The following is a 114,744-nucleotide window of genomic DNA, read 5'->3' on the forward strand; positions in this document are numbered from 1 at the left end:
CCGCTTCGCCGTGCCGGAACTGCTCGCGCGGAAGGCCGAGGCGGGCGAGGTCTTCAAGGACTGACCCCGCACTAGGAGCCGGAGGCGTCACCGGAAGAGCCGGAGACGTCACCGGACGACGAGGAACGCGGGGCGCGCTCCTCGGAGAACGCGCCCCGCAGCTCCTCCTTAAGCGACCGCTGGAAAGCGGTCATCAGCGCCTGCACCACCATCGGCTGCATATGGGCCGACAGCGACTTCATCCGCTCGACCTGGTCCGGGTCCTCCTCCAGCGCCCGGTACGGCGCCCACACCTCGTCCTTGAACAGGCGGCTCAGCTCACGTGCCGCCGCTCTCGCGTGCTCCAGCATCGCCTCACGCGCCGCGATGATCGTCTTCTGCGACAGCGGCACGTCCAGCAACCGCACCCCGAGGTGCAGCAGCGCGGGATCGACCAGGAAACGCTCCGGGTCGCCGGTGGTCTCCAGCACGCCCATCGCCGTGAGCCGCTCCAGATCGTCGCCGGTCAGCTCGCGGCCGACCCGCCGCTCCAGTTCCTCACGTCCCGCCTCGTCGACGGTGTCGGGCATCCAGGACGCCACCATGGCGCGGTGGATGGCCAGATCGTGCGGGTCGGTGTCCTCCGGGAGGCGCCGCAGATAGCGCTCGATCGCCGCCAGCGTCATGCCCTGGTTCTGCAACTCCTCGATCAGCGCCAGCCGGGACAGATGCGCCGGGCCGTAGCGGCCGACCCTGCGCGGGCCGATCGCGGGCGGAGGCAGCAGGCCGCGGGTGCTGTAGAAGCGGATCGTACGGACCGTCACGCCCGCCCGCGCGGCGAGCTCGTCCACGGTCAGGCTCTCCATGCCGCCCTGGCCGTTCGGCTGCTGCTGCTCCATGCGCGTTTCTCCTGACACCGTCCGGTCGAACTACGTTCAACAGTATTGCTGTCTCACTGGGCATGTACTGCAATGCCCCCGTAGGGGATCTCTCCAGCACACATGGGCCCGCCTCACCGGCCCCTGAACGGCAAGGCCGTGCATGCACACCGGAGGCTGTTTTGAACACGACCCTTCGACTTCCCGCCACGGATACGGCCCGACTCACCGTCCCCGAACTGCTGTCGCGCAACGCCGAGGACCACGGAGACCTGCCCGCCCTGTCCTGGAAGGAGAACGCCGACACCGGCCGAGCCCGCTGGACCACGCTGACCTGGGCCGAGGTCCGCGAACGCACCGCACGGCTCGCCGCCGGACTCGCCGACCTGGGCGCCCGCCGCGGCGACCTGGTGCTGATGATGATGGGCAACCGCCCCGAGCACTGGCTCACCGACCTCGCACTCATGCACCTCGGAGCCGTCCCCGTCTCCGTCTACGCCACCGCCGCCCCCGAACAGGTCGCCCACATCGTCGAACACAGCCGCGCCAGGCTCGCCGTCGTCGAAGGAGCGGCCGAGGCGGCGCTGTGGCAGCCGCTCGTGGAACACCTCGTGGTGGCCGAACCCGGCGCCGCCGCCGGGCACACGGCCTGGACCGAGCTGGAACGCCCCTACGACCAGGACCAGTTCGAGCGCACATGGCGTGCCGTGCGCGCCGAGGACCCCGTCACCGTCGTCTACACCTCCGGCACCACCGGCGACCCCAAGGGCGTCGTCGTCTCCCATCGCAACGTCGTCGTCAACGCCCTCGCCCTCGACGAGGTCGTCGAACTCCCCGCCCACGTCGAGCACATCTGCTACCTGCCTTTCGCGCACATCGCCGAGCGGATGCTCGGCATCTATCTGCCGCTCTACCGCGCCTCGCACGTCTATCTGTGCGCCGACCCGGCCCAAGTGGCCGCGACGGCACAGGAGTTGCACCCCGCGCAGTTCTTCGGCGTGCCACGCGTATGGGAGAAGCTCGCCGCGTCCGTACGGGCGGCCCTCACACGGCTTCCCGAGGAGCAGCGGCGGGCCGTCGAGGAGGCCGGGGACGTCGCCCGCGAGTACGTCCGCCACCGCGAACGAGGCGAGGAGGTGCCCGAGAGCCTCGCGTCGGCCTACGAGCGTGCCAGGCGGGAGGTGCTTCAGCCGCTGCTGGCCCTCGCGGGCTTCGACCGGCTGGTGTGGACGGGCAGCGCGTCCGCGCCGATGCCGCAGGAAGTGGTCCGGTTCTGGGCCGGGTTCGGCATTGTGATCATGGACGCCTGGGGTCTGACGGAGACGGCGGGCGCCGCCACCGCCAACGGCCCCGGAGCGTTCCGGCTGGGCTCCGTCGGCAGGCCCGTCGACGGCGTCGAACTGCGTACCGCCGAGGACGGTGAGATCGAGGTGCGCGGCCCCACCGTCTTCGAGGGCTATCTGCGCGCCGACGGCACGGTGGAGCCCGCCGTCGACGACGAGGGCTGGTTCGCCACCGGCGACATCGGACGCATCGACGACGACGGCTTCCTGTGGGTCACCGACCGCAAGAAGGAGATGATCGTGACCTCGACCGGAGTGAACGTCTCACCAGCGCTCGTCGAGAACACCCTCAAGGAACACCCGCTCGTTGGGCAGGCGTTCGTACACGGCGACGGCCGGTCCTACCTGGTGGCGCTGCTCGTGCTGGACGGCGAGACGGCACCCGCATGGGCGGCAGCCAACGGCATCGACGACGGCGCCGATCCCGCGCGGCTGGCCGCCCTTCCCGAGGTGCTGGCGGAGACCGACCGCGCCGTGGCGGCGGCCAACGCGCGCCTCAGCCGCACGGAGCAGGTCAAGAGGTACCGGCTGCTCGGCGAGGAATGGGCGCCCGGCACAGGCGAGTTGACGCCGTCGCTGAAGCTGCGCCGCAGCGTGGTGAGGGAGAAGTACGGGCATCTCGTCGAGGAGCTGTACGAGGGAGGCGGGCGCACGCCCGCCGACGGTGCCTCAGCCTCAGGCGGTGCCTCGGACCGCACTGCCGACGGCCCCGCGGACAACCTCACGGAAGGCCCCACGAAGGGCCCCGCGGACGGCGCGGATGGCAGCGACGCCGCGGACTGACCGCGTCGAACCGGCAGGGCCGCACCGGCAGGACGACCGGAGGGGGCGACCGGCAGGGACGACCGGCAGGGCTGAACCAGCAGTGCCGGACCGGCCGTTGACGACCCGGGGAGGGCCCGGCACGCAGCCGGGGCCCGCACCTCACCGGCTGCGGCCCACCGCCGACGTCGGCGTGAAGGTCACCGGCAGCGATTCGAGCCCGCGCAGGAAAGGGGAGGGGCGCCACACCAACTCGCCCTCCCCGACGGCCAGATCGACGTCCGGCAGCCGGTCCAGCAGCACCTCGATGCCCGTACGGGCGATGCCCTCGGCGATCTCCTGCGCCGGATAGGGGCAGCGGTGCGAGCCGTGCCCGAAGGAGAAGAACGCGCTGTTGCCGCCGGTGAAGGAGTGCTGGTCCGGACGGATCTGAGGATCGGCGTTGGCGGCGGCGAAGCTGAGGACGAGCAGATCCCCGGCCTGGATGCGCCTGCCGCCGAGCTGGGCGTCGCGCGTAGCCCACCGCCCGGCGATGTTCTGCGTGGGGGTCTCCTCCCACAGCACCTCGTTCATCGCCTCACCGACACTCGCGCGGCCCCCCGCGAGGGAGGCGGCGAACCGGTCGTCGGTGAGCATCAGCCGCAGCGAGTTGCTGATCCAGTCTGCGGTCGGCTGATGGCCGGAGACGATGTTGACCATCATGTCCTCGAGGATCTCCTCCGAGGAGAACTCCGCCGAGTTGGGATGGGTCTGCATCCGCGTGGCCACGTCGCCCGCGGGCGCGATGGCGCGCGAGCGCAGCAGCGTCCCCATGGCCCGCTGGAGGTGCTGCCTGCCTTCGAGCGCGCCCTCGGCGCCGTCGACGACGGCGTTGATGCTCGGCACCAGCGCCGAGCCGTCGTCGTCGGTGAAGCCGAAGATGCGCGCGAGGACCAGCGCGGGCAGCTTCATGGCGTACTCGTCGATGAGATCGGCCTCGCCGCGTGAGCAGAAGCCGTCGATCAGCTCGTCGGCGTGCTGCTCGGAGTGCGTACGCAGCTCGAACGGGTCGACGCCGCGGAGGGCGTCGCCCACGAGCGCCGAGCGGCGCTCGTGCCGGTCGCCCACCTCGTAGAGGATCGAGGGCTGACGGCCCACCATCGGCATCAGCGGCCAGTCGTGCGGAATGCGGTCCCACATGTTCCAGACCGACGAATCGCGCGTGAACAGCGCGGGGTTGCCGGTGATCTGGTGCAGCTCGCGGTAGCCGAGGACCAGCCACGCGGGCACGTCGCCGATGAGCGTCACAGGAGCGATCGGCCCGTGCTTCTCCCGCATGTCGCGGTAGAGCTGCCCGCGGTCCCCGGAGATGAAGCCGGGTCCGAACATCGCGACGGCGTCGGGATGCGCGGGGGAGCCGGACGGCGGTGCGGTCCACCCGTCGTCCGGGCCGCCGTGCTCATGGGACTCGCCGGAGGAGGACTGCGGGTCGGACGTGGTCACTTAGCGCGCTCCCGTGCGGAGGAGGACAGGGTGTACAGGTGGTCGACGAGCGTGATCAGCACTTCCTTGCTGGACTCACGGGAACGTGCGTCGCATTCGATGAGGGGGACGCTCTCCGGCAGATCCAGCGCCTCGCGTACGTCCTCGGCGGAGTAGTGCGGTCCGCCGAAGTCGTTGCGCGCCACGATGAAGGGCATGCCGTGGTGTTCGAGACGGTCGATGGCGTACCAGGAGTCGGCGAGTCTGCGGGTGTCCACGAGGACCACCGCGCCGAGCGTGCCCGTGAAGAGCCGGTCCCACAGGAACCAGAAACGCTCCTGCCCCGGCGCTCCGAACAGATAGAGCACCGTGCGCGCGTCGAGGCTGATGCGCCCGAAGTCGAAGGCGATCGTGGTCGTCGTCTTCGTGGGCACGTCGTCGGCGTCGTCGACGCCCTCGCCCGCCCGCGTCATCGTCTCCTCCGTGTTGAGCGGACGGATGTCGCTGACGGAGCGCACCATCGTCGTCTTGCCGACACCGAAGCCGCCGACGATGACGATCTTCAGTCCGTTGTCGGCGGTGCTGCGCAGCGGGGGGCGGGTTCCGGTCGTCAGGTCAGAGGTTGCGGAGTCCAACGAGCACCTGCTTCAGGATTTCTGGATCGGGAAGTTGATCCGCGGCCGAGGCCGTACGCGGATGCCGGGCGGTGATCCGGCCTGCTGCATGCAGGTCGCCGAGCAGGATCCGCACGATGCTCACCGGCAGCCCGAGATCCGAGGCGATCTCGACGACTGCCGTGGGCGAGCGGCAGATCCGCAGGATGGAGGCGTGCTCGGACTGCATCCCGGGGGTCGGCCCGGACTCGCTGACCACCAGCGTCACCAGGTCGAAGGCGTCGGTGCCGGACCGGCTGCGCCCGCCCGTGACGGTGTACAGACGGTCCGGGTCGTCGTCCCGGCCCGGCCGTTTCATGCGGGGTCTCTGGTCTCGTCCTGCTGCCTGGGCGGAGTGGTGAGGTACTCGCTCAGCTGCTCGACGAGTTCGTTCATGTTGTGGCCGATGAGGCCGACGTCCGAGTCCTCACTGGCGACGACGGCGAGATGCGCGCCGGAGCCGGCCTCCACGACGAAGAGGATGCCGCCGTAGAACTCGGCCATCGCCTGGCGCACGCCTCCGCTGCCGTTGCCGAACTCCACGGACGCGCCGTGAGAGAGGCTCTGGATGCCCGCGGAGATGGCGGCGAGCTGGTCGGCCTGGTCCATGTCCAGCTCGGAGGAGCTGCACAACTTGAGTCCGTCGCGGGAGAGTACGAGGGCGTGGCGTGCCCCCGGTGTCCGCCGCAGCAGACTCTCCAGCAGCCAGTCGAGTTTGCCGTCAGTGATCATTCGCTGTTGTCCTCCGGGCGGGACGAGGAGGGGGAGGGTGACACGGAAGAGGATGTGCCGTCGGGGTCGTCGGGTTTCTGGTCCGCGGCGGCCGAACCGCCCTGCACGGCACGGCGGAAGGCGCCGAACCGCGAACCCGACTGCTCGGCCGACCTCGCCGGCTCGGCCCTCTTGTCCTGGTCGGACGACGCGCTGCGCTGCTGTGCCGCGGCGAGCGTCTGCCCGCGCCGCCGCTTGGGCAGGCCGCTGGGACCGGTCTCCGTGGCCGAGGCGTGCTCCGGGGAGGGCTCGCCGGAGCCTCCCGCAGCGGAACCGCCGGAGACGTCCGCGGCCTTGCCCGTCTCCTCGCTCGACGAGGCGGCCTCCGGGCGCCTGCGCCGTGGCAGGCCGCCGGCCGGCTGCGAATCGCCGCCGGACGAGCCGGAGTCGGCACCGGTGCGGCCGACGGGCTCGGAGGGCCGCGGCCCGGAAGGGGCGCCGGGCGAACGCGTCCCCGAGCCTGCCCCGGGCCCCCTGGACTGCGACGGGAACGGCGTCGGCGCCGACGACAGCGCCGCAGACGAGGACGACGCAGACGACGCAGGCGACGCAGACGTCGACGACAGGGAGGACGACGGAGCGGTGCTCTCGGCGTCCCGCTTCGGCGCCTGCGTGATCAGCGTCTGCGGGATCATCAGCAGCACCCCGGTGCCTCCGTGCGCGGAGGGCCGGAAGGAGACCGACAGGTTGTGCTTGTGCGCCAGGCGCCCCACGACGGCGAGCCCGAGGCGCGTACCGGAGAGGTTCGTCAGGTCCAGCGACTCCGAGGAGACCGCCTGCTGGGCGCGTTCCAGGGCGACTTCGCCCATGGTGAGCCCGCCGTCCTCGACGGTGATGATGACCCCGGCGGACGCCTCCTCGACGTAGACGTGCACCTCGGACGTCGGCGGTGAGAAGTTCGCGGCGTTGTCCATGAGTTCGGCGAGCGCGTGCATCACGCCCTCCGCGGCGTGACCGGCCACGGCCAGTTCGCACGAGGAGTGCAGCCGGATGCGCTGATAGCCGCTGATGCGTCCCATCGCGCCGCGCAGGATGCTCTCCATGACGATGGGCTTGGCCCAGCGCCGCCCGGTACGTGCGCCGGTCAGCACGGCGATCGAGTCGGCGAGGCGTCCCGTCTGCGCCGTGCGGTGGTCCAAGTGCAGCAGATCCCCGAGCACTTCCTCATCCGAGTACTTGTGCTCCATCTCCCGCAGGTCGGCCGCCATGCTCGTGGCCAGCGCCTGTACGCGGCCCGCGGCGTTGGCGCACGCGGCCATCGCGGCGGCGCGCATTCCCTCGCCGCGGTGGACCTCGTTGGCCAGGGAGTGCAGTACGCGCTGGTGTGTGCTGTTGGCGACCGTCGGAACGGCGGCCAGCGCCGTCTGCGCGGAGGCCCCGGAGCGGAGCCGTTCCACCAGGATCGGGACGATGACGTCCGCGAAGTGCGAAGCGACCGCGCGCTCGGCGTCGGCCTCGTCGTTCTGCCGCGCGATCACCGCGCGCAGCCCGCGCGCCACGAGGATTCCGCGGGTCGCCAGCGCGACGGCGACGCTCAGCAGCACGGCGGCCGAACCGCTGCCCCAGGCGATTCCCGGACGTATGGACTGCGGCGCGGCATAGACCGCGGCCAGGCACGCCGGGCCCGTGACGAGCACCGCTATCAGCAGGGCGAGCGCGGTTCCCGTGCCCGTTCTCGGCTTGGCCGGCGGCTGCTCGGAGCCGGGAGCCGCGGCGCCTGCGGCGGAGCGTTTGGGCGGTGGAGAGGTCTCGGGGGTCATCAATCAGGGTCCTTGTGGACAGGTCCGGGCAGGGAGGGTATGAGCCGCGACAGTCCGTTCAGCGCCGCACCAATATAGGGGAGTCGGCGATCATTTAAAGTCGCAGGCCGAAAACATCTGATCAATCGCTCACCTACGTCCGGCCGTTCAGATCCTCGGGGTGCGCAGGACGGACGTCCGTGGCCGAAAGTGGCGCATGTGACGACCCGTTGGATCTCATCCGCGCCGCCGCAGACCGCGGAGACCGCCGGGACCACTGCTGCACGTACTGCCGTTCCATGTCGTATTCCGTCGAATAGCCGAAAACGCCCGCTGCGGCAAGCCTCACGGGAGCGTACGCGGCCGGTTCCGCCCCTCAGTCTGGCCATGGAAGCCTTCCGTGGGAAGGCCTTGTCAGGTTCCGCTCTGCCCGGCCGTCCCCTCCGTACGCAGCGGCCATCCGCTTTCCGCCGCCGTGGCCGGATCGGTTCGCGGAGGGCGCGATGTCCGAAGACGACCGGCGGTCGGACCGGCGCCGGCCGTGCACGGAGAGCACCGTCGAAGGGTGGCAGGCGTCGGCGATCCGCCGGGAGCATCATGAGGAAGGTGAGCAGTACGAGCAGCGACCGAGGCGGCAGCGACCACGGGGACGGGACGGCCCGTCAGGCCGCACGGCAGCGACAGCCCCAACCACCGCCCCCCGGCGGCATGCTGTGGGACCTGGCCGGGGAGGTGCGGATGCTGCTGGCGCTGCCCGCCGCCCTCACCATGCAGGTCGCGCACCCCGTCGTCGGCGCCGGAGTAGACGAGCACTCGGTCTTCCGCACCGACCCGTGGGGGAGGGGCGAGCGCTCACTGACGAGCGTGCAGCTATGGGTCTACGGCGGCGAGGACGCCGCCCGGGAAGGACGGCGCCTGCGCAGGCTGCACCGCGAGATCCGCGGCGTCGACGCGCACGGCCGCGAGTACCACGCCCTCGACCCCGCCAACTACTCCTGGGTGCACGCCACCGGCTTCCCCGTCTACCAGCACGCCCAGCGCTACCTCGGGCGCCGCCCGTACACCGAGGACGAGGAGCGGCGGCTGTACGCGGAGTGGCTTCAGGTGGGCGACGTCCTCGGCCTCCGCGAACGGGACATGCCGCAGACGCTGGAGGAGTTCTGGCCGTACTACCAGCGCGTGCTCGACGAGGAGCTGGAGAGGAACGCCGTGGTGGAGGAGCTGGTCGCGCCCGGCGCCGCCGTGCCGCCGCCCGACCGAGGTCCCAGGCCCGTCGTCGCGGCGCTGCGGCTGCTGTGGCCCGTGCTGCGGCCCGCGTTCACGCGGCTGAGGCGGTTCTTCACCATCGGGCTGATGCCGCCCGGCGCACGGGAGGCGATCGGTCTGCCCTGGACACCCCGTCAGGAGCGGCGGCTGGTGCGGCTGGGGCGGGTGCTCAGCGTGGTGGTGCCGAGGCTGCCGGAGCGAGTGCGGTTCCTGCCGATCGCCTACGAGTCCCGCAAGGAGTACCGCGCACGGGCGCACGGCTGACGCGCATCCGTACGCGCGGCGCGGTTCGTACGCGGCGGACGCCGGGGACGCGGCGGGATGCGGGTGAATTCACGGCGCCCGCGCACCGGCGGCGGCGTGGCGCAAGCGGCAGGGACGGGCTGCCTCGGCACAGTGACCGGCACCCGAGACCCGACAAGGAGCAGTCATGCCCGAGGTAACTGAGAGGTACGAGCCCGGCGTTCCCTGCTGGGCCGACCTGATGGTCCCCGACCAGCAGGCGGCCCTCGACTTCTACAAGGATCTCTTCGGCTGGCAGGGCGAGATCGGGCCGCCGGAAACCGGCGGATACTCGGTCTGCACCCTGCACAAGAAGCCCGTGGCGGGCGTCATGGCCACCAGGGCCCCCGAGGGGCAGCCGGCCCCGCCGCCCACGTGGACGATGTATCTCGCGACGCAGGACGTCGACGCCGCCGTGCACCGGATCACACAGAACGGCGGGACGGTGGCGGTCGAGCCCAGGGACGTGATGGACCTGGGACGGATGGCCGTCGCGAAGGACCCCACGGGAGCGGTCTTCGGCCTGTGGCAGTCGAAGGAGTTCACCGGCGCACAGGTCGTCAACGAGCACGGTGCCGTCATCTGGACCGAACTCAACACCTCCGACCTGGACGCCGCCGCGTCCTTCTACCGTGCGCTGGGCATCGAGACCTCGCCGATGGAGGGCGCGCCCGGCTATCAGGCGCTGTCCGTCGGCGGCCGAACCGTCGGCGGCATGCAGGGACTTGAGAACTCGCCGCCCGGAGCGCCCTCGCACTGGATCACCTACTTCGCGATCGACGACACCGACAGCGCGGTCGACGCCCTCACCAGGAGGGACGGCTCCGTGCTGGTGCCGCCGTTCGACATGATGGCGGGACGGATGGCCGTCGTTCAGGACCCGCAGGGCGCTACCTTCGCGCTCATCAAGCCCGTGCCGATGCAGAACGCCTGAACCCCTACGGCGAGAGCCCCGCAGGCAGGCCCGTGGAGGCGAAGGCCCGGTCCCCGTCGGCGAATCGGCCGACGGAGACCGGGCCTTTTGCATCGCGGCCGGGTGCGGCGCGGCGTTACCGACGACGCGGCGCCACCGGACACCGGTCCTCGGTCTCGGCGGCGCAGCTCGCGGCACCCGCTCAGTGGCTCAGCGCCGGTGCGCCCCGTGCACGGCCTGGATCTCCTCCCATGACTCCGGGCGCTTGCGCTCGTCGCTCCCCGCGTCCTGCCGCTCGCCCCCGAGCGCCGCCTTCGACGGCTTGGCGGGCGTACGCAGCCAGGTGTCGAAGAGCGAGGAGAGCGACTTGCCCGAGACCTTCTCCGCGTACTTCTCGAACTCCTCCACGCGGGCGTTGCCGCCCCGGTGCTCGGTCGGCCAGCCCTTGAGGATCTTGAAAAAGCTCTTGTCGCCGATCTTGTTCCGCAGTGCCTGGAGCGCCATCGCGCCACGGTCGTAGACGGCGTCGTGGAACTGGTTCTTCGCGCCCGGGTCGGCGGGCTTGACCTTCCAGAACTCGTCGCCGGCCGGGTGGGAGCCGTAGACCTCGTCGGCGATCTCCTGCGCCGTGCCGTCGCCCTCCTTCTCCGACCACAGCCACGAGGCGTACGAGGCGAAGCCCTCGTTCAGCCAGATGTCGCGCCACCTGCGCACCGAGACGCTGTCCCCGTACCACTGGTGAGCCAGCTCGTGGACGACGACGGAGACGTCCGTGCCCCGCTTGAAGCGCTCGTTGCCGTAGAAGGGCCGCGTCTGCGTCTCCAGTGCGAAGCCCTCACCCGTCGCAGGCACATAGCCGCCGACCGAACTGAAGGGGTAGTCGCCGAAGACGGTCTGGAGCCAGTCGGTGATCTCGGCGGTGCGCTCGACGCTCGCGCGAGCGGAGCCGTCCTCGTCGCCGAGTCTCCTGCTGTAGGCGTTGACGACGGGAATGCCGCTGTCCGTACGGCTCTTGGTGACGTCGAACTTGCCCACCGCCAGCGTCGCCAGATACGTCGTCTGCGGCTGTGCGGAGCGCCAGCTCGAACGGACCCAGCCCTTCCCCGCCGGACCCTTGGAGACGCGGTCGCCGTTGCTGATGGTCTCGTAGCCCTCCGGCACGGTGACGGCGATGTCGTAGGTCGCCTTGTCGCTCGGGTGGTCGTTGCTGGGGAACCACCACCAGGCGGCCTCGGGCTCGTTCGCGGCGACCCCGCCGTCGGGGGTGCGGTGCCAGGAGGTGTAGCCGTCGACCTCGACCTCGGAGGGGACGCCGGAGTAGCGCACGACGACGCTGAAGTGCTCGCCCTCGGTGAGGGGCTTCGCGGGGGTGATCTCCAGTTCGTGCGCGCCGGAGGTCGCCGTCTTCGCCTTGCGGCCGTTGACCCGCACCTCCTCGACGTCGAGCGCGAAGTCCAGGTTGAAGCGGCTCAGGTCCTTAGTCGCCTTGGCGAGCACGGTGGCCGTGCCGCTCAACTCATCGGTCTTCGGGCGGTATTTCAGGCCCAGGTCGTAGTGGGAGACGTCGTAGCCGCCGTTGCCGTAGTCCGGGTAGTAGGAGTCGCCCGCTCCTGGAGCGCCGGGCTCCGGCCCCGCGCCTGTGGCCGACGCCGGGGTGACGGTGAGCGCGAGTGCGGCCACCACCGCGCCCGTGACGATGAGTCTGTGACGCACGAGTCCTCCAACTCCTCTGCGGCAACGCCGAGATGTGCGATGTGACCCGATCGAGGGTATGTACTCCGCTCCCCGCCGGGATCGCAATCGTATGCATCTACATCTGAATGACATGCGCCCGGCATCCCCCGTCGTACGCGATCTCCGTACGCGTCTCCGTGCGCGTCTGAGTACCCGTCTGCCTACGCGTCCGGGTACGCGGCGTACGCGACGCCCTCGGGCGCGCTCAGTCGCGGCGTGCGGCGTCCAGCAGACGCACGGCCTCCAGCGCACAGCCCCAGGAGACCGTGACGCCCCCGCCGCCGTGACCGTAGTTGTGCACGCACAGCGCGCCGTCCGGCAGCCTCTCCGCCTCCAGCCGCACCCGCGGCCTGAACGGCCGCAGCCCCACCCGCACTTCGAGGATGCGCGCCTCCGCGAGCGCCGGGTGCACCCGGGCGCAGCGCTCCACGATCGCCCGTGTCACGGCCGGATCGGGGGCGGTGTCCTCCGCGTCCTCGTCGGCGGTGCCGCCGAGGAGGAGACCGTAGGGCTGAGGCAGTACGTAGGCGGTCTCGGCGGCTCCGGCCTCCGACGACAGATACCACTCGTCGACGCCGGGGTTCTCCACGACCACTATCTGGCCGCGCACGGCCCGCATTCCGCGGTCCCCGGCGAGTTCACGCGCACCGAGCCCCGCGCAGTCGAAGACCACCGGCGCCCGCGCCGACGCCTCCGCCAGCGACTCCGCCGAACGCTGCTCCCAGCGCCCGCCCGCGGCGGTCAACCGGCGCCGCAGATAAGGGAGATACCTCAGCATGTCCGCGATCGGAGTGCGCGGCGGCGACCCGATGAGCCGAAGCCACCGCTCCGGCACCGACGCCGAAGCGCCGTCCTCCAGCCTGCCTCGCACCAGACGCACCCCGGTCAGCTCCGGCTGCTCCGCGAGCCAGGCGAAATGGCGGAACGAACGCTCCGCCCACTCCAGCGCCTTCTGCTGCGGCTCGACGCGGTACGGCCAGCACAGTCCCCCGGAGACACCGGACGCCGTCTCACGGTCGCGGTCGCGGCTCCAGACCGTCACGTCCATGCCGCGCTCCGCGAGGAGCACCGCCGTCGTCAGTCCGCTCACCCCGCCGCCCACGACGATCACTTCGTCCATGGGGCGACGTTAACGCGGGCGGCCGAGCGGGCAGCGTTCAACCCTTGGAGATGTCCAGCGGGGCGCCGGTGCACACGAAGCAGCCGCAAAACACTCACGTCCTGCACATTCCTTTGAAGAACTCTTACCCGGCGCACATGCAGCGGGCAGAATCCCGACCATGTCCCGTGCAGCCGCCACCGAACTTCTCGACACCCTCGAGCCGCTCGCGTACCCGCAGCGCACCAGGCAGATCGCCGCCCGCGCGAGCGCCGCCGACGGCGACGAACTGACGGGTCTTCTCGAGGGCCTCGAGGAGTACGGGATGTACGGCCGCAGGGTCGCCGTGATCGTCGCGTGCGCGGCGCAGGCCACGGTCTATCTCTCCGCCCGGCTCGCACACCCCGACCCGTACATCCGCGGCCACGCCCAACGGGCCGCCATCGCCCGCTCGTCCGGCATCAGCGACGACGCGCTGTGGGTTGCGCTGCACGACGCGCCCTCGGCGGTACGGGCCCAGCTCACCCGCACCATCGTCCGTGGGCGGCGCACACAGCTCGCGGACGGACTCATCGACGCCGTACGGGTCCGCTGGGGAGACGACGAGGCCGCACGTCTGCTGCCCGGATGCGGACCGGAGACGGTGGCCCGTCTGCTGCCGGAACTCTTCCACGCCGTCACGGCCTGGACCTCGCTCGCCACCCGCCACCCCGACGTCCTGCTCGCGGAGGCGGGACGGCAGTTGGACGGTCTGCCGCACGTGCTGCGCGAGCAGTGGTGGCAGCGGTACGGAGCGGGCGTCGCACGCACCGCGGGCGACCGGCCGAGGCGCGTACTGGACCTGCTGGAGCAGTACCGCGAAGGCGGCCTGCTCACACCGGAGTTCAAGCCCCGTCTGGTGCCGCTCGTCGCCGCCGACGCGGCCCGTACGCTGCGGCTGCTGCTGCGTCCCGGGCAGGTCGCCGAGCTGCGCCGGCAGGGCCTGCCCGCGCCGGTGCTTCGGCGGCTCGTGGACGCGGACCCGCCCGAACTGGAGGACCTGGGCCGGGTGCTGAGCGGCTACCCGGAACGCTTCGCCGAACTGCTGCACGCCCTCCCGCCTGGTCAGCGCGCCGACTTCTACGACGCTGTCACCGACGCCGAGGCACGTGCACACGGGGCACTCCACGAGGACGTGCTCGAAGCGCTGCCGCACGACCGCCGCGAGGAGGAAGCCCGGCGGATGGTGCAGCAGGCACGCAGACGCGGGGCGCACTGGTCCAAGGTGCTGGCCGCCCAGGCACATCTGCCCGACGAGTCCGCCTACGCCGAGCTGACCGCCGCCACCCGCCGCCCCTCGCCCGAGGACCGGGCCTGCGCCTGGCCGATGCTCGTCCGCCAGGCCGCGCACACCGCGGAGCGCCACGGCGGCAACCGCTCGGTCGTGACCGCCCTGATCGCCGACATGGCACGGCTGCGCGAGGAGCACGAGTCCGTACGGGCGGCGGCGCTGGGCGCGTTGGCGGACATACCGGCCCGGCTCTTCGAGGACGAGGCCGTCGACCACCTCGACCGTGTCGCCGGTGACGCGCTGCGGGCCACGGGCTCCACGCACGACAGCCGGGCCGCGCTGGGACGCCTCGCCCGCTCGCTGCTGCGCGAACACGTCGCACACAGCGGACAGGGCCTCACCGGCTGGGCGTTGCGCACCGTCGTACGGCTGTCCGGCAACACCGACGACGCCGACCTCGGACGGCTGGACCGCAGACTGCCGCACGGCCAGGAGCACGCCGTGCACGAGGCGCTGCGCTACTGGCTGGAGGCGGGAGCCGAGAACGACGACCACGGGCTGACGTTCGCACTGGCCCGTGCCGTCGGCAGGCGTGCCGTCGGCATGCCGGAGTTGCAGCAACTGCTGTGGCAGGCCGTGCAGTTCGGCACCGAGGCCACCGCGCGCACCGCCGTGGAACTGTGGATGGACAACCCGGCCACCCGAGGCGAGAGGGCGGAGCGGGTGCTGGCCGTGGACGCCTCGGCGGCCCTGCTGCCCAGCGTGTCGCGGACCATCACGATGCGGCGCACGGACCTGCTCGACCCCGTACTGGACGCCACCCCGCCCTACGGCCGCTTCCTCAGCAAGGAGAGCCGCCGCCCGCACCCGCCCGTGGGTCCGTGGACCGCGCGCTGGCTGCCGCGACAGCAGCGCGCCGCGGCCAAGCTGCTGGCGCAGGAGGCCGACGACGACGCCAACGCGATGGACGTGCGCCGCGAGGCACTGCGACGGCTTGCCTCCATACCCGGCGAGGGCGCGAGGGAGTTGCGCCTGTGGGCCAACGACCCCGTCGAGGACGAGTCGGAGCTGGCGGACACCGCGCTGGCGGCGACGGTGCGTACCGAACGGCCGGAAGAGGCGATGCCGTTACTGCTGGAGCACGCCCGCGACGGGCGCGCTCGCATCGCCGTACCCGCGCTGGCACGTGCGTTCCGGTACACCGACCCCTGGCGGCTGTCCGACGTACTGCACCGTCTGCTGCCGGCGGCGACGGCGAAGTCACCGGAGAGCGCGTCGCGTTCACACCCCCCGGCGTCGGCAGCAGCGTCGGCGCCCCAGCCGTCCGCGTCCTCTGCCGGGTCCTCTCCGGCATCCTCTGCCGCGTCTGCCGCGTCCCAGGGGGCGTCCGCGCAGGACGAGACCGCCGGCGCCGCCGCCTCGCTCACCATGCGCAAGGCGATGGTGCGGCTGGCCGCGGACTGCCTGCCGCTCGCCGAGGCGGCCGAACTCCTGCTGAACGTCTACTCGTTCCCCAGCCAGCACACCGACGTCAAGGCGGTCTGCGTCGCGTGCGCACCCGGACTGCTCGACGACGACCGGGCGTGGGAGATCGTCGAATCGGCCGCGCAGGGAGTGCCCGCCCTGCGCCACGCACTGCTGCGCGCACACCCCCTCGCACTGCCCGAGCGGCACCGCGAACGGTACGCGCGGCTGATCACCGGCCTGTGCCACGCCGACGACCGTGGCATCACCGAGGCCGTCTACCAGCGGCTGCCCGACTGGGCGCTGTGGGCCCCGGACGCACCGGCCGTGCTCTCGACCGCCGTCACCGACCTCGGCAACCGAGGCACGTGGCGGCAGGCCGCCGAGAGCCTCGTCGAGCTGGTCATCGCCCTGCCCAACACCGGCCGCACCCTCGAACAGGTGCTGTCCGGGCTGATCGCCGCGGATTCCGCACCCGACACCCCCGACGCCCGAGCCGACCGCGACCGCCCGGCGAGACGGCGCGTGGAGCACATCGCGCTCACCCTCGGCGAGCAGGCACGCCGCAGGCCACTCGCCAGGCGGCACGCCGGACGCACCGGCGTACTCCTCGCCCAGTACGAGGAGTTCGTGCCGGTCGCGGCGCGGCTGCTCTGCTCCGCGGTGACGCTGGAGAACGACGCCGAGACGCTCGGCAGGCAGATGCGCGGAATCGCGGGGCTGCACGTCGGCAGGCCCGGCCTGGCCTGGCGCACGGCGGGCGAGCTGCGCCGCTGCCTGCCCGCCGTCCACCGCCCCGCGGAGACCCGCGAGCGGGTGCTGCCCGTCGCAAAGGAGCTCGCCGACGACGGCGGTACGGCCGCGGGCCTGCTGGCCGTGACGCTGGCGGCGGCCGTCAACCCGGCGAGCGGCTGGCCTGAGCCATGGCGTGAACTCCTGCGCGCGATACGCCGCCACGACGAGCCCGACGTGCGGGCCGCGGCGCTGGAACTGGCGACCGACGCGGGGGAGTGACCCGGGAAGGGTAGGCGGCGCAACGGCCGAGGTGCTGCGGTCCTGCGCCCCCGAGCCTGAACTCGCGTCCGTGTGCGTCCGGTCGACGGTGGCGGCTCCGCGCGGCGGTTGCGGCTTGCGCTCACCGAGCCTGAACTCGCGTCCGTGTGCGTCTGGTTGACGGTGGCGGCTCCGCGCGGCGGTTGCGGGCGTGCGCCGCCGTACCGAGCAGCCGGACGGCCTCCGCCACCACGCGTCAGACGAGCAAGCGGGCGGACCGCTCCCGCCGGAGCCGTCCGCCCGCCGTGTGCCCGTTCATGTGCGCGGCACGTCGCCGCCCTGACCGGACGGCCGGTCCCTCAGCGCTTCTTGCCGTCGCCGCCCAGCAGCCCCGCGCGGCGCAGCGCGTCCGCCATCTCGCTGTTGGCGGGAGCGGAGTCGCGGCGCTGCTGCCTGCCGCCGTTGCCGCCGCCCTGCTTGCGGCCGTCCCGTCGTCCGCCGTTCTGCCGCTGCCGTGGCGCACGGTCCGGGCCGCCGGAGCGCCTGCGGCCTTCGCCGCCACCGCCGCCCGAGCCCGATCCGCCGTCGCCCCCTGAGCCTGAGACGTCGTCGTCCAGCCGCATCGTCAGCGAGATCCGCTTCCGCGCGGCGTCGACCTCGCGGACCTTCACCTTCACGATGTCCCCGGGCTTGGCGACGTCCCTCGGGTCCTTCACGAACGTCCTCGACATCGCCGACACGTGCACGAGCCCGTCCTGGTGCACACCCACGTCCACGAAGGCGCCGAAAGCCGCGACGTTGGTGACGACGCCCTCCAGGACCATCCCCGGTTCGAGATCGGTGAGCTTCTCGACGCCTTCCTTGAACTCGGCCGTCCTGAACGCGGGACGCGGGTCCCGTCCGGGCTTCTCAAGCTCCCGCAGGATGTCCGTGACGGTCGGCAGCCCGAACGTGTCGTCCACGAACTGCTCGGCGTTCAGGGAGCGCAGCACCGCCGTGTTCCCGATCAGCGTGGGCACGTCGGTGCCCGCGGCGCGCACCATCGTGCGGACGACCGGATAGGACTCCGGGTGCACGCTGGAGGCGTCCAGGGGGTCCTCGCCGTCGCGGATGCGCAGAAAGCCCGCGCACTGCTCGTACGCCTTGGGCCCGAGCCGTGCCACGTCCTTCAGCTCGCGGCGGCTCTTGAACGGGCCGTGCCCGTCGCGGTGCGCCACGATGTTCTCGGCGAGCACCGAGCCGATGCCGGAGACGCGTGAAAGCAGCGGAGCCGAGGCCGTGTTGACGTCGACGCCGACGCCGTTGACGCAGTCCTCCACCACGGCGTCCAGCGAGCGCGACAGCTTCACCTCGGACAGATCGTGCTGGTACTGGCCGACGCCGATCGACTTCGGGTCGATCTTGACCAGTTCGGCGAGCGGGTCCTGGAGCCGCCGTGCGATGGAGACGGCGCCGCGCAACGAGACGTCCAGCTCGGGCAGTTCCTGGGAAGCGAAGGACGACGCCGAGTAGACCGACGCGCCCGCCTCCGAGACCGTCACCTTCGTGAGCTTCAACTCCGGCTGCCGCGCGATCAGTTCACCGGCGAGCTTGTCCGTCTCGCGAGAGGCGGTGCCGTTGCCGATGGCGATCAGCTCCACGGAGTGCTCACGCGCCAGCGCGGCCAGCTTCGCAAGCGACTCCTCCCACTGCTTCTGCGGCGCGTGCGGATACACGGTGTCGGTGGCGGCCACCTTGCCCGTCGCGTCCACGACGGCGACCTTCACGCCCGTACGCAGGCCGGGGTCGAGGCCGAGCGTGGGCCGGGTCCCCGCAGGCGCGGCCAGCAGCAGATCGCGCAGGTTGGACGCGAAGACCCCGACCGCCTCGTCCTCGGCGGCAGTACGCAGCCGCTGCCGCAGATCCAGACCGAGCCGCACCAGGATGCGGGTACGCCACGCCCAGCGCACCGTCTCCGCCAGCCAGCGGTCCGCGGGGCGGCCCTCGTCACGTACACCGAAGTGGTGCGCCACGGTGCGCTCGTAGGCGGTCGGGCCCGCTGCCTCCTGCTCGCCGGGCTCCTCCGGCTCCAGGGCCAGGTCGAGGACCTCCTCCTTCTCGCCGCGCAGCATGGCCAGCACCCGGTGGGAGGGCAGCTCGGTGAAGGACTCGGAGTAGTCGAAGTAGTCCTTGAACTTCGCGCCCTGCTCCTCCTTGCCCTCCCGCACCTTGGCGACGAGACGCCCCCGAAGCCACATGCGCTCACGCAGCTCACCGATGAGGTCGGCGTCCTCGCTGAAGCGCTCCGCGAGGATCGCGCGGGCGCCCTCCAGCGCCGCCGCGGCGTCCGCCACGCCCTTGTCGGCGTCGACGAACGCGGCCGCCGCGGCCTCCGGTTCGACGTTCGGATCGCCCAGCAGCCCGTCGGCGAGCGGTTCGAGCCCGGCCTCGCGGGCGATCTGCGCCTTGGTGCGCCGCTTCGGCTTGAACGGCAGATAGATGTCCTCAAGACGTGCCTTCGTCTCGGCCGTCCGGATCTGCTGTTCCAGCTTCGGGTCGAGCTTGCCCTGCGACCGTACGGATTCGAGGACAGCCTCGCGCCGCTCCTCCAACTCCCGCAGATAGCGCAGCCGTTCCTCCAGGGAACGAAGCTGCGCGTCGTCGAGCATCTCGGTCGCTTCCTTGCGGTAGCGAGCGATGAACGGCACGGTCGAACCGCCGTCGAGCAGCTCGACGGCGGCCTTGACCTGGCGCTCGAGTACGCCGAGTTCCTCGGCGATCCTGCCTTCGATGGTCGTCGTCACGATGGTTGGTCCGCCTTCTTGGTGCTGGGTGTCCCCGGTGAGCCTGCATTGTGGCAGGTGGCACCTTCGAGCGGAGGTACGGACCGGCTCGCGCGCCGTAGCCGTTCGGCGCGCGAACCGGTCCGCGGTCGCGTCTCCCCGTCCTCACACGGGGCGGCGCGGGGGAGTTCAGACCCTGCGGCCCGCCCGTGAGGCGCCGCCGAAGAGACGCGCCAGCAGGCGGAACGGCAGGGTCACTACGGTGGCGACGGCGCCCCCGATCATCCGGAGGCCGTCTGCGATTGCTCGGAACATGACGACCGGGTGACCGCCGCCGGTACGCCTAAACGGCAACACCCGCCGCGGACACGTCCGTACCGCCCGGACCTGCGCTCAGCCCTTGCCGAACAGATCCCCGGGGAAGGCGCCCGCGTTCGCGGCCGCAGCGGAGAAACCACCGGCCAGTTCGGTCAGCCGCTCCACTCCCTCCGCACCCAGGTACTCGTAGGGGCCGCGGTCGAGACGGTCGGTATTCTCCTCCAACTCCTTGCGCAGGGCGGTGCCTTCGGCGGTGAGTTCGCCGTCGGCGTCCAGCACGCCCCGCTCACGCAACCGCTCCTGGGCCGCCGTCCAGTCCTGCTGGTTGTAACCTCGGGTCGACAGAACCCACTTGGGCGCCATGCCGCGTCCGCTGGCGGTGTGGCTGACGAGCGCCTCCAGCGGGTCGAGACCGGCCGACTGGAGCACCGCTATGTGCGCGTCGCCGCGGTGCTCGCGCAGCAGCGTGGCCGCATGCCAGTACGCGAGGTGCGGGTCGTCCGGCACGGGCAGATCGGCGTTGGCCGCGTACAGCGGGCGCCCCGCCCGGGTGCACGCCTCGGCCGCCTTCAGCGCGAGCCCCGCCGCCTCGGCCATCTCCGGGGAGGAGACGGCCTCGTCGCCGAGCAGTTCGCGCAGCATCGTGTCGACCGCCCGCACCCGCGCGGCGAGCACCGTCGCGGGCGAGGCCGACTCCCATACGGCGGGCACGGAGCGCGCGACGAGGGCGTGGCTGAAGTTGTAGAAGGTCGCCGTCACGGTGCCGGCGCTGGCGGCGCCCAGCGGCGCGGCACGTCCGGCGAAGTAGACGGCGCTGCGGTCCTCGATGCCGTACGGGGCGAGTTCCTTGCCCAGCGCGGGGGAGAAGTAGACGGCCGAGTGGAGGGGGTTGACCATGTTGTGGCACCGGCGGGCGGCGCCTTCCGGGAGAGACGTCATGACCACACGTTACCGATAGGTAATCCGGCTGTCCCGGGCGCTCCCCGTCGCGATCCCGTCCCCGCTGCCCGTCGCACCGCCCGGCCCGTTCACGGCGTCCAGCGGAAGCACGGCGCGCGCCGCTCCAGGAATGCGGCCGCGCCCTCCGCCGCCTCGCCGCTCTCCGCGGCCACCCGCCGCCAGTGCTCGGTGCGTGACGCGCCGGGGGCCTCGGCACCGGTGAACTCCTTCGCCGCCGCCTGCGTGAGCTGCGAGCGTGCGACCAGCGTGCGTGCGAAGTCCGACACCCTCGCGTCCAGGTCCTCCTCGGGGTGCACCTCGTCCACCAGTCCGCTTCGCAGCGCGCGTTCGGCGTCGATCAACTCCCCCGAGAAAAGCAGGAACTTGGCGGTCGACGGGCCGACGAGCCGTACCAGCCGGCGCGTCGAGGACGCCGGATAGACGATGCCGAGCTTGGCGGGCGTCACCCCGAACAGCGCGTCCCGAGACGCGAACCGCAGATCGCACGCCGCCGCGAGCTGGGCGCCGCCTCCCACGCAGTGGCCCCGTACCGCTGCCAGCGTCGGCTTGGGGAAGGCGCTCAAGGCCTCCTCGGCGGCCACCGCGAGGGCCTGAGAGGACTCCACGGAGTCACGCAGCGTGGCGATGTCGGCGCCCGCGCAGAAGGTGTTCTCCGCGCCGGTGACGACGAGGACACGTACGGACGCGTCGTCCGCCAACCCGGCCAGCAGCCCCGGCAGTTCGCGCCACATGGCCTCCGTCATGGCGTTGCGTTTCGCCGGGTTGTGCAGGACGAGGGTGGTGACGCCGTCCTCGTGCCGGGTCAGCAGGACGGCCCGTGACCGTGCGGACTGCCGTGCCTGCTCGGCCTGTCGGGCGTCCGCCGCCTGCTGTGTCTCCTCCGGGTGCTCCGGCTGCGCGGGTTCTGCTCGCTCCATGTACGGATCGTAACCGGGCCATGGCCTATGCCTGCCGCAGCATGGATGCAAGCTCTGTCACAGGGCCGTCCCCTGCGTAAGTCTTCTGTCAAATGCCATCGATAAGTGCCGACTTGCGGTCAGTCGGCCGGACCTGACTTCCGGTAACCCAACACTCGATGCACGTACATCTGCAAGAACACTGCGATGCAAGAACACTCGGAGGAGATCGGGGTGCGGGAGATGGAGAGCCGCGGGAGTCATCCACCCGGGCCAGGGGGATGGTCCACGGTAGCGCTGTCGGCGCAGGAGCGGACCGAATCCCGCGTGCGCGAGGGGACTTGGCGCTTCACGGCCCCGGCGCTCGACTCCTCGGTGCCACGGCTCCGCAGAGCCGTGGACGATCTCGTCCGGCGCCAGGGCGCCGTGCCGGACGAGATCCTCCAGAATCTGCTGCTGATCCTCTCCGAACTGGCCACCAACGCCGTGAAGCACGCGGCGCTGCTGTCACCGGAGATCGGAGTGGAGGTGTCGCTGCGATACGGACGGCTGCGCGTCGCCGTGGAGGACAGCCATCCCTACCGGCCCAAGGCCCTGGACGCCGCTCCCGACGAGGAGCACATCGGCGGCCGGGGCCTTCTGCTCGTCAAGGTGATCACGGCCGAGTCGGGCGGGCGCTGCGACGTCGAACAGACCGGTGCGGGAGGGAAGGTGATCTGGGCCGAACTGCCGCTGCCCAGCGCGGACGGGGCGCTGCGCCCCGCGGTCACCAGCCCGACGCCCCTCCCGTGACCTCGCCGATCGCGGGCCGCGCGGCGTCGAGAACCGTCATGAACCAGGCGGAGAACGCCCCTTCGGCATGCCGCCGCTTCAGCTCGTCCGCGGTGACGAAGGCCGTCTCCGCGATCTCCTCAGGGTCGGGGCGCGGTTCACCGCGTACGAGGCCCGCGAAGAGGTGATTGAACTCCTGCTCCACCAGACCCGAGTCGGGGTCGGGGTGGTTGTAGCGGACCGTGCCCGCTTCACGCATCGAGAAGGGCGCGACGCCCAGCTCCTCGCTTACGCGCCGCGCGGCGGCGACGAAGGGCGCTTCCCCCGGAAAGGGGTGCCCGCAGCAGGTGTTGGACCACACACCGGGGGAGTGGTACTTGCCCAGCGCGCGACGCTGGAGCAGCAGCCGGCCCTCGTCGTCGAAGAGGAAGACCGAGAACGCCCGGTGCAGCCTGCCCGGTGCCACATGAGCGGAAAGCTTCTCCGCGGTGCCGATCGTCGTCCCGTCCTCATCGACCAGTTCGAGCATGATCGGTGCCGCCGAGCTGTTCGCCATGTTGCTCCCTCTGTCGGGCGTCCGGTGTCCATGTGCCCTCCGGCGTAAGGCGTTTGGGGCGCCCGCCGTCCGGCGATGTGTCCCAGTCTGCCGCAGATCAGTGGCACAACTTGGCTTCGTGGGCCGCATGTCCGCGCGGCTCGAGCTGGAACGTGCAGTGCTCCACGTCGAAGTGATCGCCGAGGCAGAGCTGAAGATCGTGCAGCACCCGCTCGTGTGCCACGGAGTCCAGCGTCGGCTGCGTGACCACCACATGCGCCGAGAGCACCGGCATGCCCGAAGTGATCGTCCACACATGCAGATCGTGCAGATCGACCACGCCCTCGACGGAGAGGATGTGCTCGCGCACCTCGGCCATGTCCACATCCCGCGGCGCGGCCTCCAGCAGTACGTCGATCGCCTCGCGGGCGAGCCGCAGCGTACGCGGGACGATCATCGCGCCGATGACGAGCGACGCCGCCGGGTCGGCGGCCTGCCAGCCGGTCGTGGCGATGATCGCCGCGGAGACGAGCACGGCCAGCGACCCCAGCGCATCCGCCAGCACCTCCAGGAAGGCGCCGCGTACGTTGAGGCTCTCGCGCCGCCCGCGCAGGAGCAGCGAGAGCGAAATGACGTTCGCCACGAGGCCGATGGCGCCGAAGAGCGCCATGAGGGGGCCGTCGGTCGGTGCCGGTCGGATGAAGCGCTCGACGGACTCGAAGAGGACGTAGCCGCCGACTCCCAGCAGCAGAAGGCAGTTGGCGAGCGCGGCGAGGATCTCCGCGCGGGCGAAGCCGTAGGTGCGCCGCTCGCTCGACGGCCGGTTGGCGAAGTGGATGGCCAGAAGGGCCATGCCGAGGCCGAGGGCGTCCGTCGCCACATGGCCCGCGTCGGCGAGCAGTGCGAGCGAATCGGCCAGCAGTCCGCCGATGATCTGGGTGACCAGCACGGAGAGCGTGATGAACAGCGCGACCCGCAGCCGCTTGCGGTACGCGGCGGCGGCCGTGCCGCCCGCTGCCGGAGCGGGCCCTCCGTGAGCGTGCCCAGCGCCCATCGCTGCGAGCCTCCGCTCGTCGGTCCTGTGCGTCACGCGCCTGTCGGTGGCAAGTCAACTACGCCGGACGGGCAGGTGCAACGCGACGCTGAACACCGTTGTCATGTGCCGTGACCTGCGATTTCGAGGGCGACCGCCGCGGTCTTACGATCATGGCCGGGAGCAGGCGGCCGGTCCGGCCGCCTGCCAGCCGAAGGCGCGCGGCGCCCTCCCGGGGCCGTGATGCCGGAGCGGACCCGTCCTTGTCAGGGTCCGTATCCGGGTGCGCATCGGGGCCGAAGTCCGGCCGGTCTCCCCATCGGTGCATCGGTGTGCGAGCCCGGCGCGGACGCATCCCGCGAGCGCCGGGTCAGCGCGCTTCCGGATGCCGCAGACACCAGCCCTCCCAGGCGGAGGAGATCATGTCCCGCACGCTGTGCCGCGCCGTCCAGCCCAGCTCCTTCTCCGCCAGCTCCGCCGAGGCGACCACGCGTGCCGGGTCGCCGGGCCGACGGGGCGCGACCTTCGCGGCGGGCTCGCGCCTGCCCGTGATCTCGGCGACGAGATCCGCCATCTCCCGTACGGAAAGGCCCCTGCCCGTACCGATGTTCACGGTCAGGTCGCCCCCGCCGGTGCCCGACGGGGCGCCGCCGTCGGAGCCGCCCACGGACGCGGCCAGTCTGCGGGCCGCGGCCAGATGCGCCTCGGCCAGGTCCTGTACGTGGATGTAGTCCCGCACGCAGGTGCCGTCCTGCGTCGGATAGTCGTCACCGAAGATCAACGGCGCCTCGCCGCGGGTGAGCGCGTCGAAGAACATCGGCACGATGTTGAAGACCCCGGTGTCCGCCAGCCGCGGCTCGGCCGCCCCCGCGACGTTGAAGTACCGCAGGCAGGCCGTCGCCACGCCCTCGGCACCGCCGACGGCACGCACCAGCCACTCTCCGGTGAGCTTCGTCTCACCGTAGGGATTCATCGGCACACACGGGGTCCCCTCGGTGACGAGGTCGACGTCGGGAGTGCCGTAGACCGCCGCGGAGGAGGAGAAGACGAAGCGGCGCACGCCCGCGGCCACGACGGCCTCCAGCAGCACCGTCAGCCCGTGCACGTTCTCCCGGTAGTAGCGCAGCGGCTGCTCGACGGACTCACCGACCTGCTTGCGGGCGGCGAGATGCACCACGCCCGTCACCCCGTGCTCGGCGAACGTACGGTCCAGCAGCGCGCGGTCCAGGACCGAGCCGTGCACCAGCACCGGCTGCCCGGCGGGCCCCGCCAATCCGTCCAGGCGCTCGGGCACCCCCGCCGAGAGGTCGTCCAGAACGACCACCCGCTCACCGGCCTCCGCCATCGTCCGCGCGACGTGCGCCCCGATGTATCCCGCCCCGCCTGTGATCAACCACGTCATGCCCGGAAGCCTATCCGCCGCCCCTGCGGGCCCCTCCGGGCACGGAAGCCGCCTGCCCCACGCCTTCGCGGCCGTAGCGCTACGGGCCTCCGGCGCCGTCACCCGAACGTGTAAGCGCGGGCACATGCGCACCGGCCCTCGTCCCAGGTCCCGGCGGTGCCATGGCGGGAACCGATGCCGGAAGCGGCGCCGCCGGCCCGCATTTGGCGCTCCGTCCAAGATCGACCATGCTGTGCGGCGGCAGTGCAACGCCCGTCCGGTGAACGCGCGATGAAGGCCCGGCTGTTCGATCCGATAGCCTCTGCCGACGCGCCGCCCGCCGACGGACGGGCCATGCGCGCCCTGCCCGCTGCCCGGCCGCCGCCCCGGCCGGAAGTCGCGCTGTGCCAGCGTCCAAGGAGTGAGTTCGACTGTCGACCGCAATCCTCACCGGTCCGCCGGTCGCGGGGTCGCCGCTGGAGAGCGACCTGCGGTCGCTGGGGTTCGACGTACGCGTCGCCGCCGAACCGGGCCAGGTGTCCGCGGAAGTGGCCGCCGCCCCTGCCGGTGAGCGGATCGCCCTCGTCGACCCGCACTTCACCGGTCACGTACACGCCCTGCGGCTCGCGCTGACCGACCCGCGCTTCGCGGCAGGCGCCGTCGAGGGCGCGCTGTCGGTGCAGCCGCAGGCGCGCGGCGCGCTCACCCGCGCCCTGCACGAGACGGGCGCCGCGGACCACGCCCGTACGGCCGCCGAAACCGCGGGAGCGGCGGTGGACGCGGGCCGTTCCTCCGGTGACGAGGGCCAGGTCACCGCACCGCCGCGCACCCTGCCCGACGCCGTCGCCGCCGCCCTCGAAGCGGACGAAGTCGCAGTGCACCGCCCGGAGTTGGGCCCGCTCGTCGCGTCCGTCCCCACCGGCGAGGAGGCACGCGCCGCCGCACGTGAGGCAGTCGGCGCCGTCGACGACGAGGCCGTGCGCCTGCGCAACGCGGTCAAGGCCCGCGACGGCTTCTTCACCACGTTCTGCGTCAGCCCCTACTCCCGCTACATCGCCCGCTGGTGCGCCCGCCGTGGCCTGACTCCCAACCAGGTCACCACCGCGTCCCTGGTCACCGCGCTGATCGCCGCCGCCTGCGCGGCCACGGGCACCCGTCCGGGGTTCGTCGTCGCCGGCGTACTGCTGATCGCCTCCTTCGTGCTGGACGCGACCGACGGACAGCTCGCCCGCTACGACCTCCAGTACTCCACCCTCGGCGCCTGGCTCGACGCCACCTTCGACCGCGCCAAGGAGTACGCCTACTACGCAGGGCTCGCCCTCGGCGCCTCACGCGGCGGCGACGACGTATGGGCGCTGGCGCTCGGCGCGATGGTCCTTCAGACCGTCCGGCACGTCGTCGACTTCTCCTTCAACGAGGCCAACCACGACGTCACCGCCAACACCAGCCCCACCGCGGCGCTCTCCAGCCGCCTCGACAGCGTCGGCTGGACGGTCTGGCTGCGCCGCATGATCATCCTGCCCATCGGTGAACGCTGGGCGCTCATCGCGGTGTTGACCGCCGCCACCACACCCCGCATCACCTTCGTGGTGCTGCTGATCGGATGCGCCCTCGCCGCCTGCTACACCACCGCGGGCCGCGTGCTGCGCTCCCTCACACGAAGGGCGAACCGCACCGACCGCGCCGCCCTCGCGCTCGCCGAACTCGCCGACGGCGGACCGCCGGCCGAGGCCTTCGCCTCGTTCGCCCGCCGCGCCCGGGTGCGCCTGCCCGGATTCGGGTCCCCCGCCGTGGCGCTTGTGGGCACCGCCGTGCTTCTCGCCTGCGCCCTGTGGACGCCGCAGGGCAGCGTCTGGACCCCTCTGGCCGCCCTCCTCTACGCCCTGACCTCGGGCCTCGCCGTCTGCGTACCGCTGCGGGGCGCACTGGACTGGCTCGCGCCGCCCCTGTTCCGTACCGCCGAATACGTGCTCGTGCTCGTCCTCGCGGTACGCGCGGACCAATCAGGGGTGAACGGCGCGCTGCCCGCCGCTTTCGGCCTGGTGGCGGCGGTCGCCTACCATCACTACGACACGGTGTACCGCATTCGCGGCGGCACCGGCGCGCCTCCGCACTGGCTTGTCCGTGCGACCGGGGGTCACGAAGGACGAGCCCTGGTCGTAGCCGTCGCAGCGGCCCTGTGGGCCGACGGCCACGGCACGGACCGGGCGGGGCAGGGACAGGTTTTGGGCCAGGAACTGGGCCAAGGTTTCACCATCGCGCTGACCACGCTCGCTGTGGCCATCGCGGCAGTGGTGCTCGTCGAGAGCATCCGCTTCTGGGTGTCCTCCAAAGCACCCGCCGTACACGACGAAACAGGAGAACCCGCATGATCGGCCTCGTGCTGGCCGCCGGCGCCGGACGGCGTCTGCGTCCCTACACCGACACCCTCCCCAAGGCGCTCGTGCCGGTGGGCCCCGAGGGCGACGAGGAGTCCCAGACCGTCCTCGACATCGCCCTCGCCAACTTCGCCGCCGTCGGGCTCACCGACGTCGCCGTCGTCGTCGGCTACCGCAAGGAGGCCGTGTACGAGCGCAAGGAGGCCCTGGAGAAGAAGCACGGCGTCAAGCTCACCCTCGTCGACAACGACAAGGCCGAGGAGTGGAACAACGCCTACTCCCTCTACTGCGCCCGCGACGTCATCAAGCAGGGCGCCCTCCTCGCCAACGGCGACACCGTCCACCCCGTCTCCGTCGAGAAGACCCTCCTCGACGCCCGCGGCGACGGCCAGAAGATCATCCTCGCCCTCGACACGGTCAAGCACCTCGACGAGGAGGAGATGAAGGTCGTCACCGACCCGGAGAAGGGCGTCCAGCAGATCACCAAGCTGATGGACCCCTCCACCGCCAGCGGCGAGTACATCGGCCTCACCCTCATCGAGCCCGAGGCGGCCGAGGAGCTGGCCGACGCCCTGAAGACCACCTTCGAGCGCGACCCGCAGCTCTACTACGAGGACGGCTACCAGGAGCTGGTCAACCGCGGCTTCAAGATCGACGTGGCCCCCATCGGCGACGTTCAGTGGGTCGAGATCGACAACCACGACGACCTCGCAAAGGGCAGGGAGATCGCATGCCGGTACTGACCCGCCTCATCCCGTCGCCCGTCGTCGTCGACATCAGCCGCGGCGCCCTGGACGACCTGGCGGGCCTGCTGGCCGATCAGCGGATCTCCTCCAACGGCAAGCTCGCCTTCGCCATCAGCGGTGGCTCGGGCGCGGCTCTGCGTGAGCGCTTCGCCCCCGCCCTCCCCAGCGCGGACTGGTACGAGGTCGGCGGCGGCACCATCGACGACGCCATCAAGCTCGCCGACTCCATGAAGTCCGGGCGCTACGACGCGGTCGTGGGCCTGGGCGGCGGCAAGATCATCGACTGTGCGAAGTTCGCCGCGGCGCGCATCGGCCTGCCGCTGGTCGCCGTGGCCACCAACCTCAGCCATGACGGCCTGTGTTCGCCGGTCGCCACGCTCGACAACGACGCGGGCCGCGGCTCCTACGGCGTGCCCAATCCGATCGCCGTCGTCATCGACCTCGACGTCATCAGGGAGGCGCCGGCCCGGTTCGTACGCTCCGGGATCGGCGACGCCATCTCCAACATCTCCGCCGTACGGGACTGGGAGCTGGCCCACACCGTGCGCGGCGAGGACATCGACGGCCTCGCCGCCGCCATGGCCCGCCAGGCCGGGGAGGCCGTGCTGCGGCACCCCGGCGGGGTCGGCGACGACGCCTTCCTCCAAGTGCTCGCCGAGGGACTGGTGCTGACCGGCATCTCCATGTCGGTCGCCGGTGACAGCCGCCCCGCCTCGGGGGCCTGCCACGAGATCAACCACGCCTTCGACCTGCTCTACCCCAAGCGCGCCGCCAGCCACGGCGAACAGTGCGGTCTGGGGGCGGCGTTCGCCACGTTCCTGCGGGGCGACCGGGAGATGTCGATGCTGATGGTCGAGGTGCTGCGGCGCCACGGCCTTCCCGTATTGCCTCACGAAATCGGCTTCGACGAGGACGAGTTCGTGAAAGTGGTCGAATACGCCCCGGACACCCGGCCCGGGCGGTACACCATTCTCGAACACCTCGACCTGTCCGCCGACCAGATCAGGGACGCATACCGCGACTATGCACAAGCCATCAGTAGCTGAACTCCGCCCGGTCGTACATCCCGAGGGAGTGAAGGACCGGCGCAGCGGTGAGCACTGGGCGGGGCGGCTCTACATGCGCGAGGTGTCCCTGCGCATCGACCGGCACCTGGTGAACACGCGGGTCACGCCCAATCAGCTCACGTACCTGATGACTGTCGCCGGTTTCCTCGCCGCCCCGGCACTGCTGGTGCCGGGGATCGGCGGGGCTGTACTCGGCGCGGTGATGGTCCAGCTCTATCTGCTCCTGGACTGCGTGGACGGCGAACTGGCGCGCTGGAAGAAGCAGTACTCCCTCGGCGGCGTGTATCTGGACCGAGTCGGTGCCTATCTGTGCGACGCCGCCGTCCTGCTGGGCCTCGGCCTGCGCGCCGCCGACCTGTGGGGCGGCGGCCGGATCGACTGGCTGTGGGCCTTCCTGGGCACCCTCGCCGCGCTCGGCGCCGTACTGATCAAGGCGGAGACCGACCTGGTGGGCGTGGCACGCCACCAGAACGGGCTGCCGCCCGTGAAGGAGGCCGCGAGCGAGCCGCGTTCGTCAGGTGTGGCGCTGTTGCGCAAGGCCGCGGCGGCGCTGAGGTTCCACCGGCTCATACTCGGGATCGAGGCGTCACTGCTGATCGTCCTCCTGGCGGTCCTGGACCAGATCAGAGGCGACCTCTTCTTCACCAGGCTCGGAGTGGCCGTGCTCGCGGGCATCGCCGTCGTCCAGACGCTGCTGCATCTGGTGTCCATCCTCGCCTCCAGCAGGCTCAAGTGACGGAGGGAGCCCTCATGCCGCAGCAGAGCCCCCAGCAGAGCCCCGGGCGTTCCGCGCAGACGCCGAGGCTGGGCGCCGTCGTGCTGACGATGGGCAACCGCCCCGAGGAACTGCGTGCGCTGCTCGACTCCGTCGCCAAGCAGGACGGCGACCGGATCGAGACCGTCGTGGTCGGTAACGGCGCGCCGCTGCCCGAGTTGCCGGAAGGTGTACGGACGGTCGAGCTTCCGGAAAATCTCGGCATCCCCGGAGGCCGCAACGTGGGCATCGAGGCGTTCGGCCCCTCCGGCGCGGACGTCGACGCCCTGCTCTTCCTCGACGACGACGGCCTGCTCCCGGAGACGGACACCGCCGAACTCGTACGCGAGGCATTCGCCGCCGACCCCACCCTGGGAATCATCAGCTTCCGCATCGCCGACCCCGACACGGGCGAGACCCAGCGCCGCCATGTGCCGAGGCTGCGCGCCGCCGATCCGATGCGCTCCTCCCGGGTCACCACCTTCCTCGGTGGCGCAAACGCCGTACGTACGAAGGTCATCGCCGAAGTCGGCGGACTCCCGGACGAGTTCTTCTACGCACATGAGGAGACGGACCTGGCCTGGCGGGCCCTGGACGCGGGCTGGTCGATCGACTACCGCGCCGACATGGTGCTGCACCACCCCACCACCGCCCCCAGCCGTCACGCGGTCTACCACCGCATGGTCGCCCGTAACCGGGTCTGGCTCGCCCGCCGCAACCTGCCCGCCCCCCTGATCCCCGTCTACCTCGGCGTCTGGCTGCTCCTCACCCTCGCCCGCCGCCCCTCGCGCCCGGCGCTTCGCGCGTGGCTCGGCGGATTCAGGGAGGGGTGGGCCAAACCGTGCGGCGCCCGCAGGCCCATGCGGTGGCGTACGGTGTGGCGCCTGACCCGACTAGGTCGCCCGCCGGTGATCTGACAAGCTCGTCTCCAGCACCACCATTTCCCCCTGTTCCGCTTCGCGTGTGAGGACGAAAGTTTCCAACGTGACCGAGACAACGCACGGCGGTGCGGTGGGCGTGAAGCCCCCGCCCACACCGGATGACCGTTTGTCCCCGGCCGAGCTCGCGGCCAAGTACGGCTTGTCGGTGAGCGGGGCGCGCCCCTCGCTGCCGGAGTACGTAAGGCAGTTGTGGGCCCGGCGCCACTTCATCCTCGCCTTCTCGCGGGCGAAGCTCACCGCGCAGTACAGCCAGGCGAAGCTGGGCCAGCTCTGGCAGGTGGTGACGCCGCTGCTGAACGCCGCCGTCTACTTCTTCATCTTCGGCGTGATCATGGGCGGCCGTAACGGCATCCCCGGCGGCCAGGGCAACTACGTGCCCTTCCTGGTGACGGGCGTGTTCGTCTTCACCTTCACCCAGACCTCCGTGCTCAACGGCGTCCGTGCGATCTCCGGCAATCTCGGGCTGGTCCGCGCGCTGCACTTCCCGCGGGCGTCGCTGCCGATCTCCATCTCGCTCCAGCAGTTGCAGCAACTGCTGTACTCGATGATCGTGCTCGTGCTGATCCTGGTCGGATTCGGTCATTTCCCCGCCTGGTCCTGGCTGTTGATCGCGCCGGCGCTCGTCTGCCAGTTCCTCTTCAACACCGGCCTGGCGCTGATCATGGCGAGGCTCGGCAGCAAGACCCCCGACCTGGCGCAGCTCATGCCGTTCATCACGCGGACCTGGCTGTACGCGTCGGGCGTGATGTTCTTCCTGCCGTACCAGCTCTCGAAGATCGACGCCCCGACGTGGGTGGTCGACCTGCTCCAGGCCAACCCGGCCGCGGTGTACATGGATCTGATCCGGTTCGCGTTCATCGACGGCTATCCGGCCTCCTCCCTGCCGCCGCACGTCTGGTCGCTGGCGCTCGGCTGGGGCCTGCTCGCGGGCATCGGCGGATTTGTTTTCTTCTGGAAGTCGGAGGAGCGTTATGGCCGTGGCTGAGGACACCCAGGAGGAGACGAAGACGGTCCAGGAGCAGGCGAGCCCTGCCCGGCAGGAGCCGTGGATCCCCACCGTCATCGCCGAGGACCTGCACATCGTCTACCGCGTCTACGGCGGCGCGAAGGGCAAGGGCAGCGCGACCGCGGCGCTGAACCGCATCATCCGCCGCAAGCCGGGCGGCGGCAGCGTCCGCGAGGTGCACGCGGTCAGGGGCGTCAGCTTCACCGCCTACCGCGGCCAGGCCATCGGACTCATCGGCTCCAACGGCTCCGGCAAGTCGACGCTGCTGCGCGCCATCGCGGGTCTGCTGCCCGCCGAGAGCGGATGCGTCTACACCAACGGCCAGCCGTCGCTGCTGGGCGTCAACGCGGCGCTGATGAACGACCTCACTGGCGAGCGGAACGTCGTGCTCGGCGGGCTCGCGATGGGAATGTCGCGCGACCAGATCGCCGAGCGCTACCAGGGCATCGTCGACTTCTCCGGCATCAACGAGAAGGGCGACTTCATCACGCTCCCGATGCGCACCTACTCCTCCGGCATGGCGGCACGGCTGCGCTTCTCCATCGCCGCCGCGAAGGACCACGACGTGCTGATGATCGACGAGGCGCTGGCGACGGGCGACAAGAAGTTCCAGCGGCGCTCCGAGCAGCGGGTGCGCGAACTGCGCGAGGAGGCCGGCACTGTCTTCCTCGTGAGCCACAACAACAAGTCGATCCGCGACACCTGCGAGCGGACGCTGTGGCTGGAGAAGGGCGAGCTGGTGCACGACGGCCCGACTGACGAAGTGCTCAAGGAGTACGAGAAGTTCACGGGCAAGTAGCGCCCTGCGTGCACCTGCCGCGCACGCGAAACGAAGGCGGCGGCTGATCCGGACCCCCGAGTACCGGATCAGCCGCCGCTGTCGTGTGCGCCCCCGGCTCGGGGCGCCCGCGTCGCCGGATCTGCGTCGCGTCAGACGCCCGCGCCCGTGGGCGCCTGCGCCTCTCCTTGCGTCTCTCCCCGCGGCCGCTGTTCCCGCGCTTTTCCGGCTTCAGGCTGCTGCGAGTCGTAGCGTCCGGGCTCGGTGCCCGGCCGCCCGCCCGACTCCTCCAGACCGACCCTGCCGTGCAGCCTCCGCAGCACACGCGGCGCGTACCAGGCACCGCGTCCCAGCAGCCGCATCGCCGCCGGTACGAGCACACCGCGTACGGCGACCGCGTCGATCAGGATCGCCAGCCCGCTGCCCAGCCCGAACATCTGGAGGAAGCTGATCTCGCTGGTCGCGAAGGCGAAGAAGCTCACCGCCAGCAGGCCCGCCGCCATCGTCACGATGCGTCCGGTGCGCGACAGTCCCCGGGTGACGGCCGTTGCGTTGTCGGCGCCGCCGTCGTGCAGTTCCTTGATGCGGCTGGTGACGAACACCTCGTAGTCCATGGAGAGTCCGAAGACGATGCAGAACATCAGCACCGTCATCGAGGTGTCCATGGGCATCTCCGTGAAGCCCAGCACCGACGACAGATGCCCCTCCTGGAAGATCCACACCATCGCGCCGATGGACGCCGTAAGGCTCACCGCGTTCAGCACCAGCGCCCTCAGCGGCTGTAGGACGCTGCCCGTGAAGAGGAAGAGCAGCACGAAGGTGCTCCCTACGACCATCCCGATCGCCCCCGGCAGCCGGTCGCCGATCGACGCCTTGGTGTCGACGAGCTGTGCGTCGCGCCCGCCCACCAGGGCCTCGCCGGTGCCCGGCGCCTCCAGGTCGCGGACCTCGCGGACCACGTCCTGACGCTCCTCCGCCGTCGAGCCCGCCTCCGGTACGACGTTGATCAGCTCGGCGTCCGCTGTGCCCAGCGCGGCCTGTGCCCGCCCTGCCGGAGCGGCCTTTCCGTCCACGTGTAGGCCGCTGCTCGCCTCGACCCGGGCCACGCCGTCGAGACGCGATATCCGCCCCGCGTATGCGTCGAGTGCGTCCCTCGGCACTCCCGCCGTGGTGACGACCTGCGCCGCCTCCGTGGAACTGCCGGGGAACTCCTTCTCCAGCACGCTGCTGACCTGCCTGCTCTGTGCGTCCTCCGGAAGCACGCGCTCGTCCGGCATCCCGAAGCGCGCCCCCAGCAGCGGGCTCGCCGCCAGCAGCAGCACCGCGAGTACGGGCAGCGCCGTGAGCACGGGACGGCGCATGACCGTGCGTGCGAGCCGCCCCCACACCGGTGCGTCCGGACGCCGTACGGCCTCGGCCCACGGCAGCCGCCCCTTGTTCACCCGGTGTCCCAGCACCGCCAGCAGCGCCGGTACGACGATCAGCGCCGCGAGCGCCGCAATGGCCACGACCCCGATCCCCGCGTAGGCGAACGACCGCAGGAAGAAGGGCGGGAAGAGCAGCAGGGCCGCCAGCGCTGCGACGACCGTGGCCGCCGAGAAGGCGATCGTGCGCCCGGCCGTCGTCACCGTCGTACGCAGCGCGTCCCCGACCTCGTCGCCCTCCGAGAGCCGCTCACGGAAGCGGCTGACGATCAGCAGGCCGTAGTCGATGCCGAGGCCGAGCCCCAGGGCGGTGGTGAGGTTGACCGAGAACACCGAGACATCGGTGATGCTGCCGAGCACGAACAACTCCGCGAAGGTGCCGAGGATCGCGATCAGCCCGATCGCGAGCGGCAGCAGCGCGGCCACGAAGCTGCCGAAGGCGACGACGAGCAGCACCAGCGTCAGCGGCACCGCGATGGATTCGGCCACCGCCAGGTCCTTGGAGACCTGCCCGGAGATGTCGTTGTTGAGCGCGGCGCCGCCGCCCGCCCGCACCTCGACCGGGCCCTGGTCGCCGCTCCACTCGTCGGTGATCTCCTCGGTGCGGTCGGCGACTTGGCTGCTGTCGCCCTTCACATGGGCCAGTACGAGCGCCTGCGAGCCGTCCCGTGAGGTGAGCGCGGAGCCGCCCGCGTCCCAGTAGGAGGAGACATGGGAGACCTGCTCCGACTCCCGCAGCTCCTTCGTGAGTTTCTCCCCGGCCTCGCGCACCGGGGCCGACTTCAGGCTCGCGCTGCCGCCGTCGGCGCGCACGAGCAGTACGAGGTTGTCCTCGCCGCCGAACTTGTCGGCGATGAGAGTGCGTGCGCGGCTCGACGGTGCGTCGGGGTCCTCGAAGCCGCCCGCCTGGAGCTTGCCGAAGGCCCCGAATCCGACGGCTCCCATGGCCACCACGGCTATGAGGCTGAGTACGAGCAGAGCACGCGGCCGGTGCAGGGCCAGCTCCGCGATTCTTCGTAGCACTGTCTTCGTCCCCCCCATGAGGCATCGATGCGCCGATGTTTACGGCGTAAACTTGACTCTTGCAGGGGATGTTAATGCTGTCAACATCGGGCAGGATGAAAGCATGGCGGACGTGGAGGCGAAGACCGGTTCGAGCACGTCCCGGGCGGCGGCGAACGAACCGGGGGAGGGGCGCACCCCGCAGACCCCTGCCGGCGGCGGCAGCCGACCGGGCCGCGGCAAGGGCGGCGGCGCGAAGAGCGGCAAGGGCGCCTACCACCACGGCGACCTTCGCAACGCCCTCATCAGCGCGGCGACCGACCTCGCCCGCGAGGGCGGCCCCGAGTCCGTCGTGCTGCGCGCTGTCGCCCGCCGCGTCGGCGTCTCACCCACGGCCGCCTACCGGCACTTCGCCGGCCAGGCCGAACTGCTCCACGCCGTGAAGGAGCTGGGCCAGGAACGCCTCGCCCGGAGCATGGAGTCAGGCGGCCACGCCACGACCTCCGAGGCAGACGGACCGGAGTCCGCCGAGGCGCGGATGCGGGCCCTCGGCCATGGCTACCTCTCGTTCGCACTGGCCGAACAGGGCCTCTATCGCGTCGCGTTCTGCCGCGACACCCTCCACCTCAGCCCCCTGGACGGTGCCTTCGCCCCGGGGAAGGCCGTCCCTGGGAGCGACCAGGAGGACGGCGCGAACTGGGACTTCCGCTCCTTCGGAATCCTGGTGAGCGCCCTGGACGACATGGTCGAGCAGGGCCGCATGCCCCCCGAGCGGCGTCCGGGCGCGGAGCTGACCGCCTGGGCCACCGTGCACGGACTGGCCATGCTCTGCCTCGACGGCCCCCTCGCGGGGGCGTCCCCCGAGGAGATCCACGTCGTGGCCGAGCGCGCCTTCGACGTACTGATCGCGGGATTCACCGCCCGGTCCGCCTAGCGGCCCGTGCCGGATCTGAGTCCGTGGTCCGGCGTGCGGCCCGCTGCTCCGGGCCGGCGTCCGCGGCTCCCGCCGGGCACCGCAGACCCCGCGTCCGCCCCTGTTCTGACGCCTCTTCTCCCGCTCCCGTAAGGCCCCGCAGGGCGCTCCGCCGCCGCCGTGCCGGAGCGGCGTGTCCGAAATAGGATGTTTTCGCCCAGCGGTGTAGAAACGGAGATGTGACGGCAATGGCTTCTGGCAGCACGTGGTGAGCGCGGAGGCGGACGCGCATGCGCGTGCCGTCCTCGCCAAGGCCACGCGGGAGAACTTCCCAGTGGCGCCCGGATTCCTGCCGCGCGAGTGGCGCTACGACCTGATGGCCGTGTACGGCTACGCCCGCCTCGTCGACGACATCGGCGACGGCGACCTCGCCCCCGGCGGACTCGACGCCGAATATCTGGGCCTCGACCGCACACATGGGAGCGAGCCCGGCACCGACCGCCTCTCGATGCTCGACGCCTTCGAGACCGACCTGCTCCGCCTCTTCGACGACGCCCGTGCAGCCCCGGGGCACCCGCTGCTGCGGGCCCTGGCACCGACCGTGCGCCGCCGCCGCCTTTCACCCGAGCCGTTCCTCGCCCTCATCGAGGCCAACCGCCAGGACCAGAAGGTCCGCCGCTACACCGACCACGCCGAACTCGTCGGCTACTGCGAGCTGTCCGCCAACCCCGTGGGACACCTCGTACTGGCCATCACCGGAACCGCCACCCCCGAACGGATCCGCTACTCCGACGACGTCTGCACCGCCCTCCAGATCGTCGAGCACCTCCAGGACGTCGCCGAGGACCTCGGACGGGACCGCATCTACCTGCCCGCCGAGGACATGGCCCGCTTCCACGTCACCGAGTCCGACCTGGCCGCCCCCCGTGCCAACGCGTCGGTCCGTGCCCTGCTGGCCTACGAAGCCGACCGCGCCCACGCCCTGCTCTCCGCCGGCGACCCCCTGGTGGCCAGCGTCCGCGGCCGGCTCCGGCTGCTGCTCGCCGGGTTCACAGGCGGCGGACGCGCCACCCTCCGTGCCATCAGCCGCGCCGGATACGACGTACTCCCAGGACCTCCCCGGGCCACCACGCGCGGGCTGCTGCGCGAGGTGGCCGCAACCCTGCGACGAGAGGGGTGAGCGGACCGTGGACAGAGCCCGGCCCGTACCGCACGTGCCGCCGCCGGTGGCCGCCGCGTACGACTACTGCGAGTCCGTGACGGGCCAGCAGGCCCGCAACTTCGCCTACGGAATCCGGTTGCTGCCAGGCGGCAAACGCCGGGCCATGTCCGCGCTCTACGCCTTCTCCCGACGGGTCGACGACATCGGCGACGGCCCCCTGCCGCAGACGGCCAAGGTCGCCCGGCTCGAACAGACACGGGAACTGCTCGGCCGCATCCGCGACGGCGCCATCGACCAGGACGACACCGACCCCGTGGCCGTCGCCCTTGCGGACGCCGCGCGCCGCTACCCCGTCCCGATGGGCGGGCTCGACGAACTCATCGACGGGGTGCTGCTGGACGTGCACGGCACCACATACGGCAGTTGGGAGGAGCTGGAGGTCTACTGCCGGTGCGTGGCCGGTGCGATCGGCCGGCTGTCGCTCGGCGTGTTCGGCACCCTTCCCGGGGTGCGCGACGCCGTACGCGCCTCCGAGTACGCCAACACCCTGGGGCTCGCGCTCCAACTCACCAATATCCTCAGGGATCTTCGGGAAGACGCGGATCACGGACGTATGTATCTGCCCGCGGAGGATCTTGAAAAGTTCGGCTGCTCCACGGACTTCCGCAGTGATGTACGGCCCGGGAGTGACTTCCGGGGGCTGGTGCATCACGAAGTCCAGCGCGCCCGCGCCCTGTTCACCCAGGGCTACCGGCTGCTTCCGCTCCTCGACCGCAGATCGGGCGCTTGCGTCGCCGCGATGGCCGGGATCTACCAGCGTCTGCTGGAACGTATCGCCGCCGACCCCTACGCCGTGCTGCGCGAGCGGGTCTCCCTGCCCAGCAGACAGAAGGCGTACGTGGCGGTGCGCGGACTCACCGGCATCGACGCCCGGAACGCCACGAAACGGAGCGTAAGCACATGACCGGATCCGAGCGCGGTCCTCAGCCCCGCCGTGATGCCGACGAAGCCCATGACGCCCCCCGGCCCGGCGGTGCCGTCGTGGTCGGGGGCGGCATCGCCGGTACCACCGCCGCGCTTCGGCTCGCCGACGCCGGAGTTCCGACCACCCTGCTGGAGTCGCGTCCGCGTCTCGGTGGCCTTGCCTTCTCGTTCCGGCGCGACTCCCCGGCCGGGAGGATCACCGTCGACAACGGGCAGCATGTGCACCTGCGTTGCTGCACCGCGTACACCTGGTTCCTCCAGCGGATCGGCGGCGCCGGGCTCGCGCCCTTGCAGCGCCGTCTCGACGTACCCGTACTCGATGTGGCCCGTGCGAAGCCCCGGTTGGCCCGACTGCGCCGCAACTCCCTGCCCGTACCACTGCACTTGGCGGCCGGTCTCGCCAACTACCGTCATCTGACGGCGGGGGAGCGCGGCCGCGCCGCCCGCGCCGCGCTCGCTCTGCGTGAACTCGACCCGGCCGACCCGGCGTTGGACAGCGTCGACTTCGCGACCTGGCTGCACGGCCAGGGCCAGAGCGACCGCGCCATCCGGGCGCTGTGGGACCTGGTGGGCACAGCCACCCTCAACGCCCGTGCCCCGCAAGCCTCGTTGGGCCTCGCCGCGAAGGTCTTCCGTACGGGCCTGCTGTCCGAACCGGGCGCCGCCGACATCGGAGTCTCGCGCGTACCGCTCGGGCATCTGCACGACACCCTCGCCCGAAGGGCACTGCACGCGGCCGGTGTTCGCGTACTGACCCAGGCGCGCGCCCGCGCCCTCACCGCGGTGCCCGGCGGGGGCTGGACGGTCGACGCCGAACACGGTCAGGGCTCCGCGGCGGAGCACCGGGAACACCGTGCCGCCGCCGTCGTGCTGGCGGTGCCCCAGCGGGAGGCGCACGGCCTGCTGCCCGACGGAGCGCTGCCCGCGCCCGGCCGCCTGCTGGAGATCGGGACCGCCCCGATCCTCAACCTCCACGTCGTCTACGACCGGCCCGTGCTGCGCCGCCCCTTCTTCGCCGCGCTCAACTCGCCCGTCCAGTGGGTCTTCGACCGCACCGGCGCCGCCGGACTCGGCGAGGGCCAGTACCTCGCCGTCTCGCAGTCCGCCGCCCAGCAGGAGATCGACCAGCCGGTCGCGGCGCTGCGCGAGCGCTATCTCCCGGAGCTGGCACGGCTGTTGCCCGCCGCCCGCACCGCCCGCGTGCTCGACTTCTTCGTCACCCGTGAGCGCACCGCCACCTTCGACCCCCGCCCCGGCGTCGGACGGCTGCGCCCCGCTGCCCGTACGGCGGCGCCCGGTGTCTGCCTCGCCGGAGCCTGGACGGATACTGGCTGGCCGGCGTCCATGGAGAGCGCCGTACGGAGTGGGACGACCGCCGCCAGGGAGGCGCTCACCGCCATGGGCCGCCCGTACGACAATGATCCGGTGCCCGGCACCACACGAAAGGGCGGTGGCATGAGCAGCGCCGACAGAGGCGGCACGTCCGGCGGACCCGGCCGGACGGCACCGCACGTACCCCCCACACCCGCACCGCGAGCAGCCGCAGCCCCACGAGCGGCGCACAACGCAGAGGAGACCCCGTGACCACGGCGAACCAGCGCTCCGTCGTCGACAACACGAGCGTCAGCGCTCTGCTGGAGCGTGGGCGCAGGCTCGCGACTCCCGTGCTGCGCGCCGCAGTCGCCCGGCTCGCACCCCCGATGGACACCGTCGCCGCCTACCACTTCGGCTGGATCGACGAGTCCGGCCGTCCCTCCGAGGCGGACGGCGGCAAGGCCGTACGGCCCGCGCTCGCGCTGCTGTCGGCCGAGGTGACCGGCGCACCGCCGGAGACGGGCCTCCCAGGCGCCGTAGCAGTCGAGCTGGTGCACAACTTCTCGCTCCTGCACGACGACCTGATGGACGGCGACGAGCAGCGGCGCCACCGCGACACCGTGTGGAAGGTTCACGGACCGGCCCAGGCGATCCTCGTCGGCGACGCGCTCTTCGCACTCGCCAACGAGATACTGCTGGAGCTGGGCACACCCGAGGCCGGCCGCGCCACACAGCGGCTGACACGGGCCAGCCGCAGCCTCATCGACGGCCAGGCCCAGGACATCTCCTACGAGCACCGCGAACAGGTCACGGTCGAGGAGTGCCTGGAGATGGAGGGCAACAAGACCGGCGCGCTGCTGGCCTGCGCCGTCTCCATCGGGGCCGTGCTCGGAGGCGCCGACGACCGCACCGCAGACGCCCTGGAGTCGTACGGCTACCACCTGGGGCTCGCCTTCCAGGCGGTCGACGACCTGCTGGGCATCTGGGGCGACCCGGGGGCCACCGGCAAGCAGACCTGGAGCGACCTGCGGCAGCGCAAGAAGTCGCTGCCCGTGGTGGCGGCCCTCGCCGCCCCGGACCCGGCCGCCACCCGGCTCGCCGAGCTGATGAGGAACGACGCGAAGAAGAGCCAGGCGGAGTTCGAGGACTTCGACGAGGCCGAGTTCGCCACGCGTGCCGCGCTGATCGAGGAGGCGGGCGGACGCGAATGGACCTCGGCGGAGGCACAGCGGCAGCACGCCACCGCCCTCGCCGCCCTCAAGCCGCTGGAGATGCCCGGCCACGTGCGCGAACAGCTCACCGCGCTGGCCGACTTCGTCGTCGTACGACAGAGATGACCATCGCCCCGGCGCTCGGGGCGTCGCCGGAGCATCCGGGAAGGAAATGAGATGACAGCGACGACGGACACCGGCACCGGGGACACCGCATCCGCCGCACCCGCCACCTCGCAGGCGGGCGGCCCTGAGGCCGGGAGTCTCGCCGACCGTGCCGCACGCTCCGCGGCACTCGCCGTGGAGCACCTGCTCGCCAGGCAGGACGAGGCGGGCTGGTGGAAGGGCGATCTGGAGACCAACGTCACCATGGACGCCGAGGACTTGCTGCTCCGCGAGTTCCTCGGCGTCCGCGACGAGACCACCACGCGGGAGGCGGCCCGCTTCGTACGCTCCCGGCAGCGCGACGACGGCACCTGGGCCACCTTCCACGGCGGGCCGGGCGACCTCTCCACCACGATCGAGGCGTATGTCGCGCTGCGCCTGGCGGGCGACGCCCCGCACGCCCCGCACATGGAGCGGGCCTCGGCATGGGTGCGCGAGCAGGGCGGCGTCGCCGCGAGCCGGGTCTTCACACGGATCTGGCTGGCGCTCTTCGGCTGGTGGCGCTGGTCGGACCTGCCGGAGATGCCGCCCGAGATGATCTGGTTCCCGAAGTGGTTCCCGCTCAACATCTACGACTTCGGCTGCTGGGCGCGGCAGACGATCGTGCCGCTCACCGTCGTCTGCGCGAAGCGCCCCGTACGGGCGGCGCCGTTCTCCCTCGACGAGCTGCACCGCGACCCCGCTCGCCCCAACCCGCCCAAAAGCATGGCGCCCGCGGCCAGTTGGGAGGGCTTCTTCGAGCGGCTGGACCGCGCTCTGCACGCCTACCGCCGGATCGGCTCGCGCTCGCTGCGCCGGGCCGCGCTGCGCAGCGCCGCCCGCTGGATCATCGAACGGCAGGAGAACGACGGCTGCTGGGGCGGCATCCAGCCGCCGGCCGTCTACTCGCTGATCGCGCTGCGCCTCCTCGGCTACGACCTCGACCACCCGGTGATGCGTGCCGGGCTGGACTCCCTGGACCGCTACACGGTCCGCTACCGGTCCGCCCCGGGCGAGGGCGGCGACCGGGAGGCCGCAGGCGGCACCGCACGGATGGTCGAGGCGTGCCAGTCCCCGGTCTGGGACACCTGCCTCGCCACCATCGCCCTCGCCGACGCCGGACTGCCGTCCGACCATCCGGCGCTGGTCAAGGCCGCCGACTGGATGCTGGGCGAGCAGGTGCTGCGGAGCGGCGACTGGTCCGTACGCAAGCCTCAACTGCCGCCCGGCGGCTGGGCGTTCGAGTTCCACAACGACAACTACCCGGACGCCGACGACACCGCCGAGGTCGTTCTCGCCCTGCGCCGCGTACGCCACCACGATCAGGTCCGCGTGGACACCGCCGTACGCAGGGCCGTGCGCTGGAGCCTGGGGATGCAGTCGCGCAACGGGGCCTGGGGCGCCTTCGACGCCGACAACGACAGCCCCTTCCCGAACCGGCTGCCGTTCTGCGACTTCGGCGAAGTCATCGACCCTCCCTCCGCCGATGTCACGGCCCACATGGTGGAGATGCTCTGCGCCGAGGGCAGGCGCGACGACCCCCGCGTGCGCAGGGCGGTGTCCTGGCTGCTGTCCGAACAGGAGGCGGGCGGCGCCTGGTTCGGCCGTTGGGGCGTCAACTACGTATACGGCACGGGCTCCGTCGTACCGGCTCTCGTAGCGGCCGGGCTGCCCGCCTCCCATCCGGCCGTGCGCCGCGCCGTCGGCTGGCTGGAGAGCGTGCAGAACGGCGACGGCGGCTGGGGCGAGGACCTGCGCTCCTACCGGCCCGGGCACGAGCAGGAGTGGGCCGGACGCGGCACCTCCACCGCCTCGCAGACAGCCTGGGCCCTGATGGCGCTGCTCGCGGCGGGGGAGCGGGAGTCGATGGCGGTGGAGCAGGGCGTGAGCTGGCTCGCGCGTACGCAGCGGGAGGACGGTTCCTGGGACGAGCCGCACTTCACCGGCACCGGCTTCCCCTGGGACTTCTCGATCAACTACCACCTCTACCGGCAGGTCTTCCCGCTCACCGCACTCGGCCGGTATCTGCACGGCACGGGCACCGGGACGCGGGAAGAGAGATGACGGTATCCGGCGACCGCGGCCCGCTGCTGATCGCCTGCGCGCTGGGCATCGAGAGGCTCGCGCTGCGGCGCTTCGGCACCGCACCGCCCGGGGCGGACGGGCCGGTCACCGTATTGCGCACCGGCATGGGTCCCCAGGCCGCCGAACGCGCCGTGGAGCGGGCCCTGCGCGACGAGCGCGAGCCGGGCCGCACCGCCGTGGTTGCGACCGGCTTCTGCGCCGGGCTCATGCCGGGCATGCACCCCGGCGACCTCGTCGTCGCCGACGAGACTCGGGACGCCACGGGCCGTACCGAGTGCACCGACACGGAGCTGCTGGCCGACGCGCTGCGCCCCTACGGGACGGTGCACGTCGGGGCGCTCGCCGGCTCCGCGCACATCGTGCACGGGCTCGCCCGTGCCGCCCTGCACACCACTACCGCCGCCGTGGCCGCGGACATGGAGTCCGCCGCCACGCTGCGTACCGCCCGGCAGACGTCCGTGTCGGAGCGGCAGCGGCCCGTTGCGGCCGTACGGGTGGTGGTCGACGCCCCAGGACATGAACTGATCCGTCCAGGGACACTGCGAGGTGGAATATCGGCATTCCGCGTACTTCGCGGCGTTATGCCCGCATTCCTCGAATGGCACCGATCCTTGCTGCTCCCCTGGAGGTGAGCGAGTCATGGCCATGCCTCTGCGCCAGACCGTCCGTATCGGCAGCTATCTCTTCCAGCAGAAGCTGCGAGGCCGCGAGAAGTTCCCCCTGATCGTGGAGCTGGAACCGCTGTTCGCATGCAATCTGAAGTGCGAGGGCTGCGGGAAGATCCAGCACCCCGCGGGTGTGCTCAAGCAGCGGATGCCGGTGGCGCAGGCGGTGGGAGCCGTGACGGAGTCGGGTGCGCCGATGGTCTCCATCGCCGGCGGGGAGCCGCTGATGCACCCCCAGATCGGGGAGATCGTCCGACAGCTCGTGGCGAAGCGCAAGTACGTCTTCCTGTGCACCAACGCCATGCTGCTGCGCAAGAAACTGGAGGAGTTCACGCCGTCCCGGTACTTCGCCTTCGCCGTGCACATCGACGGGCTGCGCGAGCGGCACGACGAGTCCGTGGCGAAGGAAGGCGTCTTCGACGAGGCGGTCGAGGCGATGAAGGAGGCCAAGCGGCGCGGCTTCCGCGTCACCACCAACTCCACCTTCTTCAACACCGACACACCGCAGACCGTCATCGAGGTCCTCGACTACCTCAACGACGAGCTGAAGGTGGACGAGATGATGGTCTCGCCCGCATACGCCTACGAAAAGGCCCCGGATCAGGAGCACTTCCTCGGCGTCGAGCAGACCCGCGAGCTGTTCCGCAAGGCGTTCGCCGGGGGCAACAGGCGGCGCTGGCGTCTCAATCACAGCCCCCTGTTCCTCGACTTCCTGGAGGGGCGGGCCGACTTCCCGTGCACCGCCTGGGCGATCCCCAACTACTCGCTCTTCGGCTGGCAGAGGCCCTGCTATCTGATGAGCGACGGCTATGTGCCGACGTACAAGCAGCTCATCGAGGAAACCGACTGGGAGGCGTACGGGCGGGGACGCGATCCGCGGTGCGCCAACTGCATGGCGCACTGCGGCTACGAGCCCACCGCCGTGCTGGCGACGATGGGTTCGCTGAAGGAGTCGCTGCGCGCGGCGCGGGACACCGTACGCGCCTGAACGAGCGGCGAACCGGCCCCGGCGGACGGGCCGTTGGGATCGCGCCAGGTGAACGGGCCGCAGGGAAACGGCCGTCGGCAACAGGCCGGAGCAGACGGGCCGCAACTGTGCGGGCCCTACACCACGATGACCAGACCGGGACCGAGAAGGGGGCCGGGGGATGAGCGACTTCGACCTCAAGGAGCTGCTGGCGCAGCGCGGAGCCGAGCGGTACGAGCTGCACGCACGCCATCTGAACCACCAGCAGCCGCGGATGCTCCGCACGATCGGCTTCGACAAGGTCTACGAACGGGCCGAGGGAGCCCTGCTGTTCGACGCCGACGGCAACGACTACCTCGACATGCTCGCCGGGTTCGGCGTGATGGGAGTCGGACGGAACCACCCCGTGGTGAGGCAGGCGCTGCACGACGTACTCGAAGCACAGCTCGCCGACCTCACCCGCTTCGACTGCCCGCCGCTGCCGGGGCTGCTCGCCGAGCGGCTGCTCGCGCTGGCGCCCGGCATGGAGCGGGCCTACTTCGGCAACAGCGGAACCGAAGCCGTCGAGACGGCGCTGAAGTTCGCCCGCTACGCCACCGGACGGCCCCGAATCCTCTACTGCGACCACGCCTTCCACGGGCTCACCACCGGGTCGCTGTCCGTCAACGGTGAGGCGGCGTTCCGGCGCGGGTTCGGGCCGCTGCTGCCGGATGTGGCCGTGCCGCTGGGTGATCTGAACGCGCTGGAGCGTGAGTTGAGGCGGGGAGAGGTCGCGGCGCTCATCGTCGAACCCGTCCAGGGCAAGGGCGTGCACCCCGCGCCGCCGGGATATCTGGCCGCGGCGGGCGAACTGCTCCACCGGCACGGCGCGTTGCTGATCGCGGACGAGGTGCAGACGGGGCTCGGCCGCACCGGGGACTTCTTCGCGTATCAGCACGAGGACGGCGTACAGCCGGACTTGGTGTGTGTGGCGAAGGCGCTGTCCGGGGGCTACGCGCCCGTCGGTGCGACGCTCGGCAAGGAGTGGATCTTCAGGAAGGTCTACTCGTCGATGGACCGGGTGCAGATCCACTCGGCGAGCTTCGGCGCCAACGCCCAGGCGATGGCCGCCGGTCTGGCGACGCTGGCCGTCCTGGAGAACGAGGACCTCACGGCGCGGGCCCGCCGCACCGGGGAGGTGCTGCACTCCCGGCTCTCGGCGCTCGTCGGTCAGTACGAGATGCTGCACGAGGTGCGCGGGCGGGGCCTGATGATCGGCATCGAGTTCGGCAGGCCCAAGTCACTGAAGCTGCGCGGACGTTGGGCGATGCTCCAGGCCGCGCGCAAGGGACTGTTCGCGCAGATGGTGGTCGTACCGCTGCTTCAGCGGCACCGCATCCTCACCCAGGTCTCCGGCGACGAACTCGAAGTCATCAAGCTCACGCCGCCGTTGGTGATCGACGAGTCGGACGCCGACCGTTTCGTCCGGGCGTTCAAGGAGATCATGGACGAGGCGCACGAAGGCGGGGGCCTGGTATGGGAGTTCGGACGCAACCTGATCAAACAGGCCGCCGCGAACCGCTGAACGCACCCGCAACCGCACTCGCACCCGCACCGGGAGCGGCCCGCCCGCCGTGCCGCGTCAGGCGTCCTCCAGCAGCCTCTCCCGCAGACGTTCCCGCGTGGCCGGGTCCAGGCCGAGCCCCTCGGTGAGGTAGCGCTCGACACCGCCCCACGTCTCCTCGATGGTGGTCATCGCTGCGGCGAGATAGGCGGCACGCGCGTCGAAGAGCGGCGAGAGCAGCTCCACCACCTCGGGGGACATCTCGCCCTTCGAGCCGCGGTGCATCTTGTAGCGGCGGTGGGGCGAGTTGGAGCGCAGATAGTCCTCCTCGATCGCCTCCTGGTCCACGCCGACCGCCATCAGCGTCACCGCGACCGACAGTCCCGCACGGTCCTTGCCCGCCGCGCAGTGCATCAGCGCCGGCACGCTGTCGTCCGCCAGCGCGTGCAGAATCCTGCTGTGCTCGGCCGTGCGGTTCTTGATCATCGAGCGGTACGAGGCGATCATGCGGGCCGCGCCCTGTCCGTCGGCGAGCACGGTCCGCAACTGGTCAAGCTCGCCGTCCCGCACCATCTTCCAGAACTCGGCGCCGTCCGCCGGGTCGGAGAGCGGGATGTTGACGTTGCGCACGCCCGGCAGCTCCACGTCGGGGCCCTCAAGGGCCTGGTCGGCGGAGTTGCGGAAGTCGAAGACGGTGTGCAGTCCCAGGCTGCTGAGGAACCGGGCGTCCTCCGGGGTCGCGTGGGCGAGATGGCCGCTGCGGAAGAGCACTCCGTGCCGCAGGCGCCGTCCGTCCGCCGTCGGCACTCCGCCGACGTCGCGGAAGTTGCGTACGCCGGTCAACGTGGGTTCGGTGGACTGCTGGCTCACGGATGCTCCTCGTCTGCGCGACAGCCTGGTGCCCGCCCCGACGATACGACATGAGTTCGGGTGGGCCCCGTCCCGTGAAGCGGGACGATGACCCGCGGTGTGCGGGCGTATGCGGAGGGTGTCCCCGCGTGCCCGCCCGTTTCGTCATGCGCGGTGGCCTGTGTGCCGCCAGGGTCGATTTCAGGCCCCATATCCGGGCCTGCGGCCTGAACATCACGAGGGGTGGCGCGAGGGCGGCTGGACCTGAATATGCCGGTGTCAGCGGAAGGGTGCGGGTCCTGCATGCACGCGTATGGCCCGTTCGCCCGAATCGCCGCCCGCAGTCAACTGGGTAGGTCAATTCCGGTTGTGAATCGGTTCATGGAGACGTGCGGGAGAGCGTCCGTTCAAGCTGGGAGTTCCGCGTCAACTCGCCTCTCCCGGCCGTGAATTCGCAGCTCAGAAGTGATGAATCGGTGAACTCGGTGATGGCCGGGGCGACTTGACGCCCTTCCGGAACCGCTCCGGCGGCACCCGCGCAAGGCCCCGTACGAGTGGCTAGGAGTAACTGAAGGGCTGCACAAGGGAGTTACGCTCACCTCCCGTGACCCCGCGCATACGGCTGCGAATTCACTCGTTAGGAGCTGGCGAAGGGTGGCGAATATGTCATCGGCGTCCGCGATGAGCGGTTGTGCGCACTAGCGTGGCCGCGGCGCTGCCAGAGCCGGCGTGCACTGTGCCCGTGTGCTTCGAAGAAGCCCGACAGCAGACCTCAAAAGACGACCGAGGAATCCGATGCCTGAACCTCCGAGCCATGCGGTGCAGACAGGAAGGGGAACGTCCGGTCCGGCGGTGAAGTCGGGGCCCCACTCCGGGAACGCTCCCTTGCCGGTCGCCGCCACGGGACCCCGCGCCGCCGCCCCGCAGGGCGTGACGACGGCGCACACGGCGAGCGCGGCGCCCGCGGTGCTCTCGTCCAACGGCTCAGGGCCGCGGCACGGCCGCACCTCTCCACGGCAGAGCCCGGGGGACACGGCGCTCAGGCTGCGCATGGTGCGCCTGGCCGTGGTCCCCGCGTGCGTCGTCGCCGTCGCCGGTGCCGCCGTGGTCGCATACGTGATGCTCGCCGAGGGCAGCACCGACAGCTCGGGAGCCCCCGCGCCCGGCACCGACGGCATCGTGCTCTGGAGCGTCCTCGGCGCGGCTCTGTTACTCGTCTGCGGCGTGATCTTCGGCGCCGCGCACTCCGCCGGTGCGCAGGCCCGCCGCACCCTCGAACGGCAGAACGTGCTGCGCCGCTCCGTGGCACGCGGACGTTCCGACATCCGCGCCCTGCTGGCCGGTATCGAGCAGGGCACGTACCCGCGTCCCCGTCCGCTGCCGGCACTGGCCGAACCGGGCGCGCACGCCGACTCGTTCGACCTGCTCACCCATGAACTCGCCCACGCCCAGCACGCCGCCGAGACGGCGGTCACCGAGGCCGTGGCCCTCGTACGCAGCAGCACCAGCGGCAGCGAGGAGAAGGTCGAGGTCTTCGTCAACCTCGCCCGCCGTCTCCAGTCCCTCGTGCACCGCGAGATCGAGCTGCTCGACGAACTGGAGAACGAGGTCGAGGACCCCGACCTGCTCAAGGGCCTCTTCCACGTCGACCACCTCGCCACCCGCATCCGCAGGCACGCGGAGAACCTCGCCGTGCTCGGCGGCGCCGTCTCCCGCCGCCAGTGGAGCCGCCCGGTCACCATGACCGAAGTGCTGCGCTCCTCCATCGCCGAGGTCGAGCAGTATCCGCGGGTCAAGCTGGTGCCGCCGATCGAGGGCACCCTGCGCGGCCACGCCGTCGCCGACGTGATCCATCTCCTGGCCGAACTCGTCGAGAACGCAACGGTGTTCTCCGCACCCGGCACCCAAGTCCTCCTGCGCGCACAGCATGTGACGGCGGGCCTCGCCATCGAGGTCGAGGACCGCGGCCTGGGCATGCCCGCCGCCGAGCAGAACCGTATGAACGCCGTGCTCTCCGACCCCGAGCGGATCGACGTGGGCGAGCTGCTGCGCGACGGACGCATCGGGCTGTTCGTGGTCTCGGCGCTCGCACAGCGGCACGGCATCGTCGTACAGCTCCAGAGCAACATCTACGGGGGAATCCAGGCGGTGCTGGTGCTGCCCCGCGAGGTGCTCGGGGACGAGCCCGCGAGCCCGGCGGAACAGTCCGGCGCGGTCGTCGGGCCCAAGTCCGCCGGTTCGGGGGAGCGGACCCGGATGCCGCGCGCACGCACCGAGAGCACGGAACATCCGCTTCCGGCCGCTTCGGAATCCCACGGCGCGCTCCCGTCGCAGGCGCGGTCCGCGGCCGAAGCGGAGCCCGCCCCGGCGGAGGCCCGCCGTCAGCCGCAGCCCCCGCTGCGGACCAACGGTACGCAGCCGCAGGCCCAGCCCCTTCCACAGCCCCGGCCCCAAGTGCCGCAGACACAGGCGCAGTCACCGGTGGACGGCGCTTCCTCCGCTTCCGGCACGCCTGCCGCGTCCGGCTTCACGGCCGCGCCCGGCCCGGCCCCTGCGGCCTCGTCGTCGTACTCATCGGCACGGCCCGGCCCTCAGCCCCACCCCCAGAGCCGGACGCCGGGGCAGCCCGCTCCCGGCGGCGCCCTCAACGGCGAGCGTCCCGAACTGCCCCGCCGCAGGCGGCAGGAGCATCTCGCGCCCGAGCTGCGGGAGGCGCCGCCCGCCCGTGGCACCGGGGCCGGCGAGAGCTGGGACGAGGAGACGCAGGGCCACGACCCCGGCCTGCTGGCCGCGTTCCGGCGCGGCACCAGCCTCGCCGAGGAGCCCGGCGCCTCCGGGCCGGGTGCGAGCGGCACCGGTGCCACGGCCCCGGGCGCCTCGGTCCCCGACGCCTCGTATGACGCGGCCGGATCGGGCCATGCCGCAGGTGCGTACGGCACCCCCGGCGCGTACGACGCAACCAGTACGAACGACGCCCCCGGCACCGGCTCCGGCGATGCCCCCCACCCCGCCGACTGAGGCCCGCCCTGTGCGTTTTCCGCGATCCTCCGGCCTTCGGCACGGGCGCTTCCACCTGCCCACCGTGACGGCGGATCAGACGTCCCCGAGCCCGCGGCCGTACGCATGCCACGTACGCGCCGCGGGACTGATCCCGAGATTCCGACGGACCGGGCCCGGTACGGCCCTCGTCCCGCCCGCTCTGCGGTTATCGCCCTGAAGGAGAAGAACGCGTCATGGTGAGCGAAGCCCCCATCGGCCACTCGGCAGACCTGTCCTGGCTGCTGACCGGACTCGTCCAGCGCGTGCCCCACGCGCGCAGCGCACTGCTGCTGTCCTCCGACGGCCTGGTCAAGGCCTCACACGGTCTGGAGACCGACACCGCCGACCACATGGCGGCTCTCGCCTCCGGGCTCTACTCCCTGGCACGCAGCGCCGGCGTGCGTGCGTCTCGGCGACGGCGGTGAGGTGCGCCAGGTGGTGGTGGAGCTCGACACGTCGCTGCTCTTCGTCTCGACGGCGGGCCAGGGCGCCTGCATCGCCGTGCTCGCCGGGAGCGAGGCCGACGCCGCCGTTCTCGGGTACGAGATGGCGATGCTGGTGAAGAGCGTCCGCCCCTATCTGGGCACACCTGCGCGACAGCCCGCCGGCCACTGAGGCCCGGATGAGAAGACAGCAGCCGTTAGAGGAGCCGTGGCTCGACGACGACGCGGGGCGGTTGATCCGCCCCTACACCGTCAGCAACGGACGTACGAAACCCTCGGCCCAGTTCGACCTGCTGACCATGGTGATGGCGACCGGAGACCGGCCCCACAGCTATCTCGGCCCGGACCACAGCCATGTACTGAAACTCTGCGGCGGTCCCGTCTCCGTGGCCGAGATCGCCGCACAGATAGCCCAGCCCGCAGTGGTCACCAAGGTGCTGCTGTCCGACCTGGTGGGGACTGCGGAGCGATCACTTCGCGTGCTCCGGGACGTGCGCCGCTGGGCAACGACCCGACCGATCGACAACTGCTGGAGGCGGTGCTGGATGGGCTCCGTAGACGACTCTGAGGCGAGCCGTGCCGATCCGTTCCCTACCGCGCTGAAAATCCTCATCGCCGGCGGCTTCGGCGTCGGCAAGACGACGTTCGTCGGCGCGGTGAGCGAGATCGAGCCACTCAGTACGGAGGAACTGCTGACCCAGGTCAGTGCTGCCACCGACAGCCTGGAGGGCGTCGAGGACAAGGCCACCACGACCGTGGCCATGGACTTCGGGCGCATCACCCTCAGCGCCGAGCACATGCTCTATCTCTTCGGTACGCCGGGCCAGGAACGGTTCTGGTTCATGTGGAACGAGCTGTCCGAGGGCGCGCTGGGCGCCGTCGTGCTCGCCGACACCCGGCGCCTCGAACACTGCTTCGCCGCCGTGGACTTCTTCGAACGGCGCGGCATCACCTTCATCGTCGCGGTCAACGAGTTCGACAACTCCTACCGCTACGAACCCGACGAAGTACGCGCCGCGATCGACCTCAAACCCGATGTGCCGGTGGTGCTCTGCGACGCCCGGCAGTCGAGTTCGGGCACGCAGGTTCTCGTCTCACTTGTCCAGCATCTGATCAACACGAGGAGCTTCCATGGCACCGATGTCGTATGACCCCACCAGCCATCTGCTGCTGACACCGGAGGACAGGGAGGCGCCGAACAGGGTCGTGCGGCTGCGGGAGTTGGGCCTCGGCGACGCTCCCGTGCCAGAGTTCGACGACTTCGCACGTCAGCTCGCGCGGGTCACCGGTGCCCCGTACGCGATGGTCAACTTCATCGACGAGGACCGCCAGTACTTCGCCGGGCTGTACGCGCCCGGGGCCGACCAGGCGGTCGAGCTGGACCCTTCGTCGAACGCCGGCGGCTCGGTCGGCCGTGTCATGGCCCGCGACCACGGCTACTGCCCCCATGTCATCGTGCGGCGCAAGGCGTTGGTACTGGAGGACGTCTGCGACTATCCGCGCTTCGCCGGGAACCCCGTGGTCGACGAGATCGGCATCCGCTCCTATCTGGGTGCGCCGCTGATAGACCGTACGGGCATGGCCCTCGGGACGGTGTGCGTGGTCGACCAGGAGCCCAGGCCGTGGGGTCGGCAGGGGCTGGAGACCATCAAGTCGATGGCCGCGGACCTGGTGGAGCAGATCCACCGGCGCGAGCAGCAGGGGGCCTGAGGGCGCCCGAACCCGCCCCGTACGCACGGGAGTTCGGCGTGGGCGGGCTCTGTCTGCCGGGGACTTCGGCGACTTGGCGGTCGCTGTGTGCGCCGCTTGTACGGCCCGCTCCCACGGGCCCGCTTGTACGGGCCGCCTGTACGGCAGTCCGGCGCGGCGGGTGTCAGCCCGTCGGTTCGGGTTCCAGCCGCACCAGTTCGCTCAGGCGCTCGGACCAGGAGCCCTTGGCGGTGCCGAGGGCGAGCTCTCCGAGGCGCAGGCGCTGCACGTCGGAGGTGCCCGCGGGGGCGAAGATGTGGTGGGCGTCGCGGAGATAGCGCTCGACGGGCCGGTCCGTGAACAGGCCGCAGGCCGCGTGGATCTCCATGGCGTCGCGTGCGGAGTCCAGCGCGTACTCGACGTTCACGAGTTTGGCGTTCATCAACTCCGCGTCGCACGGCTGGCCTTGGTCGAGCAGATGCACCGCGTGGTAGGCGGCCAGACGTGCCGTCATCAGGCGGGACTGCATCTGTCCGAGCTTGAGCTTGATCGAGCCGAGTTCGCCCAACGGGGCGCCGTAGCGCCTGCGTTCGGCGCAGAAGGCGGAGGTCTCGTCGAGGATCGCCTGGTGGATGCCGAGTGAGACGGCGGTGAGGTTCGCGCGCCCGTAGAGGACGCTGGAGGAGTAGGCGACCGCGAGTCCGTCGCCTTCTTCGCCCAGCCGATTGGCCGCGGGCACACGGCAGTCGTCGAAGACCAGCTCGCCGAAGCTGAAGCCGTGCAGCCCCATGGCGGGGCGCTGGCTGCCGAGGGAGAAGCCGGGGGTGTCCGACTCCACGAGGAAGGCGGTGAGTCCCTTGGAGCCTTCTCCTGTGCGGACCACCACGCCGTGCAGGTCGCCGACGTGGGAGTTGCCGACGTAGACCTTGCTGCCGTTGAGGATGTAGTCGTCGCCGTCACGCACGGCGGAGGAGGTCATTCCGAGTACGTGGCCGCCGGACTCGGGCTCTGTCACGGCTATGGTCGGCAGGCAGTCGCCCGAGGCAATTGCTGGCAGCCAGGTTTTCTTTTGCTCCTCGTTGCCAAAGTGAATGATCTTTGCCACGCCGAGCTGTGAGGCCTGGACCATCGCGCCCATCGCGCCGCTCACACGGGACAGTTCCTCGATCACCACGGTCTTGCCGAGGTGGCCCACGCCCATGCCTCCGTATCCGGGCGGCACGGTGGCCCCGATCCAGCCCTGGCGGGCGATCAGGCGGGACAGTCCCACGGATGCGGTGCGGGCCTCCTCCATCTCCGCTATCCGGGGTTTGACCTCGGTGTCCGCGAACTCCCGGACCGCCGCGCGTAATTCCTCGTGACGATGGTCCGTGAAGTAGCGTTCCATGACGAGCCCTTCTCCGCGGTGTGATTCCGCTTCCGGTTCGGTGGAGGTCCTGCATCGGTTTGTGACCCGCCCCTGGCATAGGCCGATCGCATTATCCTCCATCGTCGCGCTCCCAGTTCAAGATCGTCAGATCGTTTTGGCCGAAACCCTCCCTCCTGCAATCCCAACTGGCTTGTGTGACGGGGCACACAGGCCGGCCGCGGGCCGGAGTATGCGGGGGGCACCCCGCCAGCATTACCCACTGGCATAGCATCGTCACCGGTTGCGGTCAGCATTTCCTGTCGATTGGCGGCAAGTCGACACCTCGGGTGCCGATGAGGATTCGTGAGTATCCGATGGAGATCGTCGGACTGTGTCGCGGTTTGTGCTGCCTGGTGGCGCTGTGCACCTGCTCTAAGGGACATCGCGTGCATCGCACCACCGGCGTGTGCGGCGCATGCGCCCGGGGTGCCACGGCTGACGCGCGCCGCGAGGCCGGGCGAGTCCGCTCCCACGCAAACGATGCGGCCCCGACTCCCGTACGAGTAGCGGCAGTACGCAACCCGCGAGACGTACGCCGACTGCGCGTGCTGTACGGACTCTCATCCCGCCGGGCCCGTCGCCCCGCCCCCCGCCCGCGGGCGGCGAGTCGCCCCCGGTGACCTTCACTCAGAACGCACCGGACAGTACGGTTCCGTCTGCAAGTGACAGCCGAGGCGAGGAGGCAGAGAGCGTGGGCGGCGTACGGCAGGACCACACGACGGCAGCGGACGGCACCCTCCTCGCCACCTACACCTGGCACCCCGACGACGCCGAAGGCGCCGGAAGACTGCCCCGTGCCCTCGTCCAGATCGCACACGGCGCCGCCGAACACGCCCAGCGCTACGACCGGTTCGCCCGCTTCCTGGGCCGCTTCGGATACACCGTCGTAGCCTCCGACCACCGGGGCCACGGCGCGACCGCGGAGCACACCGGCGGATACGGCGTGGTGGGGGAGAGCGGATGGCGTGCCACGGTCGACGACCTCAAGGCCGTCGGCGACCGCGTGCGCGCCGAACTCCCCGACGGCACGCCCTTCGTCTTCCTCGGGCACAGCATGGGCTCACAGCTCGCCCGCGACTACGTGCAGGAGTACGGCGACGGCCTGGCCGGGCTCATCCTCTCCGGCACGTTCCGCTCACTGCCGGGCTGCGAACCGGAGACGGCGATCCGGCAGTTGGAGGGCGAGATCGACAAGGGCGGCAGGGGCGCCGTCTCGGACTTCGTGCCGGACCTCTTCAGCTCCTTCAACGACCCCTACACCCATCGCACCGGCTTCGAATGGCTCTCCCGCGACGAGGACGAGGTCGACGTCTACGCCGGGGACGAGCGCTGCGGCTTCGCCTTCAGCGCCGGGCTCTCCCTGGACTGGGTGCTCGGCAGCCGTAAGATCAACGACCCCGAGCAGCTCGGGCGCATCCCGCGCGACCTGCCCGTGCACATCGCCGTGGGCGACCGGGACCCGTGCAACCAGGGCATGACGCTCGTCTACGAACTCCTGGAGGACTTCCGCTACTTGGGGATGCGCGACCTCACGTGGAAGGCGTATGCGGACGCCCGTCACGAGATCCTCAACGAGACGAACCGCGACGAGGTGCACAGCGATCTGCTTCAGTGGCTCAACGCGCATGTGTGAGCGGCGCGTCGGCTGACCGGCGCAACGGCCGCCGTGGGGACGGCCGTCGGGGCAGGGCGCACCGAAGGCGGCCCCGCCCGGCTCACGGCAGTACGGCGAAGCCCTGCTGGAAGCTGGAGGGCGGGCCGGGGCGTGCGTAGTACCAGCCCTGAGCGGTGTCGCAGCCCAAGTCCCGGAGTTTCGACGCCTGATGCTCGGTCTCCACGCCCTCCACGGTCACGGCGAGGCCCAGCGCGTGCGCGAGGGTCACGATCCCCTCGACGAAGGTGACGTCGGCCGGGTCGGCGGGGTGCTGCTGGAGCCCCTGGGTGAACGAGCGGTCCAACTTCAGCGTGGTGGCGGGCAGTCGGCGCAGATTGGCGAGGTTGGAGTAGCCGGTGCCGAAGTCGTCGAGCGCGATCTCCACGCCCAGCTCGGCGAGTTGGCGCAGCGGCTTCAGCTCGTCCTCGTCGGCGCCGATCAGCGCGCTCTCCGTCACCTCCAGGCAGAGCGAGGAGGGTTCCATGCCCGCCGCCTCCAGCACGGCCACCGTGTCCGGCACCAGATCGGGGTGGTGGAGCTGGCGGGGCGAGAGGTTGACGTTCACCCGCAGCGGCCTGAAGTCGCCTCCAGCGCCGCTTGTGCCCGCGGACTTCCCCTTGCCTTTGCCCTTGCCGTTCGACTTCGCCTTCGCCCTCGTCTCGGCGCTGCGCTCCTCGTGCCAGGCGCATGCCTGCCGCACGGCCTGCTCCAGCACCCAGCGGCCCAACGGGACGATGAGACCGGTGTGTTCGGCGAGCGGGATGAACCGGTCGGGGCCCAGCAGACCGTGCACCGGGTGCTTCCAGCGCACCAGGGCCTCCGCGCCGTCGATGTGTCCGTCGCTCATGCGGATGAGCGGCTGGTACTCCAGGAAGAACTCGTCGCGCTCCAGCGCCGTCGGCAGCCGGTTGGTCAGGCTGTGCCGGTCGATGGCGCGTGCGTCGGAGTCGGGGTCAGCCAGTTCGTAGCGGTTGCCGCCGGCGTCCTTCGCCCGGTACATCGTGATGTCCGCGCTGCGCATGACGTCCTCGGGGCGCAGCTCGCCGCTCGGGCCCTCGACGATGCCGATGCTCGCCCGTACCGACAGCTCACGCCCGTCGACGCCGATGGGTGTCGCCAGCGCGGCCAGCACCTGACGGGCCAGCTCGGCGACCTCCTCCGGGCCGGTGGGGTCGGTGAACAGCGCCGCGAACTCGTCGCCTCCGATGCGGGCAACGAGGTGGCCCGAGCCCGCGGTGCAGGACTGCAGGCGCTCGGCGACGGCGATGAGCAACTGGTCGCCGACGGCGTGGCCGAGGCTGTCGTTGACGGCCTTGAAGCCGTCGATGTCGAGATAGCACAGCCCGAACCGCTTCACGTCGCCGCTCGCGGAGAGCAGCCGGTCCAGACGCTCCGCGAACAGGGTGCGATTGGGCAGCCCCGTCAGCTCGTCGTGCGTGGCCTCGTAGCGCAGCCGCAGATGCAGCAGGCGCCGCTCGGTGATGTCCTCCAGCAGCGCGAGCTGGTACTTGGGTTCGCCGTCGGCGTCGCGCAGCAGCGAGACGGTGAGGTTGGTCCACAGCACCGTGCCGTCGGGGCGGTGGTACGGCTTCTCCACACGGAAATGGTCGCGCTCGCCGCGCACCAACTGCCGGTGCATACGCCAGACTTGGGGCGCGTCGTCGGGGTGCACCCACTCGTTGACGTTGCGTCGGCGCATCTCCTCCTCGGAGCGCCCGAACATCTTGGCGAGCGCCCCGTTGGCGTCCCGGATACGGCCGTCCATGTCCGCGATGGAGATGCCGATGGTGGCACCGTTGAACACCGCGCGGAAGCGCGTCTCACTGGCGTGCAGCGCCTCCTCGACCGCGGTCTGCGCGGCGAGTGCGGCCCTGGAGAGGGCCTCCTGCTCGCTGAGGGTGCGGTCGCGCAGAGCCCGGGTGAAGCCCGCCGCGATGGAGTGCTGTAGCCGGGAGCAGCGGGCGCGTGCCTCGTCCACGTCCAGCGTGCTGGTCTCCGGATCGCGTCCGTAGAGCACCAGATAGGAGTCGATGACGCCGAGCAGATGCGGCAGGGCGTCGGGACTGGTGCAGTGGCCGTCCACGAGCGCGGCGCCCACCTCGCGCCCGACGGCGGGCGTGAAGGGGTGTGCGTGCAGCGCGTCGCAGAGCTGTACGGCCAACGGGTAGAGGTAGTCCTCCAGTTCGGCACGCGTCATGGAGGTCTGCGTCACCGGGTACACGGCGCGGCTCCAGATGGTCGCGAAGCGCCGTAGTCCGTCGTTCTCGAGCCGTTCGGGCTCGTGCGGCCCCGAACTCACCCGAGGCTTCCCGCCTTGCGGCCCACCCCTGCGTACCCGCTGAGGAGGAGGGGGTCCGCCGTCTCCGGCATGTCCTCGGGACGCCAGCGCGGCAGCGGTACGACACCGGGCTCGACGAGGTCGAAGCCGTCGAAGAACTGCTTGATCTCGGAGCGGCTGCGTGTGATCAGTGGTGAACTCGTCTGTCTGTACACGTCGCGTACCTCTGCTCCGACGCTGCGCATGGGGCCCTCGTCGGCCGAACTGTGCGACACCACAAGGAGACTGCCGGGCGCCAGCGAGTCGGAGATCTCCCGCACGGTCTTCCAGGGGTCGTCCTTGTCCTCCACGAAGTGCAGCAGCGCGACCAGCAGCAGCGCCACCGGCCGGTCGAGGTCCAGCAGGCGGTCCACCTCGGCGCTGTAGAGGATGTCCTGCGGGGAGCGGAAGTCAGCCGAGACGACGTCGGCGCGGTCGTTGCCTTCGAGCACGGCGCGGCTGTGGGCCACGGCCACGGGGTCGTTGTCGACGTAGACGACGCGGGCCGACTCGTCGGCGCGCTGGGCCACTTCGTGTACGTTGCCGAAGGTCGGTATGCCCGAGCCGATGTCGAGGAACTGGGTCACGCCTTCGCCGATCGCAAAACGGATGGCCCGGCGCATGAAGGCACGATTCGCCTGGATGATTTTCGGAAGCCCCGGCCAGGCCTCTATGGCCCGCTGCCCGGCTTCCCTGTCCACCTCGAAGTTGTGCGAGCCGCCCAGATAGTAGTCGTACATCCGGGACACGCTCGGCACCGTCAGGTCTATCCCCTGCGGGGCCCAGGCAGGACGTTCCATCCGGGTCTCCAGCTCGTTCAATTCCACGGCTCTTGCCGTCGGGTCATGAGGCTACTGACAGGAGCGGGGCAGTTGGAAGGAATCGGTGCCTCCAGGGCTTGATCTTGCCCCGCCGGTACGGGAGTTTCCGGGGCATAGCACATCGGCAATTCACCCCCGGCCGGATGAGGCCCCCGAGAACGGCACGAACTGTCAGGCCCCGCACCTGCGTTGGCTTCAGCGGGTCCGGCGGCGCGGGTCGCGTCGCGCGGATGAATGGCACCGTAACCCCCTTCGGTACGTGAGCGCTCAATAACGGCGGACCTTCTGCGCGAATCCCGTACGAGCCGGACCCTGGGACGGCGCCTGGAGGGTGCGGGGCCGGTCGCGCCCGGGGCGATCCGGCGTCGCCTGCGCGTGCTCCGGCCGTTTCCGTCGGGTGCCGGCCGTTTCCGTCGACTCGGCGGTGATACCCGGACGTTCGGGAGCGGCGTGCCCCGGCGCGCCGCCGAAGCCGGGCGAGAGGAAGACGATCATGAACTGCTACGACTGCCTGACGCGGCAGGAGATCAGCGCGGCGGTGGCGGTGTGCACCCGCTGCGGAGCGGGACTCTGCCTGGACCACGCGCATGTCGCGCCGCAGATGGTGCATGAGGCCGCCGGTACGGGCAGGTCCACGCACAGCCACAACGCACGCAGGCTGACCTGCGGTGTGTGCCACGAGGCCGAGATCTGAGCGGCGAGTCTGAGCGGAGGGCCTGAGCGAAAGGTCTGAGGGCGTTCCCGCTCCGGGGGCGCGCTGCGGTGCGCAGCGCGTGGCGGCCGCCCTGCGGTCATGGCGCCATGGGCCGACGGCGCCGGTGACGCGCTCGCTGGAGGACACTGGAAGTGGCAGACCCGAGAGCGGGAAGAGGCGAGAGAGATGACGCTTCGCCGTCCCGGACAGCGAGCCGGCACGCCGCACGCACAGCGTCCCCCGCGTCCCGAGCCGCCCCAGCCCTTCGAGCGCTACTGGTCACGTACGGGCACCGAACCGGTCACGGCCCGTAGCGCGATGGGCGTGCGGCTCATACTGGCGGCGATCTTCACACCCGTCTTCCTCGCCGCCACGGCACTGTTCTGGTACTGGACGACGCAGACCGGCCCGGGAGACGTACCGGGTGCGGACTCCCTGCGCACCCTCACCGCGATCAGCGCGGGACTGGCGCTGTTCGCGGTGACCGATCTGATCGTCGTGCTGAGGCGGAGGAGGCGGCGAAGGGGACCACCACGGCCCTCTCCATGAGGGCGCTCATGAACGTTTTCGGCAGGCCCGTACGGGTACCGCCGGGTGGCATGACTGAGGATGCGGCATGACCGAGGACGAAGGCCACGACCCGGGGGCGGAGCCGGAGGACGAGGGAATCCCCGACCTCCAGGACGGCTCGCCCGAGGCGGAACTCGCCAGCGACCCCCAGCGTGCGCCCGTGCCGGGCGATGAGCCCGTGGCCGTCGAGAGCTACGGCACCACCTTCGCCGAGCAGGTCGAGGGCGAGTCCCTGGACGATCGCCTGGCGGAGGAGGAGCCCGATGTGGGGGACGAGGGCGCCGAGGAACCGTCCGACGAGCCCGCGGGGCAGCTCAGCGACGATCCGCTGTCCTGGCGGGCCGCCAACCAGGACACCTTCTCGACGGCGACACCGGCGCAGGGGCTGTCCGGGGAGGAGACAGCCATGCACGTCGCCGACGACGACGAGCGTGAACTCGGCCTGGACATCGAGGACATCGAGCAGGCCGCGGAGGGTCCCGACCGCCGTCCCGCCAAGCCCGTGGGACCGCAGCGGGTCGATCTCGACACCGACGAGGACCGGTGAGGGCGCTGCCCTCACCGCCTCACCGCCTCACCGCCGCGGTTCGGCGTTCGCGGTTCGCCGGGCGGGCCCGTCACAGACGGACGCCGCGCCCCCGCAGATAGCCCAGCGGATCGATGTCCGTGCCATAGCCGGGGCCCGTACGGATCTCGAAGTGGAGGTGCGGGCCCGTGGCGTTGCCCGTCGAGCCCGAGCGGCCCAGGCGCTGACCGGGCTGGACGCTCTGGCCCGCCCGCACGGAGATCGCCGAAAGGTGCCCGTACTGGCTGTACTTGCCGTCCCGGTGGCGCAGCACCACCTCGTAGCCGTATGCGTCCGCCCAGCCTGCCGAGACGACCCTGGCCGCGGAGACGGCCTTCACGGAAGTGCCCGTGGGCACGGGGAAGTCCACGCCCGTGTGGTGACCGGAGGACCAGCTTCCGCCCGCTGCGCGGTAGGCGGTGCTGGGCGCGACGCCGCTGACGGGAGCGGACACCGCGCCGGAGGCGGGCTTGCGTGCGGGGGACTTGGCCTTACGCTCAGCCCGCTGCCCGTCGGCATGCTCCGGCTTGGCGGCGGACCGGTCGGCGGACCCGTCCGCGTGCCTGTCCGCGGAGGTGCGCGCGGACTTCTGCGTGGCCTTCTCGCCGGACTTCCGGGCGGAGTCGGGCTCGGCCTTCCTCTCCGTCTTCTCCGCCGTCCCGTCTCCGCTCCTGCGCTTCCCGGCCTCGGTGCGCGGCTCCTCCGCATGCCGCGTCCCGTCCAGCCGCAGGCGCTGCCCCGGGAGGATGAGGTCCGGATCGCCGCCCACCGTCTCGCGGTTGCGTTCGTACAGGCCGGGCCAGCCGCCCTTCACGCCGTGCTCCTCGGCGATGGCGGAGAGACTGTCGCCGCCCACGACCTCATAGGTCGTCGCCTGCTTGGAACGGTCCGCCCTGGCGCGCTCCGCGCGTTCGGCGCGCGTCTCCTCGTCGGTACGTTCCGCCGAGGCCGCCTGCTTTCCCGAGGCCGCCTGCTGCTTCTCCGCCGCCGGCGGTCTGTCGCGGTCGGTGCCGTCTCCCGCCCGCTGCTTGGGAGTCGTGTGCTCCGTGTCCGTCGTCTCGCGTAAGGAGCGCGGCTGTGCTGCCTTACGCGACAGCCCCGCACGGGGGCCGCAGGCGGGCCAGGCCCCGGCGCCCTGACGCGCGAGCACCTTCTCGGCGACGGCGATCTGCTGGCCTTTCGTGGCGAGGTCCGCGCGGGGCGCGTAAGCGGTGCCGCCGTACGCCTCCCAGGTGCTCTGCGAGAACTGGAGCCCGCCGAAGTAGCCGTTGCCCGTGTTGACGTCCCAGTCGCCGCCGCTCTCGCATGCGGCGACCTTCTGCCAGGCGTCGTCGGGGGCGGCGTGTACGAGCTGCGCCCCCACCAGGGGTAACGCGACCCCGGCGCCGCCCGCCGTGACCTTGAGCGACGTACGGGAGAACGTGCCGGTGCGGCTGCGGCGGTGGCGTCCGCGTGCGGGCATGGCGGGACCTCCGGTCAAGTGCGCGCCCCGCCAAGGAAGTTACGGAGCGTCAGTGAAGTTACGGAGCGCGCCCACAATACGTTCGGCGCCCAAAAGGTCACAAGGGGTCACAACAAGTCGCACAGAGGCACACACGAGACGAGGGCGTCCCAGGACGGTGGGTCCGACTCCGGTGCACGGCACGGCGGAACGGCCGGGAGCGCCGTAGGCCGACAGGGGTCGAACGGCCGCAACGGCCCTTTGGCGGCCAGGTGTCAGGTGTCCAAGCGGCCCAAGTGTCAGGAGCCGATGCCGCGTTCACGCACCAGGCGGTTGACGGCCCGGTCCGCGAAGCCCTCCTCCAGATACACCTCGCACACCAGCCCGCCCGTGCCCGACAGATCGTGCTCCACCTCGTAGAGGCTGATCTCGGAGCCGTCGGCCAGCAGGAACGCATGCTCGTAGACCGTGCACCACACCTGCCACTCGTGGGCCAGCACCTGCGGCTTGGGCACGGGCAGGATCTCGTGGCCCCGAGCGTTCTCCAGCAGCCGCGCCACGTCCTCGCCGGGACGGTCGCTGTTCTCCGCGCGGCGCAGCAGCCGGCGTGCGTGGTCGGGGGAGCCGCTCTCGCTGTACGTGCGGCGGCCGAAGGGATGGTCCGCCGTCAGCAGGAGTTCGACGGGGACCTCGCGCTGGCCGTGCCGTCTGCCGCGCGGCCCGCGGGCGGCGGCCCTGTGCGCCTGCTGCACGCGGCGCTCGGAGCGGATCAGCGCCTCCTCGGTCTCGTAGACCTCGTGCAGCACGCGGTCGTCGCCGTGGCCCCCGCCCTCGTCGTAGCTCAGCTCCCACAGCGACAGCAGTTCGCCGTCGGGAAGCAGGAAGACATGGCGGTGACTGCTGCACCGCAGGCTCGGTGCGGGGGCCTTCCGCTGGCGCCAGCCGTGGAGTTCGACATGGCAGAGCAGCGCCTCGTCCAGGCGGGACAGCACGGCGTCGGACACGTCGAACGGATTGCGGGCACGCGCCAGCAGTTCACGCACATGCACAGCAGGCGTCGGCACTGCTTCCATGCCCATGGCGGAGCCCCTCCCCGGCATATTCCATATGACGATCCCCGCAGGCACACAGCGTAGTCCTGAGAGCACGCTCGCGGGAGCGGATTCCATGGAATTCCGGTGCGGGAAGCGGAACTTCCCTGGCGAGTGCTGTGTAGCTCCTTTGAAGGCGGGTACCGCGCCGTCTCGGAGCCCCTCGGCTCCGAGAGGAGGCCGCCATGCAGTTCCGCGACCGTCGAGAGGCCGGAAGGGCCCTCGCCGAGAAACTGACCGGGCGGCGGGAGGACGGACGGCTTCCGGACCCTGTCGTGCTGGCGCTGCCGCGCGGCGGAGTGCCCGTGGCCGACGAGATCGCCCGTGCGCTCGGCGCACCCCTGGACGTCGTCGTCGCCCGTAAGATCGGCGCTCCCTTCCAGCCGGAACTGGGCGTCGGCGCCGTCGCGGGAGACGCGCCGCCCGTCTACGACCCTGTGCTGCTGGGGCAGTTGAGGCTGAGCGAACGCGATCTGGCGCCGACGGCCGAGCGCGAGCAGGCCGAGCTGAGGCGCCGCGAGGAGGTCTACCGCAGGGGCCGCGGCCCGCTGGATCTGGCAGGGCGCTCAGCCGTCCTCGTCGACGACGGCGTCGCTACGGGATCGACCGCGCGTGCCGCTCTGCGTGCCGTACGGCAGGCGGGTCCGGTGCACACCGTTCTCGCCGCGCCCGTCTGCTCACGGGAGGCGCTGGAGCAACTGTCCGGCGACGCCGACGAGATCGTCTGTGTGTACGTGCCGCCGGCGTTCGGGGCGGTGGGCTTCTGGTACGAGGACTTCCCGCAGTTGAGCGACGACGAGGTGCTGGACATCCTGCACGTCACGAAGTGACGCGACAGGGCAGTACGAAGTGACGCGACAGGGCAGTACGAGGTGACCCCACAGGCCAGTACGAGGTGAGGCGAGGCGCCAGTACGAAGCGGCGAGAGGGCGTCGCATGAAGTGACGCGAGGAGGCGCCGACTTGGGGCCCGGCCACGGTGGACGACCGCGACCGGGCCCCAAGTCCCGGTCCTGGAGCGGGGGTTGGCCCGGGGCTTCGACTCCCGGGCCAACCCGGCGCCGGCTCCGGTCCCGGACTCCCGGTCCCGCCAGGGCCGAACGCCCTCCGCCCTACGGCCGGAACACCACCTTCACCGCGCCGTCGGCCTTCTTCTGGAACATCTCGTACGCCTCCGGCGCCCGGGCCAGGGGCAGATGGTGCGTGGCGAACTCGTCGACGCCGAGCACGTCCTCGTCCCTGAGCAGCGGCAGGATGTCGGGGATCCAGCGCTTGACGTTGGCCTGGCCCATGCGGAGCTGGATCTGCTTGTCGAACATCGTCAGCATCGGCAGGGGGTCCGCGGCGCCGCCGTAGACGCCGGATACGGAGACGGTCCCGCCGCGGCGCACGATGTCGATCGCGTGCTGGAAGGCGGAGAGCCGGTCGACTCCGGCCTTGGCGACGGCCTTCTCCGCGAGCTTCCCGGGCAGCATCCCGCCCACCGTCTGTGCCACCTTGCCCGCGACGTTGCCGTGCGCCTCCATGCCCACGGCGTCGATCACGGCGTCCGTGCCGCGCCCGTGCGTCAACTCCCTTACGGCCGCGCCGATGTCGTCGTGCTCGGTGACGTCCAGCACCTCGACTCCGCGGGCACGTGCGCGCGCCAGCCGCTCGGGGACCAGGTCGATGCCGATGACCTGCCGTGCGCCGTGGTGCAGCGCGATACGGCACGCCATGTCGCCGATGGGCCCGAGTCCGATCACGGCCAGCGTCCCGTCCTTGGGCACGTCCGCGTACTCCACGGCCTGCCAGGCGGTGGGCAGCACGTCGGAGAGGAACAGGAAGCGGTCGTCCGCGGGACCCTCGGGAATCTTGACGGGCCCGTACTGTGCCTGCGGTACGCGCAGATACTCGGCCTGCGCTCCGGGCACGGCGCCGTAGAGCTTGGTGTAGCCGAACAGCGGCGCGCCCATGCCGTGCTCACGTATCTGTGTGGTCTCGCACTGCGTCTGGAGCCCCTGGTCGCACATGAAGCAGGAGCCGCAGGCGATCTGGAACGGAACCACGACGCGGTCGCCGGGCTTCAGGCCCTGCACCTTGGTGCCGACCTCCTCGATGACGCCCATCGGCTCGTGCCCGAGGATGTCGCCCGGTGTCATCAGCGGTGTCAGAACCTCGTAGAGATGCAGGTCGGAGCCGCACAGCCCGCTCGAAGTGATCCTTATGACCGCGTCGGTCGACTCCTTCACGGCCGGATCGGGCACCTCGGTGACCTGCACGTCCCGCTTGCCCTGCCAGACGACTGCCTTCATCGGTCATCACCTCCGTAGACGGCCGTCCGGGTGCCCGTGGGGCCGCGGGCAGACACGTCCGCGCGGCGGAATCCCCGTCTGCGGGCCGTATTGCGCCCCCTGAGCGAGGACTTACGTCACGCCCGTCACGCCCTGCTTCCATGCTCACGTCACGCGGTAATCACCGCCGTCACGCGTGACACGGGCGCTGCCGGGCATCACAGCAGGGTCGAGATCGCGGCGCCGACGGGGGAGCCGCGGGAGACGGCCACGGGACGGACCACGCGCACGGCGACCAGCGAACCGGCACTCACGCAACACGCCACCGACGCACAGCCCGCACACCGCACAGCACGAGCCACCCGCCACCGGCGCACGGTGCGCGAGGGACGACCCACGGCGTACGGCGATGGCACGCACGCCCGTATGCCCGCACACACGCCCACGCCCGGCAAGGCCCGGACGAGCCGGAAACAGCCGGCGAGCCGCGGACTACACGAACGAGGAGCAGCGGTGACCACACTGCCCGTCGGTTACGAGTCCTACTGGATGCTCTCTGCCGGAGCCGCCCCGCATCCACCGCTACCGCCCGGGAGCACCACCGAGGCGGACGTCGCGGTCGTCGGCGCCGGAGTCGCGGGCCTGTCCGTCGCATGGGAGCTGGCGCGGGCGGGCCGAAGCGTCGTCGTGCTCGAAGCCGACCGCATCGCCGCGGGCGTCACCGGCCATACGACCGGGAAGGTCTCGGCGCTGCACGGCGTCGTCTACTCGTATCTGCGGCAGCGGCACGGAGCGGACGACGCCCGGCTCTACGCGGCCTCGCAGCAGCAGGCGGTCGAGCATCTTGCCGCTGTGGCAGGGGAGTTGGAGGCCGACTGCGATCTGGAGCGGGTGCCCGCCTACACCTTCACCGAGTCCGAGCACCACGCGGAGGAGATACGGGCCGAGGCCGAGGCCGCCCGCGAGGCCGGTCTGCCCGCGTCGTTCGTCACCGGCACCGGCCTGCCGTTCCCGGTGTGCGCGGCCGTAAGGGTCGAGGACCAGGCGCAGTTCCATCCGCGAAGGTATCTGCTGGCGCTCGCCGAGGATCTGCTGTGCCGGGGCGGCCGAATCCACGAGCGCACCCGTGTCACCGGTCTCGACGAGGGCGAGCCGTGCCGGGTGGTGACGGAGAACGGTTCCGAGGTCGTCGCCCGTGACGTCGTGGTGGCCACCCACTATCCCGTCTTCGACCGGGCGTTGATGTTCTCCAGGCTCGAACCGCGCCGCGAACTGGTCGTCTCCGCGCTGCTGCCCGGCGAGCAGGACCCGGGCGGCTGCTATCTCACCCCGGAGCGCGGCACGCGGTCGGTGCGCACCGCGCCCTATCCGTTCGGGAAGGGGAAGCGGCTGCTGATCGTCACCGGTGAGAAGTTCACGCCGGGCACCGCCGGGCCGGGCTCGGTGAGCGCCGGATACGAGCGGCTGGCGGCATGGACGTATGAGCGCTTCCCGGACGCCCGTCTGGTGCACCGCTGGGCGACGCAGGACAACGACACCACGGACCGCGTGCCGTACATCGGTGCGTTCCACCCCGCCTCGCAGCACACCTGGGTGGCCACCGGCTTCGGCGGCTGGGGCATGTCGGGCGGTGTCCTCTCGGGGCAGTTGCTGGCCGCGTACATCACCGGCACTCCGCTGCCGCCCTGGGCGAAGCTCTACGAGCCGCGGCGGCTGAGCCCCCGTGAGGCGCCCGCCGTACTGCGCTTCCAGTCGACCGTCGCGGGCCGTTTCGTGGGGGACCGGCTGCGGCCGTCGTACGCCGACTCCGTGGACGAGATCGCTCCCGGCACGGGCGCCATCGTGCGCGTACGGGGGCGGCGCTGCGCCGTGCACCGCACGCCCGAGGGCGAGGTGCGGGCGCTGTCGCCGCGGTGCACGCATCTGGGCTGCCTGGTGCGGTTCAACGACTCGGAGGGTGCGTGGGAGTGCCCCTGCCACGGTTCGCGCTTCGACACCGAGGGCCGGGTGATCCAGGGCCCGGCGACGAGACCGCTGGAGCGGCGCGACGACGTGACGTAGGGCGCGGGCCGGGGCCCGGGCGCGGCGGGACCGGTCGGCGAGCGCGGTCGTCGGGACCGGTCGTGGGGACCGGCCGGCGGGGTCACGCGGCGGGTGGCGGGCCGGGTCCCGCGCCTGCCCTCATCTGACCGGGTGACCGGGCGAGCGGCCCCGACGTATCGCCCGCGGTCCGGATCGGGAGCGTGCCTAGCATGCGGAAATCCCATGATCCGCGGAGGTGTTCAGGCTTATGTCCCCTCTCTCCCGCATCACCAGATTCCCCCGCTCTCGCCGGTCGCTCTCCCTGTCCTGTGCCGTCGTCGCCGCGCTCACCTGCGGTGTGGGCGCGGGGCTCGACGCACCGGCCGGGCTCGACGCACCGTCCGCGCCCGCGCCGCCCGGCGGGCCCGACCCGGCACGTGACGTGTTCGACGGGCTCCCCGAGGCGGGCCGCCCCGCCGACGGCCCCGGCACGAACATCCTGATCGCCGGGCTCGACCGGCGCGACGGCCTCTCCAAGAAGACCAGGGACCGGCTGAATGTGAACGGCAAGCAGTGCGACTGCACCGATGTGCTGATGCTGCTGCACATCTCGCAGGACCACGATCGCGTGAGTGTCGTGGGCATCCCCCGCGACTCGTATGTGCGCTTCGCCTCGCACCGTGACCACGGCAAGGGCTTCGGCAAGATCACCGCACGTACCACCCGCCATCTCGGCAAGATCAACAGCAGCTACGCGCACGGCGGTCCGAAGCTCGTCGTCCGCACGGTCGAGCAGGCCACGGGAGTCCGCGTCGACCACTACGCCGAGACGGACTTCGCCGGATTCGAGAAGGCCGTCGACCGGATTCGCGGCGCGAAGGTGTGCACCGACAAGCCGCTGCGGGACGCCAACAGCGGACTGCGGCTGCCGAAGGGCACCCATGTGCTCAGCGGAGCCGACGCCCTGCGCTATGTACGCGCCAGGCACGTCGAACCCCCCGGCGACCTCGGCCGGATGCGCCGCCAGCAGCGTGTGCTCGGCGAGGTGCTCCGTACGGTGACCGGTGAGCGCTTGGCCGGGCGGCCGGGCGAAGTGGTGCGCACGGCCCTCGCGTTGCGCGGTTCGGTGCGCTGGGACAAGGGCCTGACGATGGGCCGGCTGGCGCGGCTCGCCGGCGAGCTGCGTGAACTGACCGCCCGGGACACGGAGTTCGCGACCGTGCCGATCGAGGACTTCGACCACCGGGTGCCGGTGTGGGGGTCGACGCTGAAGTGGGACGCGCCGCGTGCGCGGGGCCTGTTCGCGGATCTGCGCGCGGACCGGCCGATCGTGGGGAATCCGGTGACCGGGCCCGCGCCGGGCGCGACCCCTGTCCCGTACCGGCCCCAGGAGATCACCGTCCGCGTCGAGGGCCGCGGTGAGAGGTCCGCGCGCATCGCACAGGAGCTGCGCGACAACGGCTTCCGCGTGCTGGAGTCCCGTCCCGCCGACGGCGGCCTCCGCTCCGGGCGTACGGAGATCACCTACGACTCCCACTGGCGGCGCAAGGCGGGCACCCTGGCCGCCGCGATGCCCGGAGCGTCGATGCGTGCCAAGGAGGTGCCGGGCGGCCGGCATCCGGCGGTCTTCAGGGTGCGCCCCGGCAAGCGGGGCGCCGAGGTCGCCGACGTCGTCTACGACCGCAGCAGCGTCGAGGGCGCCCCGGTGCGCGGTGACGATCTCGACTGCGACGGACGTACGCGGCGGCACGGTGCATCGGACGGGCACGACTCCGGGAGCCGTGACTCGGACCGTCACGACGGACCGGACCGGTCCGAGAGCTCCGACCGGTCCGACGGCTCCGACAGGTCGGAGGACTCGTCAGGACGGGCCGACAGGCCCTGAGGCACGGGGAGTTCGCACTCACGGGCCCGGCGGACCGTCCGCCGGGCCCGTTCGCTTCCCTGCCGGGGTTCCGGGAGCCGCAGTGGGCCGACGCGGCTAGAACCAGTCGGGGTCCATCTGGAGCGTCGTCTCGTCGAGCGAGTCCAGCAGGTCGAACTGCGGCCCGGTACGGGGCAGTTCATGGCGGAAGAAGTAGCGCGCCGCCTGCCGCTTGCCACGGTGGAAGGCGTCGTCGTGACCGGCAGTGGCCAGGAACTGGCCCAGCCATATCCAGGCGACGACCACATGCCCCACCGCCTCCAGATACACGGTGGCGTTGGCGAGCGCCTTCGCCGGGTCGCCCGTGCCCCACACCCGTGCCGTGACCTTGGCGACCCGGTCCCACGACTCCTGTAGTGCGGCGCCGAGTTCGGCGGCCTCGCCCCCGGCGTCCAGTGCGCGCTCGACGGTCTGGCCGATGGTCTCGCCGAGGGCGACGAGCCCGGCGCCACCGTCCATCACCGCCTTGCGGCCCAGCAGATCGAGCGCCTGGATGCCGTGGGTGCCCTCGTGGATGGGGTTGAGACGGTTGTCGCGGTAGTGCTGCTCGACGTCGTACTCACGGGTGTAGCCGTATCCGCCGTGCACCTGGATCGCGAGGCTGTTGGCCTCCAGACACCACTGCGAGGGCCAGCTCTTGGCGATCGGCGTCAGTACGTCCAGCAGCAGCCGCGCGTGTGCGCGCTCGTCCTCACGCTCGGCCGTCTGCTGCTCGTCGACGAGCCGCGAGCAGTACAGCAGCAGGGCGAGCGCGCCCTCCACGTAGGACTTCTGGGCGAGCAACATCCGCCGTACGTCGGCGTGTTCGACGATGGGCACCTGCGGTGCCGTGGCGTCCTTCGCGGCGACGGGCCGGCCCTGCGGACGCTCGCGGGCGTAGTCGAGGGACTTCAGGTAGCCGGTGTAGCCCAGGGCCATAGCTCCGGCTCCCACGCCGATCCGCGCACCGTTCATCATGTGGAACATGTACGCCAGCCCGCGGTGCGGTTCGCCGACGAGATGGGCGACGGCGCCCGGCGCTCCGTCCGGAGTGTGCGCGCCCTCGCCGAAGTTGAGCAGGGTGTTGGTCGTGCCCCGGTAGCCCATCTTGTGGTTGAGCCCGGCCGTCACCACGTCGTTGCGCTCGCCGAGGGAGCCGTCGGCGCCCACGAGGTGCTTGGGCACGATGAACAGCGAGAGCCCCTTGACCCCGGGCGGGCCTCCGGGGATGCGTGCGAGCACGAGGTGGACGATGTTCTCCGCCAGCTCGTGGTCGCCCGCCGAGATCCACATCTTGCTGCCGAACAGCCGGTAGCTGCCGTCCTGTTGGGGCTCGGCGCGGGTGGCGACGTCCGCGAGCGAGGAGCCCGCCTGCGGTTCCGACAGGCACATCGTGCCGAAGAACCGGCCCGCCAGCATGGGCCGTACATAGGTGTCGATCTGCTCGCGCGACCCGTGCTCGCACAGGAGGCGGGCGTTGCCGAGGGTGAGGAAGACATAGGCGGAGGTGCCCACGTTGGCCGCCTGGAAGAAGCTGAAGCAGGCGGTCGTCACGAGCTGCGGAAGCTGCATGCCGCCCAGTTCCTCGTCCATGGGCGCGGCGAGCAGATCGGCCTTGGTGAAGGCGTCGAGCGCCTGCTTCGCCTCCGGCACGGTGTGCACGCGCTCACCGTCGAAGCGCGGCTCCTGCTGATCGTTCTTCTTGTTGTGCGGCGCGAAGTGGCGCGTGGCGATCTGCTCGGAGAGGTCGAGCACCGCGTCGAAGGTCTCGCGGGAGTGCTCGGCGAAGCGCGGGCGCCGGGTCAGCTCCTCGGCGTCCAGCCACTGGTGGAGCAGGAAGTCCAGGTCACGGCGGGAGAGGAGCAGCGACGATGAGGCCATGTGGCGTGATCCGATCACGGTCGGCGGCATACGAGCACTGAGCAGGTGTACGGACACTGGGCTAAGCGCTTGCTTATCCTGCGCCCGCCCGGCGCCCGCTGTCAACGGCTCCGGGTGGGGCGGCGGCGGCCCCTCTCGCGCTCGCCGGGCTTGGGCCCCGCCCGCGAGGAGCCCGTCACCGGATGCGTCGGGTCCCGGCCGCCCGCGAGGAGCCCGTCACCCGTCGGCGAGGAGGAAGTCCGCCTCTCCGCGTTTCGCGCCGCGTACGAACATGTCGATCTCGGCGGGGCCGTAGATGAGCGCGGGGCCGTCGGGGTCCGTGGACTGCCGCAGCGCCACCCGGCCGTCGCCGAGCCTCATGGCCTCCAGGCAGTTGCCTCCGTTCGGGCCGCTCCACGGCTTGTGCCAGCCCTCGGTCCCCAGGTCGCGCGAGGGCATGCCGTTGTAGATGTGCTGTGCGGTGTCGCGGCTCATGCGGTCAGAACTCCTTGCGGATCTCACCGAGGAGGGCCTCGGTGCGTTGTGCCGGTGCGGCCTGCGCACCCATGCGGTCCAGCGCCTCCAGGAACACGGTGGTGTCGCGGCGTTCGTCGTGGTAGACGGCGCCGCTGAGGCTCTCGGCGTAGACGATGTCGGGCAGTTCCGGGATCTCGAACCGGAAGAGCTGGAAGGGCCCGAACATGGCCGGGTGCGGGCCGGAGGAGTACGGGAGGAGCTGAACGGTCACGTTCGGCATCGCCGCGCACTCGACGAGCCGGTCGAGCTGGCCGCGCATCACCTCCGGACCGCCCACGAGCCTGCGGACGACCTGCTCCTCCAGCAGCACCCACAGCCGCGGTGCGTCCTTGCGGCGCAGCAGCTCCTGCCGCTCCATGCGCAGGGCGACGCGGCGGTCGAGTTCCTTCTCGCTCGCGCCGGGGAAGCCGGCGCGCATCAGCGCACGCGCGTAGTCGGCGGTCTGGAGCAGGCCGTGCACGCAGTGCGGCTCGTAGGCGCGGATCAGGCTGGCCTCACCCTCCAGGCTGATGTAGAGGCTGAACCAGGGCGGCAGTACGTCGCGGAATCCCTGCCACCAGCCGGGCCTGTTCGCCTCGTCGACCAGTTCCAGGAAGGCGGTCGTCTCCTCCTCGGAGATGCCATACGTTTTGAGCAGTTTCTCCACGTATGGAGGCTTCAGGCCGACTTCGGCCTTTTCCATGCGGCGCACGGTCGTGGTGTTGACGCTGAGTACGGCCGCGGCTTCCGAGAAGGAGCATCCGGCGGCTTCGCGCAAGTCGCGCAGGCGCATTCCGAGGACCATCTGGCCCACAGTCGGTGCGGTGCGGCCGTCGGCCAAGACGCCTCCCTTCCACCGGACTTGCTGCGATCGAAGTGTGCCACGCGATCAGTGCACCGGCCACCTTGTACTTTCGATTCTGCAATTCGCAGACCGGCTATTGCCAAGTGTCACGAGAGCGCACCATAGTGAGGAAAGTGACAGCGCGGGACCCGCACCGCGCCGCCTCCGCTTCTGTCCCCTGCTCTTGCGGGTAGTCGAAGGCGTCTTCCCACCGTGGCCCTGCACCGCCCCGTCATACCGCTCACCCCGACCGGACCGGTCGGGGCGGATGTGCGTCACGAGGGGTTCGAGCTGCCCGCGCATGCGACGGCCGTCGCCGACGCGCGGGAGAAGGTCCGCGGCCAGGTGCGCAGTTGGGGACTGCCGGAGGAGCTGGGGAACGACGCGCAGCTCGTCGTCTCCGAGTTCTTCACCAACGCCGTTGTGCACACCGACAGTTGCCGTGTGCGCTGCCGGCTTGAGATGTGCGGTCAGCGGCTGCGCATAGAGGTGTGCGACGAGGGCGCGGGCTGTGGTGAGCCGTCCCCGCGCAAGGCCGCACCCGGGGATGTGAACGGCCGTGGGCTGCAACTGGTGAACGCCGTCGCGGAGACGTGGGGAGTGCGCTCGGAGGAGACGGACTCCGGGTGCGTGGTGTGGGCGGAGCTGACCCTCCCGCGGCCGTGACCTCGGGGGAGGCCGCACGGCCGTCACCTCCGCACTGCCATTCCTCCACAATACGTACCTGCTGCGAATTTCCTTACCCTACCCGGCAGTTGAGGTGCTCTGCGTCACATCGCCGTGGGATGCTCCCTCGTAACGGTTCGTGTACGCGGCGGACGCGTACACCTCGTAGACAGCGAGACGGTGAGGGGCGCATGCACGAAGACGACGAGGCGGCGGCGGGGCAGACGGTGGACGTGAACACGGCCAGTGTGGCGCGGATGTACGACTACTACCTCGGCGGCAAGGACAACTACGCGGTGGACCGCCAGGCCGTCGAGGAACTCGACAAGGTCGCTCCCAGCACCAGGCCCCTGGCGATCAACAACCGCCGCTTCCTCAGGCGTGCGGTCCGCGTGCTCGCGGAGGACTACGGCGTGCGCCAGTTCCTGGACCACGGGTCAGGGCTGCCCACGCAGGACAACGTGCACCAGGTCGCACAGCGCGTCCACGATGACGCGCGTGTGGTGTACGTCGACAACGACCCCATCGTGCTGGCGCACGGGCGTGCGCTGCTGGAGGAGAACCGCAACACCGCGGTCATCAGGGCTGACTTCAGGAACACCGACTACATCTTCGAGCACGAGGAGGTACGCCGGCTGATCGATCTCTCGGAGCCCGTGGCGGCACTCTTCGTGTCGGTGATGCACTGCATCCCCGACTCCTCAGACCCGGGTGCGGTGCTCCGCAGGGTCGTCGAGCGCCTGCCGTCCGGCAGTTACGTGGTGGTCAACCAGCTCGTCAGCGAGGACAAGGCCACCCGGGACTTCATCACCGACTTCATGGCGAAGAACACGGGCGACCGCTGGGGCAGGGTGCGCCAGGCCCATGAGGTCGAGCGCTACTTCGACGGCCTGGAGGTCCTGGAGCCGGGGCTGGGCGAGGTCAACGACTGGCGGCCGGACTCGGAGCTGGGGCCGCGCCAACTGACCGACGAGTGGTACGAGTTCGGGGGAGTGGCACGGGTGCCCTGACCGGCATCCGGCCGTAGGCAGTCCCCCTTCCGAGGGGGACTGAACGCTTCCGAGGGGGACTGAACGCTGCCACCAGGCGCCGTGGCGGCCGGCGACTCGCGGGCCGTCACCGGTCGATCGCCGGGTCGTCACGTCAACTGCCGCGGCCGTCACGCGCGTTCGGCAGTCGTTCGTCGGGCGTTCGCGTCAATCCGTCAAACGGGGTGCGCCGTCCGGCTCTGTCAGGTCCGGCCCTCGAAGCGGCTCAGCATCCGCTCCAGGAACTCGACGGTCATGGAGGGCGGTTCGGCGGTGGCGCACAAGCGGTCCATCACCACCATGTAGTTCTCCACCTCTTCGCGCTTCTCCAAGTACAGCGAGGAGGTGAGCTGTTCGAGATAGACGATGTCCGGCAGGTCGGGCTCCTGGAACCGGAGTATCGTCACCGGACCTCCGGCCGCCGCGAGGCCGCCGATCGCGAACGGAGCGATCTGCACCGTGATGTTGGGCTGCTGAGTTGCCCACAGCAACCTCTTGATCTGCTCGCGCATCACATCGGCGCCGCCGAGGGGCCGTTGGAGTGCCGCCTCGTCGACCACGGCCCACAGCTTCGGGCTGTGCGGTCTGGTGAGGATCGCCTGCCGGTCCTGGCGCAGCTCCACGCGGCGCTCGATCTCCTCGGTCGAGGCGCGCGGGTGGCCCAGCCGCATCACGGCCCGTGCGTAGTCCTCCGTCTGCAACAGGCCCGGCACGAACTGCACTTCGTACATGCGGATCACGGAGGCCGCTTCCTCCAGGCCGATCAGCCTGTCGAACCACGGCGACATCACGTCGCTGTACTTCTGCCACCAGCCCGGGGTGTTGGCGTGCCGGGCGAGCACCAGATACTCCTCGCGCTCCTCCCGGTCGGACACCCCGTAGAGGCTGAGCAGGTCGGCGACGTCCCGCTCCTTGCAGCCCACGCGGCCCAGTTCGAGACGGCTGATCTTGGCGTGGGAGCCGCGGATGGCGTCGCCCGCGTCCTCACGGCTGATGCCGCACTCCTCGCGCAGCCTCCGAAGCTGCGTCCCGAGGACGATGCGCAGGATCGTCGGCCCACCGCGCGGATGGTCCAGGATCCGCCTGACCGACGAGTCGCCTTCCCGCTGTGCTGACATCAGGTCTTACCTGCTCCCGTTGAGTAACGAGTCGGGCGCTCAGTGTCCCACTCGTCGAACTGCCCGTACAGTCATGCTCGTTGCACATACCCCGGCCATGTGCCAGTGCCATTGTCAGGCCCGCGCAAGGCCGGGGGAGACGTGCCCCCGTATGTTGTGCTCAGGCTGCGGTGAGCCCGTTCAGCTCTCCGTGGCGAGCAGATCGTCGAAGTCGCCGTCCTTGGCGCCCTGTACGAACGCCGCCATCTCCGCGGGCGTGTAGATCAGCGCGGGGCCCGAGGGGTGGCGCGAGTTGCGCACCGCCACGTGCCCGCCGGGCAGTCCGGCCAGTTCCACGCAGTTGCCGTTGGGATTGCTGCGGGCGCTCTTCCGCCACGCGACGCCCTTGAGGCTGCTCGCCTCGATGCCGTTCTCGATCCGCATTTGGCCTCCGTCTCAGTTCATCTGACAGACCTACGGGGGTCGTTGGCTCAGTACTGTCTCACAGCGGAGCGTTCTTGCATCTGTAATTGCAGATGTACTTGCAGGGGTAAGTGCACACATGGAGAATGGCCACTCGCAGCGGTACTAGAGCGGTGAACATGCCCTGGGGGCACCGCAGTTCGGCTCGGTCCGGCTCATCTGTCGCACACCCTGGAGGCCTTGTGACCTCATACGGATTCGAACCCCCCGCCACGGCAGCGCCGGTCGAGGACCACACCGCCGTCGCCGAGCTCGAACACTGCGACTGGGACGATCCGTTGACGCGTCTTCTGCTGCTGCTGGAGATCGCCGACCGTCCCGCCTGGCTGCGGGAGGTCGCCCGTACCGCCCGTCGCGGCACTGCCGCGCGCCCCTCGGAGGGCTGACCCGGAGGCCGCGTCTCCCGTCGCGTACGGCGTCGCGACACCGCCGTACGCAACGTCTCCTCGCACGCCGTACGGCAGATCTCCGCAGCGCACGCACGTGCCCGCACAAGCTCACCCGGCGTCACCCGAGCCCCCGTCAGCTCCGGGTGCCCCGCCTTCTCCCGGCGTTCGCGCGAATCCCGCACACTGGGACATACGGACGTGCCGACGCGAGGAGAACCCCCAGATGAATGACCACTCCGCAGCCCCTGCCGCCGAAGGCCGCGTGGTCGTCGGCGTCGACGGATCAGAGTCTTCGCTGCGCGCCCTCGACATGGCCGCCGAGGAGGCCGGCCGCCGGGGCGCGACCTTGGAGCTGGTGTACTCGGCCGGATGGCCGCGCCGTTCGCGGGTCCCCGTGACGGAGAGCGACACCGAACGCATGCGGGCCGCGGGAGCGGCGGTGCTGGACGAGGCCGGGAAGCGCGCACACGAGCATGTGCCGGGGCTGCGCGTCGTCGCTCAGATCCACACCGAGGCGCTCGCCGCCGACGTACTCGTCAAGGCGAGCCGTACCGCCGCCCTGACCGTGGTCGGCACCCGGGGGCACGGCGGATTCGCCGGTCTGCTCGTCGGCTCCGTGAGCCTCCGCGTCGCCACCCACTGCGAGGGCCCGCTGCTGGTCGTGGGCGACAGCCGCAGGGACGGCCCCACCGAACGAGGCAGCGTACTGGTGGGCATGCACACCCAGAACGACGAGGCCGCGCTGCGCTTCGGCTTCGAGGAGGCAGCCCGCCGCTCTTCCCCCCTGCGGGCGCTGCATGTCTGGAACCAGCCGCGCATGCCCGGCAGGCTCCAACTGCCGCCCAGCGAGGCACGGAAGGCCAAGGCCGCCGCCGAGGAGCAGGTGAGCAAGATGGCCGAGCCCGTCGGCAAGGAGTACCCCGGCGTGGAGTTCACCGCCGAGGAGCAGGGCGGCAGTCCGGCCGCCACCCTCATCGAGGCCAGCCGCGCCGCCGACCTGCTCGTCATCGCCGTACACCGGCGGCAGCGGCGCCTCGGGTTGCAGCTCGGGCCCGTCGCGCACGCGGTGCTGCACCACGCACACTGCCCGGTCGTGCTCACGCCGGCCACGGTGGGCTGACATACGGGGGTGCGGTGCGGGCTTCCGCGGGGCACGTTCCGGGCGGCACCGTGGCACGGGCGCCGCCGGCGGAGGCCGCGTCGAGCGCCCGTGCCGCGCCCCGGGCCCAGCCGCGTACGGCCAATACGCCGCGTGCGCCACCCGCGTAATCCGGCACCCCCGCAACGGTCCCGTACGGCCTCGCGGGCCGTTTACGAGCAGCGCTCGCGCGCACCCGCAGCACCCCAGCACCCAGCACGTGGAGGCCGACATGACACGCTCCGAAGCGACCGCTTCGACGACCGGCACCCCGGAGGCCGACGAGTACGACGTCATCGTCATCGGCGCGGGCCCGGTGGGGGAGAACGTCGCCGAGCGGGCACACGCCAACGGCCTGAGCGCGGTCGTCGTCGAGACGGAACTCGTCGGCGGCGAGTGCTCCTACTGGGCCTGCATGCCCAGCAAGGCGCTGCTGCGCCCCATGGCCGCGCTCGCCGACGCCCGCCGTGTCGAGGGCGCCTCGCAGGCGGTGCGCGGCTCCCTCGACGCCGACGCCGTACTGGCCCGGCGCACCGCCTTCACCTCGGACTGGCAGGACGGCGGCCAGGTCGACTGGCTGGACTCGGTCGCGGTGGACCTCCGACGAGGGCGTGCCCGCCTCGACGGCCCCCGCCGGGTGAAGATCGAGGCCCCGGACGGCTCGACGCACACCCTCACCGCCCGCCACGCCGTCGCCGTCTGCACGGGCAGCCGCGCCGCGCTGCCGGACCTTCCGGGCATCGAGGAGGCACGGCCGTGGACGAGCCGCGAGGCGACCGCGTCCAAGGAGGTGCCCGGACGGCTCGCCGTCGTCGGCGGGGGAGTGGTCGGCGCGGAGATGGCCGTCGCCTGGCGGGCGCTCGGAGCCGAAGTGACCATGCTCGTACGGGGGGAGCGGCTGCTGCCCCGCATGGAGCCGTTCGCGGGTGAACTCGTCGCGGAGGCGCTGACGGAGGCCGGAGCCGAGGTGCGTACGGGCGTCTCCGTGGAGAGCCTGCGACGGCCGTCCACGGACCGTCCCGTGACGCTCGCGCTCAGCGACGGCGGGCAACTGGAGGCCGACGAGGTGCTCTTCGCCACCGGCCGCAGACCGCGCACCGAGGACCTGGGCCTGGAGACGGTGGGCTGCGAGCCGGGTAGCTGGCTGACGGTCGACGACACCTGCCGGGTGAAGGACGTGCACGGCGGCTGGCTCTACGCCGTTGGGGACGCCAACGGCCGCGCCCTCCTCACTCATCAGGGCAAGTACCAGGCGCGGATCGCCGGCGCCGCCATCGGTGCGCGTGCCGCGGGCGTACCGCTGCTGGAGACCGACCGCTGGGGCGCGCACGCGGCGACGGCCGACCACGAAGCCGTGCCCCAGGTCGTCTTCACCGACCCCGAGGCGGCGTCCGTGGGGCTGACCGCCGAGGACGCCGAGCGGCGCGGGCTGCGGGTGCGGGCGGTCGACCTGGAGATGGGGGAGGTCGCCGGTGCGGCCCTGTACGCCGACGGCTACCGGGGGCGTGCCCGCATGGTCGTCGACCTCGACCGCGAAGTGCTCGTGGGCGTCACCTTCGTGGGGCCGGGCGTCAGCGAGCTGCTGCACTCGGCGACCGTCGCCGTCGCCGGGGAGGTGCCGGTGGAGCGGCTGTGGCACGCGGTTCCCTCGTATCCGACGATCAGCGAGGTGTGGCTGCGGCTGCTGGAGACGTACAGGGGCTGACGCGGGCAGCCTTTCGACGGCCCGGAAGCGGCCAGTGCGAACGGTGCGACTCGTGCGACTCGCGATTCGGCAGGGCCCGGGTTCACAGCAGGTCCGAGAGGCGCCGGTCCGCCGCCTTCACGGACCTGCCGCGTGTGCTCACCCTCGCCCAAGGGTCGGCCTCCCGCAGCCGGTCGCCGATGTTGCGTACGTTCCAGCGGTCGGGCCGGAGTCCGGGGTCGTCCAGCTCCGACCAGCCGACGGGCGTGGCGACGGGTGCGCCCGGCCTCGCCCGTACCGAGTAGGGCGCCACGGCCGTCTGCGCATAGGCGTTGCGCTGGATGTCGAGATAGACACGGTCGCCGCGGTCGGCCTTGCGCGGCTCGTCGGTGAGGCGGTCCGGATGGCGCGACACCAGCAGTCGGGAGACGCGCCGGGCGAAGGCCCGCACGGTGTCGAAGTCCGACTTGCGGTCCAGGGCGGCGATGACGTGCAGCCCGCGTGAGCCCGTCGTCATGAGCTGGGTGGGCAGTTCCACCTTCTCCAGCAGGCCGCCCACGCACGAGGCCGCCCATCGGACGTCCTCGAAGTCCGCGTCGCCGCTGGGGTCGAGGTCGAAGACGAGCAGGTCCGGTTCGTCGGGACGGTCGGTCTTCGAAAGCCACCGGTGCGGTGTGACGCAGGCCTGCCCCGCGAGATAGACCAGCGTGTCGGCGTTGTCGCAGACCGCGTGCCGCACCGTGCCGCCCTCCTTGGGCAGTTCGGCGGTGTGGACCCAGTCGGGGAAGTAGTCGGGGACGTTCTTCTGCATCAGCGGTTTCCCGCCGATGCCGTCCGGATGGCGCTCCATCATCAGTGCGCGTCCACGCAGCCTCGGTGTCGCGCGGGGCGCCACCCGCCGGTAGTGGCGGGCGAGTTCGCTCTTGGTGATCCCGTCGTCGGGGAAGAGCACCTTCTCGGGCCTGCTGATCTCGATGTCCTTCACGACGGGACGAGTTGACCGCTCCGAGCAGCGCAAACCGGCCCGCGCCGCCGCCTTGTCCCGCCGCCGCGGAGGGCGCCCGCCGCCCCGCTCGACCGGGCCGCCGCTTCACCCCGGCCGACACTGCCGTCTTGCGCGCGGCGCACGGGCGAAGGAGGCTCGGACCCTCAGGACTTACGCACACGCACCGCTCCGTATCCGACAGGAGGCACCGGAAGCATGGATGCCGTGCTGAACGAGGACGAAGCAGCCGCGTACGTAGGGGGGATCTGCTTCAAGACGGGTCCGCCGCGCAGGGTCGGAGTGGAGCTGGAATGGCTCGTACGCGACCGGTCCGCGCCGTCCCGTGCCGTGCCGGCGGGCAGGCTGGAGAAGGCGCTCGCCCCGCTGTGGACCCGTGGTCTGCCGGGAGGAAGCAGACTCACCAGGGAACCCGGCGGACAGCTCGAAGTCTCCTCACCGCCGGGCGAGACGCTCGCCGAGTGCGTCGCCACCACCGCCGCCGATCTGACCGTGCTGCGCAATCGCGTGCGCGGCTCCGGCGCGCTCCTCTACGGACGGGGACTCGATCCGTATCTCAGCCCGCCGAGGGTGCTGGAGGACCCCCGATACCGCGCCATGGAGGCGCACTTCGACCGTTGTGGCCCCTGGGGCCGGATGATGATGAGGGCCACCGCCGCCGTGCAGGTCAGCGTGGACGCCGGTGACGATTCCGACGGGCCCACCGGCTACCGCCACCGCTGGCGCCTCGCCCACCGGCTCGGCCCCGTACTGGTGGCGGCTTTCGCCAACTCCCCGCTGTGGCGCTCTCGTCCGACCGGCTGGGTCTCCACCCGGCAGAGCGTGTGGGCGCGTGCCGACCCCGGACGCACCAGACCGCCGCAGGCGCACAGCGACCCCCGCGAGGGATGGGCGCGCTACGCCCTCGACGCCGAACTGCTGTGTCTGCGCCGCGATCCGCCCGCCGAGTGGACTGCGCCGCCCAGGCTCTCCTTCCGCGCTTGGCTCAAGGGCGCACACCGGGAACGCCCGCCCACCCGCGACGACCTCGACTACCACCTCGGCACGCTCTTCCCTCCCGTACGGCCGCGCGGCTGGCTGGAGTTGCGGATGATCGACGCCCAGTGCGGCGACGGCTGGATCGCGGCGACCGCCGTCGCCGCGACGCTGCTGGACGATCCGAAGGCCGCCGAGACCGCGTGGAGCGCGACGGAACCCCTGGAGCGCGACGAGTCGGTGTGGCAGCGGGCGGCCCGGGACGGTCCCGCCGATCCGCTGCTCGGCCGGGCCGTACGAGAGTGCGTCGCGGCGGCCGAGTCCGCGCTGTCGCGCAACGACCACGGCGGCCTGATCCACAGCTCCGTGCTCGAGTTCGCCGAACGCTACTCCGAGCGCGGACGCTGCCCGGCACACGACCAACTGGACGCCATGCGCGGCCTGGACACGATGCGGGACTGAGGCTCCGTGCGCGACCGGGACGCCATGACCGACGCCATGACCGGAACGCCATGGCCCGGTGGACGTGATGACCGGGTGGACGTGGTGAGCGACCCGGACGCCGTGCGCGGCGGTGGCCGACGGCCGGTCCGCGCCCCGGCGTCCGGGCCCCGCGGTTCGCCGCGCCGTGCCGTCCGTCGTTCCTCGTACGCCTGTCGCCCCTTGCCCTTCGCACTGCGCCTTCGCCCTGCGCCCGGACACGCGCCGAGGACCGCGAGCCCGGCGTGAACGGACTTGAAGCCGAGGTGCGCGAGCCGTGGGCACGGAGCCGGACACCCGGAGCCGTGCACCGCGAGCCGCGCGCCCCTGGAGAGGAGAGACCCGAAGATGCCCGAACACACACCCGCGGCGGCCACCACCGGCGGCACCGGCTACACGGAGGCGCGCCGTCGCGGGACCGGCCGCACCGGGACCGATACGGCCGCCGACGCGGCGGCGCACGACAGCCGTGAGCGTGCGCGTGCCGCCCTGGAACGCGCCCGGCGGCGCACCGCCGCTCTCACCGACTGTCTGGACGAGGGCGAACTGACCGCGCAGCACTCCAAGTTGATGTCGCCGCTCGCCTGGGACCTGGCGCACATCGGGAACCAGGAGGACATCTGGCTGGTGCGCGCGGCCGGCGGCAGCGACGGAGTGCGGCCCGATCTGGACACCGTCTACGACGCGTTCCAGACGCCTCGCGCCGACCGGCCGGGCCTGCCGATGCTCTCGCCCGAGGCGGCACGCGAGTACATCGCACGGGTGCGGGACCGAGCGCTTGAGGTCCTCGGCTCTCCGGCGCCCGACGGCGCCGATCCCGCGCTCTTCGAGGGCGACTTCGTCTTCGGGATGGTCGCCCAGCACGAGCAGCAGCACGACGAGACCATGCTCGCCACGCACCAGTTGCGCCGTGGCCCCGCCGTGCTCGACGCTCCCGATCCGCCCGCGCCCACCTCCAGGGCGACGGACGAGAGGCACGGCGAAGTCCACGTCCCCGCGGGGCCGTTCACGATGGGCACCTCCGACGAGCCCTGGGCGCTGGACAACGAGCGTCCCGCGCACACCGTCGACGTGGCGGCCTTCGACCTGGACGAGGTGCCGGTCACCAACGGCGCCTTCATGCGCTTCATCGAGGACGGCGGCTATCGCGACGAGCGCTGGTGGCATCCCGACGGCTGGGCGTATGTGCGGAAGGCCGAGCTGGGCGCGCCGCTGTTCTGGCGCCGGGACGGCGGTAGCTGGACGCGCCGCCGGTTCGGCTACGTCGAGCGCGTACCGCCCAACGAGCCGGTGATGCACGTGTGCTGGTACGAGGCCGACGCCTTCGCCCGCTGGTCCGGCCGCAGGCTGCCGACCGAGGCCGAGTGGGAGAAGGCGGCACGCCACGACCCGGAGACCGGAGAGTCCCGACGCTTTCCGTGGGGCGACGGCGAACCCGACGAAGGCCGCGCCAACCTCGGTCAGCGGCACCTGCGTCCCGCGCCGGCCGGTGCCTACCACGCCGGTGCCGCACCTTGCGGTGCGCGGCAGCTCATCGGCGACGTGTGGGAGTGGACGGCCTCCGAGTTCACCGGCTATCCGGGCTTCACAGCGTTCCCGTACCGCGAGTACTCGGAGGTCTTCTTCGACAGCGGCTACAAGGTGCTGCGCGGCGGCTCGTTCGGCACCGACGAGGTCGCCTGCCGGGGCACGTTCCGCAACTGGGACCTGCCGGTGCGCCGTCAGATCTTCGCGGGCTTCCGCACCGCGCGCAGCAGCGGGGGAGCGGACTGATGTGCCGCCATCTCGCCTATCTGGGGCCGCAGTCGACGCTCGCCGACATCGTGCTCGCCCCGCCCCATGGCCTCTACGAGCAGTCGTGGGCGCCCCGCATGCAGCGGCACGGGACGGTCAACGCCGATGGTTTCGGGCTGGGCTGGTATCCCGAGCCCCGGGCTGAGCATCGGCCGCCGACCGGGCCGGAAGCGGCGGCCGGACCCGGCGCCTCACCGTCCGGAGAGGAGATCCCCGCCCGCTACCGCCGCGCCGTCCCCGTATGGGCGGACCCCAACCTGCGGGACCTGGCAAGAGCCGTACGCAGCACGGCGGTTCTCGCCGCCGTGCGCGACGCCACCGAGGGCACGGCGCAGGACGAGACCGCGGCGGCGCCGTACGCCGACGGGCGGCTGCTCTTCAGTCACAACGGCGCAGTACGGGACTGGGAGCGCCTTGTCGAGGACCTGGACGAGCCGATGGAACCGGCCGGCCTGCTGGCGCTGGAGGCCCGCTGCGACTCCGCGCTGCTGTGGGCACTGCTCATCCGGCGGGTCCGCGCGGGGGAGCCGGTGGAGGACGCACTGGCCTGGCTCGCGGCGGGCGTCGGGGAGATACGCCCCGGCGCCCGGCTCAACTTCCTCCTCACGGACGGCCGTACGATCTGGGCCACCCGCCGCGGCGACACCCTCTGGTACCGCACGGGGCCGGGAAGCGTGCGTGTCGCCTCCGAGCCGGACGCCGCTCTGCCCGAGCCCGGGCCCGAGCCCGGCCCCGCGACCCCGTTCGGGCCCGGCGCTGGTCCCGTGACCGCGTCAGCCTCCGCCCCCGTACCCGCGTACGAATCGGGGACGGACGCGGACCCGGAGCACGGCTGGCAGGAGGTGCCCGAGGAGTCGCTGCTCGTGGCCACCGTCTCGTCCGTACGTACCGTCCCGCTGGTCCACGCCGCCGGACGCCCACCGGCACAGCTCCACGGAGGCGTCGACGGCATCCACGCAAGGAGAACCTCATGACGGGCCGTTTCGAGCTGAACCGCCGTCTGTCCGACGGCTACTTCACCGACACCCTCCACACCGACGTGCTCAAGGGCCTGACGGGCCGCCCCAAGTCGCTGCCGCCGAAGTGGTTCTACGACGCACGCGGAAGTGAACTCTTCGAAGAGATCACGAAGTTGCCCGAGTACTACCCGACGCGTGCCGAGCATTCCATTCTCGCCGTGCGGTGCGACGAGATCGCCTCGGCCACGGGCGCGCGCACGCTCGTCGAGCTGGGCTCCGGATCGTCCCGTAAGACGCGGATGCTGCTGGACGCCCTGCTGCGGCACGGCACCCTGGAGTCGTATGCGGCGCTCGACGTGAGCGCGGACGCACTGCGCGAGGCCGGCGACCGGCTGTGCCGGGAGTATCCGGACCTCAAGGTCACCGGCTGCGTCACCGACCTCGACAGCGACCTCGGACTGCCCGACGACGCGCCCGGGCCGCGGCTCGTGGCCTTCCTGGGCGGCACTCTCGGCAACCTCGACGGCGACGCGCGGCCCGCTTTCTACGCCGCGCTGCGAGGCGAACTGCGGTCCGGCGACGCCCTGTTGCTCGGTGCCGACCTGGTGAAGGACCCGGCGGTGCTCGTACCGGCGTACGACGACGCGCAGGGCGTGACCGCCGAGTTCGACAAGAATCTGCTGCGGGTGCTGAACCGCGAACTGGGCGCGCGGTTCGACCCGGACGCCTTCGAGCACGCAGCGGTGTGGAACGAGGGCGAGGAACGCGTCGAGATGCGGCTGCGTTCCCGCATCGCGCAGACGGTGGAGCTGCCCGCGCTGGAGGCGGCGGCCGAGTTCGAGGCGGGCGAGGAGATGCTCACCGAGATCGCGGTGAAGTTCCGCCGCGAGTCGCTCACCGCCGAACTGGCCCGCGCGGGCTTCGGGTTGAGCCACTGGTGGACGGACGAGGAGGAGCGCTTCGCGCTCCTCCTGGCCGAGCCGGTGCGGGACGGGCGGTCGCCGATGTAGCGGCTCCACGCGGCGGCCCGGCGGCCGTGCGGCCCTGTGGCCGGTGATGCTCCAGGTCAGCCGGTGATGCTCCAGGAGAACGTCTGGTCGGCGGCGGCGACGGCGACGAGTACGGCCAAGTCCGCGGCGCCGAGAGCCAGCCCGAACACGGCACGGCCACGGCGCGTGGTGCCGCGCGCCAGGGCCAGCCCGGCGAGCACCAGCGCGCACGGGCCGAGCACGAGGTTGAAGACGAGCAGCCCGGCGAGGCCCATCACGAAGGAGGCGACGGCCATGCCGTCGGCGTCCCGTACCCGTGCGGCGAGGGCGGAGCGCGGTGCGCGGCCCTCCTCGCCGGCGCCGCCCCTTCCGGCTCCGGCGGCTTCGGCGCCGGAGATGCCGGGCGTCTCGTTCTCTTGGGGCACGTCGCCTCCGTCGCGGCTGCCCGGACGCGAAGTCCCGGGCCGGACAAGCGTGTTGATGGCGTTCATGGTCAGCTCCCCGGACGGTGGTGCTTGCGCTCACGGACGGCGAAGACGAGCAGCCAGGCGCCGATGGCGGCGGCTGCGGCGAACGTCGCCGGGAGCGGGATGTGCGCCGCGGTGCCCACCAGGAGCCCCAGCAGGAGGAACGCGGCAACGATGAACAGCATGTCTGCCCTTTCGTCTGGGAGGGCCGGCGGCCGCTCTCCGGTCCTCCGCCTCTCCACTTCTCAGTGAACAATTGGGATTACAACTGTTCACTGAGAACAGCTTACCTTGGCGCAAGACCGCAAACACCTGTTTACTCAATGACATGAGCCACACCCCCGCACCCGCACCGACCGCCCGCGAGGCCCAGAAGGCCAGGACCCGCCGCGCGCTGCTCGACGCGGGGCTGCGGCTGCTGGAGCACCAGAGCCTCAGCAGCCTCGGCCTGCGCGAGGTGACCCGTGTGGTCGGCGTGGCACCGGCCGCCTTCTACCGGCACTTCAGAGACATGAGCGATCTGGGCGTCGCCCTCGTCGAGGAGTCGCTCGGCAGCCTCCACGGGGTCGTACAGGAGATCCTCGCCGGACCCGCCGACGAGGCCGCACGCATCGACCGCACCGTCTCCGCGATCGCCCGCTACGTACGCGAGCACCCCACGCACATCCGCTTCGTCGTACGGGAGCGCCATGGCGGTGTCCCTGCCGTACGGGCCGCCATAGGCGCGGAGTTGGACCGCTTCGCCGGCGAGGTCGCCGATGCGCTCGCCGCCGACGAGGTGTCGCGGGGCTGGAGTCCGCAGGACATGCGGATGCTCGGCGAACTCTTCGTCGACCACATGGTGATGACGGCCTCGGCCTTCCTCGACGCGGCCATGGGCGAGGGCCCGGATGAGGGCACCGTAGCCGCCACGGCACGCCGTCAGCTCCAGCTCATCAGCACCGGACGCAGACACTGGCACGACGAGGACTGAGCAAGTCCCTGGCACCCGAGGGGGGATCGCGGTCACGGGCCTCAACGGGCATGCGCTGCCCGGCAGTCGGCCGGAGGAGTCGACCGAGGGCCCTGGACCGGCCGGTCCCGTCCGCGACCGAAGGCCGTGGCCCGGTCCCGTCCGGTCCGCCCGCCGGTCAGCCTCCCGGTGTGACGCGGAAGGTCTTCACCGCCATGTCGAAGTACTGCTTCGCCTTGCCCCATTCGGCGTCCGGCGCCGAGAGGTAGAGGGCGTAGTGCCGCTCTCCCTCCTTGCCGAAGCCGAGGTCAACGGCGTGGTACGGGCGTGCCCTGCCCTGCCAGGTGTACTCCCAGATGGCCGCCTTGCGGCCCTGGTAAGTCGTGGCGTTCATACGGAGGTTCTGATAGCCGGGGGACTTCGCGCGCACCTGCGGTTCGAGCTGCCTCCAGTGCCGCAGCGGGCTGCCGCCCGCGAAGTCCAGCACGCTGAACTTCAGCCCCGTACGACCCGAGGGAGCGAGATAGTCCGCCTGCTGTCCGCCCGGCTGCGCCTGCCGCCGCCAGCCCTTGGGCACGTCGACGGAGAAGCCGAGCTTGTCCTTGACCCGGCGAAAGCCGTCGGCCACGGGCGGACGGGGCGGAGGACCCGTGTGCGAGGGGCCCGCCGTGTGGGAGGCGGACGGTCGCGGGCCGCCCGGACCCTTCCCGGGGCCCTGCCCATGCTGCGTCAGCCACCACGCGCCGCCCGTCACGCCCGCGAGAGCCACCACCGCGGACACGGCCCAGGCCACGGCGCGCGAGCCGCGCGCCGGGCTCGGCGGACGGCCGTCCGCCGTCGCGCCCGGTGAGGGCCGAGGTGCGGGGCCCGGTTCGGTCGCCGTCTGGGCAGTGCGCTGCTCCCGGCCGTCCGCGACCGGCCCCTGGCCGTTGCCCGCTCCGCCAGGCACACGACGCCCGTCACCCTCGCCGGACGCCGACCACGGGGCGGACGACGGCATCGCCACCGTGCCCGACGCGCTCGCCAGCCACTCCTCCGCCCGCTCCAGGGTCAGGCGCTCTTCGGCGTCCTTCCGCAGCAGACTCTCGATCAACTCGCCCAGCGCACCGGCCTGTTCCATCGGACGCGGAGGCTCGCTCGCCGTCGCGTACGCCGTCTCCACCCACGTGCTCCTGCGGAACGGCGCCACGCCCTCGACTGCCTCGTAGAGCGTCGCCCCGAGCGCCCAGGCGTCGGCGGCCGGTCCGGACTCGCCGCCCTGCATCCGTTCCGGCGCCGCGTAGTCGATGCTTCCCACGAACTCACCGGTGCGCGTGAGCGTGGTCGTGCCGGAGGCGGCGGCGATGCCGAAGTCGGTGAGTACGATGCGCTCCCCGTCGTCCGAGAGCAGCACGTTGGCGGGCTTCACATCACGGTGCAGCACTCCCGCCGCATGGGCGGCCCGCAGCGCCGAGGCCATCGCCGCTCCCGTGCGGGCCGCGGCCCCGGGCGTCAACGGACCGTCCTCGCGCAGCACATCGCTCAGCGAACGCGAAGGCACGTACTCCATGACGATGCAGGGCAGGCCCTCGTCCTCGACCACGTCGTGCACGACGATGACGCCGGGATGGCTGATCCGCGCGGCACTTCGCGCCTCGCGCCGCGTGCGCTCGTAGAGCCGCGCACGCTCGTCGTCCTCCAAGTGCGGCGGCACATGCAGCTTCTTCACTGCGACGCGGCGGTCCAGCAGCGCGTCCTGCGCCAGCCACACCGTGCCCATGCCCCCGCGGCCGAGCTGCCGGGAGAGCCGGTACCTCCCCGCCAGCAGCCGGTCCTCGTCGGTCACTCGAACTCCCGGTCCCGTCCCCCTGGTACACCCGTTTCAGGGGTGAACCCTAGCCGCCCGCACCGCTGTTGTGACCGCCGACCGTCCAGCCCGTACCGCAGGGGCGGCCGATTCCCGCCCTGCGCAGGGGAGTCGAGGGCGCACGCTCCCGTTCAGCCGCCGGTGAGCTTCGCCCCGTTCAGCCTCGTGCGCTCGCTCGGTCTTCGGTGCGCTCGCCCGGCCGTCGGTGCGATCCGCCGCGCTCAATCGCCGGTGCGCTTCGCCCTGCTCGGCTGTACGCGCTTGGGCTCGCCCTTCACCTTGGGGTGCTCGGGCGGATAGGGGAGGTCGCCGAGTCCGTGCTCGCTCTCGTCCCTCGCGGCGAGTTCCAGCGCGGCGTCCAGCCGGCAGGGGTGCGCGTCCATCTCCGCGTGTACGTCGCCGACTTCGGCGTACCGCAGCGGCATCGTCACCACGTCGAAGTCGTCGGGGTGCGCACTGCCCAGCTCGTCCCAGCGCAGCGGCGCCGAGACGGTGGCCCGCGGGTTCGGGCGTACGGAGTAGGCACTGGCGATGGTGCGGTCGCGTGCCGTCTGGTTGTAGTCGACGAAGATGCGGCTGCCGCGCTCCTCCTTCCACCACGCGGTGGTGACACGGGAGGGGTCGCGGCGCTCCAGCTCGCGGCCGACGGCGATGGCGGCCCGGCGCACCTGGGCGAAGTTCCACTCGGGCACGATCGGCACGAACACGTGCAGGCCGCGTCCGCCCGAAGTCTTCGGCCAGCCCCGCAGCCCCAACTCCTCCAGCAGCGGCCGCAGTTGCTGCGCGGCCCGCACGGCGTCGCCGAAGTCCGTGCCCGGCTGCGGGTCGAGGTCGATGCGCAGCTCGTCGGGGTGGTCGGTGTCGGCGCGGCGCACCGGCCAGGGGTGGAACGTCAGACAGCCCAGGTTCGCCGCCCACAGCACCGCGGCGGGGCCGGTGGGGCAGATCTCGTCCGCGTGCCGTCCGCTGGGGAAGCTGATCCGAGCGGTGGGAATCCACTCGGGAAGGTTCTTCGGCGCCCGCTTCTGGAAGAACGACTCGCCGCCGACGCCCTCCGGGTAGCGCTCCAGCGTCGTGGGCCGCTCGTGCAGCGCGCAGGCCGCGCCGTCCGCGACGGTCAGGTAGTAGCGGGCGACGTCGAGCTTGGTGAGCCCGCGCTCCGGGAAGTAGACCTTGTCCGGGTTGGACAGCCGTACCTGCCGCCCGCCGACCGTCAGTTCCACCGCCTCACCCATGCCGCCACGCTATGCGGGCCTGCGGCGGGGCGCCTCCCGGCGGACGGTAAAGCTTTCCGCGGGGGAGCGGCCGTCAAAGCCTGCGAAGGGCCTCGTGGCCTGGGCCCGGACCGGCCGCGGACAGGCCGTCGATCCACGCCGTCCGGTCGGCACGCAGCGCGTCGACGAGGTCGGCCTCCCGGGCGGTCGGGAAGGCGGAGAGGTGGACGCCGGGCACGGCGGAGACGTCGGCGACGGTCTCGGCGCGAGTGATCGGGCGGGCCGGGCGGAACGATCGTTCATGACGGTCCACGACCCTCACGGCCCCGGGCCCGGCTGCCCGCGGATTTCCGGGCCCGAGGGGGCCGCGGGGGCGCAGGTCCAGCGCGCGGGGGACGGTGCGCCGCCCTCGGGCAGCCCCCGGAGAACAGGCGCCCCCGCCCGCGCACGAATAGAGTTCCGGCATGGACCTGCCGGTGATGCCGCCCGTCAAGCCGATGCTCGCCAAGCTGGCGTCGAAGATCCCGTCGGGCATGCACTACGAGGCCAAGTGGGACGGCTTCCGCGCCATCGTCTTCCGCGACGGCGACGAGACCGAGATCGGCAGCCGCACCGGCAAGTCCCTCAAGCGCTACTTCCCCGAGCTGGTCACGGCGCTGCTCGCCAACCTTCCGCCCCGCTGCGTCCTCGACGGCGAGATCGTCCTCGCGAGGGACGACCGGCTCGACTTCGACGCCCTCCAGCAGCGCATCCACCCCGCCGACTCACGCGTGAGGATGCTCGCGGAGGCCACCCCCGCGTCCTTCGTCGCCTTCGACGTACTGGCACTCGGGGACGACTCGCTCATGGAGACGCCGCTGGAGGAGCGCCGCAGAGTCCTCGAACGGGCGCTGCGCCCCGCCCGCGACCCGGTCTTCGTGGCGCCCGCGACGACGGACATCGACCTGGCCAGGCAGTGGTTCGACGAGTTCGAGGGCGCCGGGCTCGACGGACTCGTCGCCAAGGCCCCGAACCTGCCGTACCGCCCCGACGAACGGCTCATGGTCAAGATCAAGCACGAGCGCACCGCGGACTGCGTGCTCGCCGGGCTGCGCCCGCACAAGAGCGGCGAGGGAGTCGGCTCGCTGCTGCTCGGCCTCTACGACGGCTCCGGCACGCTCCAGCACGTGGGGGTGTGCGCGGCGTTCACCATGAGCCGCCGCCGCGAGCTGATGACCGAGCTCGAGCCGCTGCGCATGCCCGACCCCGGGGAGCATCCGTGGGCGCGCTGGCAGAGCGAGGAGGCCCATACGCAAAGCCGTATGCCAGGGGCGCCGAGCCGCTGGAGCGGCACCAAGGACCTGTCGTGGGTGCCGCTGCGCCCGGAACGCGTCTGCGAGGTCGCCTACGACCACATGGAGGGCGACCGCTTCCGGCACACCACCCGGTTCCGCCGCTGGCGTACCGACCGCGACCCCCTCGGCTGCACCTACGCCCAGCTCGAAGAGCCCGTCAGCTACGACCTGTCCCGCATGCTCACCGAGTCCCCGGAATCCCCCGAAGCCCTCTAGCCCCCGCGCGGCTCACGGGCCCCTCGGCGCAGCACACCGAGCCGAGTTCGCCGAGCCCCGCCTGACGAGCCACCACCCCGACGAGTCCCGTCCCGACGAGACCCCCAGTTCACCGAGCCCCAGTCTCTCCCCGAGTCCCCTGAGCACCCCGACTCCTGAGAACCCTGATTGAGCACGTGAGAAGGGACGACGTCATGGGCCACACGCTGCTCTGCGGCAGAAGCCACCGCCGCGGCCGAAGCACCCACAGCATCCGACAGGACATCGGACTACTCGCACTGCGCCTCGGTACCGGAGGCGTGCTCTTCGCACACGGCACGCAGAAACTCTTCGGCTGGTTCGGCGGCTACGGCCTCGAAGGGACCGGCAAGGCCATGGAACAGCTCGGCTTCCGCCCGGGACGGCGGATGGCACTCGCCTCGGGCCTCGGCGAAGCCGGCGGCGGAACGCTGCTCGCCCTCGGCCTGGCGACGCCGGGAGCCGGTGCCGCCGTGGCCGCGGCGATGGCGGGCGCCGCCTCGGTCCATCGACCGGCCGGGTTCTTCAACGACAAGGGAGGGCTGGAGTTTCCGGCCTACCTCGGCCTCGCCGGTACGGCGCTCGCCGTCGCGGGGCCGGGCGCCCTGTCGCTCGACCGTCTGCTGGGCCACCGGATCGACCGGCCCTGGATGCCGGCCGTGACCTTCGCCGCCGCGGCGGCCGGGGCGACGCTGGTGATCACCCGGCGCCGCAGGGTCCTGCGTGAGGAGCAGGAGGGCTCCCAGCAGTAGTGAGAACGCCCCGGCTCCCGGCCCCCCGCCGAGGTTCTCGGCCCCGGCTCCCGGCTCCCGGAACCCCCGGGTCCGCCGTCCCGTGCCGCCCTGCCGGGCCTACTGGCCCGACGGCTCCCCCTGGCCGGGCTGTTCCTCCGAAGCCGCCGCGGACTGGCGTACCTCCTCCATGTCCAGGTCGCGTGCCTGCCCGATCAGATCCTCCAGTACGGGCTCGGGCAGCGCGCCCGGCTGGGAGAAGACGACGATGCGGTCCCTGACGATCGTCAGCGTGGGGATCGACTGGACCTCGAAGGCCGCTGCCAGCTCCTGCTCCGCCTCGGTGTCCACCTTGGCGAACGTCAGGTCGGAGTGGCGCTCGGCAGCCGCTTCGTAGACCGGTGCGAACTGCCGGCACGGACCGCACCAGTCCGCCCAGAAGTCGATCAGTACGAAGCCGTCGTCGGCCACGACCTCGTCGAAGTTGTCCTTGGTGAGCTCCGTGGTGCTCATGTGCTCTCCTGCTGTCGAGGACGGTGTCGGACCGTGAGGGCCGCTCGGCCCCACGGGTGACGCCGGGAATCCCGGATCGCGTTCCCACCCTCGCACGCGGCGTAAACCGCTCGTACGGGCCCGGTGTCCGGAAAGCGCTGTCATCGATCGCTCCCGGCATCTTGACCGCGAGCAGACAATCAGTAAGGTCTAGACTAATGGCGAGCGTGAACGGGTCCCCCAGCTCGAAGCCGTCAGAGACTCCCCACGGCTGAACTCGCCGCTGGCGGGCGTGCCTTCACATCGCCTCCGCGTTTCAACGAGGCCGTCGTCGATGGTGTGCGGCACCCGTGTGCCCTCCTCCTCCTCGCCGCTCGCTGCGGCGGCCGGAACCGTGAAGGAGTTGGCATGCACTTCAAGCGAAAGCTCGCGGCGAGCCTCGGGGCGGGGATCGCTCCGCTTCTCGTGCTGACGCTGCCGGCCGCCCCGGCGAGTGCGCACGGGTACGTCGACTCGCCGCCCAGCAGGCAGGCGCAGTGTGCGGCGGGCACCGTCGAGTGCGGAGACATCAAGTACGAGCCGCAGAGCGTCGAGGGCCCGAAGGGGCTGACGAGTTGCAGCGGCGGCAACGAGAAGTTCTCCGAGCTGGACGACGACGGCAAGGGCTGGGCCGTCACGCCCGTCGGCAAGTCCACGGAGTTCAAGTGGCGTCTGACGGCGCGGCATTCGACGAGCACATGGCAGTACTTCGTCGGCGGATCGAAGATCGCGGAGTTCGACGACGGTGGCGCGCAGCCCGGTGAGACCGTCACGCACAACGTGGACTTCGGCGGCCTGAGCGGCAAGCAGAAGGTGCTCGCCGTGTGGAACATCGCCGACACCGCCAACGCGTTCTACGCCTGCATCGACGTGAACGTCGGCGGCTGACGTACTCCGGGGTCCTGCGGCCCTGAAGTGGGTCCCGCTGATCCCCTCTTCCCCGGTGGCGCCGCCCGGAGGTCACCTCCGGGCGGCGCCACCGTGCCGTGTGCCCGGTGGCGTACCCCCGTGACCTGGTCTCTCGCCTCCGCCGCCGCTCCGCGTGACCATGGAGGGCGACGGCATGGGAGACTGCCGCGGGTCGTAGTTCAACAATGAACTACCAAGCGCATGCCGGAGCGCACGAGAGGGTGAGAGCGGTGCAGTTCGGGATCTTCACCGTCGGGGACGTCACGACGGACCCCACCGACGGCAGCACGCCGAGCGAGCACGAGCGGATCAAGTCGATGGTCGCCATCGCACTGAAGGCCGAGGAGGTGGGACTCGACGTCTTCGCCACCGGCGAGCACCACAACCCGCCGTTCGTGCCGTCGTCGCCGACGACCATGCTCGGTCACATCGCCGCGCGCACCGAACGCCTCATCCTCTCCACCTCGACGACGCTGATCACCACGAACGACCCGGTGAAGATCGCCGAGGACTACGCGATGCTCCAGCATCTGGCCGACGGCCGCGTCGACTTGATGATGGGACGGGGCAACACCCCGCCCGTCTACCCCTGGTTCGGCCAGGACATCCGCCAGGGCATCCCGCTCGCCATCGAGAACTACGCGCTGCTGCACGAGCTCTGGCGCAAGGATGTGGTCGACTGGGAGGGCCGCTTCCGCACCCCGCTGGAGGGCTTCACCTCGACTCCCCGGCCGCTGGACGGAGTTCCGCCGTTCGTCTGGCACGGCTCCATCCGCAGCCCCGAGATCGCCGAGCAGGCCGCGTACTACGGCGACGGCTTCTTCGCGAACCACATCTTCTGGCCCAAGGAGCACTTCATGCAGCTCATCGGGCTCTACCGCGAACGCTTCGCCCACCACGGGCACGGCACCCCGGAGCAGGCGATCGTCGGGCTCGGCGGCCAGGTCTTCATGCGGCGCAACTCCCAGGACGCCGTACGGGAGTTCAGGCCGTACTTCGACAACGCTCCCGTCTACGGGCACGGGCCCACGCTGGAGGAGTTCACCGAGCAGACGCCGCTGACGGTGGGCAGCCCGCAGGAGGTCGTCGACAAGACCCTCACCTTCCGCGAGCACTTCGGCGACTATCAGCGGCAGCTCTTCCTGATGGACCACGCGGGGCTGCCGCTGAAGACCGTGCTGGAGCAGCTCGACATGCTGGGCGAAGAGGTGGTGCCCGTGCTGCGCAAGGAGTTCGAAGCGCGGCGCGCCCCCGGAGTGCCCGACGCGCCCACGCACGCGTCGCTGCTCGCGCAGCGCGGCTGAGTCCCAACGCGGCCGAGGCGCCCGCGAATTGGTTCCGACCAATCCGCGCACGCGCATTGTGAGCCCGGTCACGGAGTGACATCCTCGATGGGCATTACCGGGAAGTAGCCCTACCGAGGAGCACCCGTTGAGCACCCACCCCCACAATTCCCCGTCCGCCGCCGCCACTTCGGAGGAGGACGCACCCGCTCCGGCAACCCCCACATCCGCCGGGCGGGGCCCGAACAGCAGCAGACGCACCGTACTTCGCGCGGGCGCAGCCCTGACGGGCCTCGGCCTGGCAGGCGTCACCCCCAGCGCGCAGGCCGCACAGGCCGGGCGGCCCGCACCCGCCGCCGCGGACAGCGGCTACCTCGTCGGCCGCGGCATCTCCGACACCACCGGCGAGATCGCCGAGGTCGGCATGATGGGCTACGGCCGCGTCGACCAGCAGGCGCAGGGGCTCCATACCCGCCTGCGCGCAAGGGCGTTCGTCTTCGCCGACCGGGAGACGGACGAGCGCGTACTGCTCGTCGTCGTCGACACCGCCATGATCTTCGAGAGCGTGCACCAGGCCGTGCTCAAGCGGCTCGGCGAGAAGTACGGCGACCTCTACACGCATCGCAACGTGATGATCGCCGCCACCCACACCCACTGCGGGCCCGGCGGCTCCTCGCACCATCTGCTCTACGACCTCACCACGCTGGGATTCCACGAGAAGACCTTCCAGGCGATGACGGACGGCGTCGTCGAGGCGGCGACCCGCGCGCACGAGGACCTCGCGCCCTCCGAACTCACCCTCACCCACGCCGAGTTGAGCGGCACCAGCGCCAACAGGTCCCGCGAGGCGTTCGAGCGCAACCCTTCGGAGCTTCGTTCACACTTCCCCGAGGCGATCGACCCGCAGAGCACGCTGCTGCGCATCGAACGCGACGGGCGCGCGGCCGGAGCCGTCAACTGGTTCGCCGTGCACGGCACCAGCATGTCCGGCGAGAACAAGCTCATCAGCGCCGACAACAAGGGCTACGCCGCCTACCACTGGGAGCGCGAGGTACACGGCGAGGACTATCTCGCCGACGCCGCACCGGACTTCGTCTCCGCCTTCGCACAGACCAACGCCGGTGACATGTCGCCGAACCTGGATCTGAAACCGCCGACGACGCCCGCCGACTTCGACAGCACCCGCAAGTGCGGCCTGCGCCAGTACGAGTCCGCCGCCGCTCAACTCGACCGGCGGGGCACGAAGATGAGCGGCGGCGTCGACTCCCGCCTCGTCTACATCGACCTCTCCGACGTGACCGTGGAGGCGAAGTACACCGGCGACGGCAAGCAGCACAAGACGTCCAAGCCCGCCATCGGGGCGTCGATGGCCGCGGGAAGCCTGGAGGACGGGCCCGCCTTCCCCGGCTTCGACGAGGGCGAGAACCCCCTGTGGGACAAGATCTCCGACTCCGTCATCTACGAGGCGTCTCCCGAACTGCGCGAGGCGCAGGCGCCGAAGGGCATCTTCGCGCCCGTGGGCGCGATGAACGCGATCTACCCCTGGGTCCAGGAACAGGTGCCCGTACAGCTGCTGCGCATCGGGCAGTTGTATCTGATCGGCGTGCCCGGCGAGGTGACGGTGTGCGCGGGTCTGCGGCTGCGCCGCACGGTCGCCGAGACGGTCGGCGCGGACGTGCGGGACGTACTCGTCGCCGGCTACGCCAACTCCTACTTCCACTACCTCACGACGCCCGACGAGTACGACTCGCAGCAGTACGAGGGCGGAAGCACCCTCTTCGGACGCTGGCAGCTCCCCGCGATCCAGCAGACCGCGGACCGGCTCGCACGCGCCATGCGGGACGGGGAGAGCCTGCCCATCGGGCCCGTCGCCCCCGACATCTCCGGAAAGACGATCTCGTTGCAGCCGCCGATCGTGCTCGACGCGCCGCCCATCTCCCACGAGTTCGGGGACGTGCTCACCGCTCCGCGCGCCAACTACCGTACGGGCGAGCGGGTCACGGTGGTCTTCGCCGGGGCCCACCCGGGCAACGTGCTTCACAGGGGCGGGACCTATCTGCGTGTCGAGCAGCGCAAGGACGGCGAATGGCGCACCGTCGCGGACGACGGCGACTGGTCGACGACCTTCCGCTGGGAGCGGTACGGCGTCGCCGCCTCGAAGGTGACGGTCACCTGGGACATCCCCGAGGGGACGGCCTCCGGCGAGTACCGGATCGCCTACGAAGGGGACGCCAAACCGGTCGCGGGCGCCCCGAAGGCCATCTCCGGCACCAGCTCCGGTTTCACCGTGAGCAGTTGACGGTACGGCCTCCGGGACGCCCGAGGGACGGCCGGACGGCGGTTACGGGAGCTGCTGCTGCTCCTGCTGCTGTCCGGCCTCCCCGGCGCCGCCTTCGCCGATCGTCGCGCCGGTGGCCTCCAGCGCCGCGGTGACCGGCTGGAAGAAGGTCTCGCCGCCCTGCGTGCAGTCGCCGCTGCCGCCGGAGGTCAGACCCACGGCCTTGTCCTCGGAGAACATCGCGCCGCCGCTGTCGCCCGGCTCCGCGCAGACGTTCGTCTGGATCATGCCGTTGACGACGTCGCCGCCGCCGTAGTTGACCGTGGCGTCGAGGCCGGTGACCTCGCCGTCGGTCACGCCCGTGGTGCTGCCACTGCGCTGCACCTGCATGCCCACGGCGGCCTCGGCCGCGCCGGTGATCTCCTGCGTTCCGCCCTGGCCCTGGCCGAGCGGGTCGAGGTTGACGGCGCTGGTCGCCTCGGCCTGCGCGTCGTCGAGCGTGGCGATCGCGAAGTCGGTCTCGGGGAACTTGGAGTCCTGGATGGTGCCGAGCGCCTGCGCGCCGGCCTCGTCGGACGTCCAGTTCTTCGCCTCGTTGCCGCAGTGACCGGCCGTAAGGAAGCCGGGTGCACCGTCGACCTGGACGTTGAAGCCGAGCGAACAGCGCACGCCTCCGGCGAAGATGGCGTCGCCGCCGAGCACGCCGTCAGCGGCGGCCTGGTCGCCCGCACCCGCGTCGTTGCCCGCGTCCTGGTCGCCCTGACCCGCCGCGGCACCCGCACCCTGGTCGTCCTGGCCCTGCTGGCCCTGCTGGCCCTGGCCGTTCTGGCCCGCGCCGCCGGCGCCGTGGAACCTCTTGAACTCGCCGCCGGAACGCTTGACGGTCATCATGCCGTCCATGCTGGCGGCGGTCTTGTTCAGCGAGGCCCACTCGCCACTGTCGACGGTGCTGTCGGCCAGCACGGACACCTTGTTCGTGCGGGGGTCGACGGACCAGGCCGTGCCCTTCATCGAAGCGCCGTTCGCCAGGGTGTCGCTGACCTTCTTCAGCTCGGCCTTCGAGTTCTGGACGATTCTGGCCTGCGCGCCGCTCTGTTCGACGCGTTGCGCGGTCTCCTCGTCGAGCACGTTCATCACCAGCCGCTTGGCCTTGCTGTCGATGAACCAGCCCGCCGTACGCGAACCGTTCTCGTCGGCCAGCTTCGTCCCCATCGCGGCGGCGGCCTTCGCGCTCATGGTGCGCGGCCCCTGCTGCTCCTGCTGTCCCGCGTTCGCATACGGCAGCATGATGGCCGCTGTCGCCAGTGCCGCAACGCCCGAGCCGGCTATGACATACGCCCGCTTGCTGTCCTTGCGTCGATGGCTCAACTCACTGACCTCCCTGGGTGTGGACCGGCGCCTCGTTGCCGGCTCGGCGCAGTGGCACGCCATGGTTTCTCCACAGGTACTCCCTCGGCCCGTTTCGTAGTTGAGACCACTCAATGTGCGTGAGTTTCCACCGCCGATGACCGGAAGGCGGTAGGGTCGGCGGGTTCCGCGGGAACGGGCGGGCAGCCACCGGACCGCACGGGGGAGCGCGCACAGCGCGCCGCATCACACGCCACCACGCCTGAACTGCTCCTTCTCCAGGGCCTGTCGGTCCGTCAGGGGGCGGGCGCGACCAGTGATGTACCGGGGAGTACCGTGCTGTCCTCGCACGACCATCCGCTCTGCACCACTTCTTCACCTCAGAGGGAGACCATGACAGCTATACGCCAGAGATGGCACCGCTCCGCCGCCGTCGCCACCGGTGCTGCCGCTCTCGTCGGCACGGGGATGTTCGTCGCCTCGCCGGCCTCGGCCCACGTGCCCGGCTGGAAGGTGGACTGCTACTCGACGAGCATCCACCTGGAGAACTACAGCGAACAGGGCAACACCATCAAGATCACCGCGGGTGACAAGACCCTGGTGGACGAGAAGTTCGGCCGGACCTTCGACAAGAAGGTCGACCTGCCGAAGCACACCTCCCCGCTGGAGGTGCGCCTGGTGATCGACGCCGTCGACGACGACAAGTTCGACGTCAACGAGACCAAGATGTCGCCGGTGTGCGAGGAGTCCCCGTCGCCGAGCGAGCCTGCTCCCTCGCCCAGCGAGTCCAGCAGCGAGGCCCCGGCCCCGGCGCCGTCCGAGAAGCCCAGCACCGCTCCCAACGGCGGAGGCGACGACCTCGCCGAGACCGGTGCCTCCAGCGCCACCCCGATGATCGCCGGTGCGGCCGGTGTCGTCCTGGTCGCGGGTGCCGGCCTGGTCGTCGTGGCGCGCAAGCGCCGCTCCGCGCAGGACTGAGCCCGCCCCGAGCGCGCTCCGCGAACACAGCACGCCGGGGGCCCGGCAGCGAACTCGACGCTGCCGGGCCCTTGTTGTGTGTACGGACGCCGGGTGCGTACGGACGCCGGGTGCGTACGGGCGCCGTTTCGTACGCGTGCCGGGTGCGTACGGGCCGGGTCGGCGAGGCCCGCGTCCGCACCGGCCGCTGGTTCCTATGCGACGCGCTCGAAGACCGCCGCGAGGCCCTGCCCGCCGCCGATGCACATCGTCTCCAGCCCGTAACGCGCCTGTGTGCGCCGCATGTGGTGCGCCAGCGTCGTCAGGATGCGGGCACCGGTCGCGCCCACCGGGTGACCCAGCGAGATGCCGGAGCCGCAGACGTTGACGCGCTGCTCGTGATCCTTCTCCGTCCAGCCCAACTCACGGGTGCAGGCGAGGACTTGCGCCGCGAACGCCTCGTTGAGCTCGATCAGGTCCAGATCGGACTCCGACAGCCCCGCACGCTCCAGCGCCGTACGGGTCGCGCCGACCGGGCCCAGGCCCATGGTCTTCGCCGGTACGCCCGCACGCGCGAAGGAGACCAGCCTCACCAGCGGTGCCGCACCGAGGCGTTCGGCGGTGGCCGCGGTGGTGACCAGACAGGCCGCGGCGGCGTCGTTCTGGCCGCTGGCGTTGCCCGCCGTGACCGTTGCCTCCGGGTCCGACCTGCCCAGCACAGGGCGCAGCGCGGCCAGTTGCTCCGCCGTGGTGTCCGGCCGCGGGTGCTCGTCCACGGAGACGGTCGTATCGCCCTTGCGGCCCGGCACCGTCACGGGCACGATCTCCTCCGCGAACCAGCCCGACTCCGTCGCACGGGCCGCGCGCTGCTGCGAGCGCAGCGCCAGCGCGTCCTGGTCGGCGCGGGAGACGCCGTACTCGCGGCGCAGGTTCTCCGCCGTCTCGATCATGCCGCCCGGTACGGGGTGGTGCTCGCCGCCCGCCGTGACGCGGCCGCGAGCGAGGGCGTCGTGGAGCTGGAGGCCGGGGCCCTTGATGCCCCAGCGTCCCTCGTGCGTGTAGTAAGGGGCCGCGCTCATCACATCGACGCCGCCCGCGATCACGACGTCGCTGAAACCGGCGCGTATCTGCATCGCCGCGTCCAGCACCGCCTGAAGCCCGGAGCCGCAGCGCCGGTCGGTCTGGAGGCCCGTCACCGTCTCCGGAAGTCCCGCGTCCAGGGCCGCCACGCGTCCGATCGCCGGCGCCTCCGCGCTGGGGTAGGCGTGCCCGAGGATCACCTCGTCGACCTGTGCCCCGTCGATGCCGCTGCGTGCGACGACCTCGGAGATGACGAGCGACGCGAGCTCGGCGGCCGGCGGCCCGCGAGGGCGCCGCCGAAGCGCCCGATCGGCGTGCGCAGCGGACAGCAGACGACGACGTCGCTCGGGGACGGCGAAGGGGCGGTCATGGGAAGGGCCTTCCTGGCTGGGCTCGTTGGACTGCTGCTGGGTGGTCGGGACGACCCTTCCACCCCGTACTTTTCCGGTCCAATATCCGATTCGCCTCGCACTGATACGCGGCGGCACTCAATCCGCGCCGGGCGGCGGCAGCGCCTCCGCCGCGACCTCCAGAACGCTGCGCAGCGCCGCCGACGGGTTGTCCGTACGCCACGCGAGCGCCGCCTGAAGCACCACGGGCGGCCCGGCGAGCGGCCGGTAGACCAGCCCGGTCTGCTGGATGTGCATGCAGGAGGTGAGGGTGAGGGTCACCCCGACGCCCATCGCCACCAGCGCCAGGATCGTGTACGAGTCCGGCGCCTCCTGCACGATCCTCGGGTGGTAGCCCGCCCGTTCACAGGTCGCCAGGGTCACGTCGCGCAGGCTGGAGCCCGTACGCGCGGGGAAGCTGACGAACGGCTCCTCCGCCAGGTCGCGCACGTCGATCCGTTCGTCACGGGCCAGCCGGTGGTCCGAGGGCAGCACGCACACCAACTCCTCCTCGGCGATCACGCGGTGCTCGACGCCCGGGAGATCCGCGGGCAGCCGTACGAAGCCGAGGTCGAGCGAGCCGTCGGCGACCCGTGCCAGGGCGCGGTTGGCGTAGGTCTGGCCGAGCATCACCAGCTCGATGCCGGGGTGTTCGGCCCGTACGGCGCGGGCCAGGCGAGGCAGCGTCGCATGGCTGGAGGCTCCCGCGAAGCCGACGCTGACCCTTCCGTACTCGCCGCGTCCTGCGGCCTTGGCGACGCGCGTCGCGATGTCGAGGTCCTCGAGAACGGTGCGTACGGGCTTGAGGAACGCCTCACCGGCGCTGGTCAGCCGTACCGAGCGTGTGCTGCGCTCGAAGAGCTGCACGCCGAGCTCCTTCTCCAACTGGCGGATCTGCTGGCTCAGCGGCGGCTGTGCCATCTGGAGCCGCTTGGCGGCGCGGCCGAAGTGCAGCTCCTCGGCGACGGCGACGAAGGAGGAGAGATAGCGCAGTTCCACGTCGCGCCCTTTCGTACGGCTCGGTTCGCACGGCTCGACCACCTGGCGGCCCGAGGGCGGGACGGACCCGGGCGCAGGACGGCCACGGTGCAGGGACCGGCCCGGCACATATCATTCACACGTCTCAAACTGACCTTAATTCGGTATTGGACGCCAATCAATGGCGGTGGGAGCGTGGTCCCGGACCGTTGCCACGGGCCCTGCCGAGACGAGCGGCCGGGCACGCGAGCCGCGCGACGAGCCGCACCGAGGAGCTGAGGAGCTGGCCAGATGGCCGTGGAGACCGCGACCGGCACCACGCACACGAGCGAAGCGACACACACGACCCGCACCACGCCCGCCGACAAGACGATGACGATGCGCGACGCCGTCGCCGCATACGTCCACGACGGGGACACCGTCTCCCTTGAGGGCTTCACGCACCTCATACCGACCGCCGCCGGGCACGAGATCATCCGCCAGGGCCGCAAGGACCTGACCGTGATCCGCATGACCGCCGACATCGTCGTCGACCAGATGCTCGCGGCGGGCTGCGTCTCCCGGCTGGTCTCCTCCTTCGTCGGCAACTCCTCCGCCGGATCGCTCGGCGAGCTGCGCCGCCGCGTCGAGCACGACGACCCTGAGCCGCTCGCCTTCGAGGAATACAGCCACTACGGGATGATCTGCCGCTATATCGCGGGCGCCCAGCGGCTGCCGTTCTATCCGCTGCGGAGCTACGGCGGCAGCGACCTGCCGGGGGTCAACCCCGCACTGCGCAAGGTCACTTCGCCCTACCCCGGTCCCGACGGCGGTCGGGAGGAGATCTATGTGGTGCCGCCCGTCAACCCGGATGTGACGATCGTGCACGCCCAGCGCGCCGACCGTTCGGGCAACACCCAGATCTGGGGCCTCACCGGCGTACAGGCCGAAGCCGTCTACGCCGCACGCAAGGCGGTCGTGGTCGTCGAGGAGGTCGTCGAGGACGAGGTCGTACGCTCCGACCCGAACCGCACCCTGATCCCCGCGCACGCCGTCGACGCCGTAGTGGTGTGCCCGCGCGGCGCGCACCCCTCCTTCGCACAGGGCTACTACGACCGTGACAACGCCTTCTACCGCTCCTGGTCCGCCGTCAGCAAGGACAAGGAGAGGCTGACCGACTGGCTCGCGGAGTGGGTGTACGGCACGAGGGACCACGCCGAGTACGTGGAGAAGCTGGGCGAGGAGTTCTGGCGCGGCCTCGCCGTCGGCGACGCGATGAGCCTCCCGGTCAACTACGGGCGGCGGCTGTGAGCGGAGCCAGCGCGCACGTCTGCCGTCGCGCCCGCCCCCGCCGGCCCCGTGGTCCCGGCAGTCCCTCTCCCGTCCCGCACGTTCCGCACACAGCCGCCGAGAACATGGAAGTGAGCCGCCGATGACCGCCCGGACCGTGACCTCCTCCGAGCTGCTGTCCGTCGTCGCCTCCCGTGAACTGGCGGGCAGGCGCGCCGTGTTCGCGGGCATCGGGCTGCCCACGCTCGCCGCCTCGCTCGCTCATCTCACCGTCGCGCCCGATCTGGAGATCGTCTACGAGTCCGGCGTGTGCGGCGCGCACCCCTCGCATCTGCCGGAGACCATCGCCGACGCGGTGCTCATCACCGGTGCCGAGGCGGTGATCCCGATGCCCACGCTCTTCGGTTCCGTACTTCAGGGCGGCCATATCGACGTCGGCTTCCTGGGGGCCGCGCAGATCGACAAGTGGGGCAATCTCAACTCGTCCGTCATCGGCGACGACTGGCACCACCCGAAGGCGAGGCTGCCGGGATCGGGCGGCGCGAACGAGGTCATGGCGAACGCCGCCGAGGTCTTCGTCGTGATGCGCCGCCACGACCTGCGCTCCTTCACCCAGCAGCTCGACTTCTGCACCTCTCCCGGCCCCGACCGCGCCATCGAGGACGGCATACGGCCGCTGGGAGCCGGGGTCACGCGCGTCATAACGGAGTTGGGGATCCTGGCCCGCGAAGGCGTGGGCGAGGAGCTGAAGCTGGCCGCACTCCACCCGGGCGTGACCGCCGAGGACGTGAAGGCCAACACGGGCTGGGACCTGCGGACCACCGGCGACCTGAGCGTGATCGAGCCGCCCACGGAAGCCGAACTGGCCCTGCTGCGCGAGGATGTGGACCCCGAACGCGTCTACCTGCGCTGACGGCCGTGGCCGCCGGGGGACTCCTCCGGCGGCCCGCGGTCGGGGTGGCATGCGAAGTCCCTGGACCCTCCTTTGAGCCGAGGCTGGAGAAGAGATGCGCATCAGGATCGTCGGTACGGGCGTGATGGGCCGTGGCGTCGCCCAGTGGGCGGCCACCGCCGGGCACACCGTCGAACTCGCCGACGCCCGACAGGAGTCGGTCGGCGAAGCCGTCGCCTTCGTGACGGGCATGCTCGAACGGGCCGTGCGGAAGGGCCGGTTGAGCGAGGACGACGCCGTTGCCGCACGGGAGCGGCTGGTGCCGCTCTCCTCCCCGTTCGCCGCGCCGGAGAGCCCCGGCGACGCCCCCGAGATCGTCGTCGAGGCCGTAAGGGAGGACCTGGAGACGAAGACCGCCGTCTTCACCGAGCTGGAGAAGGCCCTGCCCGGTACGACCGTCTTCGCCACCAACACCTCCTCCCTGTCCGTCACGGAGATCGCCGCACGTCTCGCGGACCCCTCCCGCCTGGCCGGGCTGCACTTCTTCAACCCCGTGCCGCTGATGAAGATCGCGGAGGTGGTGCCCGGAGCGGCGACGCGCACCGGCATCCCGGCCTTCCTCACCGCCTTCGTCGAAGGCTGCGGGCACCGGGCGGTCACCGTGGCCGACACCCCGGGGTTCCTCGTCAACCACGCGGGACGCGGCCTCGTCACCGAGGCGCTGGCGCTGCTGGAGGAGTCCGTCGCCCCGCCAGCCGACCTCGACGCCGTCGCGCGAGACGTACTCGGCCTGCGCATGGGCCCGTTCGAGCTGATGGACCTCACCGGGCTCGACGTCACCGCGTCCGTCATCGAGACCGTATGGCGCGGTTTCCGCCGCTCCGAGCGGCTGCGGCCCTCGTATCTCACCGCGAACCGGGTGACAGCCGGGCTGCACGGCCGTAAGACCGGGCGCGGCTTCTACCCCTACGGCCCCGACGCCCCGGAGGGCGCCGCCGCTCCCGCGCCCACGCCCGCGGGAGGCGACGCCGCCCGCCCGGTGACGGTCGTCGGCGACGGCACGGACGCCGATGCCGTGCGTGCCCTGCTCGGCGACGGCACGGGGACCGGCGCCGAGGGTCCGCTTCCGGACACGGAGGGCGGCTTCGCGGACGCCGACGGCCGACTTCCTCACTCCGGGCCGCTGCTGCTCGTCCCCACCTGGGGCGGCAGCGTCGCCGAGGCGGTCGCCGAGAAGCATCTGCCCGCGGCCCGCACCCTCGGCGTCGACCCGCTCGCCGTCGAATCCGGCCGCAGACATGTGCTGGCCGTGACACCGGCCACCGATCCGGGAGCGGTACGGGACGCCTCAGCCGTCCTCGCCTCCCGCACGGGTGCGCCCGTCACGGTCGTACGGGACACCGCAGGTTCGGTCGCCCAGCGGATGCTCGCCTCGATCGTGTCCGTGGCGGCGTCCATCGCCGAACGGCACATCGCCGCGCCCTCCGACATCGATCTGGCCGTCACCACGGGGCTGGGCTATCCGTACGGTCCGCTGGCCTGGGGCGAACGCGTCGGCGCCGCCCGGATGTTGCGCCTCCAGCGGGCGCTGCTGGCCACGACGGGCGACCCCCGCTACCGGCCCACGCGCTGGGTCACCGAGCGCGCACAGCTAGGGCTGGCGCTGACCGCCCCCGACAATCCGCTCCCCGCAGCAGCAGAGGCAGCCGTAGCCGCAGAGAGCGCCGACGGGCACGGCGGAACCGACCGCGACCAGGAGAACTCCCCATGAGCCTGAGCCACCGGGACTTCGGCCTCAGCGAGACGCAGCGCGACTTCCGCGCCCTGGCGGCGGACTTCGTCGACGCGGAGATCGCACCGCACGCCCGCGAGTGGGACCGTGCCGAACGCGTCGACCCCGGGATCGTCCGGCGCCTCGGTGAAATGGGCTTTCTGGGCCTGACCGTTCCGGAGCGCTACGGCGGCGTCGACGCCGACTTCCTCTCCTACGTACTGGTCACGGAGGAGCTGGGGCGCGGCGACTCGGCGGTGCGCGGCATCGTCTCCGTCTCCCTCGGGCTGGTGACGAAGACGATCGCCGCACACGGCACCGACGCCCAACGCGCCGAGTGGATACCGAGGTTGGTGCGCGGCGACGCTCTGGGCTGCTTCGCGCTGACCGAGCCGGGGACGGGCTCGGACGCCGCCTCGCTCAGCACACGTGCCACACGCGACGGCGGCGACTGGATCATCGACGGCGGCAAGATGTTCATCACCAACGGCACGGTCGCAGACGTGGCGTTGACGTTCGCGCGTACGAGCGAGGACGGCATCACAGCGTTCCTCGTGCCCACCGCCGCACCCGGTCTGACCGCCACCGAGATACACGGCAAGCTGGGCCTTCGCGGCCAGGCCACCGCCGAACTCGCCTTCGAGGGCGTGCGGGTGCCGGACTCCGCCCGGCTCGGCGAGACCGGCCGCGGTCTGGGCATCGCGCTGGGGGCTCTCTCCCGGGGCCGCGTCTCCGTCGCCGCGGGGGCCGTCGGCCTCGCGCAAGGAGCGCTCGACGCGGCGGTCCGATACGCCACGGAGCGCGAGCAGTTCGGCAGGCCGGTCGCCTCCTTCCAGCTCGTACAGGAGCTGCTGGCCGACTCCGAGGTGGACATTCGGGCGGCCCGGCTGCTCACCCGCCAGGTGGCGGGGATGGCCGACGCGGGCGTCTCGCCGAAGGATTACGCCACGGAGGCGTCCGTCGCCAAATACCACGCGAGCGAGACGGCCGTGCGGGTCTCGAACAATTGCCTCCAGACGTTCGGCGGTTACGGCTTCATAGACGAGTACCCCGCCGGCAAATACCTGAGAGACGCACGGGTGCTCACTCTCTACGAGGGCACCAGCCAGGTCCAGAAACTGATCATCGGCCGTGCTCTGACCGGTGTCGACGCGATGACGTGACCAGCGCCGCCGTGCGCTGGGCTTTCCGGCCGGAACGCGCCCTGTTTGAAACAGCCCTCGGTGAGAAGGTGTGTCGTCGGCGACCGCGCGCTTAGGGGAGAGCAGTGACCGCGAACGACGAGATCGACACCGGCAGGCCCCATCCGGCCCGCGTCTACGACTACTGGCTGAACGGCCACAGCCACTACGAGGCCGACGCGGCAGCGGCGGAACGAGTGGTGCAGGTGTGGCCCGGCGTGGTCATGGGCGCCCGGCTCAACCGGGAGTTCATGCACAGGGCGACACGCTGGCTCGTGAGAGAGGCGGGCGTGCGGCAGTTCCTGGACATCGGCACGGGCATCCCGACGGAACCCAACCTCCATCAGGTCGCCCAGGCGATCGCCCCCGAGACCAGGGTCGTCTACGCCGACAACGACCCGATCGTTCTCCACCAGGCGCAGAAGCTGCTGACCGGCTCCCCGGAGGGCCGTACGGCGTATCTGCACGCCGACTTCACCGAGCCGCGGAGCATCCTCGAAGCCCCCGCGCTGCGCGAGACCCTCGACCTGGGGCGTCCCGTGGCGCTCTCGCTGATCGCGCTGCTGCACTTCATCACCGACGAGCGCGGCGCGTACGAGATCGTCCGCACGCTCATGGACGCACTGCCCTCCGGCAGCTTCCTGGTCGTCTCGCACGCCACTGCCGACTTCGACCCGGATCTGCTCACGCGGGTCGCCGAGGCGTACCAGTCGACGGTGGCCGAGGGGCAGATCCGCTCCAGCTCCGAAGTCAACCGGTTCTTCGAGGGGTTGGAGCTCGTCGACCCCGGCGTCGTCGTGGCGCACCGCTGGCGGCCCGACGGCGACGTCCAGCCGGACATCACCGATGCGGAGTTCCCCGTCTACGGCGGGGTCGCACGCAAGCCCTGAGCCCCGCGGCGGCTGCCGGAAACCGGCGGCGCATGCTTCGGCCCACCGGGGGTAACTGCTGGCCAGACGGTACCCAGGCGGCCCCCGGGAGGGTGCGTACGGATGTGGAGGTTCCTCGACGGCAACGCCGCGAAGGCGAAGACGGCGGCGGGCGGGACGAAGCGGACCGGCGACAAGAAGGCGGCGGCGAAGCAGCCTTCGGGCAAGCAGACGGCGGGGAAGAAGCCCGCCGCGAAACCGGCGCCGAAACGGGCGGCGAAGACGGCAGCGAAGAAGTCACCGTCGGGGAAGTCACCGTCGGGGAAGTCACCGTCGGGGAAGACAGCGCGGAAGACGCCGGGCACGAAGTCCAAGGCGGCTCCCAGGACTTCTGCGAAGACGGCTCCCAGGACGGCTGCGAAGAAGTCAGCGGGGAAGTCAGCGGGGAAGAAGCCGACGGGGAACAAGCCTTCGGGGAGGAAGACAGCGGGGAAGTCCGCGGCTGAGGGCCCCACGGGCACCGCCGGGACCGCTGGGAACGTCGTCGACGACGTGCTCACACAGCGCCGACTGCCGCTGGTGTGGCGGGTGTTGATCCTGGGGGTGGCGTTCGTCGCGATGGTCGCCTTCGCCGTCGTACTGTCGAAGCTGACGCTGGGCCCTTCGGCCGCGTCCGAGTCGCTCGTGCACAGCAATCTGCGGCCCGGCGACTCCATCCGCGCCTATCTCGCGCAGCCCGCCATCCAGGACACCCTGAAGCAGCTCGGCGGGAACATCGTGCTCGGCATGCCCTTCGGCGTGCTGCTGCCCGCCCTGGTACCGCGAACCCGGGGTCTGCTGCGGGTGATGGCGGCGACGGCGGCGGTCATGCTGCTGGTGGAGCTGGTGCAGGGCGCCCTGGTGCAGGGCCGGGCCTTCGACATCGACGACGTCATCCTCAACACCACGGGCGCCATGCTCGGTTATCTCATCCTCGGCCGCCGTCTCGGTCTCGCCGTGCATCCGCGCCGTCGCCACTGGTGGCACCGGCGGACGGTGAGCGGCACGTCCAAGACGGTCTCCCGTGAGAGTGCGGCCCCGCAGAACGCGAGCAGCCGGGGTACGAGCAGCCGGGGCGGGAGCCGTCAGAACGCCAGAAGCTGATCGACGAACTCATTGGCGAAGACCCGGCCCGGGTCGCGCTCGCGCACCAACTCGCGGAATTCGGCGGCGCGTTCGTAGAGCGCCGCGATACGTGCCGGCTCCATGGCGGTGAGCTTGCCCCAGTGGGGGCGCGCACCGAGCGGCAGCAGTCGCTCCTCCACGTCCGCCACCACGGGCAGTACGGCCTCGGGGTCCTTGACCCATGTGAAGTGGAAGCCGACGCAGTCACGCTCGTACGCGGGGCTCAGCCACAGGTCGTCGGCGGCGACGGTTCGGACCTCGGAGATCTGGAGCACCGGCGCGATGCGGTCGCCGAGGCCGCGCAGAGCGGTGAGCGCCTCGGGAGCGGCGTCGCGGGGCAGCAGCAGCTCCGACTGCAACTCCTCGCCGTTGCTGGGGGTGAAGTCGGGACGGAAGTGCGGAAGCCGCTCGTACGAGGGGCCGGGGACACCGAGCTGTTCGGTGCAGTGCGTGGGCGGGATGCCGGGGATGGGGTGGTGGGCGGCTTCGGCCGGGGTCTTCCCCCGCCAGCCCGTACGGTGCACGCTGCCGTCCCGTTCCGCGGTGCGGTGCTTGGTCCACACCCGTGCCCGACCGCTGCGGTAGTCGGTGAACGCGCTGACGCTGTAGGCGCATCCGAAGATGTCGCCGAAGCGCTCGGCCACCTCGTCGAGGGGTACGCCGGTGTAGACGTGCTGGGAGACCTCGAAGGCCGGTTCCACGCTGAGCGTGAGGCTGGTGACGATGCCGAGGGCGCCCAGTGCGACGACGGCGCCGGGGAAGCGCCGTGGATCGTCGCGGCGGCTGAGCCGAGCCGACTCCCCGTCCGGGCCTACGACTTCCATGGCGGTCACGGCCGCCGCTAGGCACCGCTCCGAGTCGCCCGAGCCGTGTGTGGCCGTCGCACAGCAGCCCGCGACCGAAATGTGCGGCAGCGAGGCGAGGTTGGCGAGAGCCAGTCCGTATTCGTGCAGTGCCGTGGTGACTTCCCCGTACCGCATGCCCGCGCCGACGGTGACGGTGGAGTCCGCCTCGTCCACGTCGATGAGCGGAGGCAGACCGTCGAGACGTACCAGGTCGCCCTCGGTGTCGGCGACGCGGTTGAAGGAGTGGCCGCTGCCGAGCGCGCGGATGCGCGACGCGGAGCCGACGAGGTCCCGCAACTCCTCGACGGAACGCGGACGTCGGACCTGGCGGGCGCGGAAGACGATGTTGCCCGCCCAGTTCTGAGCGGACGCTCCGGACTTCTGGCCGGATCGGGAACCTGATATGGGCATGTGCGTTCCTGGTCGTGAGGGCTTACGGGTGCGGATTCGAGCCGACAGCGTGCGTCAACGAATCGATATGAGGCCGGAATTGACCGGGTTGCGCGGGCCGGGGTGCGTAGGGAAACATTTTCGGCCGCCGGGATTGGCCGATCCACGCCACACAACGTACATTCCTTCCCTTGTGCAACTTGCGCAACAGTCCCGCCCCGGGTGACTTCTTGGCGGGGACTGGACAGGGGCATGTGCGGGAATGAGGACGGACAGTGCCGTGGAAACCTACCCCTCGCGTGCCGCGAGGAGAGTGGACCGGAACGGGCCCATGGCCATCGTGGCCACACCTATGCGTTCACAGCACGGGGAGCTGAGGCATGCGCATCACTGAGATCTCGGGCGGCATGCCCGACCGCCGCATCCCGGAAAGGCCGGCGGGGCCGGCAGTGCCCCGGCTGGTGCTGGGGGAGCGGTTGCGCAAACTGCGGGAGGCGCAGTACATATCGCGCCAGGAGGCCGGTGAGGCCATCAAGGCGTCGGACGTGACCATCGCCCAACTGGAGCGCGGGCGCTGCGGATTCCACGAGCGGGACGTCACGGACCTGCTCACCATCTACGGCATCACCGACGAGACCGAGCACGCCACCCTGCAAGCGCTGGCCGCGCAGACGAACGCGGCGGGATGGTGGCACGCCTACCAGGATCTGGTGCCCGACTGGTTCCACACCTACCTCGGGCTGGAACAGGCCGCGGGCGTCATCCGCGGCTACGAGGTCCAGTTCGTGCCCGGGCTGCTCCAGACACCCGAGTACGCCCGCGCCGTCATCACGCTCGGCCACGCCAGGGCCTCCGAGAACGAGCTGAAGCGCCGCGTCGAGCTGCGCATGCTGCGCCAGCGCATCCTGCACAGCTCCATGCCCCCGCATCTGTGGGCCGTCATCGACGAGGCCGCGCTGCGGCGGCCCGTCGGCGGCGCCGAGACGATGCGCGGCCAGCTCGAACACCTCATCGCCGCATGCGAACTGCCGCATGTCACCGTGCACATCATGCCGTTCGCCGCAGGAGGCCACGCCGCGGCAGGAGGGCCCGTGACGCTGCTGCGGCTTCAGGAGCGCGAACTGCCCGACGTGGTCTACCTGGAGCAGCTCATGGGCGCCACCTACCCCGCGGAACGCGACGAGGTCGAGTACTACCGCCATGTGATCGACCGCCTGGTGACGGACGCCGCTCCGGCCCGTGAGACCCGAGGCATCCTGCTGGACATGATCGACGGACTCTGAGCCCACCGCGCGCCCCGCCGCCGCGCGACATCCCCGGTGTGGATGCCTCATCGGCAACCGCCGCCTACCCTGGGTCACTTGACTGTACGTCAGATGGATCATCCGGCAGCAGGGCGGTAACGGGGGCGCATGGAACCCATCAGCATCGGCGCGCGTGTCTCGTCGGCCGTCGCGGGACCGCTGGTCCGGCGGCTGTTCGCACAGCCGGGGCCGGGCGCCGGCCTGGTCGACTCGCCCGTACGCCTGGACCGGCTCGTCGCCTGGACCCAGAAGCGCACCCTCGGGGAGTCCGAAGTACGGCGTGTGGCCGAGCAGTTGGTGCGCGAGGCGTTGCGCAACGAGCCGGGCGAGCCTCCCGTACGCGCCGACGAGGAGACCGCGGTGGCCGACGCCCTCGCCGGAACCCTGATGGCGCTCGGCGAGATCGGAATGGACGAGGTGCAGGCCGTGAGGCTGCGGCCCGACGGCCTGGCGCTCGTGCTGCGCCGCGAGGCCGACGAGGACGTCCGTGCGTCCGTGCGCCATCTCTCCGGCGACGGCGAGGCGTTGTACGACAGCCTGCTGGAGCTGGCCTGCCTGCACATCCTGCACTTCTTCACCCGGCGCGACACCTTTCCCGCCGCCACCGCCGTGGAGACCGTGCGGATGCTGGACGAACTCGTCCAGCGCGTGGACCAGGCGCTCACCCGGCTGTCCGACCAGTCGTCCGAGGACGCCGAGTTCGAGCAGCGCTACCTCGCGCGGCTGGCCGAGAAACACGGCGAACTGCGCATCTTCGGCGTGGACTTCTCCGACCCGCGCCGTGCGCACTGGCCGCTCGGCGAGGCGTATCTGAGCCTGGAGACCCGGCAGATCGGCGGTGCGGGCTCCGGGCGGCGGCAGCGCGTCGAGGAGGCGCTGGCGCGCCATCCCCGTGTGATGCTGCGCGGCGTCGCCGGTTCGGGGAAGACCACCCTGGTGCAGTGGCTCGCCGTATCGGCCGCCACCCGGCGGCTGTCCGGCACCGGGCTCGAACACCTCGCGGCGCACGTGCCGTTCGTACTGCCGGTGCGCACGCTGACCCGCACGGCGGACGCGGAGCTGCCCGGGCCCAGCCAGTTCCTCGCGTCCGTCGGGCATCTCATCCACGACGAGGAGCCCGAGGGCTGGACGCTGCGCGTGCTGCGGTCGGGCCGCGGCATGCTGCTGATCGACGGGGTCGACGAGGCGCCGGAGGCCGACCGTGAGCGGGTACGCGCCTGGATCGCCGAACTGCTCAGCCTCTACCCCGAGGTGTACTGCCTGGTCACCAGCCGCCCCTCCGCGCTGGACACGGGCTGGCTACAGGAGTCGGCGTTCAGCGAGGTCACGCTGCTCGACCTGAGCCGCCACGACATCGAGCGCTTCGTACACAGATGGCACGCCGCCGTGGCCACCACCGTGCGGGCACGGGACCGGCAGGCCGTCACCGAACTGCGCGACTCGCTCGTCAACACCCTCCACACAAAGCCCGACCTGCGTCAGCTCGCCACCAACCCGCTGCTGTGCGCGCTGATCTGCGCGCTGCACCGGGACCGCCACAGGGAACTGCCGCGCGACCGCATGGCGTTGTACGAGGCCGCGCTGAGCATGCTGCTGCTTCGCCGCGACGAGGAACGCGAGGTCCAGCCGCCGGAGGGCATCAACCCCTCCGCGCCCGCCGAGAAGCAGATGCTCCAGCGCATCGCCTTCTGGCTGCTCCAGAACGGCCGCGCGGAGGTCCACAGGAACAGCGCGGAACGCATCATCGAGCGTGCCCTGCCCGCCATGCCGCAGGTGGCGGCGCCCGAGCAGGCACCCGCCGTGCTGCGCTACCTGCTGCTGCGCACCGGGCTGCTGCTCCAGCCCACGGACCGCACCCTCAGCTTCGTACACCGTGTCTTCCAGGACTTCCTCGCCGCACGGCAGATCGTCGAGGACGAGCTGTTCGGGATGCTCGTCGACAACGCGCACAAGGACCAGTGGGAAGACGTGGTCCGCATGACCCTCGGCCACTGCCGCGAACGCGAGTGCACCGAGGTGCTCGACGGGCTGCTGGAGAAGGGCGAGGCCGCGCGGCGCGCAAGCCTCGGGCTGCGCTGGCGGCGGCTGCATCTGCTCGCCGTCTCCGGCCTGGAGCATGTCACGACGCTCGACCCGGAGGTCCGTGCGAGGACCCAGTCCTACGGGCGCGCACTGTGGCCGCCCGAGGACGACGACAGGGCCGCACGGATGCTCGCGGACGTGGGCCCCGTCGTACTCGACATCGTGCCGGAGGCCGCCGAAGTCGCGAACGAGCGCGAGGCGGAGGCCGCGGTGCAGATCGCCGGACGTGTCGGCGGCAACAGGGCACTGCATCTGCTGCGTCAGTACCGCACGCACAGTGCGCCCGGCGTACGGCAGCGCCTCGCCGACGCCTGGGGGAGTTTCGACGCCGCCCGCTACGCCGACGAAGTGCTCTCCCACGTCCCGCTGGAGGAGGTACGGCTCCACGTCGGCAGCCGCCGCGAACTGGCGGCCCTGGAGCAGCTCGGGCGGGTCTCGGAGATCGTCGTCGAGAGCGGTCTCGCCGCGGAGAGCACGGCGGGCCACCTCGTGGAGCATCTGGCGCCGAGGGAGCCCTGGTCGCTGCGCATCGAGGACTGCGCGGGCCTGGAAAGCTGCGCCCCGCTGGAGCGACTGCCGCTGCGGCAGCTCGAACTCTTCGGCGTGCCCGAGGAGTTGGACCTCACGCCCGTCGCCCGCATGTCACGGCTGCTGAGGCTCACCGTGCAGGGCAGACTGCCGGACCCGCTGCTGAGCGCGGCGCAGGAGGACGACTCCGAGCGCCGGGCGCCGCTGCGGGAGATGCGCATCGACGGGTTGCGGGCCGAGCCCGACGCGCTGGAGGGCATCGAGCGGCTGCGCGGCCTGGAGCATCTGATGGTTCAGCGGCCGACGATCGGCGCCGACGCGCTGGCACGGCTGGCGGTGCTGCCCAGGCTGCGCTCGCTGACGCTTCACGTCGCGGACACGGCGGAACTGGCCGAGGCCCCGCAGCTTCCGCAGGTACGTCATCTGGCGCTGCGCACCGTGGTGGGAGCCGCGGGCCTGGCCCCGCTGCCCGAGACCTTCCCCGGTGTCGAGAACGTCGTTCTCGCCCTCTCGGCCCGCTCGGGCGTACGGAGCATCGACCTCGCGCCGCTGCATCGCTGGGCGTCGCGCATCCGGTACGTGGCGGTGGAGAGCCCGCACCGGGTGACGGGGCGCAGGCCCTTCACCGACCGGCTGCACATCAGGCCGGAGCACGTCGGAGGGCCGACCTTCGCCGACATGGTCAGCTCGTACTACGGCTGGAGCCGTATCCCTGTCGTACCGGCGCAGTACGGACCGGACGGTGACGGGAGAGGGGCTGACCGGCCGGACGGTGACGGCCGGGACGGTGACGCTGCCGGGCAGCGCCCGGCGCCGCAGGGGTGAGCCGACGGCGCCGCCGAGAAGTCGCCGGTGTCCCAACTGCCCCCGTACGCCGCCCCCTTCGGAC

General features: G+C 71.3%; 94 protein-coding genes and 4 pseudogenes (1 of these 98 only partly in view). 59 read left to right on the forward strand and 39 right to left on the reverse strand.

All coding sequences use genetic code 11. The features are described 5' to 3' along the window. Positions 1-64: the final stretch of a 3-hydroxyacyl-CoA dehydrogenase NAD-binding domain-containing protein gene (locus MMA15_RS25215; RefSeq protein ID WP_241062460.1), read on the forward strand. The gene continues 2,117 nt to the left of window position 1, outside the view; only the last 64 of its 2,181 coding nucleotides appear in the window; the start codon falls outside the window, past its left edge; the stop codon is at positions 62-64. Between the two features lie 7 nt (positions 65-71). Here MMA15_RS25215 and MMA15_RS25220 read toward each other — a convergent pair whose 3' ends face one another. Continuing rightward, positions 72-878, reverse strand: coding sequence for a MerR family transcriptional regulator (locus MMA15_RS25220; protein WP_241062461.1), 807 nt, complete (start codon positions 876-878; stop codon positions 72-74). A 161-nt stretch (positions 879-1,039) separates the two neighbouring features. On the opposite strand from MMA15_RS25220, the gene MMA15_RS25225 reads away from it, so the two are divergent. After that, positions 1,040-2,983 (forward strand): AMP-dependent synthetase/ligase, encoded by a 1,944-nt coding sequence (locus MMA15_RS25225; RefSeq protein WP_241062462.1) that lies wholly within the window; start codon positions 1,040-1,042, stop codon positions 2,981-2,983. Positions 2,984-3,124: 141 nt separating this feature from the next. Here MMA15_RS25225 and MMA15_RS25230 read toward each other — a convergent pair whose 3' ends face one another. The 5 genes from MMA15_RS25230 to MMA15_RS25250 form a co-directional block, all read right to left on the reverse strand. Continuing rightward, positions 3,125-4,330: a cytochrome P450 gene (locus MMA15_RS25230; RefSeq protein WP_241063480.1), complete on the reverse strand. Its 1,206-nt coding sequence runs from the start codon at positions 4,328-4,330 to the stop codon at positions 3,125-3,127. A gap of 110 nt (positions 4,331-4,440) precedes the next feature. Next, positions 4,441-5,058: a GTP-binding protein gene (locus tag MMA15_RS25235; protein ID WP_241062463.1), complete on the reverse strand. Its 618-nt coding sequence runs from the start codon at positions 5,056-5,058 to the stop codon at positions 4,441-4,443. Continuing rightward, entirely contained in the window at positions 5,039-5,395 is a 357-nt protein-coding gene (locus MMA15_RS25240; protein ID WP_241062464.1) for a DUF742 domain-containing protein, read from the reverse strand. The genes MMA15_RS25235 and MMA15_RS25240 overlap by 20 nt, the downstream gene beginning before the upstream one ends. Then, complete coding sequence (locus MMA15_RS25245) at positions 5,392-5,808, reverse strand: roadblock/LC7 domain-containing protein (protein ID WP_241062465.1); 417 nt, start codon at positions 5,806-5,808, stop codon at positions 5,392-5,394. Before MMA15_RS25245 ends, MMA15_RS25240 begins: the two co-directional genes overlap by 4 nt. Then, positions 5,805-7,607: a sensor histidine kinase gene (locus MMA15_RS25250; RefSeq protein ID WP_241062466.1), complete on the reverse strand. Its 1,803-nt coding sequence runs from the start codon at positions 7,605-7,607 to the stop codon at positions 5,805-5,807. The genes MMA15_RS25245 and MMA15_RS25250 overlap by 4 nt, the downstream gene beginning before the upstream one ends. 687 nt (positions 7,608-8,294) lie before the next feature. On the opposite strand from MMA15_RS25250, the gene MMA15_RS25255 reads away from it, so the two are divergent. Further along, positions 8,295-9,116, forward strand: coding sequence for an oxygenase MpaB family protein (locus tag MMA15_RS25255; protein WP_241063481.1), 822 nt, complete (start codon positions 8,295-8,297; stop codon positions 9,114-9,116). Between the two features lie 166 nt (positions 9,117-9,282). Continuing rightward, the gene (locus tag MMA15_RS25260; RefSeq protein WP_241062467.1) at positions 9,283-10,068 is read left to right on the forward strand and encodes a VOC family protein; all 786 of its coding nucleotides are present in this window, start codon (positions 9,283-9,285) and stop codon (positions 10,066-10,068) included. A 189-nt stretch (positions 10,069-10,257) separates the two neighbouring features. On the opposite strand, the gene MMA15_RS25265 is transcribed toward MMA15_RS25260, so the two are convergent. Both MMA15_RS25265 and MMA15_RS25270 read right to left on the reverse strand, forming a co-directional pair. After that, positions 10,258-11,760 (reverse strand): M1 family metallopeptidase, encoded by a 1,503-nt coding sequence (locus tag MMA15_RS25265; RefSeq protein WP_241062468.1) that lies wholly within the window; start codon positions 11,758-11,760, stop codon positions 10,258-10,260. A 226-nt stretch (positions 11,761-11,986) separates the two neighbouring features. Next, entirely contained in the window at positions 11,987-12,901 is a 915-nt protein-coding gene (locus MMA15_RS25270) for an FAD-dependent oxidoreductase (protein ID WP_241062469.1), read from the reverse strand. Positions 12,902-13,061: 160 nt separating this feature from the next. On the opposite strand from MMA15_RS25270, the gene MMA15_RS25275 reads away from it, so the two are divergent. Beyond that, positions 13,062-16,628, forward strand: coding sequence for a hypothetical protein (locus MMA15_RS25275; RefSeq protein WP_241062470.1), 3,567 nt, complete (start codon positions 13,062-13,064; stop codon positions 16,626-16,628). A 338-nt stretch (positions 16,629-16,966) separates the two neighbouring features. On the opposite strand, the gene MMA15_RS25280 is transcribed toward MMA15_RS25275, so the two are convergent. From MMA15_RS25280 to MMA15_RS25290, 4 genes are all read right to left on the reverse strand, one after another. Next, positions 16,967-19,390, reverse strand: a complete 2,424-nt coding sequence (locus MMA15_RS25280; RefSeq protein ID WP_241062471.1) for a Tex family protein — start codon at positions 19,388-19,390, stop codon at positions 16,967-16,969. 168 nt (positions 19,391-19,558) lie between these two features. Further along, positions 19,559-19,684 carry an LPFR motif small protein gene (locus MMA15_RS28075; protein WP_277400556.1) on the reverse strand — a complete coding sequence of 42 codons (126 nt, stop codon included), beginning with the start codon at positions 19,682-19,684 and terminating at the stop codon, positions 19,559-19,561. A gap of 78 nt (positions 19,685-19,762) precedes the next feature. Beyond that, positions 19,763-20,626: an SCO6745 family protein gene (locus MMA15_RS25285; RefSeq protein ID WP_241062472.1), complete on the reverse strand. Its 864-nt coding sequence runs from the start codon at positions 20,624-20,626 to the stop codon at positions 19,763-19,765. Positions 20,627-20,715: 89 nt separating this feature from the next. Further along, complete coding sequence (locus MMA15_RS25290; RefSeq protein ID WP_241062473.1) at positions 20,716-21,564, reverse strand: enoyl-CoA hydratase/isomerase family protein; 849 nt, start codon at positions 21,562-21,564, stop codon at positions 20,716-20,718. Between the two features lie 222 nt (positions 21,565-21,786). On the opposite strand from MMA15_RS25290, the gene MMA15_RS25295 reads away from it, so the two are divergent. Next, positions 21,787-22,335: an ATP-binding protein gene (locus MMA15_RS25295; protein ID WP_308290629.1), complete on the forward strand. Its 549-nt coding sequence runs from the start codon at positions 21,787-21,789 to the stop codon at positions 22,333-22,335. Here MMA15_RS25295 and idi read toward each other — a convergent pair. The 3 genes from idi to galE all read right to left on the reverse strand — a co-directional run bounded on the left by idi (position 22,310) and on the right by galE (position 25,284). Then, positions 22,310-22,870 (reverse strand): isopentenyl-diphosphate Delta-isomerase, encoded by a 561-nt coding sequence (idi, locus tag MMA15_RS25300; RefSeq protein ID WP_241062475.1) that lies wholly within the window; start codon positions 22,868-22,870, stop codon positions 22,310-22,312. The genes MMA15_RS25295 and idi overlap by 26 nt on opposite strands. A 97-nt stretch (positions 22,871-22,967) precedes the next feature. Beyond that, positions 22,968-23,903 carry a cation diffusion facilitator family transporter gene (locus MMA15_RS25305; protein WP_241063483.1) on the reverse strand — a complete coding sequence of 312 codons (936 nt, stop codon included), beginning with the start codon at positions 23,901-23,903 and terminating at the stop codon, positions 22,968-22,970. A gap of 349 nt (positions 23,904-24,252) precedes the next feature. Further along, complete coding sequence (gene galE, locus MMA15_RS25310; RefSeq protein ID WP_241062476.1) at positions 24,253-25,284, reverse strand: UDP-glucose 4-epimerase GalE; 1,032 nt, start codon at positions 25,282-25,284, stop codon at positions 24,253-24,255. Positions 25,285-25,694: 410 nt separating this feature from the next. Here galE and MMA15_RS25315 point away from each other — a divergent pair, with 410 nt between their 5' ends. The 7 genes from MMA15_RS25315 (at position 25,695) to MMA15_RS25345 (ending at position 32,954) form a co-directional block, all read left to right on the forward strand. After that, positions 25,695-27,635: a DUF5941 domain-containing protein gene (locus MMA15_RS25315; protein WP_241063484.1), complete on the forward strand. Its 1,941-nt coding sequence runs from the start codon at positions 25,695-25,697 to the stop codon at positions 27,633-27,635. Continuing rightward, entirely contained in the window at positions 27,632-28,384 is a 753-nt protein-coding gene (locus MMA15_RS25320; RefSeq protein WP_241062477.1) for a phosphocholine cytidylyltransferase family protein, read from the forward strand. Before MMA15_RS25315 ends, MMA15_RS25320 begins: the two co-directional genes overlap by 4 nt. After that, positions 28,372-29,433, forward strand: a complete 1,062-nt coding sequence (locus MMA15_RS25325; protein ID WP_241062478.1) for an iron-containing alcohol dehydrogenase family protein — start codon at positions 28,372-28,374, stop codon at positions 29,431-29,433. The genes MMA15_RS25320 and MMA15_RS25325 overlap by 13 nt, the downstream gene beginning before the upstream one ends. Then, positions 29,411-30,190, forward strand: coding sequence for a CDP-alcohol phosphatidyltransferase family protein (locus MMA15_RS25330; protein ID WP_241062479.1), 780 nt, complete (start codon positions 29,411-29,413; stop codon positions 30,188-30,190). Before MMA15_RS25325 ends, MMA15_RS25330 begins: the two co-directional genes overlap by 23 nt. A 14-nt stretch (positions 30,191-30,204) precedes the next feature. Then, entirely contained in the window at positions 30,205-31,125 is a 921-nt protein-coding gene (locus MMA15_RS25335; protein ID WP_241062480.1) for a glycosyltransferase family 2 protein, read from the forward strand. A 67-nt stretch (positions 31,126-31,192) separates the two neighbouring features. Further along, positions 31,193-32,134, forward strand: a complete 942-nt coding sequence (locus MMA15_RS25340) for an ABC transporter permease (protein ID WP_241062481.1) — start codon at positions 31,193-31,195, stop codon at positions 32,132-32,134. Next, the gene (locus tag MMA15_RS25345; protein ID WP_241062482.1) at positions 32,121-32,954 is read left to right on the forward strand and encodes an ABC transporter ATP-binding protein; all 834 of its coding nucleotides are present in this window, start codon (positions 32,121-32,123) and stop codon (positions 32,952-32,954) included. Before MMA15_RS25340 ends, MMA15_RS25345 begins: the two co-directional genes overlap by 14 nt. Positions 32,955-33,085: 131 nt before the next feature. On the opposite strand, the gene MMA15_RS25350 is transcribed toward MMA15_RS25345, so the two are convergent. Next, positions 33,086-35,380: an MMPL family transporter gene (locus MMA15_RS25350; RefSeq protein WP_241063486.1), complete on the reverse strand. Its 2,295-nt coding sequence runs from the start codon at positions 35,378-35,380 to the stop codon at positions 33,086-33,088. Positions 35,381-35,483: 103 nt separating this feature from the next. Between MMA15_RS25350 and MMA15_RS25355 the strand changes: the two genes are divergently transcribed. The 9 genes from MMA15_RS25355 to MMA15_RS25395 all read left to right on the forward strand — a co-directional run bounded on the left by MMA15_RS25355 (position 35,484) and on the right by MMA15_RS25395 (position 46,368). Beyond that, a complete protein-coding gene (locus MMA15_RS25355; protein WP_241062483.1) occupies positions 35,484-36,293 on the forward strand; it encodes a TetR/AcrR family transcriptional regulator in 810 nt (269 codons plus the stop codon). 244 nt (positions 36,294-36,537) lie between these two features. Beyond that, positions 36,538-37,452: a squalene synthase HpnC gene (gene hpnC, locus MMA15_RS25360; protein ID WP_372498303.1), complete on the forward strand. Its 915-nt coding sequence runs from the start codon at positions 36,538-36,540 to the stop codon at positions 37,450-37,452. Positions 37,453-37,459: 7 nt separating this feature from the next. Continuing rightward, entirely contained in the window at positions 37,460-38,398 is a 939-nt protein-coding gene (gene hpnD, locus MMA15_RS25365; RefSeq protein ID WP_241062485.1) for a presqualene diphosphate synthase HpnD, read from the forward strand. Continuing rightward, positions 38,395-40,002: a hydroxysqualene dehydroxylase HpnE gene (hpnE, locus tag MMA15_RS25370; RefSeq protein WP_241062486.1), complete on the forward strand. Its 1,608-nt coding sequence runs from the start codon at positions 38,395-38,397 to the stop codon at positions 40,000-40,002. Before hpnD ends, hpnE begins: the two co-directional genes overlap by 4 nt. Further along, on the forward strand, positions 39,999-41,069 hold the full coding sequence (locus MMA15_RS25375; protein WP_241062487.1) for a polyprenyl synthetase family protein: 1,071 nt from the start codon (positions 39,999-40,001) through the stop codon (positions 41,067-41,069). The genes hpnE and MMA15_RS25375 overlap by 4 nt, the downstream gene beginning before the upstream one ends. A gap of 51 nt (positions 41,070-41,120) precedes the next feature. Next, positions 41,121-43,151 carry a squalene--hopene cyclase gene (gene shc / locus MMA15_RS25380; protein ID WP_241062488.1) on the forward strand — a complete coding sequence of 677 codons (2,031 nt, stop codon included), beginning with the start codon at positions 41,121-41,123 and terminating at the stop codon, positions 43,149-43,151. Continuing rightward, positions 43,148-43,804 carry a phosphorylase family protein gene (locus tag MMA15_RS25385; RefSeq protein WP_241062489.1) on the forward strand — a complete coding sequence of 219 codons (657 nt, stop codon included), beginning with the start codon at positions 43,148-43,150 and terminating at the stop codon, positions 43,802-43,804. Before shc ends, MMA15_RS25385 begins: the two co-directional genes overlap by 4 nt. A gap of 7 nt (positions 43,805-43,811) precedes the next feature. Beyond that, positions 43,812-44,825, forward strand: a complete 1,014-nt coding sequence (gene hpnH / locus MMA15_RS25390) for an adenosyl-hopene transferase HpnH (RefSeq protein WP_241062490.1) — start codon at positions 43,812-43,814, stop codon at positions 44,823-44,825. A gap of 160 nt (positions 44,826-44,985) precedes the next feature. Next, positions 44,986-46,368 carry an aspartate aminotransferase family protein gene (locus tag MMA15_RS25395; protein WP_241062491.1) on the forward strand — a complete coding sequence of 461 codons (1,383 nt, stop codon included), beginning with the start codon at positions 44,986-44,988 and terminating at the stop codon, positions 46,366-46,368. A 57-nt stretch (positions 46,369-46,425) separates the two neighbouring features. Here MMA15_RS25395 and MMA15_RS25400 read toward each other — a convergent pair whose 3' ends face one another. After that, positions 46,426-47,217 carry a tyrosine-protein phosphatase gene (locus MMA15_RS25400; RefSeq protein ID WP_241062492.1) on the reverse strand — a complete coding sequence of 264 codons (792 nt, stop codon included), beginning with the start codon at positions 47,215-47,217 and terminating at the stop codon, positions 46,426-46,428. An 864-nt stretch (positions 47,218-48,081) separates the two neighbouring features. Here MMA15_RS25400 and MMA15_RS25405 point away from each other — a divergent pair. The 5 genes and pseudogenes from MMA15_RS25405 to MMA15_RS25425 all read left to right on the forward strand — a co-directional run bounded on the left by MMA15_RS25405 (position 48,082) and on the right by MMA15_RS25425 (position 52,388). Next, the gene (locus MMA15_RS25405) at positions 48,082-50,214 is read left to right on the forward strand and encodes a sensor histidine kinase (RefSeq protein WP_241062493.1); all 2,133 of its coding nucleotides are present in this window, start codon (positions 48,082-48,084) and stop codon (positions 50,212-50,214) included. A gap of 215 nt (positions 50,215-50,429) precedes the next feature. Next, positions 50,430-50,850 (forward strand): annotated as a pseudogene (locus MMA15_RS25410) (roadblock/LC7 domain-containing protein). Positions 50,851-50,857: 7 nt separating this feature from the next. Further along, positions 50,858-51,246 (forward strand): annotated as a pseudogene (locus MMA15_RS25415) (DUF742 domain-containing protein). Beyond that, the gene (locus tag MMA15_RS25420; protein WP_241062494.1) at positions 51,224-51,829 is read left to right on the forward strand and encodes a GTP-binding protein; all 606 of its coding nucleotides are present in this window, start codon (positions 51,224-51,226) and stop codon (positions 51,827-51,829) included. Before MMA15_RS25415 ends, MMA15_RS25420 begins: the two are co-directional and overlap by 23 nt. After that, positions 51,819-52,388 carry a GAF domain-containing protein gene (locus tag MMA15_RS25425; RefSeq protein ID WP_241063488.1) on the forward strand — a complete coding sequence of 190 codons (570 nt, stop codon included), beginning with the start codon at positions 51,819-51,821 and terminating at the stop codon, positions 52,386-52,388. The genes MMA15_RS25420 and MMA15_RS25425 overlap by 11 nt, the downstream gene beginning before the upstream one ends. A gap of 163 nt (positions 52,389-52,551) precedes the next feature. Here MMA15_RS25425 and MMA15_RS25430 read toward each other — a convergent pair whose 3' ends face one another. Beyond that, positions 52,552-53,754 carry an acyl-CoA dehydrogenase family protein gene (locus tag MMA15_RS25430; RefSeq protein WP_241062495.1) on the reverse strand — a complete coding sequence of 401 codons (1,203 nt, stop codon included), beginning with the start codon at positions 53,752-53,754 and terminating at the stop codon, positions 52,552-52,554. Between the two features lie 712 nt (positions 53,755-54,466). Here MMA15_RS25430 and MMA15_RS25435 point away from each other — a divergent pair. Continuing rightward, a complete protein-coding gene (locus tag MMA15_RS25435; protein WP_241062496.1) occupies positions 54,467-55,408 on the forward strand; it encodes an alpha/beta fold hydrolase in 942 nt (313 codons plus the stop codon). A gap of 82 nt (positions 55,409-55,490) precedes the next feature. Here the strand turns inward: MMA15_RS25435 and MMA15_RS25440 are convergent, their stop codons facing one another. Both MMA15_RS25440 and MMA15_RS25445 read right to left on the reverse strand, forming a co-directional pair. Further along, entirely contained in the window at positions 55,491-57,728 is a 2,238-nt protein-coding gene (locus MMA15_RS25440; protein WP_241062497.1) for a putative bifunctional diguanylate cyclase/phosphodiesterase, read from the reverse strand. Next, positions 57,725-58,546: an SAM-dependent methyltransferase gene (locus MMA15_RS25445; protein WP_241063490.1), complete on the reverse strand. Its 822-nt coding sequence runs from the start codon at positions 58,544-58,546 to the stop codon at positions 57,725-57,727. The genes MMA15_RS25440 and MMA15_RS25445 overlap by 4 nt, the downstream gene beginning before the upstream one ends. A gap of 514 nt (positions 58,547-59,060) precedes the next feature. Between MMA15_RS25445 and MMA15_RS25450 the strand changes: the two genes are divergently transcribed. The 3 genes from MMA15_RS25450 (at position 59,061) to MMA15_RS25460 (ending at position 60,378) form a co-directional block, all read left to right on the forward strand. Further along, a complete protein-coding gene (locus tag MMA15_RS25450) occupies positions 59,061-59,261 on the forward strand; it encodes a DUF2180 family protein (RefSeq protein WP_241062498.1) in 201 nt (66 codons plus the stop codon). A gap of 186 nt (positions 59,262-59,447) precedes the next feature. Further along, a complete protein-coding gene (locus MMA15_RS25455) occupies positions 59,448-59,810 on the forward strand; it encodes a hypothetical protein (protein ID WP_241062499.1) in 363 nt (120 codons plus the stop codon). Positions 59,811-59,877: 67 nt separating this feature from the next. After that, on the forward strand, positions 59,878-60,378 hold the full coding sequence (locus MMA15_RS25460) for a hypothetical protein (protein WP_241062500.1): 501 nt from the start codon (positions 59,878-59,880) through the stop codon (positions 60,376-60,378). 70 nt (positions 60,379-60,448) lie between these two features. Here MMA15_RS25460 and MMA15_RS25465 read toward each other — a convergent pair whose 3' ends face one another. Further along, on the reverse strand, positions 60,449-61,858 hold the full coding sequence (locus tag MMA15_RS25465; protein ID WP_241062501.1) for a transglycosylase family protein: 1,410 nt from the start codon (positions 61,856-61,858) through the stop codon (positions 60,449-60,451). Positions 61,859-62,136: 278 nt separating this feature from the next. Further along, positions 62,137-62,916 (reverse strand): DUF6227 family protein, encoded by a 780-nt coding sequence (locus MMA15_RS25470; RefSeq protein WP_241062502.1) that lies wholly within the window; start codon positions 62,914-62,916, stop codon positions 62,137-62,139. Positions 62,917-63,113: 197 nt separating this feature from the next. Between MMA15_RS25470 and MMA15_RS25475 the strand changes: the two genes are divergently transcribed. After that, positions 63,114-63,758, forward strand: coding sequence for a phosphoribosyltransferase (locus MMA15_RS25475; protein WP_241062503.1), 645 nt, complete (start codon positions 63,114-63,116; stop codon positions 63,756-63,758). 281 nt (positions 63,759-64,039) lie between these two features. Here MMA15_RS25475 and MMA15_RS25480 read toward each other — a convergent pair whose 3' ends face one another. Next, complete coding sequence (locus MMA15_RS25480) at positions 64,040-65,221, reverse strand: zinc-dependent alcohol dehydrogenase (protein ID WP_241062504.1); 1,182 nt, start codon at positions 65,219-65,221, stop codon at positions 64,040-64,042. Between the two features lie 492 nt (positions 65,222-65,713). Between MMA15_RS25480 and MMA15_RS25485 the strand changes: the two genes are divergently transcribed. Further along, positions 65,714-67,261, forward strand: a complete 1,548-nt coding sequence (locus MMA15_RS25485) for an FAD-dependent oxidoreductase (protein WP_241062505.1) — start codon at positions 65,714-65,716, stop codon at positions 67,259-67,261. Between the two features lie 229 nt (positions 67,262-67,490). Next, entirely contained in the window at positions 67,491-69,107 is a 1,617-nt protein-coding gene (locus MMA15_RS28080; protein WP_277400558.1) for an LCP family protein, read from the forward strand. 96 nt (positions 69,108-69,203) lie between these two features. Here the strand turns inward: MMA15_RS28080 and MMA15_RS25495 are convergent, their stop codons facing one another. The 3 genes from MMA15_RS25495 to MMA15_RS25505 all read right to left on the reverse strand — a co-directional run bounded on the left by MMA15_RS25495 (position 69,204) and on the right by MMA15_RS25505 (position 72,342). Beyond that, on the reverse strand, positions 69,204-71,006 hold the full coding sequence (locus MMA15_RS25495; protein WP_277401408.1) for an acyl-CoA dehydrogenase: 1,803 nt from the start codon (positions 71,004-71,006) through the stop codon (positions 69,204-69,206). Positions 71,007-71,222: 216 nt separating this feature from the next. Further along, the gene (locus MMA15_RS25500) at positions 71,223-71,480 is read right to left on the reverse strand and encodes a DUF397 domain-containing protein (RefSeq protein ID WP_241062507.1); all 258 of its coding nucleotides are present in this window, start codon (positions 71,478-71,480) and stop codon (positions 71,223-71,225) included. Positions 71,481-71,484: 4 nt separating this feature from the next. Next, complete coding sequence (locus MMA15_RS25505) at positions 71,485-72,342, reverse strand: Sco1979 family transcriptional regulator (RefSeq protein WP_241062508.1); 858 nt, start codon at positions 72,340-72,342, stop codon at positions 71,485-71,487. Between the two features lie 216 nt (positions 72,343-72,558). Here MMA15_RS25505 and MMA15_RS25510 point away from each other — a divergent pair, with 216 nt between their 5' ends. Then, a complete protein-coding gene (locus MMA15_RS25510; protein ID WP_241062509.1) occupies positions 72,559-73,011 on the forward strand; it encodes an ATP-binding protein in 453 nt (150 codons plus the stop codon). Between the two features lie 191 nt (positions 73,012-73,202). Next, positions 73,203-74,021: an SAM-dependent methyltransferase gene (locus MMA15_RS25515; protein ID WP_241062510.1), complete on the forward strand. Its 819-nt coding sequence runs from the start codon at positions 73,203-73,205 to the stop codon at positions 74,019-74,021. Positions 74,022-74,242: 221 nt separating this feature from the next. Here the strand turns inward: MMA15_RS25515 and MMA15_RS25520 are convergent, their stop codons facing one another. Both MMA15_RS25520 and MMA15_RS25525 read right to left on the reverse strand, forming a co-directional pair. Beyond that, entirely contained in the window at positions 74,243-75,157 is a 915-nt protein-coding gene (locus MMA15_RS25520; RefSeq protein WP_241062511.1) for a Sco1979 family transcriptional regulator, read from the reverse strand. Positions 75,158-75,337: 180 nt separating this feature from the next. Beyond that, positions 75,338-75,580 carry a DUF397 domain-containing protein gene (locus tag MMA15_RS25525; RefSeq protein WP_241062512.1) on the reverse strand — a complete coding sequence of 81 codons (243 nt, stop codon included), beginning with the start codon at positions 75,578-75,580 and terminating at the stop codon, positions 75,338-75,340. Positions 75,581-75,801: 221 nt separating this feature from the next. Between MMA15_RS25525 and MMA15_RS25530 the strand changes: the two genes are divergently transcribed. The 3 genes from MMA15_RS25530 to MMA15_RS25540 all read left to right on the forward strand — a co-directional run bounded on the left by MMA15_RS25530 (position 75,802) and on the right by MMA15_RS25540 (position 78,851). After that, on the forward strand, positions 75,802-76,005 hold the full coding sequence (locus MMA15_RS25530) for a hypothetical protein (protein ID WP_241062513.1): 204 nt from the start codon (positions 75,802-75,804) through the stop codon (positions 76,003-76,005). A gap of 226 nt (positions 76,006-76,231) precedes the next feature. Next, positions 76,232-77,128, forward strand: a complete 897-nt coding sequence (locus MMA15_RS25535; RefSeq protein WP_241062514.1) for a universal stress protein — start codon at positions 76,232-76,234, stop codon at positions 77,126-77,128. Between the two features lie 250 nt (positions 77,129-77,378). Continuing rightward, positions 77,379-78,851 (forward strand): dihydrolipoyl dehydrogenase family protein, encoded by a 1,473-nt coding sequence (locus tag MMA15_RS25540; protein ID WP_241062515.1) that lies wholly within the window; start codon positions 77,379-77,381, stop codon positions 78,849-78,851. A gap of 82 nt (positions 78,852-78,933) precedes the next feature. Here MMA15_RS25540 and ligD (MMA15_RS25545) read toward each other — a convergent pair whose 3' ends face one another. Then, the gene (gene ligD / locus MMA15_RS25545) at positions 78,934-79,815 is read right to left on the reverse strand and encodes a non-homologous end-joining DNA ligase (RefSeq protein ID WP_241062516.1); all 882 of its coding nucleotides are present in this window, start codon (positions 79,813-79,815) and stop codon (positions 78,934-78,936) included. A 216-nt stretch (positions 79,816-80,031) separates the two neighbouring features. Here ligD (MMA15_RS25545) and egtA point away from each other — a divergent pair, with 216 nt between their 5' ends. The 4 genes from egtA (at position 80,032) to egtD (ending at position 85,051) form a co-directional block, all read left to right on the forward strand. After that, a complete protein-coding gene (gene egtA, locus MMA15_RS25550) occupies positions 80,032-81,270 on the forward strand; it encodes an ergothioneine biosynthesis glutamate--cysteine ligase EgtA (protein WP_241062517.1) in 1,239 nt (412 codons plus the stop codon). A gap of 366 nt (positions 81,271-81,636) precedes the next feature. Continuing rightward, positions 81,637-83,061, forward strand: a complete 1,425-nt coding sequence (gene egtB / locus MMA15_RS25555) for an ergothioneine biosynthesis protein EgtB (RefSeq protein WP_241062518.1) — start codon at positions 81,637-81,639, stop codon at positions 83,059-83,061. Beyond that, positions 83,061-84,056, forward strand: coding sequence for a class II glutamine amidotransferase (locus MMA15_RS25560; RefSeq protein WP_308290588.1), 996 nt, complete (start codon positions 83,061-83,063; stop codon positions 84,054-84,056). Before egtB ends, MMA15_RS25560 begins: the two co-directional genes overlap by 1 nt. Beyond that, positions 84,053-85,051 carry an L-histidine N(alpha)-methyltransferase gene (egtD, locus tag MMA15_RS25565; RefSeq protein WP_241062519.1) on the forward strand — a complete coding sequence of 333 codons (999 nt, stop codon included), beginning with the start codon at positions 84,053-84,055 and terminating at the stop codon, positions 85,049-85,051. The genes MMA15_RS25560 and egtD overlap by 4 nt, the downstream gene beginning before the upstream one ends. Before the next feature lie 56 nt (positions 85,052-85,107). Here egtD and MMA15_RS25570 read toward each other — a convergent pair whose 3' ends face one another. Continuing rightward, entirely contained in the window at positions 85,108-85,428 is a 321-nt protein-coding gene (locus tag MMA15_RS25570) for a DUF4190 domain-containing protein (protein ID WP_372498374.1), read from the reverse strand. A gap of 95 nt (positions 85,429-85,523) precedes the next feature. Further along, positions 85,524-85,682, reverse strand: coding sequence for a hypothetical protein (locus MMA15_RS25575; protein WP_241062521.1), 159 nt, complete (start codon positions 85,680-85,682; stop codon positions 85,524-85,526). 143 nt (positions 85,683-85,825) lie between these two features. On the opposite strand from MMA15_RS25575, the gene MMA15_RS25580 reads away from it, so the two are divergent. Beyond that, positions 85,826-86,470 carry a TetR family transcriptional regulator gene (locus MMA15_RS25580; RefSeq protein WP_241062522.1) on the forward strand — a complete coding sequence of 215 codons (645 nt, stop codon included), beginning with the start codon at positions 85,826-85,828 and terminating at the stop codon, positions 86,468-86,470. A 157-nt stretch (positions 86,471-86,627) separates the two neighbouring features. Here the strand turns inward: MMA15_RS25580 and MMA15_RS25585 are convergent, their stop codons facing one another. From MMA15_RS25585 to MMA15_RS25595, 3 genes and pseudogenes are all read right to left on the reverse strand, one after another. Then, a complete protein-coding gene (locus MMA15_RS25585; protein WP_241062523.1) occupies positions 86,628-88,274 on the reverse strand; it encodes a serine/threonine-protein kinase in 1,647 nt (548 codons plus the stop codon). Positions 88,275-88,516: 242 nt separating this feature from the next. Next, on the reverse strand, positions 88,517-89,530 hold the full coding sequence (gene ligD, locus MMA15_RS25590) for a non-homologous end-joining DNA ligase (RefSeq protein WP_241062524.1): 1,014 nt from the start codon (positions 89,528-89,530) through the stop codon (positions 88,517-88,519). 118 nt (positions 89,531-89,648) lie between these two features. Continuing rightward, positions 89,649-89,783: pseudogene (locus MMA15_RS25595) on the reverse strand (GNAT family N-acetyltransferase); the annotation flags it as partial. Positions 89,784-89,973: 190 nt separating this feature from the next. On the opposite strand from MMA15_RS25595, the gene MMA15_RS25600 reads away from it, so the two are divergent. Together MMA15_RS25600 and MMA15_RS25605 are read left to right on the forward strand one after the other, a co-directional pair. Then, on the forward strand, positions 89,974-91,059 hold the full coding sequence (locus MMA15_RS25600; protein ID WP_241062525.1) for an ATP-dependent DNA ligase: 1,086 nt from the start codon (positions 89,974-89,976) through the stop codon (positions 91,057-91,059). A 194-nt stretch (positions 91,060-91,253) separates the two neighbouring features. After that, the gene (locus tag MMA15_RS25605; RefSeq protein ID WP_241063492.1) at positions 91,254-91,829 is read left to right on the forward strand and encodes a DoxX family protein; all 576 of its coding nucleotides are present in this window, start codon (positions 91,254-91,256) and stop codon (positions 91,827-91,829) included. A 99-nt stretch (positions 91,830-91,928) separates the two neighbouring features. On the opposite strand, the gene trxA is transcribed toward MMA15_RS25605, so the two are convergent. After that, positions 91,929-92,321, reverse strand: a complete 393-nt coding sequence (gene trxA / locus MMA15_RS25610; protein WP_241062526.1) for a thioredoxin — start codon at positions 92,319-92,321, stop codon at positions 91,929-91,931. 387 nt (positions 92,322-92,708) lie between these two features. Here trxA and MMA15_RS25615 point away from each other — a divergent pair, with 387 nt between their 5' ends. From MMA15_RS25615 to MMA15_RS25625, 3 genes are all read left to right on the forward strand, one after another. Continuing rightward, a complete protein-coding gene (locus MMA15_RS25615; RefSeq protein WP_241062527.1) occupies positions 92,709-93,227 on the forward strand; it encodes a lytic polysaccharide monooxygenase auxiliary activity family 9 protein in 519 nt (172 codons plus the stop codon). Between the two features lie 251 nt (positions 93,228-93,478). Continuing rightward, a complete protein-coding gene (locus MMA15_RS25620) occupies positions 93,479-94,552 on the forward strand; it encodes an LLM class flavin-dependent oxidoreductase (RefSeq protein WP_241063494.1) in 1,074 nt (357 codons plus the stop codon). Between the two features lie 127 nt (positions 94,553-94,679). Further along, positions 94,680-96,830, forward strand: coding sequence for a neutral/alkaline non-lysosomal ceramidase N-terminal domain-containing protein (locus MMA15_RS25625; protein WP_308290589.1), 2,151 nt, complete (start codon positions 94,680-94,682; stop codon positions 96,828-96,830). 42 nt (positions 96,831-96,872) lie between these two features. Here MMA15_RS25625 and MMA15_RS25630 read toward each other — a convergent pair whose 3' ends face one another. Then, positions 96,873-98,177 (reverse strand): S1 family peptidase, encoded by a 1,305-nt coding sequence (locus tag MMA15_RS25630; protein ID WP_241062528.1) that lies wholly within the window; start codon positions 98,175-98,177, stop codon positions 96,873-96,875. A gap of 372 nt (positions 98,178-98,549) precedes the next feature. On the opposite strand from MMA15_RS25630, the gene MMA15_RS25635 reads away from it, so the two are divergent. Next, a complete protein-coding gene (locus MMA15_RS25635; RefSeq protein WP_241062529.1) occupies positions 98,550-99,134 on the forward strand; it encodes an LAETG motif-containing sortase-dependent surface protein in 585 nt (194 codons plus the stop codon). Between the two features lie 194 nt (positions 99,135-99,328). Here the strand turns inward: MMA15_RS25635 and MMA15_RS25640 are convergent. Both MMA15_RS25640 and MMA15_RS25645 read right to left on the reverse strand, forming a co-directional pair. Continuing rightward, positions 99,329-100,563, reverse strand: a pseudogene (locus tag MMA15_RS25640) (acetyl-CoA C-acetyltransferase). A gap of 118 nt (positions 100,564-100,681) precedes the next feature. After that, positions 100,682-101,581 (reverse strand): LysR family transcriptional regulator, encoded by a 900-nt coding sequence (locus MMA15_RS25645; protein WP_241062530.1) that lies wholly within the window; start codon positions 101,579-101,581, stop codon positions 100,682-100,684. A gap of 351 nt (positions 101,582-101,932) precedes the next feature. Between MMA15_RS25645 and MMA15_RS25650 the strand changes: the two genes are divergently transcribed. The 7 genes from MMA15_RS25650 (at position 101,933) to MMA15_RS25680 (ending at position 108,685) form a co-directional block, all read left to right on the forward strand. Continuing rightward, complete coding sequence (locus MMA15_RS25650; RefSeq protein ID WP_241063497.1) at positions 101,933-102,850, forward strand: CoA transferase subunit A; 918 nt, start codon at positions 101,933-101,935, stop codon at positions 102,848-102,850. A 121-nt stretch (positions 102,851-102,971) separates the two neighbouring features. Then, positions 102,972-103,742 (forward strand): CoA-transferase subunit beta, encoded by a 771-nt coding sequence (locus MMA15_RS25655; protein WP_241062531.1) that lies wholly within the window; start codon positions 102,972-102,974, stop codon positions 103,740-103,742. Between the two features lie 94 nt (positions 103,743-103,836). Next, positions 103,837-105,492 carry a 3-hydroxyacyl-CoA dehydrogenase NAD-binding domain-containing protein gene (locus MMA15_RS25660; RefSeq protein ID WP_241062532.1) on the forward strand — a complete coding sequence of 552 codons (1,656 nt, stop codon included), beginning with the start codon at positions 103,837-103,839 and terminating at the stop codon, positions 105,490-105,492. Then, positions 105,489-106,655: an acyl-CoA dehydrogenase family protein gene (locus MMA15_RS25665; RefSeq protein ID WP_241062533.1), complete on the forward strand. Its 1,167-nt coding sequence runs from the start codon at positions 105,489-105,491 to the stop codon at positions 106,653-106,655. The genes MMA15_RS25660 and MMA15_RS25665 overlap by 4 nt, the downstream gene beginning before the upstream one ends. A gap of 104 nt (positions 106,656-106,759) precedes the next feature. Further along, complete coding sequence (locus MMA15_RS25670) at positions 106,760-107,563, forward strand: SAM-dependent methyltransferase (RefSeq protein WP_241062534.1); 804 nt, start codon at positions 106,760-106,762, stop codon at positions 107,561-107,563. 104 nt (positions 107,564-107,667) lie between these two features. Beyond that, positions 107,668-108,048: a hypothetical protein gene (locus tag MMA15_RS25675; protein ID WP_241062535.1), complete on the forward strand. Its 381-nt coding sequence runs from the start codon at positions 107,668-107,670 to the stop codon at positions 108,046-108,048. Between the two features lie 46 nt (positions 108,049-108,094). Continuing rightward, complete coding sequence (locus tag MMA15_RS25680) at positions 108,095-108,685, forward strand: VanZ family protein (RefSeq protein WP_308290590.1); 591 nt, start codon at positions 108,095-108,097, stop codon at positions 108,683-108,685. Here MMA15_RS25680 and MMA15_RS25685 read toward each other — a convergent pair. After that, complete coding sequence (locus MMA15_RS25685) at positions 108,667-109,962, reverse strand: FAD-binding protein (protein ID WP_241062536.1); 1,296 nt, start codon at positions 109,960-109,962, stop codon at positions 108,667-108,669. The two genes, MMA15_RS25680 and MMA15_RS25685, sit on opposite strands and share 19 nt — an antisense overlap. A 359-nt stretch (positions 109,963-110,321) precedes the next feature. Between MMA15_RS25685 and MMA15_RS25690 the strand changes: the two genes are divergently transcribed. Beyond that, on the forward strand, positions 110,322-111,224 hold the full coding sequence (locus tag MMA15_RS25690) for a Sco1979 family transcriptional regulator (protein ID WP_241062537.1): 903 nt from the start codon (positions 110,322-110,324) through the stop codon (positions 111,222-111,224). Positions 111,225-111,353: 129 nt separating this feature from the next. Continuing rightward, positions 111,354-114,680 carry an NACHT domain-containing protein gene (locus tag MMA15_RS25695; protein ID WP_241062538.1) on the forward strand — a complete coding sequence of 1,109 codons (3,327 nt, stop codon included), beginning with the start codon at positions 111,354-111,356 and terminating at the stop codon, positions 114,678-114,680. The last annotated feature ends 64 nt before the right edge of the window (positions 114,681-114,744 follow it).

Origin of the sequence: Streptomyces marispadix, from assembly GCF_022524345.1 — a bacterium.
Classification (GTDB): domain Bacteria; phylum Actinomycetota; class Actinomycetes; order Streptomycetales; family Streptomycetaceae; genus Streptomyces; species Streptomyces marispadix.

What these genes read in the sequence shown, in the direction of transcription:
- MMA15_RS25220 (WP_241062461.1), bottom strand. Translation starts at nt 878, where the DNA reads ATGGAGCAGCAGCAGCCGAACGGCCAGGGCGGCATGGAGAGCCTGACC.
- MMA15_RS25230 (WP_241063480.1), bottom strand. Translation starts at nt 4,330, where the DNA reads ATGTTCGGACCCGGCTTCATCTCCGGGGACCGCGGGCAGCTCTACCGC.
- MMA15_RS25240 (WP_241062464.1), bottom strand. Translation starts at nt 5,395, where the DNA reads ATGAAACGGCCGGGCCGGGACGACGACCCGGACCGTCTGTACACCGTC.
- MMA15_RS25245 (WP_241062465.1), bottom strand. Translation starts at nt 5,808, where the DNA reads ATGATCACTGACGGCAAACTCGACTGGCTGCTGGAGAGTCTGCTGCGG.
- MMA15_RS25250 (WP_241062466.1), bottom strand. Translation starts at nt 7,607, where the DNA reads ATGACCCCCGAGACCTCTCCACCGCCCAAACGCTCCGCCGCAGGCGCC.
- MMA15_RS25255 (WP_241063481.1), top strand. Translation starts at nt 8,295, where the DNA reads ATGCTGTGGGACCTGGCCGGGGAGGTGCGGATGCTGCTGGCGCTGCCC.
- MMA15_RS25260 (WP_241062467.1), top strand. Translation starts at nt 9,283, where the DNA reads ATGCCCGAGGTAACTGAGAGGTACGAGCCCGGCGTTCCCTGCTGGGCC.
- MMA15_RS25270 (WP_241062469.1), bottom strand. Translation starts at nt 12,901, where the DNA reads ATGGACGAAGTGATCGTCGTGGGCGGCGGGGTGAGCGGACTGACGACG.
- MMA15_RS25275 (WP_241062470.1), top strand. Translation starts at nt 13,062, where the DNA reads ATGTCCCGTGCAGCCGCCACCGAACTTCTCGACACCCTCGAGCCGCTC.
- MMA15_RS28075 (WP_277400556.1), bottom strand. Translation starts at nt 19,684, where the DNA reads ATGTTCCGAGCAATCGCAGACGGCCTCCGGATGATCGGGGGCGCCGTC.
- MMA15_RS25285 (WP_241062472.1), bottom strand. Translation starts at nt 20,626, where the DNA reads ATGACGTCTCTCCCGGAAGGCGCCGCCCGCCGGTGCCACAACATGGTC.
- MMA15_RS25290 (WP_241062473.1), bottom strand. Translation starts at nt 21,564, where the DNA reads ATGGAGCGAGCAGAACCCGCGCAGCCGGAGCACCCGGAGGAGACACAG.
- MMA15_RS25295 (WP_308290629.1), top strand. Translation starts at nt 21,787, where the DNA reads ATGGAGAGCCGCGGGAGTCATCCACCCGGGCCAGGGGGATGGTCCACG.
- idi (WP_241062475.1), bottom strand. Translation starts at nt 22,870, where the DNA reads ATGGCGAACAGCTCGGCGGCACCGATCATGCTCGAACTGGTCGATGAG.
- MMA15_RS25305 (WP_241063483.1), bottom strand. Translation starts at nt 23,903, where the DNA reads ATGGGCGCTGGGCACGCTCACGGAGGGCCCGCTCCGGCAGCGGGCGGC.
- galE (WP_241062476.1), bottom strand. Translation starts at nt 25,284, where the DNA reads ATGACGTGGTTGATCACAGGCGGGGCGGGATACATCGGGGCGCACGTC.
- MMA15_RS25320 (WP_241062477.1), top strand. Translation starts at nt 27,632, where the DNA reads ATGATCGGCCTCGTGCTGGCCGCCGGCGCCGGACGGCGTCTGCGTCCC.
- MMA15_RS25325 (WP_241062478.1), top strand. Translation starts at nt 28,372, where the DNA reads ATGCCGGTACTGACCCGCCTCATCCCGTCGCCCGTCGTCGTCGACATC.
- MMA15_RS25330 (WP_241062479.1), top strand. Translation starts at nt 29,411, where the DNA reads ATGCACAAGCCATCAGTAGCTGAACTCCGCCCGGTCGTACATCCCGAG.
- MMA15_RS25335 (WP_241062480.1), top strand. Translation starts at nt 30,205, where the DNA reads ATGCCGCAGCAGAGCCCCCAGCAGAGCCCCGGGCGTTCCGCGCAGACG.
- MMA15_RS25345 (WP_241062482.1), top strand. Translation starts at nt 32,121, where the DNA reads ATGGCCGTGGCTGAGGACACCCAGGAGGAGACGAAGACGGTCCAGGAG.
- MMA15_RS25355 (WP_241062483.1), top strand. Translation starts at nt 35,484, where the DNA reads ATGGCGGACGTGGAGGCGAAGACCGGTTCGAGCACGTCCCGGGCGGCG.
- hpnE (WP_241062486.1), top strand. Translation starts at nt 38,395, where the DNA reads ATGACCGGATCCGAGCGCGGTCCTCAGCCCCGCCGTGATGCCGACGAA.
- shc (WP_241062488.1), top strand. Translation starts at nt 41,121, where the DNA reads ATGACAGCGACGACGGACACCGGCACCGGGGACACCGCATCCGCCGCA.
- MMA15_RS25385 (WP_241062489.1), top strand. Translation starts at nt 43,148, where the DNA reads ATGACGGTATCCGGCGACCGCGGCCCGCTGCTGATCGCCTGCGCGCTG.
- hpnH (WP_241062490.1), top strand. Translation starts at nt 43,812, where the DNA reads ATGGCCATGCCTCTGCGCCAGACCGTCCGTATCGGCAGCTATCTCTTC.
- MMA15_RS25395 (WP_241062491.1), top strand. Translation starts at nt 44,986, where the DNA reads ATGAGCGACTTCGACCTCAAGGAGCTGCTGGCGCAGCGCGGAGCCGAG.
- MMA15_RS25420 (WP_241062494.1), top strand. Translation starts at nt 51,224, where the DNA reads ATGGGCTCCGTAGACGACTCTGAGGCGAGCCGTGCCGATCCGTTCCCT.
- MMA15_RS25425 (WP_241063488.1), top strand. Translation starts at nt 51,819, where the DNA reads ATGTCGTATGACCCCACCAGCCATCTGCTGCTGACACCGGAGGACAGG.
- MMA15_RS25430 (WP_241062495.1), bottom strand. Translation starts at nt 53,754, where the DNA reads ATGGAACGCTACTTCACGGACCATCGTCACGAGGAATTACGCGCGGCG.
- MMA15_RS25445 (WP_241063490.1), bottom strand. Translation starts at nt 58,546, where the DNA reads ATGGAACGTCCTGCCTGGGCCCCGCAGGGGATAGACCTGACGGTGCCG.
- MMA15_RS25450 (WP_241062498.1), top strand. Translation starts at nt 59,061, where the DNA reads ATGAACTGCTACGACTGCCTGACGCGGCAGGAGATCAGCGCGGCGGTG.
- MMA15_RS25455 (WP_241062499.1), top strand. Translation starts at nt 59,448, where the DNA reads ATGACGCTTCGCCGTCCCGGACAGCGAGCCGGCACGCCGCACGCACAG.
- MMA15_RS25460 (WP_241062500.1), top strand. Translation starts at nt 59,878, where the DNA reads ATGACCGAGGACGAAGGCCACGACCCGGGGGCGGAGCCGGAGGACGAG.
- MMA15_RS25465 (WP_241062501.1), bottom strand. Translation starts at nt 61,858, where the DNA reads ATGCCCGCACGCGGACGCCACCGCCGCAGCCGCACCGGCACGTTCTCC.
- MMA15_RS25470 (WP_241062502.1), bottom strand. Translation starts at nt 62,916, where the DNA reads ATGGGCATGGAAGCAGTGCCGACGCCTGCTGTGCATGTGCGTGAACTG.
- MMA15_RS25475 (WP_241062503.1), top strand. Translation starts at nt 63,114, where the DNA reads ATGCAGTTCCGCGACCGTCGAGAGGCCGGAAGGGCCCTCGCCGAGAAA.
- MMA15_RS25480 (WP_241062504.1), bottom strand. Translation starts at nt 65,221, where the DNA reads ATGAAGGCAGTCGTCTGGCAGGGCAAGCGGGACGTGCAGGTCACCGAG.
- MMA15_RS28080 (WP_277400558.1), top strand. Translation starts at nt 67,491, where the DNA reads ATGTCCCCTCTCTCCCGCATCACCAGATTCCCCCGCTCTCGCCGGTCG.
- MMA15_RS25495 (WP_277401408.1), bottom strand. Translation starts at nt 71,006, where the DNA reads ATGGCCTCATCGTCGCTGCTCCTCTCCCGCCGTGACCTGGACTTCCTG.
- MMA15_RS25500 (WP_241062507.1), bottom strand. Translation starts at nt 71,480, where the DNA reads ATGAGCCGCGACACCGCACAGCACATCTACAACGGCATGCCCTCGCGC.
- MMA15_RS25515 (WP_241062510.1), top strand. Translation starts at nt 73,203, where the DNA reads ATGCACGAAGACGACGAGGCGGCGGCGGGGCAGACGGTGGACGTGAAC.
- MMA15_RS25520 (WP_241062511.1), bottom strand. Translation starts at nt 75,157, where the DNA reads ATGTCAGCACAGCGGGAAGGCGACTCGTCGGTCAGGCGGATCCTGGAC.
- MMA15_RS25525 (WP_241062512.1), bottom strand. Translation starts at nt 75,580, where the DNA reads ATGCGGATCGAGAACGGCATCGAGGCGAGCAGCCTCAAGGGCGTCGCG.
- MMA15_RS25535 (WP_241062514.1), top strand. Translation starts at nt 76,232, where the DNA reads ATGAATGACCACTCCGCAGCCCCTGCCGCCGAAGGCCGCGTGGTCGTC.
- MMA15_RS25540 (WP_241062515.1), top strand. Translation starts at nt 77,379, where the DNA reads ATGACACGCTCCGAAGCGACCGCTTCGACGACCGGCACCCCGGAGGCC.
- egtA (WP_241062517.1), top strand. Translation starts at nt 80,032, where the DNA reads ATGGATGCCGTGCTGAACGAGGACGAAGCAGCCGCGTACGTAGGGGGG.
- egtB (WP_241062518.1), top strand. Translation starts at nt 81,637, where the DNA reads ATGCCCGAACACACACCCGCGGCGGCCACCACCGGCGGCACCGGCTAC.
- MMA15_RS25560 (WP_308290588.1), top strand. Translation starts at nt 83,061, where the DNA reads ATGTGCCGCCATCTCGCCTATCTGGGGCCGCAGTCGACGCTCGCCGAC.
- egtD (WP_241062519.1), top strand. Translation starts at nt 84,053, where the DNA reads ATGACGGGCCGTTTCGAGCTGAACCGCCGTCTGTCCGACGGCTACTTC.
- MMA15_RS25575 (WP_241062521.1), bottom strand. Translation starts at nt 85,682, where the DNA reads ATGCTGTTCATCGTTGCCGCGTTCCTCCTGCTGGGGCTCCTGGTGGGC.
- MMA15_RS25580 (WP_241062522.1), top strand. Translation starts at nt 85,826, where the DNA reads ATGAGCCACACCCCCGCACCCGCACCGACCGCCCGCGAGGCCCAGAAG.
- ligD (WP_241062524.1), bottom strand. Translation starts at nt 89,530, where the DNA reads ATGGGTGAGGCGGTGGAACTGACGGTCGGCGGGCGGCAGGTACGGCTG.
- MMA15_RS25600 (WP_241062525.1), top strand. Translation starts at nt 89,974, where the DNA reads ATGGACCTGCCGGTGATGCCGCCCGTCAAGCCGATGCTCGCCAAGCTG.
- MMA15_RS25605 (WP_241063492.1), top strand. Translation starts at nt 91,254, where the DNA reads ATGGGCCACACGCTGCTCTGCGGCAGAAGCCACCGCCGCGGCCGAAGC.
- trxA (WP_241062526.1), bottom strand. Translation starts at nt 92,321, where the DNA reads ATGAGCACCACGGAGCTCACCAAGGACAACTTCGACGAGGTCGTGGCC.
- MMA15_RS25615 (WP_241062527.1), top strand. Translation starts at nt 92,709, where the DNA reads ATGCACTTCAAGCGAAAGCTCGCGGCGAGCCTCGGGGCGGGGATCGCT.
- MMA15_RS25635 (WP_241062529.1), top strand. Translation starts at nt 98,550, where the DNA reads ATGACAGCTATACGCCAGAGATGGCACCGCTCCGCCGCCGTCGCCACC.
- MMA15_RS25650 (WP_241063497.1), top strand. Translation starts at nt 101,933, where the DNA reads ATGACGATGCGCGACGCCGTCGCCGCATACGTCCACGACGGGGACACC.
- MMA15_RS25655 (WP_241062531.1), top strand. Translation starts at nt 102,972, where the DNA reads ATGACCGCCCGGACCGTGACCTCCTCCGAGCTGCTGTCCGTCGTCGCC.
- MMA15_RS25660 (WP_241062532.1), top strand. Translation starts at nt 103,837, where the DNA reads ATGCGCATCAGGATCGTCGGTACGGGCGTGATGGGCCGTGGCGTCGCC.
- MMA15_RS25665 (WP_241062533.1), top strand. Translation starts at nt 105,489, where the DNA reads ATGAGCCTGAGCCACCGGGACTTCGGCCTCAGCGAGACGCAGCGCGAC.
- MMA15_RS25685 (WP_241062536.1), bottom strand. Translation starts at nt 109,962, where the DNA reads ATGCCCATATCAGGTTCCCGATCCGGCCAGAAGTCCGGAGCGTCCGCT.
- MMA15_RS25690 (WP_241062537.1), top strand. Translation starts at nt 110,322, where the DNA reads ATGCGCATCACTGAGATCTCGGGCGGCATGCCCGACCGCCGCATCCCG.
- MMA15_RS25695 (WP_241062538.1), top strand. Translation starts at nt 111,354, where the DNA reads ATGGAACCCATCAGCATCGGCGCGCGTGTCTCGTCGGCCGTCGCGGGA.